Origin of the sequence: Piscibacillus halophilus (assembly GCF_900110685.1) — a bacterium.
Taxonomy (GTDB): Bacteria; Bacillota; Bacilli; order Bacillales; family Alkalibacillaceae; genus Piscibacillus; species Piscibacillus halophilus.
In genome coordinates, this window is the sequence record NZ_FOES01000002.1 from 115344 (window position 1) to 200753 (window position 85410).

Here is an 85410-nt window from a genome sequence, read left to right on the forward strand (position 1 = left end):
AACGTTAATTCTGTTAAGTCTTCAGGTCCTCTTCCATTTAATGTATCGATTGCTTCTTTAACCTCTAAGGCATTCCCGATCGCTCTTCCAAGTGGCTGACTCATGTCACTGATTACAGCCATCGTCTGTCGGCCAACGTTATTTCCAATCGACACCATTGCTTTTGCAAGCTCTTCAGCTTCTTCTTTCGATTTCATAAACGCACCTGCGCCTGTTTTAACATCTAATACAATAGCATCTGCACCAGACGCGATTTTCTTACTCATAATGGAACTTGCTATCAATGGTATAGAATTAACCGTTGCTGTTACGTCACGCAACCCATAAAGCTTCTTATCTGCAGGCGTTAAATTTCCTGATTGACCAATGACAGCGATTTTGTTTTGGTTCACTAATTTAACAAATTCATCACTGCTGATTTCTACGTGAAATCCTGATACAGATTCAAGTTTATCGATTGTTCCACCTGTATGACCTAACCCGCGACCACTCATTTTAGCAACAGGTACATCAACTGAAGCAACTAATGGAGCTAAACATAATGTTGTCGTATCTCCAACTCCACCTGTAGAGTGCTTATCGACTTTAATTCCTTCTATGTCTGATAAATCAATGGTATCCCCAGAATGAACCATTGCCATTGTCAGAGCTGCTCGCTCATCTTCATTCATATCTTGAAAATAAATTGCCATTGCCAATGCACTTGCTTGATAGTCTGGAATCGAACCATTTGTGTACTGCTCAATAAAAAATTGAATTTCTTCATTAGTAAGGTTTTCTCCATCGCGCTTCTTTGCGATAATATCGTACATTCTCATTTTTAACACTCCTGCTACTCTACATGATTTTAATAACTTTTTTAACTAATTGAATAAAATCTTCTCTTACCCTTTCTGTTGTTTCAATGACCTCATCATGTGATAGTGGTTGGTCAAGAATTCCAGCAGCCATATTAGAGATACAAGATATTCCTAACACTTTCATACCAGCATGATTCGCAACGATCACTTCTGGAACAGTTGACATACCAACAGCGTCTCCACCTAGTGTACGTAACATTTTGACTTCACTACTTGTTTCATAAACAGGACCTGTATTTCCGACATAAACCCCTTCTTGCAATTGAAGATCTAATTCATCTGCACAACTTTTCGCTACGCCGATGAGATCTTTGTCATAAGCTTGTGACATATCAGGAAATCTTGGGCCAAGTTCTTCAACGTTAGGTCCAATGAGCGGATTATCTCCCATCATATTAATATGATCCGTAATTAACATTAAATTACCAGCATCAAATGATTCATTTATTCCACCAGCCGCATTTGTGACAAGCAAACGCTCTACACCTAATGCTTTCATAACACGCACTGGGAAAGTCACTTGCTGCATGGTATACCCTTCATAATAGTGAAAACGACCTTGCATGGCGATGACATTTTTACCTTGCAGTTCACCAATCACGAGTTGTCCTTTATGGCCCGCCACTGTTGATGTTGGGAAATGAGGAATGTCCTTGTAAGAAATAACCGTTGGATTTTCTATTTCATCTGCTAAAACGCCTAATCCAGATCCTAAAATTAATCCGATCTTAGGTAATTGACCAGATAATTGTTGTTCGATATATGCTTTTGACTCATTAATTTGTTCAATCATATTGACGTACCCCTTTATTTAATATCGTTCAAAAAACTTTCCCCGTATTTTGGAGATTTTACATTAAAGTTTTCTGCAATCGTCGCTCCAACATCAGCAAATGTTTGACGGAGTGTTAGTTCTTTTCCTTCTTTAATTCCTTTATGATAAGCCAATAACGGTACATATTCACGAGTGTGATCGGTTCCATGATGAATAGGGTCATTACCATGATCAGCTGTAATAATTAATAAATCATCTTCGTTCATTTTGTCTAATACTTCTGGTAAACGACGGTCAAACTCTTCTAAAGCTTCACCATAACCTTGTGGGTCGCGACGGTGTCCGAATTTAGCGTCAAAGTCAACTAAATTTAAGAAACTAAGACCCGTGAACGATTGGTTTAAACTTTCTAATAATTTATCCATACCATCGCTATTATCATTAGTTCGAATAGCCTCGGTTACACCTTCACCATCATAAATATCACTGATTTTACCTAAAGCAATCACATCATAATCTGCATCTTGCATTTCGTTCATTACCGTTCTGCCGAATGGCTTTAATGCGTAGTCATGGCGATTTGATGTACGTTGGAAGTTGCCAGGTTCTCCAACAAATGGACGTGCGATAATACGACCAATCATATAAGGATCATCTTTTGTCATTTCACGCACAGTCTCACATATGTTATATAACTCTTCTAAAGGCACAACATCTTCGTGAGCCGCAATTTGTAATACAGGGTCTGCAGAAGTATAGACAATTAAAGCCCCTGTATCGATATGTTCTTTTCCTAATTCTTCAATAATCTTAGTTCCAGAAGCCGGTTTATTACCTATTACTTTACGTCCGGTTTTGGCTTCAATTTTCTGTACTAAATCTTCTGGGAAACCTTCAGGAAATGTACGGAATGGCTGATCCATTCTTAAGCCCATAATCTCCCAGTGACCCGTCATGGTATCTTTTCCTACTGACGCTTCCTGCATCTTTGTATAATGTGCCATAGGGTGTTCCGCTGGCTCGATTCCTTTAACTTCTCTTATATTACTTAGGCCAAGCTTACCCATATTTGGCATTGTAAGTCCGTTCATATGTTCAGCAATATGTCCAAGTGTATCAGCACCTTCATCGTTAAATTCTTTAGCATCAGGCGCTTCTCCAATTCCTACTGAATCCATGACAATTAAAAATACACGTTTAAAAGGTTGTTCCATATTGATCTTACCTCCAGTTAAATATCTTTAACATTTTACCCACAACTTAAAAACTATAACATATCATGCCCTCGGATGATAATTTTGATAAATATCCTTCATCCTAGACTTTGAGATGTGAGTATAGATTTGGGTAGTCGAAATATCAGCATGTCCGAGCATTTCTTGAACCGCTCTCAAATCTGCTCCATTTTCAAGTAAATGTGAGGCAAAAGAATGCCTTAAAGTATGAGGTGTTAGTTCTGCCCTAATCCCTTTTTCCCTAGCAATTTTCTTTAATATTTTCCAAAATCCTTGCCTTGTCATCGGACGGCCTCGATGATTTAAAAAGAGAGCGTCAGTATGTTCTTGCTTGATAAAAGTAGGGCGAGCATGTTCAACGTAATCTTCGACAGCTTGTTGTGCATGTTTTCCTAACGGTACTATTCGTTCTTTACCGCCTTTACCGATGATTCGTACAAACCCCATTAATAAGTGTAAATCATTAATTTTTAATGATAACAACTCAGAAATTCTCAATCCAGTCGCATAAAGCGTTTCTAGCATCGCTTTGTTTCTAATGTCTAAAGGTTCATTACTTGGTAAATCTAATAGTGCTTCTACATCTTTATTGGATAAAACTTTAGGTAATTTACGTTCTTTTTTAGGCGTTTGAATATGTAAAGACGCATCGTGTTTCACACCGTATTCTTGAATAATAAAACGATGAAACGATCGAATAGTTGATATCATACGGGCAATGCTTGAACTTGATTTCCCCATCTCGTCTAATTGTTTTAAAAATTGCCTAATATGATGACGTTCAATTTGACTCAATTCAGTTAACTTCTCAATTTCTATTAAAAATGTTAGATACTGATTCAAGTCTCTTTGATATGATGCAATCGAGTTATCAGCAAGCCCTTTTTCTATTTGAAGAAAATGTATATAATCTTTAAGCGCATCTTTCATTCCGACGCCTCCTCCATTTTAATTCTTCATCTTGACCATTTCAAAACAATTCATCGATCAGATAAATATTCTTTACTTTTTAAAAAGCAAGATTTTTTACACTATACTAAAGTTTACCTTTGTTATAGATTAAATGAAACTAAGGCTTTCGCCAATATATACACTGGGTTCAGTAAAATAGAATCAAACAAAAAAACCTTTTTTCACAATGAAAAAAGGTAATTCTATGTAAGTCTATTTATCATCATCATGACTCTGGCATTTTTTACAAATCCCATGAAACGTTAGACGATGATCTTTTACTTTAAACTCCCATTGAGATTCAACGATCTTTTCAACATCCCCTAGGAGGTCTTCTTCAATTTCTTTAACTGAGCCACACTCCACACAAACTAAGTGGTGGTGAAAGTGTTCAGCCCCTTCTTTTCGCAAGTCATATCTAGATACACCATCGCCAAAGTTAATCTTATCGACTACTTTTAATTCAGATAATAACTCAAGAGTTCGGTATACTGTAGCTAATCCAATTTCTGGTGATTTTTCTTTCACGAGGAGGTAGACATCTTCCGCACTTAAATGGTCTTCCTCATGCTCTAATAAAACCCGTACAGTTGCTTCTCTTTGCGGGGTTAATTTATAGCTTTGAGAATGTAGCTGTTTCTTTATTTTTTCTATGCGGTTTTCCATTTAAATTCCCCCTCTTACTTTACATAATTAATTATATGTAAGAGGAGGAATAGTGTCAAATTATAATTATTTTAATTTATAACATAACAATTATTATCAAATTAAAATCATTTTAAAATAATGTGCATGAACTGAGTTGAAATAAAGGCTTCCAAGATCGACCCACCAAAAATAATCAATAGGGTAATTAAATAGCTTTTAAAATATAAAAGAGCCGCCTGCCCAATCGTATAATAGCTTTTTCCTTTAGCAAATAGCATTTTCATCACATGTATACAAAAAATCATACTGCTAGCAACAATTAATAAATATCCTGGAACGATTAATAAATTTTGCGGCGCTACTGATGTAATAGATAATAAGAAGCCTTGCCAAGATAATTGATTAACTAAGAACCCAACAGTAAACCCTATCACAATTCCTTTTAAAAACAACAGGAACCATACGATTGGTAATCCGATGAATGATAATCCAAATAAGAATAAAAATGTTACATACTTTCCATGGGTCCAAAATGCATTAAACAACTCTCCGATGGTTAATTGGCGCGACGATTCTGTAATAGATTGAAAATATTGTTCAACAAAAAACAATAGATCTTGTTTTTGTAAGAAACTTAAACTTCCAACCATTCCTGCTCCGAAAATTACTCCAATAACAAATAGAACAAATAAGAAAACGTATAAACTAATGTAAGGCTCTAATGTATAGGACGATCCTTTTAACCAACGTTTCATCATGGTTCCTCCATTCGTTTCTAACTCTAGTAAAATCCTATGAAGATAGAAACAAATATAGAACCAAGTAGAATAATTCGATGTTATTTTTTATTTGATGAAACGATAACACGGCCATACGTGCCACCGCCGCCTGGATTGATATCCAATTTCCCGTTCCTTAATTGAATAATATGATCTGCGATTTGCTTGTTACTATGTTGAATTAATTCTTCTTCCGTCGCTTGATGGATGAGATACATATCATGAAATAAAACGTTTCGTAATTGTTCTAAAGTTTTGGGACCAAGTCCAGGAATGTATTCTAAGGGAACCTGGTGTATATAAGGGGGGCGTGTTCGGTTAGATGGCTTATGATGTTGACTCACTTCTTGAATACGCTCACTTACACCTTTAATCACTTTCTTTGACCCACATTCCGGACAATGGTCTGAGTAGTTTATTCGACTATGACAACCTCTACAAATGGTTGTATAATACTTTCCTAATCTCGGGTTCATGCCATAGTTAGCTTTTATAGTTCTTCCCTGTTCTTCTTTTAATGCTTTTTCCAATTCGAGAAACGTAGGAGCCTTTAATCGTAACTCTTGATATTCACGCCCGATCTTTTCTAATGAATGGGCATCTGAATTCGTTAAAAAGGCAAAAGGTTCTAATTCATGAATCGTATCCGCCATAGACGTATCCGAACTTAAACCAAGTTCAATTCCATCAATCAATTTAGAATCAAAAACTTCCGTAAGACTTTTTTGAACTCCCTTCCCGTATAAACTCTTAAAAGGTGTAAAGACGTGAGCTGGTATAAACAATCCATTTAATTCTTTTACTTTTTTCTGTAACTCAACCGCATCAATATACATTCGCTGCGAACTCAACGTTCGATTTTTTACAAAGTGGCTATACCAATCTGAAAAGCTCTTCATCTTTCGTAGAGTTGGCATAAAACATAGCACATGAATGGGCCCTGAACAATTCTCATCATACAATTCAATTTCTGATCCTAATAACATGGTCACGGAACCATTAGAAATCCCGCCTTCTTCAAGTTCAACACACTCACCTTTTTCTAACAATAAATCAATCTCTTCTTGCACTTCAGGTACATGAGTATCAATCACACCGACTAAATCCAATCCTTTTTTCTCACGTACATAGTGAAATATGTTAGAAATCGTTAAGTTATTGGAGGCAGATATTTTCACCGGATTATTATGAATCGTACGTCCAATATGAACATGTAAATCTGCATAAAAGCTTGATAGCGTCACATTTCTCATCCTTCTTGTTGCATGAGGTAGTATATAGCATGAATCGTTTTAGCATCATGAATTCGTTGCTCTTTAATTAGTTGTAAGGCTTCATCCAACGTTACTTCCATTAATTCCACAAACTCATCGTCATCACCTTCGAGAGCATCTTCTACCTTCATCAACCCTCTGGCTTCATAAACATAGATGATTTCATTGGCAAAGCCTGGTGATGTGTAATAAGAAACGACATAATCAAGTGTATCCGCTTGATAACCAGTCTCTTCTTCTAGTTCTCTTTTAGCTGTTATCTCAGGCTTTTCTCCAGGTTCTAACTTCCCTGCTGGAATTTCAATAATACTTTTTTCCAATGCCTTACGATATTGTTCCACCATTACGATTTTATTTTCATCTGTTATGGCAATAATGGCCACAGCCCCCGGATGATCAATTAATTCACGTTTAGATGATTGACCATTTGGTAATTCAACATCATCAACCCTAACATCTATAATTTTCCCTTTATAAATAGATTCACTCGTAATTGTTTTTTCTTCAAATTTCTTTGTCATCATAATCCCCTTTCTGCACCTTATTGTAGCATAGACCATTATATGATTTGTTTTTAACAGCATCTTGTTTTTAAAATAGATTTAGAAAGGGTGAGAATTCGATGATAAAAAAACGTCAATTAGGACATTCTGATTTACACATTTCTGAAATCAGCCTTGGTTGTATGAACCTAGGGACAAATGTTAAGCAAGCAACCAACATTATTGACACAGCTCTAGACCAAGGTATTAATTATCTTGATACGGCCGATTTATATGATTTTGGCGAAAATGAAAGGATCCTCGGCCAAGCAATTAAAGGTAAACGCGATCAAGTTATGATTGCTACAAAAGGCGGAAATCATTTCGAACCGGGGAAAGAAGGGTGGTACTGGGATCCTTCTAAGGCGTATTTAAAAGAAGCTTTTAAAAATAGTTTACTGCGACTTGGCCTTGACTATATTGATCTTTATCAATTACATGGCGGTACGATTGAGGACCCAACCGATGAAGTCATTGAAACCTTCGAAGAGTTACAACAAGAAGGATTAATTCGTTATTATGGAATCTCCTCCATTCGTCCTAATGTGATAAAAAGGTTTGTGGAACGTTCCAATATCACTAGTGTCATGATGCAATATAGTTTACTGGACCGCCGACCTGAAGAAGAAGTTTTAAACCTACTAAACGACAATCATATTGGAGTTGTCGTTCGAGGTGCTTTAGGGAAAGGTATGCTAACCAGTATCGGCCAAACCCAATGGCAAAAGAAAGGTCAAAAAGGGTTCTTAAATTATGACTCAGCTGAGTTAAAATCCATTATTACATCACTACAAGATTTAGCAAATGACCATAACCTCTCACCGCAATCTTTAGCTATTGGCTACGCGTTAAAACACCGTGCCATCAGTAGTTTAGTTCTCGGGGCAAGTACACCTGAACAAGTATTAGATAATGTACGGGCTTACCAAGATGCCCAAATCTCAGATAACGTCTATAACCAACTAAAACCATTAACAAAAGCTAATATTTACGAACAGCACCGTGATTAATAAGAAACATACATGAGATTGTCCGATTTCACCTGTCAATCGAGGGAAATCGGGCAATTTTTATTTTTTAGGACATCCTTCTTATTTCTTTTGGCATAAATTTCTATTGATAAAAGAACAAATGTTCGCATATAATAAAAACACGAACAAAAGTTCTATGCCAAAAGAGGGGTATTATGGAGAAGGTCATCTTTTTAGTTGATATGCAATCATTTTATGCATCCATCGAGAAGTCAGCTAATCCAAAGCTACAGGACCGACCAGTGGTGGTAGCTGGTGACCCTGAACGACGAAGCGGCATTATTTTAGCCGCCTGTCCCATTGCGAAACAGTACGGCGTCAAAACAGCTGAGGCGCTTTGGCAAGCTCAAGAAAAATGTCCTGAATTAGTCATTGTCCGTCCACGCATGAAGTTATATATCGATTTATCTTACCAAATCACTCAAATTTTAGAGAGATTTACGGATCAAGTCGAGGTCTTTTCTGTTGATGAACAGTTCATGGACTTAACTGGAACCGAACGACTATTTGGTGATAAATACTCAGTTGCTAGAAAAATACAAGAGGAAATTCAAGAAGAACTGGGCGTCTATGCACGCGTAGGAATGGGGCCTAATAAAATTTTAGCTAAAATCGCATGTGATGCCTTTGCTAAAAAGAACGAAAATGGCATGTTTTATCTTTCCCACGACAATATGAAAGACACGATGTGGCACCTTCCAGTTGGAAAGATGTTTGGAGTTGGAAGTCGTATGGAGCGCCATTTTGCACGAATGGGAATCCAAACCATCGGAGACTTGGCCGTGTACCCTGTTCATTATTTAAAGAAACGCTGGGGAATTAATGGCGAGGTTTTATCCAATATTGCCAACGGAATTGATTATTCACCTGTTAAAACAGAAACCCATAACAAGCAGAAAGCCGTTGGACACCACATGACATTACCAAGAGACTATGAAACCTTAGAGGATATCAAAATTGTGTTATTAGAACTGTGCGAAGAAGTGGCTAAACGAGCAAGAGCTAAAAACTACCGTGGTCACACATTATCACTAGGTTTACGTGGTGCTAACTTCGATCTCCCAACAGGATTTCACCGGCAAATTAAACTAACCTCCCCAACTAATTATGGGATGGATTTGTTTCATGCCGCCTTACAATTATTAAGTAAACATTGGGATGGGCTACCTGTACGTAGTGTAGGCGTGACATTGTCTCAACTTCAATCGGCAGATGTTTATCAACTCAGCCTTTTTAACCCATCAGTCGAAAAAGATCAATTAAGCAAAGCAATGGACGATATCCGCAAAAAATTTGGTCATACCGCGATTGTCAGGGCTTCTTCTTTAAATAAAGCTGGTCAAGTGTTTGATCGCGCTCAAAAAATTGGTGGACATTATAAATAAGGAGGACTCATCATGAATCCGAACAAATTAACTCATGGACACAACTTACTTTGGGAATCAAGTCGCATGATGCTTCCTGAACATAAAGAACTCATCCAACAGCATCAAAAACAACTAAACCAAAAAACAAAGCCTGAGTTAGATGAACAGGAGGTAGAGTGGCTAGAGCATCAAATTCAAGAAGCCATCCGTCAACAATCCACTATACGTTTCAATTTATATAACCCTTACGAAACCCGCACTGTAGTGGGAACTATTCAAAAAGTTGATTTGCACACTCAACAACTCAAATTACTAACACCCCAAGGGGATATAGAGTGGTTTTCGTTAAGCGATCTTGTTAGTATTCAATAAAAAGGAATTAAGAAAACATCCTCAATAAATGCTCTAATTTCATCAAATTTTTCTACAAAAGGAATTTTCTAAATACCTTATTCTCAAAACCCTTATGAGACAAACAAGCTAAACCCTTGTTTTAAAATGATCGACCATTTTAGTGAACTCCTCTTTCTCTTCTAGGAATGGAAAATGGCTACTCTTGTCAAAAACATACAGGATTGAATTCGGTACAAGCTGTTGAATTTCTTGTGAAAATATAAGCGGACATTGCGAATCATGTTTTCCACAAAAAACAAATGTCGAAGTAGATATTTCAGACAATTGATCTCTGATATCATAATCTGGTAGTTCTTCAAATGAATAATAATCCAATCGCTTTTGAACCACTCGACCACTACTCGGTTTTGAAAAATATTCATCAAATCGACTTGGGTCATACAATGACATCGCTGTCCATTCTCTTGCTACTTGCTTTCTTTTTTCTTGCGTAGTTTCATTTGATTTAAGTATTGAAAAAATCTCTTTAAGCCTTTCATTCTTGGGATTTAAACGGCAGTAAATACTGTCTTCGTGGTTCATATAATCATATGTAGCCGTAGCTCCCCCAACTAATAAACGCTTCAAAGAATGTGAGTGATTGATCCCATAAACCAAGCCTAACATTCCACCTGTTGAATTACCTGCAAAGCTCCATTCTTTTATACCTAAGGCTTCTCGTATGGCTTCTAAATCCCTCACCGTTTCCTGCATACTTAGTTCTTCTTTTTTAACAACTTTACTTGAGTTTCCCGCTTCTTTTAAATTTACAAGATAAACACGAAATGCATCTAAAAACATGTCCGCGAAATAATTCCCCCGTTCATTGAACTCACTATATAAATGAGTGACGCACAATGGTTCTCCATTACCTGAAACAAATATTTCAAATTCGCCTCTGTCTGTGTTAACAAACATTTGCTCCCACATATTTCTCCCCCCTCAATACTACTTTTCGTTATTCATCACCTTATCCGTTGGCCTTCATTATATAAAATGGATGAGTATTTACATCTAAACATAGCCATTCTTTCCTATAAAATAAATTCGATATCCTACATGGAATTCCCTGTAATTAGAGCAAGAATTTAGTGCTAGATACTAGAGCTTCTCCACTCACTCACCCAATGCTAAACACAAATTATCTAGATCATCAAAAAAGACGTTAACCCTTTATGGATTAACGTCTATGTTCTAGATAAGTAATCATTAACTACTCTAATCAAAAATTTTATCAACCCTACATATCACTTGTGACTTTATGGCGTGCAATAAAACGAGTGGGGCCCTCTTGGTCTAATTCAGTGATTTTCCCGAGAGAACATAAGTAATCTAACTGGCCAACCGTTTCAGACATGGTTAATCCGAACTGTGACTGATAATGCTTTGGAAATAGATACTGACAAATTTCAAATGGTGTTGCAGGTGAATGACGAATATAATCTAATACTTTTTTCGAACGTTTCTCCTGCTTTGCTAACCGTTCTATAATTAAATCTCGATGATCAGAAAAAATGTCGCCATGGCCTGGATAAATGTTTGAAAAAGTATAACCTAATACTTTTTTCATCGATTCCCGATATTTTAATAATGGCTTTGGACGTTCTTCTCCCTTATTCATTGGAGGTTCTAATAATGGGTTAGACGAAATATGTTTTAATAAGAAATCACCTGCTAAGAACTCGTTTGTCTCGTTATGATAAAAGGATAGATGGCTTTCCGCATGACCAGGTGTTCCTAGTGTCACAAATCCGTCTAAACCTGGTACCTCATCTCCCTCTGTCAACACATCCGTTAGCTCGCTAGTCGTTGTAAATGCGAGTGTGTTTTGAAGCGTTTTCTCCATATTTCGAAAACGTTCAGGGACTCCCCATCTAAAATATAAGTCATTAAAAAAGTTTAAGTAATGGTTGATATACTTCTCATCACGTGTTAACCACTTATGAACTAAGAGATGGCCATATATGGCATCCACATGATCTAATCGACCAACTAATCCTATGTGGTCTGGGTGATGATGAGTTAAAACAATTTGGCCAATATCTTCAGGGGCTAAATTTATATTTTTTAATTGCTCCTTGAAAGAGGTCCAAGCTTCATTTGTATGAACCCCTGCATCTATTAGTGTCACGGTATCATTTTTAACAATATAAGCATGAACATCACCTACTGGATAGGGCGTAGGAAGTGTTATTTGGTGAATCTCATTAGTCATTAAAACGCCTCCATAAAACTGAATAGTTATTCAGTTTTATTATACTACAAAAATAGTTATTTAACATGGCGATTAATGATTTTCAAATGTAAATTTGATTGCTTCAGATAAAATATGTGGTAATTCACCAAAAGAAAAGTCAACGTTTAAGCGTTCCGTCCACTGATGTGCATCTTTTCCAATGGGACCGATGTTGATCGACGGAACAACCAGCTCTTCCTCAAGGTATTTCAAAAAGGAATCTCCATTGTTCTTTAAAGGCATTTGTCGATACAATTCATCAAGGTTTTCTTTTGAATTGTTATCTTCTCCAATAAAACTTAAATCTGAAATACCATTAAAATATTGGATCGTTTTAACCTGATGTTGACCTTCCCTTTCCATTAATTGAGTGACATGTTGACCAACTGAGTTAACTAATGGATGTGAATGACTCGTCACTGCCGGATAATATGGAGGACTATAAAACAACACCATCATTGGAGCCAAATCTTTACACAAATAAGCTAAATCTTGTACAAGAAGGGTACTAAAGTCTCGATCCCCCTGTTCTCTTTCATTGACGAGTGCCTCACGCCTTCTTGCAACCTCTACTTCGCCATGGCGTTTCACCGCTTCCTGATATAACGTATCATAGTCTAATAGTTTAATATCAAAAGAGGTAGAAATATTAGAGTGACTTAAATCAGCATAAACGCTCGCTTGCCTACTAATATGTGACTCTATTTGTAATTTTGTTTGCTCCATAATTTTATGTAACTTCTCAGAGATTTCTTTGACGGAGCGGTTCATTAAAAGAATATTATACATAGAAACTGCGGTTAATGGCGTTTGAACTGAGTAATTTTCTTTTAAGTCTCTGTTCATTAAACTAATTGGAGGAGGGGTCACTTCCTCTCCTACTTTTTCCATTAATTCTTCACTTAGCTCTAAGTTGATATTTAAGTAACTCAACATTAAATTAGCATTGAGGCCATTGAATGGTTCTCCAACGTGTGTCTCTTTTCCGTAACATAAGAAGCCAGGTAATACTTTTCCTAAAGAACCTGTGTAAATATACATCTGCTCATCTTGAGGAAATTGGCGAAACATCGGCTCACTGTTAACACATAAAATAAATTCTAGGTTCTCTTTTTCTTTTATTTGATTAACCGTGTGTCTAGCCTTTAGCATACCAGCAGAATTAACTTCTTCATCCGGAACAAGCAACAATAATATGTTCCCATCCCATTCGCCAGCCATCGCTTTTTCAACCATTGATAAATGAAGAGTTGTCCCAGCCTTCATGTCCATTGTCCCACGACCAAACAGCCATTCTTGAGAATCGTTTAGATCATTTAGGACATCTTCTGGTAAAGATTGAGAATCGTTCCTTAATTGTTCAGTTAATTCTTTAGGGTTAAAGGCTAAATCTTGTAATGAACCATAGTCTTCAACACCTACTACATCAATATGACTTAACAAAATAATCGTCTTTTTAGTATCTCGTTTTCCTCTAACCAAAGCTGTTAATAACTTTCGGCCGTCACTTAATTGATCGGTTTGTAAGTACTGAGGATATTCTTTAAAGTAAGGGTAATCTTGAAGAACCTTCTCAACGTGCTCAATAATGGCTACTTCCCCTTCTTCACCAGATATACTCTTGAATTGAACTAATTGGCATAAACTGTTCACTAACTCCTCTTTCGTCTGCCATTTCAAAGTCATCACTCCATTTCAATAAAGTTTCAAAAAATAGGGCTATAACTAGTTTGACTTTTCATGATTTATACACCACAATCATAACAGAAATAACAGGAATTAAAGTTCGTTTATCGTATTAAATATTTAATAACAACTGTTCAGTTGATGGAAAAAGAGGTGGCTACTTACTATGAAAATATTTGCTCACCGTGGTGCTAGCCGTTACGCACCAGAAAATACATTACCAGCCTTTGAGCTTGCTTATGAATTAGGTGCAGATGGTATAGAGCTTGATGTGCAGTTAACCAAAGATTTAGTGCCAGTCATTATACATGACGAAAACATTAGAAGAACAACTAACGGAACTGGCTTTGTTCAAAATTATACTTTAGAAGAATTACAAGAATTTGACGCGGGATATTGGTTTTCTAAACACTATTTACATACACCGATCATGTCTTTAAAGGAATTCTTTCAATGGGTTCAGGACAAGGATCTATTAGTTAATATTGAATTAAAAACAAATGTGATTGAGTACCCTACAATTGAAAGGCGTGTCATGGACTTAATATTGGAATATAACATGATACACCGAACCATCATTTCAAGTTTTAATCCATATACCATTCAAAGGGTTCGTGACCTTAACTCGGACATAGAGCTAGCCTGGTTAACCAAAATTCAAGTACGTAAAATCGATCAATATCTCAAAGAATTGGGTGCTAATACCATCCATATCAAGTCTCGTTTATTATCGTCTAAAATGGTTAAATGTTTATTAGATCAACAGATTCCATTCCGTGTTTATACAGTAAATCGCGTGAGCTTAGGACGAAAATGTGTCACAATGGAGGCGGATGGATTATTTACGGATATTCCAGATATTATGAAAGTAAAAACACAATAGAAAAGGCAGGGATTCTTATAATGAACACGAAACTTTTCGAACCTATTAAAATACAAAATGTAGAACTTAAAAACAGAATTGTGATGTCGCCAATGTGTATGTATTCTTGTTTTGAACAAGATGGTAAGATTACACCATTTCATATAACTCATTATGAGAGCCGTGCTGCTGGGCAAGCTGGATTAGTTATATTGGAAGCGTCAGCCGTGCAGCCTGAAGGTCGAATCTCAGCAGAAGATCTAGGAATATGGTCCGATGAACATATCGAAGGATTAATAACTGTCAATGAAAGAATTCATGCTCACGGTTCAAAGAGTGGAATTCAACTCGCACATGCAGGAAGAAAAGCAACTGTCAAAGAGGATATTTTTGCTCCAAGTGCAATTCCTTTTAATGATCAATTTAAAACACCAAACGAAATGACGACTAATCAAATACATGAAACGGTTCATGCATTTAAAGACGCTGCAAGACGAGCAAAAGAAGCTAATTTTGATCTCGTTGAAATTCATGCAGCGCATGGATATCTCATTAATCAATTCCTATCACCATTAACGAATAAACGTAAAGATGAGTATGGTGGATCTCGTGATAATCGATATCGCCTACTTAAAGAAGTTATTGAGGTGGTAAAAGAAGAATTTGACGGACCAATATTTGTTCGGATTTCAGCATCCGAGTATCAAGATGAAGGTAATCAGATGGATGATTTTATTTACTTCGCAGAGCAAATGAAAAAACAGAATATTGACCTTATTGATTGTAGTTCTGGTGGCGTTGTACCTGCTCGTATTAAAACATTTCCAGGCTACCAAGTTGGCTATGCTGAAACAATCAAAAAAGAAGCAGGTATTAAAACTGGAGCTGTTGGAATGATTACGACAGGGATCCAAGCTGAGGAAATTCTTCAAAACAATCGTGCGGACCTCATCTTTGTAGCTCGAGCATTTTTAAGAAACCCTTATTGGCCAAAGCAAGTAGCGGACGAATTAGGCGTCAATCTTGAAGGTCCTGAACAGTATAATCGCGGTTGGTCATGAGATAGGAGGATAAATCAAGTTGGAATTAACGTTTTTAGGAACCGGTTCAGGTGTTCCATCTAAAATGAGGAATGTATCTTCCTTAGCACTCTCTATGTTACAGGAACGGGATGAAGTTTGGTTATTTGATTGTGGAGAAGCTACTCAACATCAAATATTACATTCATCTATCAAACCAAGAAAAATCTCAAAAATATTTATCACTCATATGCATGGGGATCACATATTTGGATTACCAGGATTGTTGAGTAGTCGTTCTTTTCAAGAAGGGTTAAATCCCGTTGAAATATATGGTCCTCCTCGATTAAAAGAATTTATTGAGATTAGCCTTAAAGTAAGTGAAACTAGGTTAAAATATGATTTAATATTTAAATCTATTTCTCAACCAAAATTGTTTGAAGATCATCATTTATCGGTCTCTTCTATCCCATTAAAACATGGGATCCCGTCGTGTGGGTATATTATTGAGGAGAAAGATTCTGTAGGTCCCCTTCTACCTGATAAATTAAAAAGTTTAGGTGTGAAACCTGGACCCATTTATCAAAACATTAAAAATAATGAAAAAGTTAGGTTGTCGGATGGTACTATCATTTATAGAGATGATGTGACGGGGCCACCGATTAAAGGACGAAAAGTCTCTATACTAGGTGATACACATGCATCGGATGACATTATTGAGCATGTAGCCGATTCGGACTTGCTTATTCATGAAGCCACCTTCATCCATGAGGATCAAGAGCTAGCTCGCAAATATTTTCATTCAACAAGTCTTCAAGCTGCTCAAATAGCTAAAGAAGCAAACGTCAAACAATTAATTCTCAACCATATATCGTCTAGGTATTTGCATGAGGATTTACAAAAAGAGCTTAAACAAATTAAGCAAACCTTCCCTAACACAATATATGCTGAAGATTTATCTTCATATACGATTCAAAAGGAGGGGTGACCTTGTCTAATTTTCATGACTTAGTTCAAAATCAGAAAGAAATGTTTCATGCCGGTAAAACGATGACGTATACTTATCGGATCCATCAGCTACAAAAGCTTCAAGAAATGCTTAATCGTTATGAACCTCGTATATACGAGTCATTACACAAAGATTTAAATAAATCGACTTATGAGGTGTTAACGACTGAGTTCGGATTTTTACAACAAGAAATTAATTACACCATTAAGCATTTAAGAGAATGGATGCAGCCTAAAAAGGTAAAAACACCTAACTCTCATAAGGGAGCCAAAAGCTTAATTTATAAGCAGCCCTATGGTGTTACATTAATTATTAGTCCTTGGAACTATCCTTTAAACTTAGCTTTATCCCCATTAATTGGGGCTATCGCAGCAGGTAATACAGCAATTATAAAACCTTCAGAATTAACACCTTACACAAGTGATTTACTTGAAGAAATGATTAAGGAAACGTTTGAAGAGAAATACATCACAGTTATTCAAGGTGACCGTGAAGTCAGTCAACAACTTTTAGATCTACCATTTGATTATATTTTCTTTACAGGAAGTGTGCCTGTAGGGAAAATTGTCATGGAGAAAGCAAGTCAACAATTAATTCCTCTCACCCTAGAGCTAGGTGGAAAAAGCCCTTGTATCGTAGATCGAGATGCAAAGATTGAATATGCGGCAAGACGAATCGTTTGGGGAAAATTCGTCAACGCAGGTCAAACATGTGTCGCACCTGATTATTTATTAGTACAAGAATCGATTAAACAGAAATTATTAGATCAGATTAAAATAGAAATCGAGAAAATGTACACCTCTAATCCTATGGAAAGTGGAGAATACACTAAAATCATTAATAAAAATCATTTTGATCGATTGGTGAATTATTTTGATGAGGGTGAGATTCATTACGGAGGGGAATCAGATCGAACTAATCAGTTAATTAATCCAACCATTATTGATCAAGTTAATTGGGGTTCAAAAATTATGCAGGAAGAAATCTTCGGTCCCCTATTACCTGTATTAACATTTGATAAGCTTGAAGAAGTCCACGATCATATTGAGCATTCAAGGAATCCATTAGCTCTCTATTATTTCTCAGAAAACGAGAAGAACCAGGAATGGGTAATCAGAAACCTATCATTTGGCGGTGGATGTATTAATGATACGATGATGCATTTAGGAAATAATCAACTACCTTTTGGGGGGATCGGAACTAGTGGTATAGGAAAATATCATGGAAAGTATAGTTTTGATACATTTACTCATGAGAAAAGTGTATTAAAACAAACTACTGCCTTTGATCTTGCGTTCCGATATCCGAATTCAAAAATGGGAAGAAAAATTTTAAAGAAATTATTTAAATAAGGAAGCGATCATGAATCGCTTCCTTTTTCTTCTGTTTTATATTCACTTAGAAAATCTTTTTGAAAACTCGTACTTATATTAGGTTCAGGGTCTCTCAGCTGAATAAACACCTCATCGCCATACTTTTCCTTCATTTGATCCATAGCTAAGTATAACTTTTCTTTCTCAGCTTCTTGTTCATAATTAAATAAATCTAATTGCTTTGATAATTCGTTTTTAGGGGTTAAATGTTGCGCTGTCACACCTAATAAACGAACAGGTTCTTCATTCCAATGTTGTTGGAATAATCGCTTTGCCCACCCTGATATTTCTTCTTTGGTTTCAATAAAATCTTGTAGTTGTTTACTTCTAGTAATGGTTTTTCGGTCATGATAACGAATCATAATTTGAATATTTTCAGTTACGACATTTTTATATTTTAAGCGTTCTGCCACTTTTTTAGAAAGTTGATCAAAGGTTTTATAGATGTTTGTCAAATCTGTCATGTCATAAGGTAAAGTTGTTGAATTCCCAATACTTTTAAATTCATTCACCGCATCCGGATCAACTGGACGATTATCAATCCCATTTGCACGTTGGTGTAGACGTTCACCATTAATACCTAATAAATTTTTTAGTGTTAAGACATCTTTATTAGCTAAATCTCCAATTGTATGAATTTCAATTCTTTTAAGCTTTTCTGCGGTTTTTTGTCCAACTCCATACATTTCTCCAATATCAAGTGGCCATAGTGTATGTTTAATTTCTCTTTTTCTTAAGACTGTAATTCCTAATGGCTTTTTCATATCAGATGCCATTTTAGCCAAAAATTTATTAGGGGCAATGCCTATACTACATGGAAGATCTAATTCGTTTAAAATACGCTGTTGTAACTTATGTGCAAATTCAATCGGATTCTCTTCCCCAACATAATCTGTTAAATCCATGTAACCTTCATCAATAGAAACGGGCTGAACAAATGGTGTGGCTTCCGATAAAATTGAAAATATATGCTTTGAAGCTTCACGATATCGATTGAAATTTGGCCTTAAAACAATTAGTTCAGGGCAATGCTCATAAGCTTGCCATAATGGCATTGTCGTTTTGACACCGCGAGCCCTTGCCTCATAACTACTTGTAACGACAATCCCTCGGCGTTCCTCAGGATTACCTGCAATAGCAACAGGTTTCCCTTTTAATTCAGGTCGATAGGCCATTTCAACCGAAGCATAAAAACTATTCATGTCTACATGGAAGATAATTCTTCCTTTACGTTTCATATAAACCACCCATTTATTCAAGCATCATATTACAGTATAACAAAAGTGCTTGATGTCCTAAAAACATCAAGCACTCTGATCGCATTTATTTATTAGCTGCTTCCGTAATAATCGAAGCGATAAATTCTGACATTTTGACTAGTTCTCCAATTGGCATTCGTTCACTAGTAGTATGAATATTTTCGTAACCAACACAAAGGTTGACAGTCGGTACACCTAAACCAGCAAAAATATTGGCATCACTGCCTCCACCACTCTTTTCTAATTGGCTCTCGCGTCCAATACGTTTGGCCGCAGTTTTGGCCACTTCAACGACCTGATCCCCGTCTTGATGATGATAACCTGGATAGACTATTTGGACATCTACGTCAAAAGATCCACCTAATTCTGTTTCCGCTTCTTGACAAGCCTTTTTCATTTTTTCAAGTTGAGCATCTAATTTTTCAGGATCTAATGAACGGGCTTCTGCCAAGATAAATGCTTCATCACTAACGATGTTCGTAGCTTTTCCACCTTCAAAACGACCGATATTAGCAGTCGTATCTTCGTCAATTCGGCCTAAAGGCATTTTAGCGATCGCTTTAGCTGCTAATGTGATTGCCGAAATCCCCTTTTCAGGTGCGACACCAGCATGTGCTGTTTTTCCTTTTGCTGTAATCTTTAATTTTGCTTGAGTTGGTGCAGCCACTATAATATTCCCAACTTGTCCATTACTATCTACAGCATAACCGTATTTAGCCTTAAGTAGGTTAGAATCAAATGCTTTCGCACCAACTAAGCCAGATTCTTCTCCTACTGTAATAACAAATTGGATATCACCATGCTGAATACCGGATTTTTTAATCGTTTTAATTGCCTCCAACATTGCTGCAATACCTGCTTTATCATCTGCACCTAAAATAGTGGTTCCATCTGAAACGATATAATCACCATCAATAGAAGGTTTAATACCATTTCCAGGTACGACCGTGTCCATATGGGAAGTAAAGTAAATCGGAGTGATTCCTTCATCTTGACCCTCTAGTGTAAAAACTAAGTTATTCGCTCCGTGCCCTGTTTTCTCTTTAGCATTGTCTTCTTGTACCGATAAGCCTAACTCTGTGAATTTTTGTTTTAATACTTCTGCAATTTTATCTTCATGTTTTGTTTCTGAATCAACTTGTACTAGTTCCATAAATTCTTCGATTAATCGATCTTGGTTTACTTGAATTTCATTCATGCTGTTGCACCTCCAAAGTTTTATAAAGGAATGTTACCATGTTTTTTCTTAGGTCGCTGTTCTTTCTTGTTCTTCAACATATCTAATGCTTGAGAAAGTTTAACCCTCGTCTCACGTGGGTCAATGACATCATCAACCATTCCTAAACCTGCTGCCACATATGGATTCGCAAATTTTTCTCGATATTCATTAATTTTATTTTGTCTTGTTTCTTCTGGGTTGCTACTCTCCTTAATATCTTTTGCAAAAATAATATTGGCTGCACCTTCTGGACCCATGACAGCTATTTCTGCATTTGGCCATGCAAAAACTAAATCAGCACCAATGGATTTACTGTTCAAAGCAACATAGGCTCCACCATAAGCCTTACGAGTAATAACTGTTATTTTAGGAACGGTTGCTTCAGAATAGGCATATAAAATCTTTGCACCGTGACGAATAATCCCACCGTGTTCTTGCTTAACACCAGGGAAAAAGCCTGTGACATCCTCGAATGTAATAAGAGGAATATTAAAGGAATCACAGAATCGAATGAACCTAGAAGCTTTATCACTTGAATCAATATCTAGGCCACCAGCTAAGAACTTAGGCTGATTGCAGACTAAACCAACCGTCTCTCCTTTAATTCTAGCGAATCCAACGACAATATTTTTAGCAAAATCAGGGTGAATTTCAAAGAAAGAATCGTCATCGACGATTTCTCGAATAATCGTTCTTACATCATATGGACGAATTGAATCAAATGGAATTAAATCAGTTAGATCATCTCTAAAGTCTTCTTTAGGTTCAACATTAACCTTCGGAGTTTTTTCATCATGGTTTTGTGGTAAATACTGAACTAATTTTTTCACTTGATCTAACGCTTCTTCTTCAGTTTTTGCCTTAAGGTGGGCATTACCACTCTTACTATTATGTACGTCTGCTCCACCTAAATCTTCAGATGAGATTTGTTCACCTGTTACAGTTTCAATAACTTTAGGACCCGTAATAAACATTTGAGATGATTTTTCAACCATTACGACAAAATCCGTAATCGCTGGTGAATAAACAGCCCCACCTGCGCATGGACCCATAATAACAGAAATCTGTGGAATGACACCAGAATAGATTGAATTACGATAAAACACATGTCCATAACCATCTAAGGACGCGACCCCTTCTTGTATTCTAGCACCACCTGAATCGTTTAATCCAATAAATGGGGTTCCATTTTTCGCTGCTAAGTCCATAACAGCTGCGATTTTCTTGCCGTGCATTTCGCCTAATGCGCCACCGTAAACTGTAAAATCTTGAGCAAAAAGATAGACAGGACGCCCTTTAATTGTACCATATCCTGTCACCACACCTTCTCCTGGCACTTCCTTACCATTCATGCCAAAGTCCGTTACACGATGTTCGATAAAGGGGTTTAATTCTACAAAAGAACCATCATCTAACAAATAATCAATACGTTCTCTTGCTGTCATTTTCCCTTTATCTCGTTGTTTTTGGATTTTGTCATCCCCACCGCCTAGTTCAACTTTACGACGTTTATCATATAATTCATTTATTTTATCGTAGATATCCATTAATCATCCTCCTGTTTCTGTTCGCAGAGTTCGAATAATACGCCTTGTGCTGCTTTAGGGTGTAGAAAAGCGACTTGATTTTGGTGAGCTCCTTCCTTTGGATCTTCATGAATTAAAGGAACTCCTTGTTCTTTTAAGTGATTTAAACGTTGATGAATATCATCTACATCTAAAGCGATATGGTGAATTCCTTCACCTTTTTTAGCGATAAATTTCGCAATCGGTGATTGTTCATTTAGAGGCTCTAATAATTCAATGGCACTTTCTCCAATCTTGAAAAAAGCTACCTTGACGTTTTCTGATGCTACTACCTCTGTTCCATTAAATGTTAAACCTAGTTGATCACGATAAAAAGGAATCACCTCATCTAAATTAGAAACCGCTATCCCAATGTGCGCGATTTTCTTCATACAACTTCACCTCGAACAAGCTTCTTAATATATTCTGCTATTTCTGTAGTTGGAGTACCAGAAGTGAAAATCTTATGAACGCCCTTCTCTTCTAAGTAAGATACGTCATCGTCTGGTATGACACCGCCTCCAATAACCGGAATATCCTCTGCGCCCCGTAATTTTAATTCTTCCACAACCTTTGGAAACAAAGCTTTATGTCCTCCGGAAAGTGAAGACAATCCAACTACATCAACATCTTCTTGAATTGCCGCTTGGGCGATTTGTTGTGCTGATTGTCTTAATCCTGTATAAATGACTTCCATTCCACTATCCCTTAAAGCTTGGGCAATGACTAACGCCCCCCTATCATGCCCATCCAGTCCTGGCTTAGCTATTAACACTCTTATTTTTTGATCCATAAGTTCCCCTCCTATTAACTTTTAAACCCCGCTGTACTCTCCAAATTCTTCACGTAAGACGTTACAAATTTCTCCAACCGTCGCATAAGCTTTCACCGCATCCAAAATGAAAGGCATTAGATTGGACTTTTCATCTTTAGCGGCCTCTTCTAAAGCTTTTAATTTTTCTTTTACGGTTGAATCATGGCGTTGTTCTCGAACATTTTGGACTTGTTGAACTTGATCCTTCTCTAATTGTTCATCTACCTTCAATAAGTCTGCTTGCACTTCTTCTTCTAATTGGAATTCATTTAAACCGACTATGATATCTTCTTTCGATTCAATTCTTTTTTGAGCTTCATAGGCTGCTTGATGGATCTCTCTTTGCATATAACCATCCTCAACGGCTTGAACTGCTCCACCCATTTCCTCAATTCGATCTAAGTAAGTGAGCACTTCCTTTTCAATCTGATCTGTTAATTGTTCTACGTAATAGGAACCAGCAAGAGGATCAACCGTGTCTGCAACCCCGCTTTCATGGGCAATAATTTGTTGAGTTCTTAATGCAATCCTTGCTGATTCCTCAGTTGGAAGCGCCAAAGCCTCGTCTCTTGAGTTAGTATGTAGGCTTTGTGTGCCACCTAATACAGCTGATAACGCTTGCAAAGCAACGCGCACAATATTGTTATCCGGCTGTTGGGCGGTTAAAGTTGAGCCACCTGTTTGTGTATGGAAGCGAAGACGTAGGCTCTTTTCATTTTTCGCACCAAACTGCTCTTTCATAATCTTTGCCCAGATTCGACGGGCAGCTCTAAACTTTGCCGCTTCTTCAAAGAAATTATTATGGGCATTGAAGAAGAAAGCTAATCTAGGAGCGAACTGATCAACACCTAAACCGCTTTCAATTGCCGCGTTAACATATGCAATCCCATTGGCTAATGTGAAAGCCACTTCCTGAACTGCTGTCGAACCTGCTTCACGAATGTGATAGCCTGAAATACTGATCGTATTAAACTTCGGGACCTCTTTAGCACAGTATTCAAAAATATTGGTGATCAATCTCATTGATGGTTTAGGTGGATATATATACGTTCCACGAGCTATATATTCTTTCAAAATATCATTTTGAATCGTTCCAGTAATTTTTTCTTTAGGCACGCCTTGTTTTTCAGCTACCGCAATGTACATACATAGTAATACCGATGCTGGTGCATTAATCGTCATTGATGTACTAACTTGATCCAACGGGATACCATTTAGTAAAGTTTCCATATCTTCTAATGAGTCAATAGCTACTCCTACTTTTCCGACTTCTCCTTCTGCCATTGGGTCATCAGAGTCATATCCAATTTGTGTTGGTAAATCAAAAGCTACAGATAACCCCGTTTGCCCCTGATCTAATAAGTAACGGAATCGCTTGTTCGTTTCTTTAGCGGAGCCAAAACCAGCATATTGACGCATTGTCCAAAACCGGCTACGATACATTCCTGGCTGAATGCCACGCGTATACGGGTACTGTCCAGGAAAACCTAACTTCTCCATATATTCTTCCTCAATTGATTCTTGATGTGGTACATATAAAGGGTCAATATTAAGATCTGAACTATTGACAAATGAATCTTTACGTTCTGGAAAACGCTCTTGGGTTCTCGTTAGTTTTTCCTGCCACTCTTTCTTGGCCTCATGAAATTGTTTCCCCATACCCTAATCTCCCTTCAAAATGAATAAAATTAAGACATATATTATTATTAAGAATTTTCTCTCCTATTACTATTTTAAAGGAAAGATTAATCTTGTCCAATCCTACTTTTTCTTTTACAATAACGATAGGGTAATCTTATAGGGGAGGAATCCATCGTGTATAACAATCAGAAAAGAAAACAGCCGCAAGCTCCTTTTTCTTCAAGAAGAAGACAGCGTAAAAAATGGACGACAGTAGTTATTTGGTTAATGATTATTGCGATGCTACTATCTACATTTACATTCGCGGCTGCTATGTTTATATAAGACCGAGTAAAAAAAGGTATGAGCTTCTTTGGCTCATACCTTTTTATTGACTAAAAATCCCGCCTTATTTAGTGCTTTTTCTGCTTCATCCAATAACTCTTCTCGATCAGCCGTGATCGTATGTAGATGAATGCCCTCTGTTAATTCGGATAATAAGGCAGCACTAGATGATTGAACTTGCTTCACAAATTTTTCTACCTCTATACGGTTTGAGATCCTTAGTTGAGCCGTAAACTCTCCATAAATTGGATGGTCTACTGTAACATCCTTCACAAACACACCATGATCAACTAATATATTTAATTCTTTTCCCGTATCTTCTGGCTTGTGATAACAAGCAATGGTTCTCTCATATCCATTACTCTCTTGGGAGTCATACATATAAATATATCCTTGGCTAGTAGCTAATATTGGCTCATTTTTTGCTTTTAGCAAAGCCATATCTCCCACGATAATTTGACGACTGACTCCTACTTTTTCGGCAATCTCCCTCCCAGATAGAGGCTCTTCTTGTTCCTTTAATAATTTTAAAATGTATTCTCGACGTTCATCTGCCGGCATTTTTTGTTTAGTCATAGCTTACCTCCTTATTTCAATACCTGATTCAGTCTTAAAGTCTAATGTCATCTTCACTAAAAATTGAGCGAGCTCGATCATATCTTCTTCAGATGTATCTTTACCGATAGATATTCTAAAAAATTCCCTTGCTTTTTCAGGTGGTATAGATAATGCTTTTAAAGTATTGGTTATCTTATTATATTTTACATCACAAGCACTCCCTGTTGAAATGGCAAAACCATTTCGATTACACTCTAGCATCACCCACTGACCTTCAATTCCATGAATCCCCATCCCAATAATGGATGGAATTTGATTACCATTTAAATTTTCATAAACCGTTAATAAGTCACTTATTTCGACCAAGTGATGGAAGAATATTTTTCTTAATTCATTCATTCTTTTCATTTCTGAGTCCATTTGTTCTATCATTTCATAGGCTGCAGTGACGAAAGAAGCTATACTAGCTAGATCCATCGTGTTACCTCTTAAAAGCAGTGCTTCCACTCCATTATTTTGAGCGTCTTTTAAATATAACAAACCCATTCCTTTAGGACCGTAAATTTTATGAGACGATACACTTATACTGTCTACTAAAGGTGTAACTTGTGACAAATCCATCCTTCCAAAACTTTGAACACTATCCATATGAAGAAAAATATGATGTTGACGGCACAGGTTAGCTATTTCTTCAATTGGTTGGATCGTACCGATTTCCCCGTTAACATGTTGAACAATGACTAATGCCGTATCTTCCCTGATGTATGACTCTAATTCTAATAAATCGACTTGACCAGTCGAATTAAATTCCAAATAACTAATGTCGTAACCTAATTGCTTTAAGTACTCGCACGTTTGTATGATGGAATTATGTTCAGCCATCGACACTATAACATGCTTTCCTACTAAATGATTTTTTAATAAAGTTTGAACCCCTAATATGTTCGCCTCTGAACCACCTTTTGTGAAAAAAAGTTGATCCGACTTACAATTCATTAATTTTGCTAGATGAAATTTACATTGTTCTAGTAATTGACCGGCATTTGAACCCAAGTCATGAAGACTATTCGTATTGGCAAAATATCTCCTTGATACGGTAGTATATGTTTCTAACGCCACGTCACTCATTGGAGTCGTAGCTGCATAATCAAAATACTTCATAACATCATTCCCCAATAAATTTTACTTCTCCCTCTTGTCATTTATTAAATTATATGTAAATATATATGTCAAGACAGGTGTAAAACAAGGAAGGTTAACATGACATATACAGACGTACTCATAATTGGAAGTGGCCTTGCTGCATTACAACTAGCTACTCACCTAGATGAAAATTTAAACGTGACGATTCTGACAAAAAGCAATATAAAATCTAGTAATTCAAACCTCGCTCAAGGTGGGATCTCAGCTGCAGTCAACACCGATGACAGTCCAATCCACCATGCATCCGATACGATAAAAGCTGGAAGATATATTAATCATCAAGACATTGTCTATGAGATGACGAGTCAAGCCCCTAACATCATTCAACAGTTAATGAAACAAGGCTGTTCTTTTGATCAAATTGATCAACAATTATCTCTAGGTCAAGAAGGTGCCCACTCTCATAGAAGAATTGTTAAAGCAGGTGGTGACCAAACTGGGCGGATGCTTGTTAATACATTAATCAGCCAGCTACCTGATCAAATAAACATTATCGAGAATGCTTTTGTCTATGAATTGTTACATCAAAATCAAAAATGTTATGGGGTTAAATATAAAGATATTTGTGAAGAAAATCACACAATATATAGTCCACATATCGTTTTAGCTACTGGCGGCTGCGGACAGCTATATCCTTTTACTTCTAATTGTAAAGAAGCAACTGGTGATGGAGTTATTCTAGCTTATTTAGCTGGAGCAATTATTTCCGACATGGAATTTATTCAATTCCACCCCACCCTTTTATATAAAAATAACAAAACTCAAGGACTTATTTCTGAAGCAGTACGAGGTGAAGGGGCTGTTCTCGTTAACCAAATGGGTCAAAACATCATGAAGGCCGTTCATCCACTAGAACATTTAGCCCCACGCCACATCGTAGCTCAAACAATCTATAACCATATGAAGAAAGGTGACAGGGTTTATTTAGACATACAAAAAATTGAAAACTTTGCTGATAAATTCCCTTCCATTACCGATCACTGCACAAAACAAGGGATTAATCTAGGAAGTGGTTTAATTCCTGTTGCGCCTGGTGCGCATTTCATGATGGGTGGTGTCACCACTAATATCTATGGAGAAACTAACATAGAAGGTTTGTACGCGATTGGAGAAGTAGCCAATAATGGATTTCACGGTGCCAATCGTTTGGCTAGTAATTCATTATTAGAAGGGTTAGTAATGGGAGAAAGATTGGCACAACGAATCAATCAATCTACTAGCAATATTGATTTTTTAATTGAAAAAAATTCAAAATCTCAGGATTTTAAACGAATAGATTTACCACCTATAAATGGTTTAAGAGATCAGATGATGAATCGTGTTGGGATTGTACGAAATAACAACAATTTATTAAAAATGATTGATTGGTTAGATTCTTTACAAGTTGAGAAATACTTGTATGCAGATTTAAGTGAACATTCTAAAGATGATATTCAAAGAATCTTTCTATATAATTTAGCCTTTCTTATTACAAAATCTGCTTTAAATAGAAAGGAAAGTCGTGGAGCTCATCATCGAACGGATTACCCATTTGAACAGGACTCATTATTATCTTTCCATACCATTTTGGAATTTGAAGAAAGAAGGAAACAGTATGAATACATTACGACTAAAAAAACAAATTGAAGAATTTTTAATAGAAGATGTCGGATATCAAGATTTAACGACCGATGCTATTTTTAATGATCAATCAGGTGAAATTGAATTTTTGGCAAAATCAAATGGATATTTTTGTGGGGAAGATGTCATTCGCGTAGGATATAGCACGATTAATTCAAATATAGAGATAAATCTACAAGTTAAAGATGGAGATTCAATACAAAAAGGTCAGACAATAGCCTATGTCAAAGGACCCATCAACGAGTTATTAACTGGCGAGAGAGTTATTCTTAATTTGATACAACGTATGAGTGGTATAACCACCAAAACCCAACATGCAGTTCAGCTATTAAATAACCCTCGTACCAAAATTAGTGATACAAGAAAGACAACACCTGGTTTACGAATGTTAGAGAAATATGCTGTAACAAAAGGTGGCGGGTTTAACCACCGATTTGGGTTAGATCATGCTGTCATGATCAAAGATAACCATATTTCATTTTGTGGCTCGATATCCAATGCTGTTCAAAAGGTAAAAGATCAAGTCGGACATATGGTTAAAATTGTTGTTGAAGCTGAAAATGAACAACAGGTCCATGAAGCTGTTAAAGCGAAGGCAGATTGTATTTTATTAGACAATATGAGACCAAATGAGATTGCTGAGATGCTTAAATTAATACCTTCTTCTATTTTGACGGAAGCATCTGGCGGAATCACACTTCAAGACTTACCAAAATATTCGAACCTAACATTGGATGTTATATCTTTAGGATGTCTCACCCACCAAATTGAATCTTTAGACATTAGTGCTGAGGTCAAAATTAATTCATAAGGGAGTTTTTATAATGAACTTGTTAACTCAAATGGAAAGTTCCATCTCCAAATTACCGGAACAATATAAAAATATGAGCACGTCAGAACTCAATCGTTTAATCGAAAATATAAAACGTAAATTAGGTGACGAATTATTTATTCCAGGTCATCATTACCAAAAGGAAGAAGTCATGGCATTTGCGGATGCGAGAGGTGACTCATTACAACTAGCGCAATTATCAGCTAATACAACGGCGAAATATATTGTTTTTTGTGGCGTCCATTTCATGGCAGAAACAGCTGATATATTATCTGATGACCATCAAGCTGTTTATTTACCCGATTTACGAGCTGGTTGTTCAATGGCTGATATGGCCGATCTTCAGCAAACTGAATCAGCATGGCAGCATCTTATGCAAATGTTTGATGACACAATCTTACCTATGACTTATGTTAATTCAACAGCAGCTATTAAATCCTTTGTTGGGAAACATGGAGGTACGACTGTAACATCATCCAATGCAAAGCGCGTGATGCAATGGGCCTTTACTCAAAAGGAACGTCTACTATTTTTACCTGATCAACATTTAGGTCGAAATACGGCTTACGAATTAGGCATCTCTTTAAACCAAATGGCTGTATGGGACCCTATTTTAGAGACATTAATTTATGAAGGTGATTTGAAGGACATTAAAGTTATTTTATGGAAAGGCCATTGTTCAGTTCACGAAAACTTTACTGAATACAATATAAAGCAAGTAAGAGAGCAACATCACGACATGTCTATCATCGTTCATCCGGAATGTCGACGAGAAGTCGTTGAGTTATCGGATTACAATGGATCCACTAAATATATTATTGAAACAATCGAAAATGCGCCAAGTGGATCGAAATGGGCAATTGGAACAGAAATGAATTTAGTTAAACGTCTGATGAAAGAAAATCCAGATAAAGAGATTATTTCATTAAACCCTCATATGTGCCCTTGTCTAACGATGAACCGAATTGACTTACCTCATTTGGCATGGTGTTTAGATTCTATTGATCAAGGTCAACCTATCAATCAAATTAAAGTCGATCAAGATATAACCCATTATTCTAAAGTCGCCCTAAATCGAATGTTAAACCTATAAACATATAAAGAAGTTAGGAATACTTGACGTCCTCCAGAGAATACGAAGCTATAAGAAAGAAGGCGAACCTTGGAAGTTTAATACAGTCTAAGGTTCGCCTTTTTTATATAATTAATATTTTTATCTCAGCCTCTTACATCCGTCTCTTTTAAATATCGCTCTTTTTATAAGAACGTTTTAAGATTAGATATTGCTCGATTTCATTTAGTAGTAAATATAAATTCGCTCGTTCTTCAAACGCTTTTCGATCTGATGGTAAAGGTTCTTGATTAAACTGATTTCTAATTTCCTTTAATTGCTCTAGATATTTAATAGCTGTATTCTTAGGTTGGACATGATCAGATAAGCTTTCGAATAGTTCACCTATATAATAGTACTCATCCTCTGTCGCATGAATACGACTGATTAACGGGAGCATTCGCTCTAATATTTCAAATTGTTTCTGCCTCATATGAAAATAGTGATAATAAGGGTGATGGCTTCTTAATAAATGGTTTTCAACATCACGAGAAGCCAAATCATTCGCTTCCTCTAATAATTGAGAGACTTTAGTGAACTCAACCCCTGTCCACGAATGATCTCCTGTTTTTAAGAAGTGAGCTATTTCTTTTAATATAGCAGAAAAATTCTTCTCTACTTCTTTTTGCACACCTTCTAAATCTGATTCTAAGCTTGGCATATAAAGGTTTAATATTAAGGCGACCCCTAATCCAACGATTAATAAAATTAACTCATTGATGACTAAACCTACAGTGAAATTTTCTGCACCATATATATGTAGTATGATGACGGAACTAGTAATAACTCCTTCTGTTATTTTCAACATGACGGTAATAGGGATAAATAGGATTAATACTAACCCGACAGCAAGTGGTGTATATGCTATCAATTCAAATATTAATCCAGATAGAATGATACCTATAACACACGCATAAAAACGATACCATGCGCTTAAAATAGATCGCCTTCTGGTTACTTTAATACATAATATAGTTAGAATACCAGCTGATATAAAGTTTTCTAAACTTAATAATTGAGCAATGAAAATTGAAATTGGTGCTCCAATTGCTGTTTTAATTGTCCTTGAACCAATCTTAAACATGATTGTTCCTCTCTTAAATCTTCTTTTTACTACACTATACCCTAATTATTTAGTTTTAATTATAAGAAAAAAGGTGGTATAACACCACCTTTCACTTAGTATTCTTCACAATATTCATCAAATAAAGATTGTAATTTTTGTACAACTTCCATTGGTGTAGAGCTTTCAATTTCATGACGCTCAACCATTTTTTGAATTTTACCGTCTTTTAATAGAGCGAATGAAGGTGAAGATGGCTGATAACCTTCAAAGTATTCTCTCGCTCTTTCTGTTGCTTCACGATCTTGTCCAGCAAAAACGGTTACAAGGTGATCTGGACGATGATCATGATGAATAGCATTAGCAGCAGCAGGACGAGCGACACCACCAGCACAACCACAAGTTGAGTTAACCATTACTAGTGTTGTTCCTTTGCGAGCAAACGCCTCATCTACCTCTTCAGGTGTCGTGAGGTTTTCAAATCCAGCTTCGTTAATTTCAGTACGAGCTTGATTCACAAAATCTTGCATATAAATGTTAAAATCCATTTCTGAATGGCCCCTTTTTCATTTGTTTTAAGTAGTTCATTATTATCCTATCAATTTTAGGTAAGTGTTTCAATTATATTGCAATTTTCTGAGGAATAAAAATAGATGGCAATCGAATTTGCCATCTATTTTTTAATTAATATACAGACGTATAGTCTTTAGACATATTTTCTAGAATTTCTTTAACACGTTTTAGGAAGTTACCACAAACTAAGCCATCTAAAATTCTATGGTCGAGTGATAGACATAGGTTAACCATATCACGTGCTGCAAACATACCATTCATATAAACTGGTTTCTTAACAATTGATTCCACCTGTAAGATGGCTGCTTGAGGGTGATTAATAACTCCCATTGATTGGACAGAGCCAAACGATCCAGTATTATTAACTGTGAACGTTCCACCTTGCATATCATCATTGGTTAATTTACCTTGACGAGCTTTGTTCGCTAGATCAACTATGTCTTTAGCAATACCTTTAATACTTTTCTCATCAGCATTTTTGATCACTGGAACGAATAGTTGATTTTCATTAGCAACTGCAATGGATAAATTAATATCTTTCTTCTGAATAATCTTATCTCCAGCCCAAGTACTATTAAGTTCTGGAAACTCTTTAAGGGCTTGAGCGACTGCTTTTACAAAGAATGCAAAGTACGTAAGTGAGAACCCTTCTTTACGTTTGAAGTCATCTTTTAATTCATCACGTAGGTTAACCAGGTTCGTAACATCGACTTCTACCATCATCCAAGCGTGAGGAATTTCAGTCTTAGACTTAACCATGTTTTGAGCAATAGCTTTTCGAACGCCCGTCACTGGAATTTCTACATCACCAGCTTGAGTAGTTGGCATTTCTGCCGGTTTGCTTGGTTGAGTTGGCTGCTGTTGAGTCTGATTAGAAACTTCTTCTTTTGCACCCGTTGTTTGCTCTTGTGTACTAGGTTGCGGGATCTGACCTGAATCAATTATTTTTTCTAGGTCTTTACGAGTGATTCTTCCTCCACGACCTGAACCTTCAACTTGATTTAAATCAATATCATGCTCTTGAGCTAATCTTAATACAGCAGGAGAATAACGTTTTTTCATAGATTGATCTTTCGGCTCATCTGCTTGTTCTTCTTTGTCTTCGGTTTCCGCTTCTGGTGCTTCAGTCTCCACATCATTAGCTCCACCTTCAACTTCGATATAACAGATTAATTCACCAACTTCAATCGTGTCTCCCTCTTGTGCAACCAATTCCTTGATAGTACCTGTATATGAGGACGGAACTTCGGCATTAACTTTATCTGTCATAACTTCTGCAATCGGGTCGTATTTATTAACTTGATCTCCGACACCAACTAACCAAGAACTAATGGTACCTTCCGTAACACTCTCTCCCAGCTGTGGCATCGTGATTTTTTCAACACTCATCTCAAAACCTCCTTATCAATTAAAATTCAGCTAAATCACGCATGGCTTCTTCGACTTTATCAGGATTAACCATAAAGAACTTCTCCATCGTAGGTGCATACGGCATCGCAGGTACATCTGGTCCAGCTAACCTTCTAATAGGAGAATCAAGTTCGAATAGGCAATTCTCTGAAATGATCGCTGCTACTTCACTCATAATGCTTCCTTCTTTGTTGTCTTCAGTAACGAGCAGGACTTTTCCAGTCTTTTTAGCTGCTTCAATAATCGCATCTTGATCAAGAGGATACACTGTTCTTAAATCTAAAATATGAGCAGAAATACCTTCTTCTTCTAATTTTTCAGCAGCTTGTAATGCGAAATTAACACATAGTCCATACGTAATGACGGTAATATCGTCACCTTCACGCTTCACATCTGCTTTACCTATAGGGAGGACGTAATCGTCATCAGGTACTTCTCCTTTTAATAATCGATAAGCACGTTTATGTTCAAAGAATAAAACAGGGTCTTCATCACGAATAGCCGCTTTTAATAATCCTTTAGCATCATACGGTGTTGAAGGCATGACAATTTTAAGTCCAGGTTGGTTAGCGAACACCGCTTCAACCGATTGTGAATGATATAATGCACCGTGAACTCCCCCACCATAAGGAGCGCGAATCGTAATCGGACAATGCCAGTCATTGTTAGAACGATAACGAATTCTTGCCGCTTCTGAAATAATCTGATTAACCGCAGGCATAATAAAATCAGCAAACTGCATTTCCGCAATTGGTCTCATACCGTACATGGCAGCTCCAATTCCTACACCCGCTATCGCAGATTCAGCTAAAGGTGTATCGATGACACGCTGCTCACCGAATTGATCATAAAGACCTTCAGTTGCTTTAAAAACGCCGCCTTTTTTTCCTACGTCTTCACCTAAAACAAAGACCTTTTCGTCACGTTCCATTTCTTCACGCATTGCCTGCGTTACAGCTTGAATATACGACTTTACCGGCATCTTTATTCCCCTCCCTCTTCAGCGTAAACATATTTTAATGCGCTTTCTGCTTCTGCATATGCTGCGTTTTCAGCATAATCTGTCGCTTCATTAATTTCTTTATCTAATTCTTTCTTAAGTTCTTCTTCTTTTTCATCTGTTAGAATTCCACAGTCTTTTAAATACTGAGAGAAAAATAATACACAATCATTTTTCTTCATCTCTTCAATTTCTTCTTTGTCACGGTAAGCTGTGTGATCATCATCACTTGAATGAGCAGTTAGTCGGTTTGTAACAGCTTCAACAAGTGTAGGACCTTCACCATTGACTGCACGTTCCCTTGCTTCTTTTACAACTTTAAACACTTCTAAAGGATCATTACCATTTACTTGGTAACCTGGCATACCATAACTTTTAGCACGATCTGCAACTGTTTCCGATGCTACCTGACGTTCTAGCGGGACAGAAATGGCATACTTGTTGTTTTCAACCATTGTAATAACTGGCAGTTTATGAACACCTGCAAAGTTTAATCCTTCATGGAAATCTCCTTGGTTTGAAGAACCTTCTCCTAATGTTACAAACGATACAAAATCCTTTTCTTCCATTTTCCCCGCTAACGCAACACCTACTGCATGAGGCAATTGAGTAGTAACTGGTGAGGAACCTGTTAAGATGCGATTTTTCTTCTGACCAAAGTGTCCAGGCATTTGTCGGCCACCAGAGTTCGGATCTTCAGCCTTTGCAAACCCTGATAAAAACAGTTCTTGAGTAGTCATTCCAAAAGCTAAGACAACACCCATATCACGATAATATGGTGCAGCATAATCCTTGTCACGGTCTAAAGCATATGCAGCTCCGATTTGAGCAGCTTCTTGACCTTGACAAGAAATTACGAAAGGAATTTTACCTGCACGGTTTAATAACCACATTCTTTCATCAATTTTACGAGCTAATAACATGGTGCGATACATATCCAATACTTGCTCATCAGTTAAACCTAATTCTTCATGACGATTCTTTCCCATCTTAAGACCTCCCTTGTTTTTTATCCATGAATTTGTTTACCATCTACAGCTAACGCTGCTTCACCGATCACCTCTGATAATGTTGGATGAGGGTGAATAGAATGTGCGACTTCCCATGGAGTAGCATCTAATACTTGAGCCAGCCCAGCTTCAGAAATCATATCTGTCACATGTGGACCAATCATATGCACGCCTAATAAATCTTCTGTCTGTTTGTCAGCAATGATTTTTACAAAACCATCTTTTTCACCATATACAAGTGCTTTTCCAATTGCTTGGAAAGGGAACTTTCCGACTTTTACATCATAGCCTTGATCTTTGGCTTGTTGTTCTGTAAGTCCAACGCTTGCAACCTCAGGATTCGAATATATACATGTTGAGATATGATCATAATTAATAGCGAGTGGATTTTCATTCGCTATATGTTCAACAGCTACTATCCCTTCGTGAGAAGCAACATGTGCTAACTGCATTCCACCGATGACATCTCCAATGGCATAAATATGAGATTCTTTTGTTTGGTAAAATTGATTGGTTTTAATAGAACCATTATCAACAATGATATCTGTATTCTCTAAACCTATATTATCGATGTTCGGTGCGCGCCCGACAGATACGAGCATTTTGTCAGCTGTAAACGATTGCTGCTCACCTTTATATTCAGCCTGAATCGTAACATTTTCACCTTTTTCAAGCGTGTCTGGAAGGACTTTAGCTCCAGTTACAAACTTAATTCCTTTTTTCTTTAATAATTTCTGAGCCTCTTTTGAAATATCTTCATCCTCAGTTGGAAGGATTCGATCCATATATTCTAATACCGTAACCTCTACACCGAAGTCTGCAAGCATTGAAGCCCATTCGATACCAATGACTCCTCCACCAACAATTAAGATGGATTCTGGAAGTTCTTCTAATTTTAAGGCGTGATCAGAAGATAGGATTAATTCACCATCTAAATCTAATCCTGGTAAAGATTTTGGTTTTGATCCAGTAGCAATAATAACGTTTTTAGGAATAATTATTGTGTTTTCTTCACCATCATTACGTTCCACTGATATCGTACCGGCTGTAGGTGAAAAAATACTTGGACCAAGAATTCTACCAAAGCCCTCAAAGACATCAATCTTTCCTTTTTTCATTAAACCTTGTACGCCTTTATGTAATTGATCTACAATGGATTGTTTACGCTCCTGTACTTTATCAAAGTTTAACGAGGTATTTTCAGTCATAATTCCAAACTGTTCAGCTTCTTTAGTCTGTTTAAACACTTCAGCACTACGTAATAATGCTTTAGAAGGGATACAGCCGTTGTGTAGGCAGGTCCCTCCTAGATTACCTTTTTCCACTATGGCTACTTTCAAGCCTAATTGACTTGCACGTATAGCCGAAACATATCCCCCAGTGCCGCCACCAAGGACGACCACATCATATTCTAGAGCCATTTCTAAACTCCTTTCTTTTCAATTATATATTCTTTAGGTTTTTCCTGATTTGTTAATACTCTTAACGCTCCTTCTGCAAGCGCTTCCAGTTCGTTTTCCCCAGGTTTAACCACAACATCGGAGATCCATTCAACATAACTCGTAATATTTTTAACAAAGTCTTCTCCGTATGCTAATCCACCAGTTAGTACAATGGCATCTACTTGTCCTTTTAAGACGACACTAGCAGATCCTATTTCTTTAGCAATTTGATAAGCCATCGCATCGTAAATGGCTTTCGCAGTATCATCGCCATTTTGGATGCGCTTTTCAACTTCTAGCGCATCCTGTGTTCCTAAATGATCAACTAAACCACCTTGACCAACTAATTTTTTCTTAATGGTTTGTTGATCATAATTCCCCGAAAAACACATATCAACAAGTTGCCCTGCTGGCAAGGTACCAGCACGTTCTGGTGAAAAAGGACCTTCTCCATCTAATCCATTGTTTACATCAATCACTTTACCATGTTGGTGGACTCCAACTGTGATCCCTCCACCCATATGGCAAACGATTAAGTTAGCCTTATCATACGCCTTATTAAGCTCTTCAGCGACTTTTCGTGCGACTGATTTTTGGTTTAATGCATGAAAAATACTTTTTCGAGGTAGCTCACTTAATCCACTTATTTTGGCTTTTGGTTGCATTTCATCGACGACAACTGGGTCAACAATATATGCTGGAACTTTAAGGTCCTGAGCCATATCATAAGCAATTAAGCCACCTAAATTAGAAGCATGTTCACCGTTATAGCCGTTTTTCAAATCGTGAACCATGTCTTCAGATACAATATAGGTTCCACCTTCAATTGGTCTAAGCAAACCACCTCTAGCGCATATTGCCTTAAAATCAGATAAATTAAATCCTTCCTGCTCTAAAGTATCTAAGATGATATCTTTCCGGAATTTGAATTGATCTATCATCCGATTGAATTGGTTAAGTTCTTTTAAATCATGGCGAATTGTTTTCTCAAATATGTTTTTATGATTTTCGAATACACCGATTTTCGTTGATGTAGATCCAGGATTGATGATAAGCATTCGAATGTTTGTCACTGATGATTCCTCCAAGTTACCCATTTCTTCTTGAAATAATACTGTGTTCGTTTTTTAAGAATGTACTACGAGAACGACTAACACTTTCGATACGTTCTTCAGCCATACGATCAGCTGCAATATGAGTTGGAATATTGTCACGCTTCGAAATTTCAAAGATTCTTTCTAAGCTATCATAAATTTTCTCAATCTGTTTGAACGCACGATCTTGATTATACCCATTTAACTCATCAGCAACATTGATGACACCACCAGAGTTAATGACATAATCAGGTGCATATACAATACCTAGCTCATTTAACTTCTCTCCGTGTCTTGGTTCAGCTAATTGGTTGTTTGCGGAACCTGCAATGGCTTTCGCTTTTATTTGTGAAAGTGTATCATCATTGATTGTAGCTCCTAATGCACATGGTGCATAAATGTCACACTCCACACCATAAATATCATCTGGGTCAACAGCATGTGCTCCGAAATCTTCCATGGCACGTTTTACAGAGTCTTTATTTATATCTGTAACAATAAGCTTCGCACCTTCTTCATGTAGATGTTTACACATATGATAAGCAACATTTCCTACACCTTGAACCGCCACGACTTTCCCTTCTAATGAGTCACTTCCGAAGGCTTCTTTCGCTGTCGCTTTCATCCCTAAGTAAACACCGTAAGCTGTTGCAGGAGATGGATTACCTGAAGATCCGAATTCTGGTGAAATACCTGTTACGTAATCTGTTTCCATGTAAATCGTATCCATATCTTGAACGGTTGTGCCTACATCTTCAGCTGTAATATAGCGACCGTTTAATCCTTGGATATAACGACCAAATGCTCTAAACATTTCAGGGTTTTTGTCCTTCTTTGGATCCCCTATAATAACTGTTTTACCGCCACCTAGATTTAATCCAGCAGCTGCGTTTTTATAAGTCATCCCTTTTGCTAAACGTAATGCATCAATAATAGCATCTTCTTCAGAATCATAAGTCCACATACGTGTACCACCTAATGCAGGACCTAATGTCGTATCATGAATAGCAATAATCGCTTTTAATCCTGAATTTTTATCTTGGCAAAAAACAACCTGTTCGTAATCTTGATCCTCTAAATATTTAAATATTTCCATGTCTGTATTCCTCCCAATATTTTAAGATGATAATAAAGCAAATGCTAAAGAATATATTTTACTCTCTGCCGAATCGGCTCGAGAAGTTAACACGATTGGAGCCTTTGCCCCACTTATAATACCTGCTACCTTTGCACCAGCAAAATAAGTAAATGATTTATATAGCGTGTTTCCTACCTCAATATAAGGACAAAGCAATACATCTGCGTCACCCGCAACATCTGATTGAATTCCTTTCTGTTGTTTAGATTCTAATGATATTGCGTTATCAAACGCTAATGGTCCATCTACAATACAATTTGTTATTTGACCACGTTTTTGCATTTGAGATAGGACTGCCGCATCAATAGATGCTTGCATAGCTGGATTCACAATTTCTACAGCAGCTAGTGGTGCCACTTTTGGTTTTTCAATCCCTAGCTTATTTACAACATCAACCGCGTTTTGTATAATTTGCACCTTTTCTTCCAAGCTAGGAGCTATATTCATACCTGCATCTGTTAAAAATAATAGTCGATTGCGATCCTTCATTTCGAACATAGCAACGTGCGAAAGAATGCGACCGTTTCTGAGGCCTGAACCCTTTTTTAGAACAGCCTTTAAAACAATTTTAGTTGCAACATTACCTTTCATTAATATATCAGATCGCTCTTCAGAAACAGATTGAACTGCTTTATCGACTGCATTTTCAACAGACGTAGCATGGTGTAGCGTAATTTTTTCATTGTTCAAATCTAAACCAATTTCTTCAGCGGCATTTGTAATCTCTTCTATATTTCCAAATAATTTAAAACCCGCTAAATTGCGACCAATTCCATCTTTTACAGCTTTTAATGTCTCAACGTTAGTGGCTTCGGCAACGGCTACAACTTTTTTCTCACGCATATTACAAAGTTGTTCGACCAATCCATCTAATGTCATTTCTTTTGTTTTCATGGTGTTATTTAATTATCCTTTCCGATGTTATATTTTTTCATTTTGTAATATAAGTTTCTTATGGATATATTTAGTTGTTTAGCTGTTTTAGACTTTATGAAGTTATTCTTTTCAAGTGTTTCTAACAATAACTGTCTCTCAAACTCATCTAATGCTTCTTGCAATGGAATGATTTCGTCATCAGACGTTTCATAAAAAATATCTACGTCATCTAATGACGTTTTTCTTAAAGGTGGAAGATGGTCTTCATGAATGACTTCTTCTCCTAAAGCCATGTTAATCATAGCTCGGCCAATTATATTTTCTAATTCTCTTACATTACCCGGATAATTATATTTTTTCAGTTTATCCAGTGCTTCATTAGAAATTCCTTTGACATTTCGACCATAATTTTCATTTAAATGACTTAATAAATGGTCAATTAATGGCTTCAAATCCTCTAATCTTTCCCTTAATGGAGGGATGTTAATTGGAAATTTGTTCAAACGATAGTAAAGCTGTTCGTTAAACTCTTGAGTCATGATAGCTTTCTCTAAATTAACATTAGTAGAGGCAATAATTCTAACTTCAACAAATATTGGTTCTTGTCCATTAACTCTTATGATGGTTTGATCCTCAATGACCCTAAGAATTTTAGATTGAAGACTTTGAGAAAGATCACCAATTTCATCTAAAAAGATACTGCCTCCATGAGCTTCTTCAAAATACCCATTTCTTTGCTCAGGTGCACCTTGTTCATCCCCGAATAATAACTTTTCCAATACCTCTTCATCATACGACGCACAATTAACCCGAATAAATTTCATATGTTTTCGATTACTTTCATTATGAATCGCATGTGCTATTAATTCTTTACCAGTACCAGGCTCGCCTCTTAATAGTACATTAGTCGGTGATTTAGCTCCTACTTTAGCTTGTTCTAATGCCAATTTCATATCACTTGAATGTGCCACAATGTCATCAAAAGTATACTTAGCTTCTAAATCACGTATAATTTGCCTAGCTCGTTTTAATTCAGAAGTTAACGATTCAATTTCAGATAAATCATGAATCACTCCCACACTACCTTTTAACTTTTCATCAACTATAATGGGAGCAACATTAACTAAAACATCTCGTTTATTTGGTCCTACCTTCATTCTAGCCCCACGAACCGCTTGACGCGTTTCAAGAACTCTTAAATGCATACTTTCTCCTTCAGATATATCCGCGGTCGCCGGTTTACCAATAACATCTTTTTCAGTTAAACCTGTAATTTTTGTATAGGCAGGATTAATCATTAGCCCATGACCCGTTTCATCCACAACTGATATCGCTTCTTCACTTGATTGAATTATCGCTTCTAACATAACCTGGATGTCTTTAAGGTTCGTTATTTCCTCAGCCAAGCTGACAACTTCCGTTATATCTTTAAATACTGAAAAAGCACCTAATAGATCACCTGATTCGGTTATTAAAGGAATGCGTGTTGTAATAACCTTTTTTTCATTAGATAGTGTTAAATGTTGATTAACTTCTTGTTCTCTTGTGTTTAATACATGCGGTAATCTAGATTCAGGTATGACATCTAAAATCCTTCGACCAAGCATATCACTTTTTTGAATATCTAATATATGACAAGCTGAATCGTTCACAAATGTGACGGTCTCATCATTATTGATGACAATCATCCCATCATGCACTGAATTCAGGACTAATTCTCTTATTGATGTAGCTTTTTTTATTTGGTCAACTAGTGATTCTTTCTCATCTAATAACTGATAAATAACATGGGCAATTGTACCTGGAATCAACACACATTGATTTGGTTTAATTTCCATCAAATGCTCGAAAACACCTTGATCACCGGTTGCCTCAACTATTATATCAACAGATGAATCAATCATGTCCTGATAATCGGTATATGTATTTATATTTATTTTTTTAGCTATTTCAAGTCCAGGTGCTTGTGAATTAATATCCGCTACAGCTTTTAGGTTCAACATATCAAATTGTTGAAAAAGCTTTAAAATCGCGGTACCACCTTTACCTGCCCCTACTATAACAACATTTTGCATATCATCCACCTACACCCTGCAAAAATTTGCACACTTTAATGATAATGTAAGCGCTTTAGGATTGCAAGATATTTTCATTTTTTTTATTAGAAAATCATGGTATACTACATAAGGACATAGAAAAGGGGTCTAAACATGAGAATCATTGCATTTTTAGTTTTACTTATACCTGGTATCCTTTCCGTTTATGGAATCAAACTCATACGTGATTCATTTTTCGGTATTGTTGAGTCCATTTTTATAAACGTTTTCGTGCAATTATTTGCAGGTATTTTATTTGTTATTGTTGGGATAGGATTTGTTGGAGGATACCTTTTACATAGAGATCGTAAGAAAAACAAAACTAAAGGTCATTTTGAAACTAAAAAATAACCTATGTGGATAAAGAAGAAATCCCGTATAACATTTATTATAAGGCCATATGTACGGGAGGTTTTTCAAATTAGGAAAGACGTTTACGAAAATTACTTTGACTTACTTGAAGAAAATAGAATTTAACATACACAATTTCTGTTGTTTCTCTTGGAGAAAACTCTTTCAGTTCAATCGGAAACATCTTGATTCAAGGAAGACTAGAAGGTCTTGTAAACGTGGCGGAGTTGCTCCTGAACGTAGGATAAGAACTAGTCCAGGTTAAATACTCTTGAGGAGGAATGGAAATATCATTCGTTGTAAAAATGAACTGGGGAGAACTACTGCTTTTGAAATTGAATGTTCCGTTTAGTTAAAAAAGAAATTGTTATTAGGGTTGTCTTTGTTGAAATTATTACTATTGCTTTGTAGCATAATCAAGTATTTCTTGATAAAGTTCGTTCCAATCGTGATAATAATACATTACTTCACTAGGATTTATAAAGATCCTTTTGCTTGACTCATACTTGGCTTTAAAATCATGTAATTGCTCAATGTTCATACGATAAAAAACTTGATAACCTACTTTTGGGTACGGACTTTTTTCATTCCATTTTGGGTTTTCACTATGGTCAACTATAAGATGCCCTAAAAGAGAGCAACTTCCAGTAACATATCCTTCTTCATATGCTTCACGCTTTAAACACTCTTCAGGAGTTTCTTCAAACTCAATATGACCTCCTGGAAAATCCCAACCTCTATGGTTTAAATTGACTAATAACAGACTATCATCCTTAAAACAAAACCCATGGACACTTGTTATCAGTTCTCTTGGCGGTACTTGTTTATCAAATTTCCAAGTTAATTTTACTTTTCCTTCTTCCCAATTGACATATTTTGAAGTCATGTATTTTCTCCCCTTACTACTCTATTCTTTTTTGTCAGTAGAAGAATCACATACATCTATATTCTAACATAAAATTCCATATAGGCTTTTTTCATGTTAACAGGAAAAATGAGAGACCGCTGAAGTCTGGATCAGTTCGATGTTGCAACAGTTGTAGTCGTGCCTGCGAAGCATTTTGACACAAAAGAAGCCGAACTTTAGGTATGAAATTAAACAACCTAAAGTTCGGCCCCTTTTATATAAAGGTAACCTCATTTCATTATCTTACCGGCATAGAGGATTCAAAAAAATCTTGATAAAGTGATTTAACCGTTACATCAATATCCTCTTCACGTATTCCAAACATCATGGAAACATCAGAAGAGCCTTGGTTAATCATTTGAATATTGACACCTGCTTTCGCGATCGCCGTCGTAGCAATTGCCGCAACATTAACTCTCTGACTCATTCCTTCACCTACGATGACAACCATCCCTAATCCATGATTAATACTAATGTTATCGACATTAAGCTCTTGTTTTATTCTACGTATTAATCGCTCTTCTTTCTTTTCTGTTAATTGATTAGAACGAACAATAACCGACATACTATCGATACCAGAAGGAGCATGTTCAAATGATATGCCTTCTTCGACTAATATATTTAAAAGGTTTCGACCAAATCCAAGTTCACGGTTCATTAAATACTTCCCTACATATATACTCGAGAAGCCTTTATCACTTGCAATACCCACAACAGGACCATTATAGTTCTCTTTCTTAGCAACAATCATCGTACCTGGCGCTTGAGGTTCGTTAGTATTTTTAATACATACCGGAATGTTTTTGTTAAATGCAGGTATTAACGCTTCATCGTGAAATACTGAAAAACCAGAATAGGATAATTCTCGCATTTCTTTATATGTTAAAGCTTTAATTTCTACAGGGTTCTCAACAATGTTCGGATTTACACAATAGACAGAGCTAACATCCGTAAAGTTCTCATATAGATCTGCTTCTACTCCTGCGGCGATAATGGACCCTGTTATATCTGATCCACCCCTAGGAAATGTTGTTAAAACTCCTTTTTCTGTATATCCGAAGAACCCAGGGATCACTGAGATACCTTCTTTATTCCTAAGTTGATAAATTTTTTCATAACTTGAGTCTAATACTTGTGCATCTCCTGGCTGGTCACTTACAATGATGCCAGCATCTTTTGGATTGACATAATTTGCATTAAGACCAATTTTATTTAAATAAGCACTCAATACGCGCGCTAAAGAATCTTCACCCATTGCTTTAAGGGCATCTTTTAAGTGCGCTGTGTTTCCTGTTTCTTTTAAAAGAAAAGTCGTTTCTTTTTTAATACGTTCTACAATTTCATCAGATAAGTCCAACTCTTTAGTGATTGATAAAAAACGTTCTGTAATTTGTTGCAATGTACTTTCGGTTTCCTTACCACTTATATGCTGTTCCCCAAGTTTAATAAATAAATCTGTTACTTTTATATCATCATCAAAACGTTTACCTGGAGCTGACACTACAATAAATTTTCGTTCTGCATCTTCTTGAATAATGTTTGCGACTTTTTGTAGCATGTCTGCACTTGCGACAGAGCTCCCACCAAACTTTGCGACTTTCATGTAAGAAATCCCCTTCCAAATATGTAATACATTTTTACATTTTATCACTTGCAATTAGATAAATGAAACGTTATTTTCTCAAGGACTAGTGAGTTTATCTACATTATTCAGAGTATTTTTAGAATGAACAGGTCATTAAGCAAAAAAATAGCACCTCATCCATTGAGGTGCTACTTAATCCACAATTAACCAACCTTATGTTCCAATCGTAATTTATCTGCAATCATTGCGATAAACTCAGAATTTGTAGGTTTTGCTTTAGAAACACTAACCGTATAACCAAATATAGATGATAACGAATCAATATTTCCACGGTTCCAAGCAACTTCTATCGCATGACGAATAGCACGTTCGACACGAGATGCTGTTGTATTATATTTTTTCGCAATGTCAGGATAAAGAACTTTAGTAATGGAACCCAATAATTCAATATCATGATAAACCATTGATATGGCTTCTCTTAAATATAAATAACCTTTAATATGTGCAGGCACTCCCACTTCATGAATGATGGAAGTTATGTTTGAATCTAAATCGATCTTTTTCGTTGATGGTGATTTACTACTCTGTTGAATGTTCTTAATAGGTGACTGTTGAACAGCACCAGCTGCTTGTAAAACTTGTTCATTCAATAAATCCAAGTCAAAAGGCTTTAACATGTAATATGTAGCACCCAATTCAACAGCTTTTTTCGTCACTGATTCATGACCAAATGCTGTTAACATAATGACATTAGGAAATTCATCGATATCAAGGTCACGCATCTTCTCTAAAACAGCTAATCCGTCCACATGGGGCATAATAATATCTAAGATGAGAACGTCTGGGTTGGTTTCTTCAATCATGGTTAAGCATTCTCTACCGTTATAAGCTGTACCTACGACTTCGACCATTTCCTCCTCGTTAAAGTAATTCTCCAACATGGTGACTAATTCACGATTATCATCTGCAATCCCTATACGTACTTTTTCCATTAACTGTAACCTCCCAGAAAATTCTTCCTTCTTCACTTAACCTTATTCCATGCAATTCTTAAAAATCCTTCTTTTATCCAAAAAAAAATTAAAATATTTATATTTTTATTCAAATTCTCTTTATTTCTTCAAGTTACGACATTTTTCTCGATTTCAAAAAATCTTTTGTCGATTTAATTATTTGATAAAAAAACAAAGCCACCAAAAGGTGACTTTGTTAGCTGGCTTCATCTAACTCTTGGTCGCTTTCTATTTGCAATCCTGCTTCATTTAACATCCATTCAACATGCACGCCGTAACCGCTTGTCGGGTCATTTAAGAAAACATGAGTAACTGCTCCTACAAGTTTGCCATTTTGAATAATGGGACTTCCACTCATGCCTTGTACTATTCCACCGGTTTTATTGAGTAGTTCTTTATCAGTAATTTTAATAACCATACCTTTAGTTTCTGGGTTCTTACTTGGTACACTGCTTATAATTTCTATATCAAAAGATTTTACTTCGTCGTCTTCCACAACGGTTAAAATTTCTGCTTTACCTTCTTTGACCTCATTTGATGGAGCAACAGGAATTGGTTTATGGTGATCATCCAAGAATGAAGCATCATTTAACTTACCAAAAATACCATAATCACTATTCCTTTGAATGGTACCTAAACTTTCATCCTCCATAGAAAAGCGGGCCTTCTTTTCTCCAGGTGTACCATTTTTACCTTTATTTATCGAGGTAATGTCAGAAGGAACAATTTTACCATTATAAATATCAATTGGTTTTTTGGTCTGATGATCCATAATGACATGGCCTAAAGCACCATATTTTTTCGAATCTGGGTCGAAGAAGGTTAATGTACCGATACCAGCCGTAGCATCGCGAATAAATAACCCTAATCGGTATGCTTCATCCTCACTATCATAAACGGGTTTTATCGAAAGAGGAAAGATGTGTTCTTCTCGTTTGATGAGTAACTCCACAGGCTTTTTACTTTCCTCTAATTTCTTCATCTTTTGTACAAATGCGTTCATATTATCCACTTTGTCACCATTCACTTGAAGGATAATATCACCTGTTTTGACTCCTGCATCTTCTGCAGACGATACTTTTCCGTCTGATGTTTCAACGGGACTAAATCCAACAACAATAACCCCAGTTGTGTGTAATTTAACACCTATAGATTGACCACCTGGGATCAATTCTTTAACGGTTTCGGCGGAAACTGCGTCAACATGCGAAAATGGAATAAAAAACGAAACAAGGAGAAGTAAATGTATAATGTGGCGAGACTTTTTCATATTCACACTCCTCATTTCTTGATCAAGCTGTAAGCTTAATTTGAGCATTTCGCACCCTTTTTAAACGATTAAAACACATGTAATACAGTTTAACTTTTCCTTCTTTACGTATAATTGATTTGTATATACCGAGCTCTTAAAAGTGGCAAAATTGAAACGGTTAGAAAATAAAAATCGCCCTTAGTATACGTACAAAAGGCGATTTTTAATAGTTATTTAATTAACGCTTTGTTTAGCTTGTTCAATTAATTCTTCAGCATGTTGTAAAGTAGTATCCGTAATCTCTGTGCCAGACATCATCCTACTTATTTCTAATACAGATTGTTCACGATTAAGCTTTATCACAGAAGTAGTCGTACGATTTTGCTTTTGATTTTTTTCAATTAATAAGTGATGATCAGCCATGGCAGCAACTTGAGGTAAATGTGTAATACATAATACTTGGGATTCATTAGATATTTGATGAATCTTCTGTGCAATAGCTTGGGCCACTCTACCACTTACACCAGTATCCACTTCGTCAAAAATAACACTGGTCATATTTTGATGCTCAGCAAAAATCCTTTTTAGGGCCAGCATGATCCTAGAAATTTCACCACCTGAGGCAACCTTTTGTAACGGTTTTAAAGGTTCTCCAGGATTTGTACTGATCATAAATTGTACTTGATCTAATCCATTTTTCGTCAACTTAATGGATTGGTCTTTCCAATGAATATGTCCAGTGAATGTGTCAAAAGATACATTGAACTGTGATTTATCCAAATATAAATCCTTTAATTCTTGGTGTATGGCAGCACATAATTCGTCGCTTATTTCTTTACGAACTTGATGTAACTGTTCTGCCTCCATTAAAGTGTCTTTTTCAACTTCTTTAATTTGATTCTCTAATGCTTGAATATGGGTATCTTTATTTTCTAATTGCTCCAATTCTTCTTCCATTTTTGCCATGAGCTCTAATAATTCATTTACGCCTTTACCATATTTTCTCTTTAACCTATTAATTTCATGCAACCTTTTTTCAATTTCATTTAAACGCTCGGGTTGAAATTCAAGCTGGTCTAAATGATTTCTTATTTCAAAAGATAATTCTTCAATAACATAATAATTTGATTTTAGTTGTTCTGAAAGATGCTTGTAGGTATCATTTACATCTTCTAATTGCTCTAAAGAAGTCATGGCATGGCTAAGGTAATCTAATCCTTTACTTTCTCCATACAAGGCATAATATGTTGATTGGAGGCTATCAAAAATCCGCTCAAAATTAGCTAATTGTTGCCTCTCTTCCTCTAAACGATCATCTTCATCCAGCTCTAACCCTGCTTCATGCAATTCATTTAATTGAAATTTAATTAGATCAATACGTTGTGCAATTTCTTGTTCATTCTCGGATAATTCTTTAAAACGTTTTAGTAAACGCTCATAATCATAAAATAATTTTAAATAAGATTCCTTTGCTTGAGAAATTTTTTCTACTTTATAGTGATCGAGTAATTCAATATGTTTCTCCGGTTGCATTAAAGACTGTGTTTCATGTTGACTATGTATATCAATTAAAGATTGTCCAATTTCTTTGAGGATCCCTAACGTAATGAGCTTACCATTAACACGACAAATACTTTTACCCTTTGATGTAATCTGACGTTGAAGTATGATACTACCTTCCTCATCTATTGGTAAATCAAATTGTTTCATTACGTTGTAGACAGGGTGATTTGAATCATCGATGAAAAAGATTCCCTCTAAATTGGCTTGATCTGCTTCGTGACGAACGAATTCTACAGAAGCTCTAGCACCAGCTAATAACTGAATAGCATCAATTATAATGGATTTACCAGCTCCTGTTTCTCCAGTTAGAACCGTTAACCCATCTTGAAAGATTAAAGATATTTCATCGATGATTGCAAAATTTTCAATGTTAATTTCTGCCAACACGTTAGCCACCTCAATTAATTCAACATTTCATTAAAGCTATTGTAAACATCTTCAGAACGTTCAGGAGACCTACATATAATCATGCATGTATCATCTCCACATAATGTCCCCATAATGCCATTCCATTCTAACTGATCAAGCAACGCTCCGACTGCTTGAGCATTTCCAGGAATCGTTTTAAGAACTATAAAATGATCTGCTCGGTCAATCGATACAAAACTGTCTGTTAGCATACGTCTAAGTTTTTGGATAGGGTCGTATCGTTGGTCTTGAGGCAAACTGTATTTATAAGAGCCATCATGCGTTGGAACTTTTACTAATTGTAACTCTTTTATATCTCGAGAAATCGTCGCTTGTGTTACTGGATAACCCAGTTCATGAAAACGTCTTACCATTTCATCTTGTGTCTCAATATTTTCTTGAGATATTAATTCTCTTATTTTCATTAATCGTTGTGCCTTTTTCACCTGTCAAATCACCAACTTCTTATCCATTCATTTTCTTTTTATTTTGAAGGTCCTGATGAGCTGATTTCACTAACTCACGGATGTCATCGTCATTGATTAAATGAGTGGTAGCACCTTCAGACCACCGAGAATGTAATAAAAACTCTATATTCCCATCTCCACCGGTTATAGGTGAGTAATCTAATCCTAAAATATCAAAGCCATCCTCATAAATAAAGTTTGTTACATTACGAATAACTTCTTCATGGACTTTAGAATCTCTTACGATTCCCTTCTTTCCAACTTGTTCTCGACCAGCCTCGAATTGAGGTTTAATCAATGCAACAATATCTGACTGATCTTTAAGTAAATTTTTTAACACTGGGAATATTAATTTTAAAGAAATAAACGATACATCTGTTACAGCTCTTTCTGGAAGTCCATGTTTTAAATCTTCTTTTGTGACATAACGAAAATTAGTTCTTTCCATCACGTGGACTCTACCGTCGTTTCTTAACTTCCAATCAAGTTGATTGTACCCTACATCTATGGCATAAACTTCTCTAGCCCCATTCTGCAAGGCACAATCAGTAAAACCTCCTGTTGAAGATCCTATATCCATAATAAGTCGATCTTGAACATCTATATTAAAGACTTTTAAAGCTTTTTCGAGCTTTAGCCCTCCGCGACTAACATATGGAATGGCTTTACCCTTAATGGTAATTTCTGTTGAAGGGTCAATCTTTAAACCAGGCTTGTCCAATCGTTCATGTTTATGAAAAACTAAGCCAGCCATTATCGAACGCTTGGCTTTTTCTCTAGAATCAAAAAACCCTTGTTCAACTAATAATGTATCTAAACTAACTTTCTTACTCATGGTTACGCTCTTTTCTCTTTTGTTGGTACCATTTCTTTTAACTTTGTCACAATACCTTCTTTAGTTAACCCAATCTCTTCTAATAATTCATTAACACTTCCGTGTTCGATAAAACGATCAGGAATACCCATTCTTTGAATGTATGGAATTGGTCGGCGTTCTTCTTCATAAAACTCTAATACCGCACTACCAAATCCACCTTTTAATGCATGTTCTTCAATTGTTAAAATTGGAATATTTAACTGCGCAAATTTTCTTAGCATTTGTTCATCTAATGGTTTTATGAACCTTGCATTCACAACTTTAATCGTATAATCGTTTTGCTCTAGTTCAGATGCTGCTTCTAATGCTACATCTATCATCGTGCCAAAAGTTAAAATAATGGCATCTTCACCTTCTTTAAGAACTTCCCATTGACCAATAGGTAATTTCTTTAAAGTACGTTCTTTTGGTGCTTCTTTTGCATTGCCACGTGGGTATCTAACCACAATAGGTCCATTATCATGCTCTAGAGCAGTATAAACCATATCTTGGCATTCATCAGCGTCCTTCGGCATCATAATCGTTATATTAGGTAAGTCGCGTAAAAACGAAATATCAAATACACCTTGATGAGTTTCGCCATCTGCACCAACTAAACCAGCACGATCAATCCCAAAAGCTACATTTAAGTTCTGACGACATACATCGTGAACGACTTGGTCAAATCCTCTTTGTAAAAATGTAGAGTATATGGATAAGAAAGGCTTCATACCTTGAGTAGCAACACCGCCAGCCAGTGTCGTTGCATGCTGTTCTGCAATTCCCACATCGAATAGGCGGTCAGGGAATTTCTTTTTAAAGTCTTCTAATTTTGAACCTACTGTCATAGCAGGTGTAATCGCGACCACTCTTTCATCCTGATCGGCTACTTTTATTAAGGTATCGCTTACGACTTTACTCCATCCAGGTCCGTTTGAAGCTTTCTTCAAGCTTTCACCAGATTCAATTTTGTATGGTCCTACGCCATGCCAAGTACCGATTTTATCGGACTCCGCTGGATGATATCCTTTGCCTTTTTTAGTAATGACGTGGATTAAAATTGGACCTTCTGTTTTCTTTGCATATTGGATTGAATTGAAAAGATCTTCAAAATCATGACCATCTACTGGACCATAATAAGTAAAACCCATCTCTTCAAAAAACATACCTGGTACTACTAAATATTTCATACTGTCTTTTACACGTTCTGCAACAGTCGCAATACGGCCACCTACAGCCGGTATTTTCTTCATTAACCACTCTAATTCGTCTTTAACCCAGTTATATTTATGACCACTTCTTAATCTTCCTAAAATATTATGAAGTGCTCCTACATTTGGAGCAATGGACATTTCATTATCATTTAAAATGACAATAACATTTTTCTTTTCACTTCCTATATGGTTTAAAGCTTCTAACGCCATTCCACCAGTCAGCGCTCCATCACCAATTATAGGCACAACAGAATGATCTTCACCTTTAATATCTCTTGCTATGGCCATCCCCATTGCCGCCGATAAAGATGTAGAACTGTGTCCCGTTTCCCAAATATCGTGTTCACTCTCATTCATTTTAGGGAAACCACATAAACCTTTGTACTGTCTTAGAGTTGAAAATTGTTCAGTACGCCCAGTTAACATTTTATGAACGTAAGATTGATGACCAACGTCCCAAATTAATTTATCTTTAGGGCTATCAAATGTATGATGTAGAGCTAATGTTAATTCAACCACACCTAAATTGGGACCTAAATGTCCGCCGGTTATTGATAATTGTTCAATTAAAAATTGTCGGATTTGTTCACTTAACCCTTTTAATTCCTCGATAGAAAATTGTTTAATATCTGAAGGATGTTTAATGTCTTTCAGATCCATAGTGGATCACTCACCTTTATCCTATATTTCTTGCTTCTTGTTTTTCTTTTTTAGGTTCGGTAAAACTTTAATGTGTAATTTAGTTTCTACAAAATAGAGTATTTTACCGACCATAAGTATTATTTGAGTAGAGTTTGACATCGCTAAGGTCTTTCCTAAAGCTTTTCCACCTACAGTTAACGCTGCAACAATACTTGTTAAAATTGTATTTAATACGGGTTGTCCAAGCTCAATGACGTTCATTAATTCAATGACAACAATCATTGCAGCCACTCCACTAACAACTCCTGCTATATCTCCAATTACATCATTACAGAATGATGCAAATCGATCGGCATTTCTCACAATAATAATCGCGTGCTTGGCCCCTGTTACTTTTTCTGAAGCCATGGCATGAAAAGGTGTTTCAATAGCAGCTGCTGCAGCTATTCCCATCATATCAAAAAACACACCAATAAATACAATAATTATAACAATCAATAATCCAATAGACCATGTTGTTCCATCTAATGCATTATTGGATATAATTGAAAAAATGGCCGCTAACACGAATGTGATAACGGCGATACTTATGCTAAAACGAAGCGATCTTTTTATCGTATTTTTGCTCATAATTTCCCTCGTAAATGATAAAAATATGTTTAATCAACACTTATTATGTAGGTAGGGATGGTCACTTAAAAGGTAAATATTGCGGCTTAGGTCCAGTAGGTTTTCCCAGTACAGTGCCGTGTGTTGCCACATCGGTGGTTCCCCATTAAACCGTACTTAGCTGAGTTACCACAGCTAGACTGGACTACCACTTAGTCCGCACTACAATCCCTTTTAAGTGTCCAACGAACAGTCTAGGAGTTTTCCTCGACAGTCTTTAACCACTTCCTAGCCTCTTTTGCAGTGTTTATTTCATACAATGTCAACAGTAACTCCTCAGTGGCCATCCGATTCATTACTTTTAATTGTAATCCCCTAAACACCACTCAAGGCAGGCTACGCTGCAAATAAGGGTCCTAACCTTATAGTGCAGGTTCATACCCCATTTCGTACCCCATTAAGCGCGATTAATGGGGCACAATAATGGGCCTCCGCGGAAGCAGGGTCAACGCCCACATGCCTTTGTGGATCGCCCTACAACCTTAACTCCCAGCATTGACCCAAGGCTGGGCGCCTCAAGCCAACACCAGGAACTTCATCGATGTGCCCTTTGGCGGATTTTTAGGCCCGCCTTCAGAAGTGGAGGACCGACTAGAATACTGCACCATCCCTTTTACACCTACTATTTTATCATATCCAATTATAGTAAACAATCTTTTGTAACTAGGACTGGCGGTTTCCGAAAATGTCTAATAGTTCTAATAATATAGGCTGTTCTATTTTTGATTCTTCGTATTTGTTTCTAGCTTCATTCATGTACGATTCCTTCATTCTAATCGCTTCATTTAATCCTAAAATTTGAGGATAAGTACTCTTGTTTTTAGCCTCATCACTACCAACAGGCTTACCAATAACTGCCATATCTCCACTAACATCTAGAATATCATCTTGAATTTGGAAAACTAACCCTAAATATTTCCCAAAATCATCAAGTGATTCTATTTGAGGTGGTGTTGCACCACCTAAGTAAGCACCAATTTTGATGGCAGCTCTTATTAAGGCACCAGTTTTCAACTGATGAATTTCATTCAATTCATGTTCATTTAAATGTTTATTTTCAGCTTTTAAATCAAGATGTTGGCCAGCAATCATTCCTTCAAATCCTGAAGCTTGGCTGAATTGTTTTAATGTATAAACCTTTTCCTCCGCTTCTAAAAAGCTTGAAGTTGATACGACTTGAAACGCATAAGTTAATAATCCGTCACCTACTAATATAGCTGTAGCTTCATCGAACTTCTTATGAATGGTCTCTCGACCTCTTCGAAAATCATCATCATCCATCGCTGGTAAATCGTCATGGATTAAAGAATATGTATGAATCATTTCTAATGCTAAGGCAGGATGTACGATTTTTTCAGGTTCATGATGAAAAGCTTCATACGTAGCCATCATTAAAATCGGTCTTAACCGTTTTCCACCTGCTTCCATCGAATATAAAATCGCTTCCATGAAGGATGACGGGATATTTAGTTGTTTTAATTCCACTAACATACGATTGTTTAATTCAGATTGCTTATGTTCAATATATTGATCAATCACGATTTGATTCTTCCTCCAAATGATAAGATTCAGTTTCGCCGGAATCTTTCATAATCTCGGTTATTTCTTCTTCAACTGATTGCAATTTGTTATGACAAAAATTTGATAATTTCATACCTTCTTTGTAGTACTCAATGGCTTTTTCTAGAGGGACATCGCCTTCTTCAAGCTTATCAACAATGCCTTCTAACTTTTGCATTGCCTGTTCAAAGGTCAATTCCTGTTCTTGATTTACATCAGACATGTTTATCCTCCTCTTGTTCCTCTATTCCCCAAACTTGACAATCTAATTGTCCATCTTTTAAAGAGATTTTGATGGCATCCCCTGGTTGTACCTGTTGAGTCGACTTAATAATCTGATTCCCTTTATATGATATAGAATAACCCCTTTTCATCGTCTCTAAAGGATTTAATATAGATAGTTTATTTAATTGGTTTTGAAATTGATTTTGTCGTTGATTGACTTCTTGTTTTAACGCTTGCTTTAACCTTGAGTTTTTATAAGCTAATTCTTGTTGCTGTTGTTGTACTAAGACGTGCGGGTTATAGCTATTAAAACGCTTTTCGGTATAGCTTAAGTTAATACGTTTATTCATCATAAAACGTTTAATATTTTTATTTAGATTATTAACATGTCGATCAAGGTCTTGCTCTTTTTGTCTCGTAAGTTGTATAGGGTATTTAAAAGCATAAGCCTGAGTTAATGAATAAAGTTTATCTTTATGATTCTTGATTCTATGTTGAATAATTTGGTCGAGGCGGTGAGACTCAGCTAAAAGCTGTTTTTTTAAATCTAATATTGAAGGAACAGCTAATTCAGCTGCTGCAGTAGGGGTTGGTGCTCGCAAATCAGCGACAAAGTCACTAATTGTAAAATCTGTCTCGTGCCCAACCGCTGAGATCACGGGTATATTTGAGTTAGCAATGGCTCTAGCTACCATTTCTTCATTAAAAGCCCACAACTCTTCAATAGAGCCTCCACCTCGTCCAACTATAATCGTATCGACATCATGAAAACTATTTGCTTGTTCGATTGCATTCACAATTGAAGGAGCAGCTTGTTTCCCTTGAACTGACACTGGAATAATAGTGCGTCGTACAGTAGGATAACGACGTTTTAATGTCGTAATGATATCACGAACAGCTGCTCCTGTTGGTGATGTAATAATAGCTATACGACTTGGGAATTTAGGGATTGGCTTTTTACTTTCCGTATTAAATAATCCTTCAATCTCTAATTTTTTCTTCAATTCCTCATAAGCTAAAAACAAGGCCCCAATTCCATCAGGTTGCATATTTTGAACATATATCTGATATTGACCTTGAGGTTCATATACTGATAAATCGCCTCGCACCAGAACTTTCATACCATTTTCGGGGCGGAATTTTAACTGACGATTTTGAGAGGCGAACATCACAGCAGAAATACGTGCGTTTTCATCTTTTAGTGTAAAATACATATGCCCTCTAGAATGGTGGTTGAAGTTTGAGATTTCAGCTTGTAACCAAAGGTTTTTCAAATGTGAATCGGTATCAAACTTCCGTTTAATATAACGGGTTAAGGCTGTAACCGTTAAATACTGTTTCTCCACTAGAAAAACTCCTTATTGTTTGAAGTGACTGGCAACCTTAATGGTATTATGTAGTAACATGGTAATGGTCATTGGACCGACTCCTTTAGGAACTGGAGTAATTCGCTCGACTTTTTCTTTTACTGCTTCAAAGTCCACATCCCCTATAACTCCACCATGTTCCAAGAACGTATTTCCTACATCTACGATTGTTGCCCCAACTTTTACATCAGCTGCTTGAATGGTATTGGCTTTTCCTGTTGCAACAATTAGTATATCAGCTTGTTTCGTTATATCAGAAAGGTTTTCTGTTTTCGAATGACAATATGTAACCGTGGCATCTTGATTTAGAAGTAACTGTCCAATTGGCTTACCAACAATGTTACTTCTACCAACTACAACTGCGTGCTTTCCTTTAGTTTCAACCCTATAAAATTCTAATAATTTCATAATACCCAACGGAGTACAAGGAATCAGGGCATCTTGCCCGATTTGCATTCTTCCAATATTGATTGGATGAAAGCCATCTACGTCTTTATTAGGATTGATAAACTCTAATACACGATCTTCGTTAATATGATTAGGCAACGGTAATTGAACTAAAATACCGTGGACATTTGTATCCTTATTTAACTTCTCTATTTGATACAGTAATTCCTCTTCACTGATATCTTCTTCAAGTTCTATGACTTGTGAGACAATCCCTACTTTTTCACAAGCCTTCTGTTTCATTCTAACGTACGTTTTCGATGCCGGGTTATGTCCAATAATTAGAACCGTTAATTTGGGATGAACACTACTCTGTTTTAAAGCTTCGACCTCGGCTTTTATTTCTTCACGGATTTGATTCGCTAAAAGATTACCATACATGATGGTTGCCGACATCATCATCACCTGCTTTTACATAAATTTAGACAATACTCCATTAATAAATTTACCAGACTTTTCTTCATTGAATCGTTTCGCAAGCTCGACTGCTTCATTTACTGATACTTCTTTCGGGACACTATCTTCATAAAGCATTTCGTATACAGCAATTCTTAAAACCGTTTTTTCGACTGTTGCGATCCGATTGAAAGACCAATGTTCTAATTTATCTGAGATCTCTTGGTCAATTTCACTTAAATGACTCATCACACCATTAATTAATTTCTTACTATATCCGTTCAAATCTTCTTGTAACGATTCAGTCATATTTTGATAAGAGACATTTTTATTAATATCTATTTGATACAAGGCTTGAACAGCCCTCTCTCTAGCTTGTCTACGTTCTTCCATGCTACTTCTCCTTTTTAGTGCCTTATTAAAATATCCTTTATTATCCTACCACGTCCAATACTAGTTTACCACGATTTTTATGAGAAGATAAAAGAAGACCTGTTAGGGCATCATCCCCCAACAAGTCATCTGTTTTTAAGCTTTATGATCTTTTTCTAGATCTTCCTGTTTATCTTCGATTTGAACACCGACGACATGAACGTTAATTTCTAAAATTTCAAGAGCCGTCATATTTTTTAACGTAGACCGGATACTATCTTGGATTTTTTGAGCAACGGTTGGAATCGATACCCCGTAATCCAATACAGTAAAGACATCGATTACAATTCCATTCTCGGACAGGTCCACTCTTACACCTTTACCATGCTTCTTTTTACCAAAACGCTCTGTGACGTTAGATGCCAAATTACCACGCATGTTAGCGACACCTGAAACCTCATTAGCAGCAATTCCAGCAATGACTTCAATGACTTCTGGAGCAATTTCAACTTTACCTAATTGGTCATCACTTACATTCAAGAGTTGCTTATCTTCCATTTACTTCACCTCTTTTGCCGATTCTTCCGATAATACATCATACTCTTCTAAGAATTTGGTGTTAAAATCTCCATCCACAAACACTGGATGGTTCATCATACGTTTATGGAAAGAAATGGTCGAATGTATGCCATCGATCACAAATTCATCAAGAGATCGATCCATTCTTCTTATTGCCTCATCTCTAGTATTACCATAAGTAATCAACTTTGCAATCATTGAATCGTAATAAGGTGGGATGTTCCAGCCTGAATATGCAGCAGAATCAACTCTTACACCAAAACCTCCAGGTGGTAAATACATTTCAACCTTCCCAGCTGAAGGCATAAAGTTACGGAACGGATTTTCAGCATTGATTCGACATTCAATTGCCCAACCTTCAAATTTTATATCTTCTTGTTTGAAAGTTAATTTTTCTCCATTTGCAACCTTGATTTGTTCTTTTATTAAATCAACTCCCGTAACCATTTCAGTAACAGGGTGTTCTACTTGAATGCGTGTGTTCATTTCCATAAAGTAGAAATTACCTTGTTTACGGTCGTAAATAAATTCAATCGTACCAGCACCGACATAATCAACAGCTTCTGCAGCCTTAACTGCCGCTTGACCCATTTGCTGGCGAGTTTTTTCATCAATAGCTGGAGATGGAGTTTCTTCTATTAGTTTTTGAAGGCGACGTTGAACCGTACAATCACGTTCACCTAAATGGACTGTATTACCGTGTTGATCGGCTAGAACTTGAATTTCAACATGTCGGAAATCCTCAATAAATTTCTCTAAATAAACACCCGGATTACCAAAAGCTGTTTCCGCTTCATTTTGTGTTAATCGAATTCCTTTAACAAGTTCTTCTTCATCTCTTGCTACACGAATCCCTTTACCACCACCACCGGCAGTAGCTTTGATAATAACTGGGTATCCGATTTCTTCAGCAACTTTTTTTCCTTCTTCAACATCTTTAATAATTCCGTCTGAGCCTGGGACAATTGGAACATTTGCCTGTCGCATTGTCTCACGTGCAACGTCTTTAGTTCCCATTTTTGAAATTGAGTCAGCACTAGGACCGATAAAGGTCACATTGCAAGCCTCACACATTTCGGCGAAATCAGCATTTTCAGATAAGAATCCATAACCAGGATGAATGGCATCTGAGTCTGTTAATTTGGCTAGACTCATAATATTCGTTTTATTTAAGTAACTGTCTTTGCTCAACGTAGGTCCAACACAATAAGCTTCATCAGCCAATTGTGCATGTAAGGAATCTTTATCAGCTTCTGAGTAGATTGCAACCGTTTCGATTCCTAACTCTTTGCATGCACGTATAACTCTTACTGCAATTTCCCCTCTGTTAGCAATTAATACTTTTTGAATCACGGACAATCCCCTCCTTTACTTCTTCTTCACTCTGAACAATGGTTGTCCGTATTCGACAAGTTCACCGTTATCAACTAGCACTTCTACAATCTCACCTTTTACTTCTGCTTCAATTTCGTTAAATAATTTCATGGCTTCTACAATACATACAACCGTATTGGACTCAACTGAAGCGCCTACTTGGACATACGGATCATCATCTGGTGAAGGGGATGCATAGAAAGTTCCGACCATAGGGGAAACGATTTCATGATCATAGTCCACTTTAGATGTTGGTTGTTCTTCTTTAGGTTCAGTTTTCACTTCTTCTTTAGGTTCGGCTTTCTCTTCAACCGTATTCACTGGTGCAGTTTGCTGTGGTGCTTCTTGAACTGGCTGTGTGTTTACCGGTTTACTGACCGTTACAACTTCACCATTTTCTTTTTTTAATGTTATCTTGGTACCATTAGATTCATAAGTAAAATCGGAAATCGATGATTCATCAATAAGTTTAATTAATTCACGAACTTCTTGTACTTTTAGCATAATATTGGCACTCCTTTTACTTTTAATAACAGGTACTAATAATTCCTACTAAATATTGTACGATAAATAACTAATTAACTTCAACTTATCTTTTGTTTTTTTAAACAAAGCTTTAAAAATAATCAATAATAAATCCCATACCTTTACGATATGGGACTTCAAGGAATTATTTTTAGACGTCATCTTCTTGTAAGCTTACTCTGACATCCATAATACCAAATTCGTCTCTTGCCATTTGCATGATCTGATTAGCTTCAGTCTTAGAAAGTTCGTCCGCTATAACTGTAATAGTTACAACATCTTCCTCTTTTTGAACCAATACATCACGGTAATCCTTTTCATACTGAATCGTGTTTTCTAACTTAGATTCTTTTTGAGCTGCAGTTTCAATTTCATGTATTTTTTCCATTGCTTCATTCTTTTCTTCTGCAGATGAGTCAGAAGACGCTAATACTGATTCCCATTGTTCTTTTAATTCACTGCGAGTATCTTCCTTTTCCAAACGAGTCGTCGCAAATAACTCGTCCACAGTCATACCAGATACATCAAGTTCGCTTCCTTCTGATTCAGCCCCTTCTCCTTCAGTGCCTTCTTCTTCTCCCTCAGTACCTTTTTCTTCATCAGTACCTTCTTCATCATTTTGGTTTTCTTCATCTAAAGGTAATTCGCCTTGAGTCTCTTCAGTCTCTTCATTTTGATTTTCTTCATCATCAGCCGGTCCAACCACTTCAACATCATTTGGAGAAGTCATATAAAAGACGCTTAATACAATAAGTAAACTTAACATTGTAATTAACCATACAGTTTGTTTTTTTAATACCATTCATTATTCCTCCCTATCTTTTGGCAATACTGAAATTCTATGAGTTGAAACATCAAGTAACCTTGATACAGCTTCAACCACGTTTTGCTTCTTCTGTACGTTATCAACCCCCTCCGCAATGACTAGGACACCTCGAACGGACGGATATTTTTGTTGAATTAGTAATGGTTCTTCAGAGTTGTTCTTTCTGACGATGACTGTTTGATGTTCGACGGTTTCATCCTCGACTTCTCGAGTTCCACCATTTTGATCAGTTTCACTAGTCCGTTGGTGACCCGTTATCGTGTTTTTTTCATAAACTTTAGTTGATGATGCTTCCAATTGGAGCATAACTTGTACATTTGAAACGCCTTGTAAATTTTCTAAGGCGGTTGTTAACTCTTCTTGCATTTGATTCCTTAACTCACTAGCGACATCATCTTCAGAATTTGATTGATTCTCTTCATTTTTATCTAAGAAAACTTCCTCCTCATCAACACTAGGAGGTTGCTCTTGTTGAGAATTACCCGAAAATATATTTGATACGATTAAAAACAATAAACCGACTAAACCAATGAGTATAATATAGGATCGTTTTGTAGGCTGATTACTATCATCCTTCATCTTAAAAATCTTCTTTAAACTCTGAAACATCCTTACTCTCCTTCCCAAACAAGTTGAATTTGATTTTCTGCAACGTTTAACTTAGTAGCAATCATTTTTTTGATTGAAGCTTCATCTTCGTGATTTTGCTGTCTGTTTTTTGATGGTATAGAAACGATTTCAACTTCTTCTATCTGGTTGTCCATTTCTTCTTCAAGATGAAATGTCAGCATCTCAATGTCGTCAGCACTAATATTTTCAGATTCGATAGATTCATCAACTTGAAGATCTACAGATTTTAATGAAACGTTATACTCCTCTTTAAGGTCCTGCTCTACTAATTGATTTATTTCTAGTTGTAACTGTTCTAATATATATGCATGTTGTGAGTCTTGTATTTCACTTTTTTTAGAATTTATTTCATCTTCTAAATCACTTCCTAGCATTTCTTCCATTGAAACCTCCCATGATTCCACGTACTGATTAGGATTAATGTTAAAAAGTTCAGTTATTGGATGCAGAAATAATAGAAAAATAACTAAGCCAAAGACTAATTTAATGACCTTGTCGTGTTTCGTAGACGGAACTAGAAGTGATATAAAAGTTGCTATAAATATAAAAAATACAATTTGTGAGATCCATTCAGTTATAAAAGACATGGCTGATCACCTCTTATCGAACCATTAAGGTTAAGTTACCAACAATAATCAACATCACTAATGCAAAGAAAAACATTAATGAAACGGCCAATAATGCTGCTAATATATATAAAATGTGCTTTCCCATTGTTTCAATAGCCTCAATAATTGGACCATCTGCTACCGGCTGTAATAATGCTGCAGATAACTTGAAAATTAATCCTAAAACTAATACTTTCAATACTGGGAATAATGTAATGATTAATATTAATACGACGCCTGCTATTCCGATAGAATTTTTTAATAATACAGAAGCTGATAAGACGGTATCAGTAGCATCCGTAAACATCCTCCCTATAACTGGAATGAAATTACTCGTTACAAATTTGGCTGCTCTAATTGCGATTCCATCAGTAACTGCTGCGTTAACTCCCTGAAGCGACATAATCGAAACAAAGAGCATAAGAAAGGCTCCTAGTACAATAAAAGCGATTTGCCTAATGAGGTTTGCTAATTTTGTTACGTTATATTCGTTATTAATGGTGCTGGCAATATTTAAAATGGCGGATAAAAAGAAAAGCGGTAGCACGACTTTACTAATTAAAATCCCACTCACTTGTACAAATACGAGAATAATAGGTTGAAAAAATGCAACCGAAGCTACATTTCCAAAAGCCGCCATTAAACTTAACATTAAAGGTAATAATGCAATCATGAAGTTCCCCATAGCATCTACGGCATTTGTTGCATATTCAACAGCATGATAAAAACTAGTGACAGCTATGGTTAATAACACACCAAAAATAACTAAATAACTGACTTTAGATACAGTCTCGTTTTCGAAAGAACCAATTAATAGTTTTAAAAAAACGCTTAATAGCGTTAAAAAAATCAGCATCCCCAGTAACTTTCCATTAACAATCCATTCATTGACGAAGAAGCTCAAAATACCTGAAAGCCAATATTTCAAAGTAAATACTGATCCATCTTGTACAGAGTCTAACCAGTGATCTTGAGAAGAAAATGGTAAATACTCGCGGTAATTGGCTAAGATCTGTTGCCACTGTGCTTGCATTTCTTCACTCTCGGCCCATTCCGTTGGTACCTCAAATAATTGATTGCGCTCCGTTGCTTGTATCATGACATCCATTTGAGAAACTATTAAAATAGCAACAGTACAGGCCAATACAATCTTCTTCATAGGACGATCCCTTCTTCATTAACTCGGAATAAAATGCATTAATGTCTCAAGTACTGCAATAAAAATTGGTAGAGCGAACAATATAATGAATATTTTTCCGACTAATTCAACTTTAATAGCAATTGCTTCTAAGTCCGCGTCCTTTAATAACTGAGCCGTAAATTCTGTTATATAAGCAATTCCGATTACTTTAAAAATCGTATCTAGGTGAAGAAGCGACACATTAAAACGTGAAACTATTTGTTGAATCACATCAAATAATTGTGAAACTTTATCCAAAATAAATATAAAAACAATAACTCCAGTAATGACGATCAACAAAAAGCCTATTGTTTCATGTTTTTCACGCACTAGAACAATTAACATCGCCGCTACAATCACAACGGTTAATATCTGAAGTATTTGCATTACATAAATAAACCTCTAATAATGGTTTGTAATAGGAATACAGATTTAATCTGTTGAAAAAGTCTTGATAGATGATCGACTACTATGACGAGAACAATTACAAACCCAATTAAGGTAGCCCATTGAGCTATGTCTTCTTTCCCCATTTGTTTTAAAATGGTGTGGATCATAGCGACTACAATTCCTATCCCAGCTACTTGAAATAATAAATATACATCGGTCATCTATCTGAACCTCCCATTTTTTAAATGAAAATCAACGTTAACAATAGACCAAATAATACTCCTAGCGCGCGAAACATATTAGAAAAACGCTTCTCTTCTTCTGATGCGTCAGTTAATTCTCTTTGAAGGTGAACTTTGGCAAGTTGAATTTGTTTTTGTTGTTGCTCTAAATTATGAACTCCTAGAGTTTGTCCAAATTGTATAAAGATCTCTTTTTCACGCTCTTTCATAGCTGTATGATCCCATTTTTTAAGAAATGTCTGTTCCCATAAGTTTTGTAGTGAATCATTACTTTTTACTAGCTGTTCTGCTATGTCGTAAAAGATATAACTTAATGGTGCTGTTAATTGTTTTGATATTTTATAAAGTACCTCGTGTATGGGCTCTTGCCCATACACCATTTCAGCCTCCATAATTTGAAGTGCATGTAGTAACTCGCGAATCTGTTTCGGTCTTTTCGCGTAATTTCTAGCGATATCGATTCCGACCCACGTGCACGTGAACAGTATCAGAATAGCTCCGATCCACTTCATTGCGATTTCCCCTTAAGCTTTTGGTTAATATTTCAAAGTCTTTTTTATACACACCCTCGACTTGGCCTGGTTCTCCTTGATGATTAAGCAGAATATATCGTTCAAAAACTTTGTCTTGAAAAAGTGGCTGTAAAGAAGGTCGTTTTCTAATTTCATCTAATGAATAACCATGGATACTGCAAATAACCTGAACCCCAGCTAATACAGCTTCTTTAATACTTCTCACATCCCGATCATCACCTATTTCATCTACGACTAGTACCTCTGGTGACATAGATCGAATCATCATCATCATTCCTTCTGCTTTAGGACAATCTGCCATAATATCTGTTCTCATCCCTACATCATGCTGTGGTATACCTTGAAATGGAGCGGCTATTTCAGAACGTTCATCAATTAAAGAAACACGGTGGCCATTGTTTCCGTAAAGTCCATCGCTAATGGAACGAACCATATCTCTAAGCAAGGTTGTTTTACCACTTTTGGGAGCTCCGATGATAACGGTGTTACAGATTTTATTTGTGTTTGGATCGTAAATGTTTGGCATAATATGTTTAGCAGACCCTTTATGTTCTTTAGCTACTCGTATATTAAATGACGAAATATGAGTAATCGCTTGAACTTGTCCATTAGACAACGAAACTTTTCCTGCAATCCCGATTCGATGCCCGCCACGAATGGTAATATATCCATTTCTAAATTCTTCTTCCATTCGATAAACGGAGTGCTGGCTTATTTTTCCTAAAAACTCTTTCGCATCTTGCTCATTAAAAATATACCGATCGTTAAACTCTGTTTTATGGTGAAAAACAAACTCTATCGGCTTATGAATTCTTAGTCTAATTTCTTCAAGCTGATCCTTGTGGCGAGGATTTAACTGTAAAAGCATATGTTCAATTGCAGCAGGTAGCATATCTAATATTTCTTTCATCATCATCCTCCTATTAGATATCACTATTCTATGAACGCTATCTTTCGATTATGAAAAGAGTTTAGTAAATCTATTAAATTTATAATTAAGATTAAAATACACAAAAAAAGAAGCACCTTAGAAAGGTACTTCTTTATAATCAACTTTATTCTCATTTAGTTAAGCACGTGATACGTATTTACCGTCTGATGTACTTACCACTAATACATCACCTTCATTAACAAAGAAAGGAACTTGAACAGTATAACCTGTTTCTAATTTAGCTGGTTTTGTACCACCACTTGCCGTGTCACCTTTTACACCTGGCTCAGTTTCGATTACTTCTAATTCCACATTGTTTGGAAGTTCAATACCTAACGTATCTCCTTCATACATTAAAACCGTTACTTCGGTATTTTCTTTCATGAAATTCAATTCATTTTCAATTGTTTTAGTAGGAATTTCAATTTGTTCAAACGTCTCAGTATCCATGAATGCATGATTATTACCGTCAGCATATAGATACTGCATTTTACGACGCTCTAAGTGAGCTTTATTTACTTTTTCACCAGCTCTGAACGTTTTCTCTTGAATGTTTCCGTTTTCTAAGTTTCTTAATTTAGATCGTACAAATGCTGCACCTTTACCCGGTTTAACGTGTTGGAATTCAATAACTTGCCATATGGAATTATCTAATTCAATTGTTAATCCCGTTTTAAAATCATTAACAGAAATCATTGTTTTGCCTCCTCGAAGGTTATAAAGTAATTAATTCCTTAGGTGAGAATGTTAAGGTTTCATTTCCGTCTTCAGTAATAACGGTATCGTCCTCAATACGACATCCGCCAACATTTGGCACATAAATACCCGGTTCAATTGTAACAACCATTCCTGGCTTTAGAACAGTGTTAGAACGATAAGATAATCCTGGGCCTTCATGAACATCCATTCCTAGACCATGCCCAGTTGAATGACCAAAATATTCACCGTAACCTTTCTCTTTAATGTAATCTCGTGTTAGAGCATCAGCTTCAATACCTGTCATTCCAGCCTTTGTATGCTCCATTCCACGTTTTTGTGCTTCCAATACAACATCATATATTTCTTTTAGCTTTTCGTCAATTTCACCGACTGCAACTGTTCGAGTAATATCAGAGCAATAGCCTTGATATAGAGCCCCGAAATCTAATGTTACCAATTCACCAGATTGAATTTCTTTATCAGATGCGACCCCATGAGGTAATGCTGATCGATATCCAGATGCAACGATAATATCAAATGAAGATGAGGTAGCCCCTTGACGACGCATAAAGAATTCTAATTCATTTGAGATGTCAATTTCTTTAACCCCAGGTTTTATGTAAGACTGAATATGTTCAAATGCATCATCTGCAATTTCAGCCGCTTTCTTCAGAATACTAATTTCTTCTTCAGACTTAATAAGTCGAAGCTCTTCTACTAGTCCTGATTCAGGTATGAATTCTGCTTCAAGTTCGCTACGGTAAGTATCGAATATAGAATACGTCATAGTATCCTTTTCAAAGCCTATTTTATTTACATTAAGTTCTTTTACTTGTTTTGCAACTTCTTCATGGATTGGTCCCTTGTGCTCGATAATGTCATAACCTTGAATCTGTTCATTAGCTTGAACAGTGTATCGAAAATCGGTAATGAATAAAGCTTTATTCAATGTAACTAATACGACACCCGCTGTCCCTGTAAATCCAGTTAAATAACGTCTATTTTTTCCGTTTGTAACTAAAAATCCATCTAAGTTTTTCTCTTCCATTTTCTTTCTTAATTGACTTAACTTACCTGACATATGAATCCTCTCCCTTGTTTATATATTATTTAAAAGTTTTAACATGGCAAATGCAGCGATTAAATATCCTTCAGTCCCAAAGCCAGTAATCTGTCCTGCTGCAACAGGTGTGATATATGAGTGTGACCGAAATGCCTCACGGTTATGTATATTAGAAATATGCACTTCAATAACAGGTGGATTAATGGCTTCCACCGCATCACGAAGTGCAATACTAGTATGCGTATAGGCACCAGGATTAAAAATAACACCGGCGAATTTTTCGTTAGCATGATGCAGCTGATCAATTAATTCACCTTCATGATTAGATTGAAACGTACTGACTTCAATATCGTGTCTCTTAAAAAACTCAATCAGTTCTAGTTCTACATCATTTAATGTGCGATTGCCATAAACAGACTGGTCTCTTTGACCAAGTAAATTTAAATTAGGTCCATTCAACAAAAGTACTCGGCACATATATATTCCCCTTAAATATTCTGTCTTTTTAATAGTCTATCATAATTAAGCCTCTTTTTGGGGATGATTCGCTACAATTCGACGGTCATGATGTTCGTATGAAATAGTATAGCCTACGAAAACTCCATATAGCACGAATTGACAAATCGTTGTAACGATTGTATCACTAGATAAGTCATAAAATGTTGGAACATAGTAAAACATCGGATTCATGATGATAAATACTAACACCCAAAGTCCGATTCCAAACATAATCCCAGGCATAACGCCATGTAAATTTTTCATCAATAAATAATAAACAAGAGCTGGCAAAACTCCAAGAACCGTGATAATGGCTAAGCTGATTAGTTCTCCCGTTATTCCTTCTGTCCAACTACCTGAGAAAAAGGATCTTAAAATAAAGGACCCGTGTGATACTTCTGAAAAAGAGAAGAAATAAGCGATAGAGCTAATAATTCCCCAAATAAATGCACCTGCTGCTCCACAAAACAGACTTTTTAAAAATACAGATCGTTTACTCTCTTCTTGATTTTGTTTACTTGCCAATGTTCATCACCTCTCAAAGATAGTTTGTACGAATCAAAATGAATCATACTTAATTAATATCATGTACGTTGGACGCAAATTTTAGTAAAATATACATAGAATACCGTATATTAGTTGACTCACATGGCAAGATAATAATAAATTAAAAGATTACGGTTTGAAAGGAGTCTGTCATGAGTCAGAACGCAAAATATTTCGTTTATGGAATTATTGGTTTAGCTGCTTTAGGACTTTTTTATAATTTGATTGTCAACCCTGTTAGTTTTTTTAAGTCTATATTTATGATGCTAGGTTTCGCTCTAGTAATTGGGATTGTGCTTTATTACTTTTTGATCGGTCGACATAGAACCGGACAAAATGCTAATTACCGCAAAGCGCTAAAACAATCCAGGAAAAAATATGGTAGAAATACTGTACCATTTTCCAAACCTAATGGGGCTAGTAAAATCCAAAGAACTAACAGAAAAGCAACACATTTAACCGTTATAAAAGGGAATAAAAAATAGCTGAATCTCAAAATAGATTCAGCTAAAATTAATTTTAGGAGACCAAGTTTGAAAAAATGTGTTCGCTGACTCTTCCCCTAAGTGATATAAATAATCTTTATCTTTTTGTTTTAAATCAAAATCTGTCGCCTTAATATCCTCATCTATCGGGATAAACATAATATTTTTAGCTTCACTATTTGATATATGCCTAGAGTCATGTGCTTGGATCATCGTGGATACAATAGCAGGTAACATGTCAAAGGCATTATTGATTGGTTGGTCAGGCACAGGAGATTCTTCTGCACTTAATTTAATCCCAAGTGTCGGCCTAGGTTGAGCTAGCTTTTTTTGTTTGAAAATCCAATATGGAAAGTTACTAAGGGTTCCTCCGTCAATAAACATGTTTTGTTTGCTCCCAGGACCAATAATTTTAATGGGGCGGAAAAAATAAGGAATGCTGATGCTTATTCTGACAGCTTTAGAAACAGGAAATGTTTCAGGTTTTATACCATAGACTGGCTCTAAATCATCTGGAAATACCGCAATACGTCCATTCGTAATATCTGCACCTATTATATAGAGAGATTGATCAACATCTGAAAACGTCCTTATCCCTTTCGCTCTTAGAAGATCATCAATCCATTTCTCAATATATTTCCCTTGATACAATCCTAAACTAAAATATAACCATAACCATTTTATAATAGGGACTTTCTTAGCAACTGGATGAGGATCTAAAAATTTTTCTGTATTGACAGTATCTATAATTTTCTTAATCTCCTGGTGTCGGTATCCCGCAGCTATTAACGCAGCTATTAACGCTCCTGCTGAAGCTCCTGCTACCCTTTCAAACTTTATCCCAAGCCTGTCGCATTCTGCTAAGGCCCCTAAAAACGCAAAAGCTTTAATACCCCCTCCAGAAAAAACACCATCCACTTTCATAAGATCCCTCCGTCCATCAATACGCATATCATCCTATGAACAAGAAATAAAAATTAGAACACGATGTTTTTTCTCATGATTGACTTAAATAGTAAAAAGAGCCTGGCAATAGCCAGACTCAAAATTTATCTTACAAACCACATTTTAATTGTGCTCCACAGTTAGTACATGTGTTGCATCCACCAACGTCTTCTACACTTCCTTTTCGGCAGACAGGGCACGTATCACCAATTTCCGAACCAATATTCACATTCGTTTTATCAAGTTCTTGAACAGTTTCCATTAATACGACTTTCTTTTCCTCTTTTTCAAAAAGCTCTTGTTGTTCCGACCAGTCATTCTCCTCAGCTTTTAAAGTTAATACTTGAGTATCACGACTACCATCTACATAAACAGTACCACCTTTAGCTCCACCTTTATAAAGTCGACGGTAGACTTTCTCTACTTGATCGACACGGTAACCTTTAGGTGCATTAACGGTTTTCGAAATCGAACTATCTACCCAACGCTGTATGACACATTGAGTATCTGCATGTGCTTCTGGTGATAAATCCATAGCCGTTACAAACCAAGATGGTAACTCGTCTTTTGGTGCATTTGGGTTTTGGTTGTAATATTCTTCTACAATATCTGCTTTAACCTCAATAAATTTACCTAGTCGGCCACTTCGATAATAAGTGAACGAGAAATAAGGTTCAAGACCAGTAGAGACTCCTACCATTGTTCCAGTAGAACCAGTCGGGGCAACTGTTAATAAATGCGAGTTACGTATACCATGTTCTAAAATACCTTGTTTAATATCTTCAGGCATTTTTTGCATATAACCCGTACTAATGAACTTTTCACGTAGCATTTTTGTCTCTTGTTCTGTATTTCCAATTAAGAAAGGGAAACTGCCTTTCTCTTTGGCTAATTCTATTGATGTACGGTAAGCAGTTGTAGCAATCGTCTCAAAAATTTTATCGACTAGCTGATTACCTTCTTCAGACCCATACTCGGTCTCACAATAAATTAATAAGTCATGTAAGCCCATAACACCTAACCCAACACGGCGTTCGCCGAGAGCTTGTTCACGGTTTTCATCTAAGAAGTAAGGAGTCGCATCAATGACGTTATCTTGCATTCTGATGCCTACTTCCACTGTTCTTTTAAGTTTATCGAAATCAGGTTGCTTACGATCTTGATCTGCAATATTAGCTAAATTAACAGCTGCAAGATTACAAACAGAATACGGTGCTAATGGCTGTTCACCACATGGGTTTGTCGCAACAACCTTTTGGCCATAAGCCTTCGCATTTGTTTCTTTATTAGCATTATCAATAAAGAAAATTCCTGGTTCAGCTGAATATGTTGCACAAATGTTAATTAAATTCCAAAGCTCTTTCGCCTTGATTCGCTTATAAACTTTGATACTATAACCTAGATTTTCCCATTCGCGGACATCGCCAACTTCATGCCAATGTTCATTATAAGCTTTCATTTCTTCCTCATTATAACTTTCTACATTAGGGAAACGTAATTCATATTCTTCATCGTTTTCTACAGCTTCCATGAAATCATCTGTAATACATACTGAAATGTTAGCACCCGTTAAGAAATCAGGGTTATGAACACTGTAAGTACCACCATCTCTAAGTTTTGTTTCCGCTTCTCTAATATTTTCGTCAGAGAAACCACCTTGCCCAGGTATATGTTTATAATTAACTATCCCTTGATACATTTGTTCTTCTGTAGTAGTTAATGGTGTAAATTTAAGCTTGTCCTTTGCCAGCTGCTGAACCGTTTCATCTTCAATATTTTCAATTAAGTACCTTAAGATTCGAGGGTTTTGCATTTTAGAAATAATAAACTCAATAATATCAGGATGCCAATCGTTTAGCATGATCATTTGGGCACCTCTACGAGAACCCCCTTGCTCAACTAAGTGGGTCAACTTCGCAATATCATCTAACCAAGAAACTGAACCAGATGATTTACCATTAACCCCTCTCGCTAAGGTGTTACGAGGTCGCAAGGTCGAACCATTAGTACCAACGCCACCACCACGGGACATAATTTCCATTACTTGTTTTCTATGATCACTGATTCCCTCTCTGGAATCTTTAACAAATGGCATAACATAACAGTTAAAGTACGTAACGTCTGTATTGGAACCAGCTCCATATAACACTCTTCCAGCTGGAATAAAGTTTAACTGAGATAGCTCTTCATTAAACTTTTCAAACCATTCTTGACGCTTTTCTGATGTGCGTTCAACCTCTGCAAGACCAGTTGCATTCCGACGTGCAATTTGCTCATAATAAACCTCTAATGGCTTATCTATCACACTTATTGGACGTTCAATAATACCAGATTCCTGTTCATCTTCCTTCTCTAGTACATGGACATAATCTTCATCAATTTTTATTTTTGCCTTTTTAGTTTCATCATTAATTGATACAATAAATCCTGTACCTCTTGCAGGGAATTTAGGATCTTCTTTAATCGTTAAAACAACAAAATCGCCTGCTTTTAAAGTTTTCTTTTCAGTATCTTTAAAAGCGTAACGATCTAACATGACTAATCGAGATACGCCTTTATGCGTTGTGTTCATCTCGGAAGTGATGGGATGCACTTGTGGGAACTGTTTGATATCTTCATTTAAACGATCCACATCAATTTGATAATCCCGGGTCTTAACACCTTGCATGATGGTCACTCCTTCTTTCGACAAAATCTGCAATCCATAAGAATATAAGATTGCTTGTTGAGATAAAGATAACAGAACTCATATCATATTTCAATATATTGTATGAAGTTTTTAAAATTAACACAATATATTGTGCGGACTAGCATATTAATATTCTTTCGTCAACAGAGGTTTTTGTCGAAAATCAAAAAAGTGATTTCAACAAAGTCATAAGATCAACAAATTTTATCTTTGAATATTGCTGTCATCACTTATATAATGTAATAGAGAAAGAGAAGAGAGGGGATCAAAATGGATATTATTTTATCTATTTTAATCGTAATAGCTGTATTTATTTTAATCGGAGTCTTTCGTTATGTAAGAACGAATAAATTTTTAAAATCGTTAACTGAAGAACAGTTTATTGAAGGTTATCGAAAAGCTCAATTAATTGATGTGCGCGAACCAAATGAATTTGAACGTGGACATATTTTAGGAGCTCGAAATATTCCAATCTCTCAGTTAAAACAACGTTTACAGGAAATACGTCCTGATAAGCCTGTTTATCTTTATTGCCAAAGTGGACAACGCTCCTTACGTGCAGCTACTATGCTAAAGAAAAAAGGCTATCAAGATTTAAACCATCTTAAAGGTGGCTTCCGCAAGTGGACTGGGAAAGTTAAAGTGAAGAAAAAATCTTACTAAATGATTCCATACAATGGAATCATTTTTTATTCCAAAAACAAGAACACACGTTTGGTGTTTACTAAGATTTTGTGATATACTTTTCTAAGTTGAAAAGAAATGGGGGAATGAAATGAGGAGTGAGACAAAAAACATCATTAATGCTTTTAGTGATTATTCTTCTTGGTTAAATCAATTGCAAGATATTGACGATTCTTTATGGAGCAAGCCGATAGCCACAGGTAAATGGTCAGTGAGCGAAATTGTAGCTCATATTATAAAATGGGATCATCACCTTTTATCTGAAATAATTCCTTCTGTTCAAAAAGGAGACGGGATGGTGTTCCCTGAATACGATCCATTTAATAAAAAGGCATCTGATTACGCAAAATCTGGAGTTTCACAATCCCAACTTCTTGAAGAAGCCAAAAATAAAAGAAACCAGCTTATAAACAAGCTTAACGAGTTATCGAGGGAAACGTTATATAAACCCTTAACCGCTAACGGTATAACACATTGTCCACATACTGGGACACCCTATTCACTCATATATATTGTTAAAGAAATGATTGACCACGATCACCATCACCAAAAACAAATCATACATTTTCTTAAACAAAGTAATTAGGTAGATTAAATAAATAATTATAATCAAAAAAACCGCCCCAAAACTTATTGGGGCGGTTCTACATTTATTATTCTTCATCTTTATAATAACGAAGTACTGGTTTTCTAGCAGCTTGTGTCTCATCTAATCGACTTATGACTGTCGTATGAGGTGCTTCCTGAACAGTTTCAGGATCTTCTTTAGCTTCGTTTGAAATCTGAATCATCGCATCTATAAATTCATCTAATGTTTCTTTAGATTCAGTCTCAGTTGGTTCGACCATTAGAGCTTCCTCAACATTTAGTGGGAAGTAAATAGTAGGTGGATGATAACCAAAGTCTAATAATCGTTTGGCGATGTCTAACGTACGAACACCGAGTTTTTTCTGTTTTTTACCAGATAGTACAAACTCATGTTTACAATGTTGTTTAAACGGTAGTTCATACTCTTCTTCTAAACGACGCATCATGTAATTAGCATTCAACACGGCGTTTTCACTTACTTGCTTTAATCCATCTGGTCCCATTGAACGAATATACGTATAAGCTCTTACATTGATACCGAAGTTACCATAATAAGGCTTCACACGTCCAATTGAATGTGGACGGTCATGATCGAAGAAATACTGCTCACCATCAGTTGTTAATACTGGTTTTGGTAAATATTTGGCTAGCTCCTCCGTAACGCCTACTGGCCCAGAACCTGGTCCTCCACCACCGTGAGGTCCAGTAAATGTTTTATGAAGGTTTAAGTGAACAACATCAAATCCCATATCACCAGGTCTAGCGTAGCCCATAATAGCGTTTAAGTTGGCACCATCGTAGTATAGACGGCCACCTGCATCGTGTACAATTTTAGCCATTTCTAAAATATGTTCTTCAAACAAACCAAGAGTATTAGGGTTCGTTAACATTAAAGCTGCTGTATCGTCTCCTACCACACGTTTTAAATCTTCAAGATCGACAAGGCCACGATCATCTGATTTGACCGTTACCGCTTCAAAACCTGCCACAGTAGCTGAAGCTGGATTTGTACCGTGTGCAGAGTCAGGAACAATGACCTTCGTACGATTGAAATCACCGTTAGCTTCATGGAAAGCACGAATCATCATGAGTCCGGTCCATTCACCATGTGCTCCGGCAGCTGGTTGTAACGTTACTTCATGCATCCCTGTGATTTCAGCTAGCGTGGTTTGAAGATCATACATTAAGGCTAATGCACCTTGAACTGTCCTTTCATCTTGATAAGGATGAATTTGGCTTAATCCCGGAATACGTGCTACATCTTCATTAATTTTCGGATTGTATTTCATTGTACAAGATCCTAATGGATAAAAACCAGAATCTACACCATGATTACGCTTTGATAAAGCTGTGTAATGACGCATAATTTGAAGCTCACTGACTTCAGGTAAATCTGGAGCTTCAGAGCGTATATAGTCAGAGCTGAACTCTTGGTCTAAATCAACCTCAGGGACGTCAAGATCGGGCAAACTATACCCTACTCTTCCTTCTTTACTTAGTTCAAAAATAACAGGGAAGTCTTTATGATTAGCCATTAATATCACCCAATTCTTTTACAAATTGATCAATCTCTTCCTTCGTACGAATCTCCGTGACGGCTATAAGAAGGTGTTGATTCCACTCTTCATTCACCCTACCTAAATCAAAACCGCCAATGAAACCTTTGCTTATTAATTTCTGATTTAATTCCCTAACATCTTGATTAACTTTTATAACAAATTCATTGAAGAATGGCCCTTTATAGACTACTTCGAATCCTTCTTCTTCAAAAAGTTTTTTCGCATAACGTGCTTTTTTCATATTTAAGGTAGCCATTTCTTTTACGCCATGTTTACCTAGTGCTGACATTGCAACTGAAGAGGCTAATGCATTTAAAGCTTGGTTCGAACAAATATTAGAAGTCGCTTTATCACGGCGAATATGTTGTTCACGAGCTTGCAGTGTTAATACAAACCCTCGGCGCCCTTCTTCGTCTACTGTTTGACCAACTAAACGACCAGGGACTTTTCTCATTAATTTTTTAGTCGTGGCGAAATAACCACAATGAGGTCCCCCGTATTGTGCTGGAATCCCGAACACTTGCGCATCCCCTACTACAATATCCGCTCCGAAATCTCCTGGAGGAGTTAAATATCCTAATGCTAAAGGATTACTTGAAACAAGCATCATCGTTTTCTTCTGACTAGAAATTAATTCTTTCACCTCTTTTAAAGGCTCTACTTGACCTAAAAAGTTAGGGTATTGAATGACGACACTCGCTGTATCTTCATCTAATTCAGCTTTTAATTGGTCTAAATCCGTTAAGCCATCTTTTACATCAATTTCTACTATTTCAAGATCAGGTCCTTTAGCGTAAGTGTGAATTACTTCTAATGATTCAGGGTGAATAGCTTTCGAGACTAATACTTTTTTCTTTCTTGTTTGACCCGCTGATAGATTAACTGCCTCAGCCAAGGCAGTTCCACCATCATACATAGATGAATTAGAAACTTCCATTCCAGTTAATTCACTTATCATTGTTTGAAACTCAAAAATGGCCTGAAGTTCACCTTGAGAAATTTCAGGTTGATACGGAGTATAGGCTGTATAGAATTCAGATCTTGAAATTACATGGTCGACAATGGATGGAATGTAATGTTGGTATACACCTGCTCCTAAAAATGACGTATGACTTTGAAGATTAACATTTTGTTCAGCTAATTGAGTTAATTCTTTCTTAAGTTCATACTCATCCTTAGCTGGTTTTATATTTAGTTCTCCTTTAAAACGAACTTCTTGTGGAATATCCGCAAATAACTCTTCTGTTGAATTAACCCCAACCGTTTCAAGCATCGATTTTTTATCTTCTTTTGTCATTGGAATGTAGCGATGTTGCATTCAGATCACCCCTCTTTATTTTCTTTTATAAAATGGTGTTGGAATCACTTTGGCTTGTAGCGTTCTTTTTCTAACCTTCACTTCTAACAATTCACCTTCATTAGCTAAATCGGACCTTACTAAAGCTAGCCCAACATTTTTACCTAAAGTAGGAGATTGAGTTCCAGAGGTGACAAATCCAACTGGTTCTCTATCTTTTAATACTTCATAACCGTGGCGTGGAATCCCTTTATCAATCATTTCAATACCGACTAGTTTTCGTTTAGGACCATTCTCTTTTTGTTCGGCTAAAACTTCTTTACCGATAAATTCAGCATCTTTTTTAACTTTAACAGCAAAATTTAAACCAGCTTCAATCGGGGTAATATCTTTAGAGAGTTCTTGACCATATAAAGCTAAGTTTGCTTCAAAACGTAATGTATCTCTGGCACCTAATCCAACGGGAGTAATGTCAAACTCTTCCCCTGCTTCAAGAATTGCTTTCCAAAGGTCTAAACCACTTGCTTGATTTATGTAGATTTCAAAACCATCTTCACCTGTATAACCTGTACGAGAAACAATTGCTGGATGGTTAACTCTCTCTATTGAAACATCTTGTTTAAAACGGAAAAACTTAATATCACTCAGATTAACATTTGTTAACTTTTGTAGAATATCTTCTGCTCTAGGGCCTTGTAGTGCTAATTGAACGTATTCATCAGACACGTTTTTGACTTCAACTGAACCTTCAACATGTTGTTTGACCCATTCAAAATCTTTTTCTGTATTAGCTGCATTAACGACTAGTAAATATTTTTCTTCACCTAATTTATAAACGATTAAATCGTCAACCGTTCCTCCATCTTCATAGCACATCATCGTGTATTGAGCTTGGTTCACCGACACTTTTGCTAAGTCGTTTGTTAGTAATATTTGCAAGAATTGCTCACTATCTGGACCTTCTACTAAGATCTCGCCCATATGAGACACATCAAATAAACCTGCTTTTTCGCGAGTCGCATGATGTTCTTCTTTAATCCCTACAAATTGTACTGGCATCTCCCAGCCGCCAAAATCTACTGTTTTCGTGTTATAAGCTGGATAAATTGGTGTACGTTTTAAATCTCCCATTTTATGCATCCCTCCGTTTTTAAACATTAAAAAAGAGAATACCAAATTAACACATTCGGAATTCTCTGTCCTGTCACCTGAAAGTTTCGTAATACAATACATTATTTGTATTACTTGCATCTTTGGTGGCTCCCTATCCGGAGCACTCTCCAGAGTAGCGTCCGACAAGAGTCTTTTTGCCTGAGAGATTCATACGCTTCTTGCGTACTTGCTCCGTCGGCGCCACATAAAGTAGTCTCTCCCCTTGTCATCATTCGCCTGATAGATATTCTATTTTTTGTACATAATAATACTATACTTGTGTCACATTATAGCATATGTCTGCTAGTTGTGTAAGCGCCATAACAGATTTTCAGTGATAACTGCAAGAATTTTATTAAAAATGTAAACACTCCTTTAGTTTGGTCAGAAATCTTATTTAGAGAGGGGTATGATGATGAATATTGTAATCCATGATGAAGACTTGCATTCTCTCGATCAAGATTTAAAACAATATCCAACGAGTGATTGGGAAACATTTAAGCAAGCCTACACAGTTAGTCAGATGAAAATGAATTCAAAAGACTCATTAACCTGTATGCAGTATCTACCTGATTTAGAGTTGATGTCGCATCAGTTAGATGCCGTCCAAAAAGTTTTGCATCAAATGCACGGACGCGCTATCTTAGCGGATGAAGTTGGATTAGGTAAAACAATCGAAGCCGGTGTCATATTAAAAGAATTAATGGTTAAAAACCTAGTGAAAAAAGTGTTGATATTGGTTCCTTCTTCCCTAATTAGACAATGGGAAATAGAATTACAACAACGTTTTTATATTCCGGCTAAAGCAAAGCATCGTTCCTTTCCTTGGCATGCTTATGATGTCGTTGTATCTTCGATTGATTTAGCCAAAAAAGAACCACACGCTAGTGAAATCTTAGATCAAGAATACGACATGTTGATCATTGATGAAGCACATAGACTTAAAAACCCAAAAACTCGAAACTACCAATTTGTTAAACAAATCAAATCAACATATTGTTTATTACTAACAGCAACACCAATCCAAAACAAAATAGATGAGATTTATTATTTGATGTCGATTGTCCGTCCAGGATTACTCGGAGATAAACAATCATTTAAACGAACCGTACGCACAGAACGACAAGATGACAGTCAAGCCATTCAAACTCTTGTTAAACAATCCATGATTCGAAATAGACGTGCTGAGACGACGAATGAATGGACCAAACGAGATATCGAAACCATTAGAGTTGATTTTACTAAAGAAGAAATGGAATTTTATAATACTCTAGAATCTCTTAATGTCAATCATTCCTTCACATCATTAACTTTACAACGCGAAATTTGTTCAAGTCGTGAGGCCTGTTATGAAACTATTCGACATTCAGAATGGAAGGATGAATTTAAAAATGAATTAATGACTCAAATTGAACAGTTACCTCATCATTCTAAAGCATTAAAAACAGTTGAATTTGTTAAATCTCTTAACGAAAAATGCATAATTTTCACCGAATACAAATCAACTCAAATATACCTACAATGGTTGTTACACCAAAATGGTATTTTCTCGGTTACTTTTAATGGTAAATTTCGAAAAAGTAAAAAAGATTGGATGGTTCAGCTGTTTAAAAACAAAGCTCAGGTACTCATCGCAACAGATGCGGGTGGTGAAGGACTTAACCTGCAATTTTGTAACCATATGATTCATTATGATCTCCCTTGGAACCCTATGAAGCTTGAACAGCGTATCGGACGAATTCACCGTTTTGGCCAAACAAAAGATGTCAACATCTATTATATGGTGTTAAATAACACGATTGATGAGCGTGTTCTAAACTTACTTTATGACAAGTTAGATTTATTTAAGGATGTCATTGGTGAATTAGACCAAATTCTAAGTCAACTTGGGATTAATAGCTTAGAACAAGAGATTGAAGACATCGTTAAAGAATCCCGTTCGGAAAAAGAAGCCTCCATAAAAGTTGATCACTTATTCTCAGTCATTAGTGACAGTGAAGTAGAAAGGAATATCGCGAATGAATCAAGCTGAAATTCATGAATTTCTCGTACAGTTCTTTTACAAACGTCAGGCGACCATTGAGTATAATGAACAAGGAATCTTAAGAGTAAAGTTAACCGAGGAATTAGACAAACGGTTAATGAATCGTCCCTTTTACTGGCAATACGTAAAAAAAATAGGTCATCAAGGTGAACCTATGACCGTCACCTTTATATCAGACGAAAATAAGAAAGATGAAAAAGGCGAATGGATCCATTATGGATCCCCTCGCCTTGAACAATTATTTCAAATTATATTAGAAGAAGGGAAGTACACAGAGTTATATGAAAATAATCCTTCTCAAGACCGTCAACCACTTCACCCTTGGTTTGTATGTAATTTATTAGTCCGTTACCAAGGTGCTTACACACATGATGAAATGGTGAGTGTAGGTGTATACTTAATCAATGGAACTATGAGGTTTAAAATGATGGATGAAATCCTAGATCAATCCTTTTCAACTATTATTCCGGATCTCTGTTATAAAATTCCACCCATCATCTCAACCAAACGTGCGGTTCTTATGATTAATGAAGAAATCAAAGAACGTATTGAAATGAAATCAGCAGCTTTTGCTGAACAATCAAATAAATTATATGAAAAAGAGATAAAAATGACAGAACAATTATTTCAACAACGAGAAGATGATGATGGAGAGTTATTAAAAGAAAATATTGAAAAGCAAATTTATGACAGACTATACCCTAAAGTTCATTTAAAATTAGTTAACTGCGGGCTTTTTTATTTATCAGAAACTCAATCTAAAAATATGATGTCTATTTCATAAATTTTAGAGTTTTTAAGTTTTCTCATCACTTTTAAACAAATTTGTTTATAAATTGGTGAGAAAACTTATTTTTTTATTAGTCAAAAAATCAATTTTCTACCATTTGACGCGAATGGACTATTATTTTATAACTTTAATTGTGATAAGATTTTATTTACTGTATTTTCAATCGAAAGATAGTCCGTTTGAACCACGATATTAGCCGCTTCTTCATAATACATCTGGCGTTTATTAAATAATTCAAGACGTTTAACATACGATTGATTCCACAATGGTCTCGATTGATCAGTCTCTAAACGTTTAAAAATCGTTTGTAAATTTGTTTTTAAAAAGATGGTGTGAGAGTGTTGAGCTAAAAATTGTCTATTCATTTCTAGCTCCACAATGCCGCCACCAGTACTAATCACCTGGTCTTGACTGATGACTTTTTTCAACACATCCGCTTCTAACTTTCTAAAGTGACCTTCCCCATAAAGTTCAAAAATTTGAGGAATCGATAGATTTGTCTCTCTTTCAATAATGTGATCTGTATCTAAAAACTGTATGTTTAGCTCAGTGGAAAGTGCCTTCCCTACACTCGATTTTCCTGCTCCCATAAAGCCAATTAATATTATGGATTCCATATAATCACCTACTTACAAAGGAGGTTGGTTCGTCTGTTTAAACCTGAATCTTACTCCAACATCATGCTAGAAACTGCAATTGAAAAAAGTGCAACTGATATTCATTTTACACCTAAGGAAGACGAAGTAGAAATCTATTTTCGGGTTAATGGTTATCGGTGGTATTTTCAATCGCTATCTTTTAAATCTTATCACACCTTACTAAGTTACTATAAGTTTAATTCTGGAATGGATATTGCTGAAAAACGTTTACCACAAAACGGTACAATCTTACATCAGACAAAATGGCACACCTATGATTTGCGTTTGTCCACGCTCCCTACTAAATTTTCAGAAAGCCTGGCCATTAGATTACTTCCTAAAGACTTTTACCCGAGTATTGATCAATTATTCCTTTTCCCTTCTCAAGCAAGACAGTTAATAAACTGGATTCAACATCGTTCTGGTATGTTACTGTTCACGGGACCAACCGGATCTGGTAAAACCACAACAATGTACGCTCTTCTTAGAAAATCAATCGAACTTTATGGTTATCAAGCCATCACTCTAGAGGATCCAGTAGAACAACAAGTTAATAACTTATTGCAAGTTCAAGTCAATGAACAAGCAGGCTTTAGTTATGATGTTGGGCTAAAAGCAGCCCTTCGACATGATCCAGATATCATTATGGTGGGTGAAATCCGTGATGAAAAGACTGCCAATTTCGCCTTTAAGGCCGCCTTAACTGGACATTTAGTTATGAGTACTGTACATGCCAAAAATGCTTATGGAACATTAACTAGACTAAAGGATATGGGATTAAATCAAGTTGATTTAAAAGAAACCATTATTGGGATTGCTTCTCAACAACTGATTAATATTGAGTACCCAAATCAAAACAAATTGACTCACAGAGCAGCTATAGCTGAAATACTAACTGGAGAATTTTTAGCTCAAGCTTTAAAAGGTATACCTCCTGAACAACGACAAGGATACCAAACATTTCATTCTTTAAGGAGGAAAGCCTATGCTCTTGGATTTACTCAACAAACGTCTTAAAAACAACGTAAGCATCATCAAACAAATCACATTCTTAGATCGTCTCTCAAAATTAATCAGCAAACATTATAACTTAAGACAAGCCCTCGAGTTTATGGAGTTTGACCCTCAGCTTAAAGAAATTTCAAGGAAATTCTCAGCGTTGTTACATAACGGTCACCCCATAGACCATTGCTTTAGACTATTAGCATTCCACCCGTTAATAGTTGCATTTATTAAATTCTCAAAAGAATCCAGTCACTTTCAAGAACATCTTTCCCATTGTACTAAATTAATGAAAATGAGGCACCAAATTCAAAATAAATTAAGTAAAGCTCTTAGATACCCATTAGTCCTTTTATTATTAAGCATGACCCTATTTATAGTGATGAATTATTACATGCTACCTTCTATGATTGATACATTTGAAAGCTTAGGGAGCAAACATTCACTTATTGTTTTTGATCTATTAAGAGCTCTATTTAATTTGGCCCTCCTCGTAATATGTCTAACCTTTATATTCTTTTTCATAATAGTATTTTACTTAAATCGTTCACCTGTTGAGCAAAGAGTATACCTCATTCACAAAATACCGATTTACAAAAATTTTTATTGTTTGTTGATCAGTATGCAAATGGCCTATCAAATCCACGCACTCCTCTTAAGTGGTAAAAATATAAGAGAAGCTTTAATGTTACTTAAAGCACAACATGATTTACCGATTATACAATTTTTCGCTAATTTAATTTTAGCAGATTTATCAAAAGGGCGAACTTTATATCAATCATTTAAAGATTTACCACTTATACAAGATGAATTTAAATGGTTAATTCAACGAAGTGACGAGCAAGGGACATTAGTAAATGATTTACAACAATATTCACAATTATTATTAGAAGTCATTGAAGAAAAATCAAAAAGATTCATCGTAATAATTCAACCCGTTGTTTATGTGATTGTTGGCGTTTTAGTGATTACTATATATGCTCTAACATTATTCCCAATCTATAAATTGATTCAACATATATAAAGGAGTGAACCTAATGTACAAATCAGAGGATGGATTTACGTTAATTGAAATGCTTATTGTGTTAATGATTATCACACTATTATTGATTTTATCTATCCCTAATATAACTAAGTATAATGATTCGGTTGAAGAAAAAAGTTGTGAAGCATACGAAGATCTCATTAAGTCTGAAGTACAATTATATAAGATTGATCATGGCAGATATCCGACCGAATTAACTCAATTAGATAGCATTGATAGCCTTGATCAACACGCTTGTTTAGAGGGAGCTACAATTGAGAATGGTGAAGTTAATTTCAATGAATCATAAGCAACGTGGCTTTACTTTACTAGAAACTTTGTTAGTTTTATCTATTATTATGGTATTGGTTGCAATCTCTATGACTAACTACTCTTTGCATCAGAATACCAAACCAGTAGATGAGTTTTTAACACAGTTTGAAAAAGACGTTTTTATTGTTCAACAAAGAGCCATCACTTTTCAAACTCCTATTTCCATTACGTTTAATACAAATGAACATTATTATTACATTCATGATTTAACTACTAACCCGTCCACCATAAGGCGTCATTACCATCCTGATCTATCAATTGTTCTTACAACTCTAAAAAATCCTATTCGTTATAATATTGACGGTACTATCTATAACCCTGGAGCTTTCATGCTCAATTACAACAATTCCAAATACCAAGTTACATTCCCATTTGGGAAAGGAAGATTTTATGTTAATAAAATGTGATAAAGGTATGATTTTTATCGATTTATTACTGACGTTAACTTGTATCATGGTTTTTACCTCATTTTTAATTCCTTCTGTCAAAAGTCTCATGTCTATCCAGCAAGACCAAGGTCATTATTTAAAGGCAGATGAATATTTAAATCACCTTTTACGTCAATACTCAATAGATTCATTATCTAGCGTCGAAAGCCCTTTATTATATAAAAATACAGAGTTCTATTTCCATGGTGAATATGATGATTATAAATTTTTCGGGTGTTTAAGTTGGTTTAATAATCGTGGTGAAGAAAAGAAAATATGTCGTTATGTTCCGTATTAATAATTCTAATGGCTACACATTACTTTCATTAATTATCTCCCTATCCATATTAATTTTCACCACGCCTTTAATTGTACATTTTTTAAACTTCATTTTATCAATTGATAGCACTTATCATCAATCTGATTTTGAACTAAGACAACTTCACTATTATATTCAGTCTGAAATGAATCAATCAGTAGAAGTCCATATTAATCACCATTCCATAACGTTTGTTAAAGCAGATGGATCGCGTGTGAAATACGAATTATATAAAGATTTAATTAGGCGCCGCGTCAATGACACAGGTCATGAGGTCATTTTAAGAGATGTTGAAATATTTGAGGTTAAAATGCATTCTGAAAATGTTTTCTTAATCGGCTGTAAGAAGGGAGACGGGCATTATTATCAACGTACGTATATTTCAAATAATACTTTCACAAAGCTTTTTCAAAACTTTTAATAACGAGAAAGGGATCATCTTTCCATATGTTTTAAGCATCATGTTGATCGTTTCTACCTATGTATTAATGGTTTGGCATACCGAAAATGAGCATTTAGAACATATTCAACTAAACAATCAGCAACAAACCATTCAAAACCTGATTGAAACATCTCTACATGAATTTTATTATTCTCTAGACACATTAGATATTCAATATGATGAACAATCGATTAATTTTGAGTATGAAACTGGTGTAGCAACGATCTATTACTCACTTAACGATGAACATACTTTGAAGCTAAAAGTCACCATTCAACTCTCCGAGGAACCGAATCAAATTTTTGAACATCATACACATTGGAATGTATAATATCCATTAAAGCATGTCATAATAATAATTGTGAATTGGGCCATAGCCAAGCGGTAAGGCAACGGGTTTTGGTCTCGTGATTCCCAGGTTCGAATCCTGGTGGCCCAGTTTTCACCTAAAATTAGCAAAACTTTCTGTTGTACATAAAATGTTCATTTACATTTATTTTGGATTCATATATAATGTTTTTGACAACATTCCTGCACAAAGGAGGAAAAAGAGATGCCACGAATGTTTCGAGTAATAGCGTTTTGGACAGGAATATTTACGGCGATGTTTTACGCTGGTGGTATGATGCAGTTATCACTATTATTTTTAGCGCAAACTGTTTTCTTTTTAGGAATTGGATACTTAAATCTTTCTGAACGTCTTTATATGTATATCTTTGGCGCGTACTTAACTGTTTTCATGGTAGGGTTCACTTACTATGTTACATTCCTTTTGGAACCAGGATTTGCGCACTAAATAAAAGGATGGCCATTCAAGCCATCCTTTTTTTATTGGCTCTATAATATTTGTTGGGGTAAAGGTTATTTTCTGATAATTCACTATATGTTTTAAGTGGAACCTTCCAGGTTAGGCCTTCCCTTTCCGCGGGCGATCCGCGAGCCTCCTCGAACTCCACTAACGTTACGTTCTGTGGGGTCTCGCCTGGCTCGCTTCTCCCGCAGGAGTGTCAGGCCTACCTGGGTTTCAGGGGAATATAGCCAAAATAAAACACGCAAGCTCCTAATTTGTTAGAATTTGTTTAGACCAATAAACAAAAACAAAGGAGTTGCGTGTACTATGTATTCTAACATTTCTATCCCTGGTTTAGAAGAGTTTAATATTACTAAATCCTTTGAAGGTGAGGG

89 protein-coding genes, 1 tRNA gene and 2 riboswitches (1 of these 92 cut by a window edge) are annotated in these 85410 nt (G+C 36.0%); of the genes, 26 read left to right on the forward strand and 64 right to left on the reverse strand.

All coding sequences use genetic code 11. The features are described from left to right. The 8 genes from BMY57_RS01880 to BMY57_RS01915 all read right to left on the reverse strand — a co-directional run. Positions 1–818: the 5' portion of a pyrimidine-nucleoside phosphorylase gene (locus BMY57_RS01880; RefSeq protein ID WP_091772315.1), read on the reverse strand. 487 nt of this gene lie to the left of the window's left edge; only the first 818 of its 1305 coding nucleotides appear in the window; the start codon lies at positions 816–818; its stop codon lies off the left edge, out of view. 19 nt (positions 819–837) lie between these two features. Continuing rightward, complete coding sequence (locus BMY57_RS01885; protein WP_091772316.1) at positions 838–1653, reverse strand: purine-nucleoside phosphorylase; 816 nt, start codon at positions 1651–1653, stop codon at positions 838–840. Positions 1654–1667: 14 nt separating this feature from the next. Then, positions 1668–2849: a phosphopentomutase gene (gene deoB / locus BMY57_RS01890; protein ID WP_091772317.1), complete on the reverse strand. Its 1182-nt coding sequence runs from the start codon at positions 2847–2849 to the stop codon at positions 1668–1670. Between the two features lie 63 nt (positions 2850–2912). Continuing rightward, positions 2913–3800, reverse strand: a complete 888-nt coding sequence (gene xerD / locus BMY57_RS01895; RefSeq protein WP_091772318.1) for a site-specific tyrosine recombinase XerD — start codon at positions 3798–3800, stop codon at positions 2913–2915. A 234-nt stretch (positions 3801–4034) separates the two neighbouring features. Continuing rightward, positions 4035–4487: a ferric iron uptake transcriptional regulator gene (fur, locus tag BMY57_RS01900; RefSeq protein WP_091772319.1), complete on the reverse strand. Its 453-nt coding sequence runs from the start codon at positions 4485–4487 to the stop codon at positions 4035–4037. Between the two features lie 107 nt (positions 4488–4594). After that, a complete protein-coding gene (spoIIM, locus tag BMY57_RS01905) occupies positions 4595–5224 on the reverse strand; it encodes a stage II sporulation protein M (protein ID WP_175615464.1) in 630 nt (209 codons plus the stop codon). Between the two features lie 83 nt (positions 5225–5307). Then, complete coding sequence (locus tag BMY57_RS01910; protein WP_256205222.1) at positions 5308–6492, reverse strand: endonuclease Q family protein; 1185 nt, start codon at positions 6490–6492, stop codon at positions 5308–5310. Positions 6493–6497: 5 nt separating this feature from the next. Next, positions 6498–7043: an NUDIX domain-containing protein gene (locus tag BMY57_RS01915; RefSeq protein WP_091772322.1), complete on the reverse strand. Its 546-nt coding sequence runs from the start codon at positions 7041–7043 to the stop codon at positions 6498–6500. A gap of 104 nt (positions 7044–7147) precedes the next feature. Between BMY57_RS01915 and BMY57_RS01920 the strand changes: the two genes are divergently transcribed. From BMY57_RS01920 to BMY57_RS01930, 3 genes are all read left to right on the forward strand, one after another. Then, positions 7148–8074 (forward strand): aldo/keto reductase, encoded by a 927-nt coding sequence (locus tag BMY57_RS01920; RefSeq protein ID WP_091772412.1) that lies wholly within the window; start codon positions 7148–7150, stop codon positions 8072–8074. Positions 8075–8247: 173 nt separating this feature from the next. Then, positions 8248–9480, forward strand: a complete 1233-nt coding sequence (locus BMY57_RS01925) for a DNA polymerase IV (RefSeq protein WP_439895780.1) — start codon at positions 8248–8250, stop codon at positions 9478–9480. A gap of 12 nt (positions 9481–9492) precedes the next feature. Continuing rightward, on the forward strand, positions 9493–9834 hold the full coding sequence (locus BMY57_RS01930; RefSeq protein WP_091772324.1) for a YolD-like family protein: 342 nt from the start codon (positions 9493–9495) through the stop codon (positions 9832–9834). A 108-nt stretch (positions 9835–9942) separates the two neighbouring features. Here BMY57_RS01930 and BMY57_RS01935 read toward each other — a convergent pair whose 3' ends face one another. From BMY57_RS01935 to BMY57_RS01945, 3 genes are all read right to left on the reverse strand, one after another. Further along, entirely contained in the window at positions 9943–10785 is an 843-nt protein-coding gene (locus tag BMY57_RS01935; RefSeq protein WP_091772325.1) for an alpha/beta fold hydrolase, read from the reverse strand. Positions 10786–11095: 310 nt separating this feature from the next. After that, positions 11096–12070 (reverse strand): MBL fold metallo-hydrolase, encoded by a 975-nt coding sequence (locus tag BMY57_RS01940; protein WP_091772326.1) that lies wholly within the window; start codon positions 12068–12070, stop codon positions 11096–11098. Positions 12071–12142: 72 nt separating this feature from the next. After that, entirely contained in the window at positions 12143–13777 is a 1635-nt protein-coding gene (locus BMY57_RS01945) for a M20/M25/M40 family metallo-hydrolase (RefSeq protein WP_256205223.1), read from the reverse strand. Between the two features lie 166 nt (positions 13778–13943). On the opposite strand from BMY57_RS01945, the gene BMY57_RS01950 reads away from it, so the two are divergent. Genes BMY57_RS01950 through BMY57_RS01965 form a run of 4 tightly spaced genes read left to right on the forward strand, consistent with a single transcriptional unit; the run spans position 13944 to position 18019 of the window. Continuing rightward, positions 13944–14660 (forward strand): glycerophosphodiester phosphodiesterase, encoded by a 717-nt coding sequence (locus BMY57_RS01950; protein ID WP_091772328.1) that lies wholly within the window; start codon positions 13944–13946, stop codon positions 14658–14660. A 20-nt stretch (positions 14661–14680) separates the two neighbouring features. Next, entirely contained in the window at positions 14681–15700 is a 1020-nt protein-coding gene (namA, locus tag BMY57_RS01955) for an NADPH dehydrogenase NamA (protein WP_091772329.1), read from the forward strand. Positions 15701–15719: 19 nt separating this feature from the next. Further along, positions 15720–16646, forward strand: coding sequence for a ribonuclease Z (gene rnz / locus BMY57_RS01960; protein WP_091772330.1), 927 nt, complete (start codon positions 15720–15722; stop codon positions 16644–16646). Positions 16647–16648: 2 nt separating this feature from the next. Further along, a complete protein-coding gene (locus tag BMY57_RS01965) occupies positions 16649–18019 on the forward strand; it encodes an aldehyde dehydrogenase (RefSeq protein WP_091772331.1) in 1371 nt (456 codons plus the stop codon). Positions 18020–18027: 8 nt separating this feature from the next. Here the strand turns inward: BMY57_RS01965 and BMY57_RS01970 are convergent, their stop codons facing one another. From BMY57_RS01970 to BMY57_RS01995, 6 genes are all read right to left on the reverse strand, one after another. Continuing rightward, complete coding sequence (locus BMY57_RS01970) at positions 18028–19278, reverse strand: DNA polymerase IV (RefSeq protein ID WP_091772332.1); 1251 nt, start codon at positions 19276–19278, stop codon at positions 18028–18030. A gap of 85 nt (positions 19279–19363) precedes the next feature. Continuing rightward, positions 19364–20497, reverse strand: a complete 1134-nt coding sequence (locus BMY57_RS01975; protein ID WP_091772333.1) for a M20/M25/M40 family metallo-hydrolase — start codon at positions 20495–20497, stop codon at positions 19364–19366. A gap of 20 nt (positions 20498–20517) precedes the next feature. Beyond that, positions 20518–22065 carry an acyl-CoA carboxylase subunit beta gene (locus BMY57_RS01980; RefSeq protein ID WP_091772334.1) on the reverse strand — a complete coding sequence of 516 codons (1548 nt, stop codon included), beginning with the start codon at positions 22063–22065 and terminating at the stop codon, positions 20518–20520. Continuing rightward, complete coding sequence (gene mce, locus BMY57_RS16450) at positions 22065–22475, reverse strand: methylmalonyl-CoA epimerase (RefSeq protein ID WP_091772335.1); 411 nt, start codon at positions 22473–22475, stop codon at positions 22065–22067. The genes BMY57_RS01980 and mce overlap by 1 nt, the downstream gene beginning before the upstream one ends. Then, positions 22472–22876 carry a cobalamin B12-binding domain-containing protein gene (locus tag BMY57_RS16455; RefSeq protein ID WP_091772336.1) on the reverse strand — a complete coding sequence of 135 codons (405 nt, stop codon included), beginning with the start codon at positions 22874–22876 and terminating at the stop codon, positions 22472–22474. Before BMY57_RS16455 ends, mce begins: the two co-directional genes overlap by 4 nt. Positions 22877–22897: 21 nt before the next feature. Next, positions 22898–24556 carry an acyl-CoA mutase large subunit family protein gene (locus BMY57_RS01995; RefSeq protein ID WP_091772337.1) on the reverse strand — a complete coding sequence of 553 codons (1659 nt, stop codon included), beginning with the start codon at positions 24554–24556 and terminating at the stop codon, positions 22898–22900. Positions 24557–24712: 156 nt separating this feature from the next. Between BMY57_RS01995 and prli42 the strand changes: the two genes are divergently transcribed. Next, a complete protein-coding gene (prli42, locus tag BMY57_RS15995; protein ID WP_177176307.1) occupies positions 24713–24862 on the forward strand; it encodes a stressosome-associated protein Prli42 in 150 nt (49 codons plus the stop codon). Between the two features lie 33 nt (positions 24863–24895). On the opposite strand, the gene BMY57_RS02000 is transcribed toward prli42, so the two are convergent. Further along, a complete protein-coding gene (locus BMY57_RS02000; protein ID WP_091772338.1) occupies positions 24896–25438 on the reverse strand; it encodes a transcription repressor NadR in 543 nt (180 codons plus the stop codon). A 3-nt stretch (positions 25439–25441) separates the two neighbouring features. Beyond that, complete coding sequence (locus BMY57_RS02005) at positions 25442–26581, reverse strand: IscS subfamily cysteine desulfurase (RefSeq protein WP_091772339.1); 1140 nt, start codon at positions 26579–26581, stop codon at positions 25442–25444. Between the two features lie 99 nt (positions 26582–26680). On the opposite strand from BMY57_RS02005, the gene nadB reads away from it, so the two are divergent. From nadB to nadA, 3 genes are read left to right on the forward strand one after another with little or no spacing between them, the layout of a single operon-like run. After that, positions 26681–28249: an L-aspartate oxidase gene (nadB, locus tag BMY57_RS02010; RefSeq protein WP_091772340.1), complete on the forward strand. Its 1569-nt coding sequence runs from the start codon at positions 26681–26683 to the stop codon at positions 28247–28249. Next, positions 28218–29054 (forward strand): carboxylating nicotinate-nucleotide diphosphorylase, encoded by an 837-nt coding sequence (nadC, locus tag BMY57_RS02015; protein ID WP_091772341.1) that lies wholly within the window; start codon positions 28218–28220, stop codon positions 29052–29054. Before nadB ends, nadC begins: the two co-directional genes overlap by 32 nt. 13 nt (positions 29055–29067) lie before the next feature. Next, positions 29068–30168 (forward strand): quinolinate synthase NadA, encoded by a 1101-nt coding sequence (nadA, locus tag BMY57_RS02020; protein WP_091772342.1) that lies wholly within the window; start codon positions 29068–29070, stop codon positions 30166–30168. Positions 30169–30316: 148 nt separating this feature from the next. On the opposite strand, the gene BMY57_RS02025 is transcribed toward nadA, so the two are convergent. From BMY57_RS02025 to BMY57_RS02070, 10 genes are all read right to left on the reverse strand, one after another. Continuing rightward, positions 30317–31270 (reverse strand): aromatic acid exporter family protein, encoded by a 954-nt coding sequence (locus tag BMY57_RS02025; protein WP_091772343.1) that lies wholly within the window; start codon positions 31268–31270, stop codon positions 30317–30319. Positions 31271–31365: 95 nt separating this feature from the next. Then, positions 31366–31797 (reverse strand): BrxA/BrxB family bacilliredoxin, encoded by a 432-nt coding sequence (locus BMY57_RS02030; RefSeq protein WP_091772344.1) that lies wholly within the window; start codon positions 31795–31797, stop codon positions 31366–31368. 136 nt (positions 31798–31933) lie between these two features. Continuing rightward, positions 31934–33211: a dihydrolipoamide acetyltransferase family protein gene (locus BMY57_RS02035; protein WP_091772345.1), complete on the reverse strand. Its 1278-nt coding sequence runs from the start codon at positions 33209–33211 to the stop codon at positions 31934–31936. A 19-nt stretch (positions 33212–33230) separates the two neighbouring features. After that, on the reverse strand, positions 33231–34214 hold the full coding sequence (locus BMY57_RS02040; protein ID WP_091772346.1) for an alpha-ketoacid dehydrogenase subunit beta: 984 nt from the start codon (positions 34212–34214) through the stop codon (positions 33231–33233). Positions 34215–34216: 2 nt separating this feature from the next. Then, entirely contained in the window at positions 34217–35221 is a 1005-nt protein-coding gene (locus BMY57_RS02045; protein ID WP_091772347.1) for a thiamine pyrophosphate-dependent dehydrogenase E1 component subunit alpha, read from the reverse strand. 20 nt (positions 35222–35241) lie between these two features. Then, the gene (lpdA, locus tag BMY57_RS02050; protein ID WP_091772348.1) at positions 35242–36663 is read right to left on the reverse strand and encodes a dihydrolipoyl dehydrogenase; all 1422 of its coding nucleotides are present in this window, start codon (positions 36661–36663) and stop codon (positions 35242–35244) included. 2 nt (positions 36664–36665) lie between these two features. Then, positions 36666–37742 (reverse strand): butyrate kinase, encoded by a 1077-nt coding sequence (gene buk / locus BMY57_RS02055; protein WP_246247547.1) that lies wholly within the window; start codon positions 37740–37742, stop codon positions 36666–36668. A 31-nt stretch (positions 37743–37773) separates the two neighbouring features. Beyond that, entirely contained in the window at positions 37774–38874 is a 1101-nt protein-coding gene (locus BMY57_RS02060) for a Leu/Phe/Val dehydrogenase (protein ID WP_091772350.1), read from the reverse strand. A 21-nt stretch (positions 38875–38895) separates the two neighbouring features. After that, positions 38896–39795: a bifunctional enoyl-CoA hydratase/phosphate acetyltransferase gene (locus BMY57_RS02065; RefSeq protein WP_091772413.1), complete on the reverse strand. Its 900-nt coding sequence runs from the start codon at positions 39793–39795 to the stop codon at positions 38896–38898. 23 nt (positions 39796–39818) lie between these two features. Continuing rightward, complete coding sequence (locus tag BMY57_RS02070; RefSeq protein ID WP_091772351.1) at positions 39819–41867, reverse strand: sigma 54-interacting transcriptional regulator; 2049 nt, start codon at positions 41865–41867, stop codon at positions 39819–39821. 135 nt (positions 41868–42002) lie between these two features. Here BMY57_RS02070 and BMY57_RS02075 point away from each other — a divergent pair, with 135 nt between their 5' ends. Beyond that, on the forward strand, positions 42003–42239 hold the full coding sequence (locus BMY57_RS02075) for a DUF2627 domain-containing protein (protein ID WP_091772352.1): 237 nt from the start codon (positions 42003–42005) through the stop codon (positions 42237–42239). Positions 42240–42636: 397 nt separating this feature from the next. On the opposite strand, the gene BMY57_RS02080 is transcribed toward BMY57_RS02075, so the two are convergent. The 29 genes from BMY57_RS02080 to BMY57_RS02220 all read right to left on the reverse strand — a co-directional run bounded on the left by BMY57_RS02080 (position 42637) and on the right by BMY57_RS02220 (position 67785). Next, positions 42637–43125: an NUDIX hydrolase gene (locus BMY57_RS02080; RefSeq protein WP_091772353.1), complete on the reverse strand. Its 489-nt coding sequence runs from the start codon at positions 43123–43125 to the stop codon at positions 42637–42639. 259 nt (positions 43126–43384) lie between these two features. Next, positions 43385–44749, reverse strand: coding sequence for an aspartate kinase (locus tag BMY57_RS02085; protein ID WP_091772354.1), 1365 nt, complete (start codon positions 44747–44749; stop codon positions 43385–43387). Between the two features lie 185 nt (positions 44750–44934). Then, positions 44935–45723 carry a sporulation transcription factor Spo0A gene (gene spo0A, locus BMY57_RS02090; RefSeq protein ID WP_091772355.1) on the reverse strand — a complete coding sequence of 263 codons (789 nt, stop codon included), beginning with the start codon at positions 45721–45723 and terminating at the stop codon, positions 44935–44937. A 217-nt stretch (positions 45724–45940) separates the two neighbouring features. Next, positions 45941–47014, reverse strand: coding sequence for a SpoIVB peptidase (gene spoIVB / locus BMY57_RS02095; RefSeq protein WP_246247397.1), 1074 nt, complete (start codon positions 47012–47014; stop codon positions 45941–45943). Between the two features lie 216 nt (positions 47015–47230). Further along, a complete protein-coding gene (recN, locus tag BMY57_RS02100) occupies positions 47231–48946 on the reverse strand; it encodes a DNA repair protein RecN (RefSeq protein WP_091772357.1) in 1716 nt (571 codons plus the stop codon). Positions 48947–48960: 14 nt separating this feature from the next. Then, positions 48961–49413, reverse strand: a complete 453-nt coding sequence (ahrC, locus tag BMY57_RS02105) for a transcriptional regulator AhrC/ArgR (protein ID WP_091772358.1) — start codon at positions 49411–49413, stop codon at positions 48961–48963. Between the two features lie 19 nt (positions 49414–49432). Beyond that, positions 49433–50269 (reverse strand): TlyA family RNA methyltransferase, encoded by an 837-nt coding sequence (locus tag BMY57_RS02110; RefSeq protein WP_091772359.1) that lies wholly within the window; start codon positions 50267–50269, stop codon positions 49433–49435. A 2-nt stretch (positions 50270–50271) separates the two neighbouring features. Further along, positions 50272–52164, reverse strand: a complete 1893-nt coding sequence (gene dxs / locus BMY57_RS02115) for a 1-deoxy-D-xylulose-5-phosphate synthase (RefSeq protein WP_091772360.1) — start codon at positions 52162–52164, stop codon at positions 50272–50274. A gap of 21 nt (positions 52165–52185) precedes the next feature. After that, positions 52186–52776: a hypothetical protein gene (locus BMY57_RS02120; RefSeq protein WP_091772361.1), complete on the reverse strand. Its 591-nt coding sequence runs from the start codon at positions 52774–52776 to the stop codon at positions 52186–52188. Positions 52777–53478: 702 nt separating this feature from the next. Next, the gene (locus BMY57_RS02125) at positions 53479–54354 is read right to left on the reverse strand and encodes a polyprenyl synthetase family protein (RefSeq protein ID WP_256205224.1); all 876 of its coding nucleotides are present in this window, start codon (positions 54352–54354) and stop codon (positions 53479–53481) included. Further along, complete coding sequence (xseB, locus tag BMY57_RS02130) at positions 54347–54598, reverse strand: exodeoxyribonuclease VII small subunit (RefSeq protein WP_091772362.1); 252 nt, start codon at positions 54596–54598, stop codon at positions 54347–54349. The genes BMY57_RS02125 and xseB overlap by 8 nt, the downstream gene beginning before the upstream one ends. After that, positions 54591–55946 (reverse strand): exodeoxyribonuclease VII large subunit, encoded by a 1356-nt coding sequence (xseA, locus tag BMY57_RS02135; protein ID WP_091772363.1) that lies wholly within the window; start codon positions 55944–55946, stop codon positions 54591–54593. Before xseA ends, xseB begins: the two co-directional genes overlap by 8 nt. Positions 55947–55958: 12 nt before the next feature. Further along, positions 55959–56810 carry a bifunctional 5,10-methylenetetrahydrofolate dehydrogenase/5,10-methenyltetrahydrofolate cyclohydrolase gene (locus tag BMY57_RS02140; RefSeq protein ID WP_091772364.1) on the reverse strand — a complete coding sequence of 284 codons (852 nt, stop codon included), beginning with the start codon at positions 56808–56810 and terminating at the stop codon, positions 55959–55961. Positions 56811–56825: 15 nt separating this feature from the next. Beyond that, positions 56826–57203, reverse strand: coding sequence for a transcription antitermination factor NusB (gene nusB, locus BMY57_RS02145; protein WP_091772365.1), 378 nt, complete (start codon positions 57201–57203; stop codon positions 56826–56828). 135 nt (positions 57204–57338) lie between these two features. Next, positions 57339–57740, reverse strand: coding sequence for an Asp23/Gls24 family envelope stress response protein (locus tag BMY57_RS02150; RefSeq protein ID WP_091772366.1), 402 nt, complete (start codon positions 57738–57740; stop codon positions 57339–57341). Then, positions 57741–59114: an acetyl-CoA carboxylase biotin carboxylase subunit gene (gene accC / locus BMY57_RS02155; protein ID WP_091772367.1), complete on the reverse strand. Its 1374-nt coding sequence runs from the start codon at positions 59112–59114 to the stop codon at positions 57741–57743. Between the two features lie 15 nt (positions 59115–59129). Continuing rightward, positions 59130–59639, reverse strand: a complete 510-nt coding sequence (gene accB, locus BMY57_RS02160; RefSeq protein ID WP_091772368.1) for an acetyl-CoA carboxylase biotin carboxyl carrier protein — start codon at positions 59637–59639, stop codon at positions 59130–59132. Between the two features lie 172 nt (positions 59640–59811). Beyond that, on the reverse strand, positions 59812–60462 hold the full coding sequence (locus tag BMY57_RS02165) for a SpoIIIAH-like family protein (RefSeq protein WP_091772369.1): 651 nt from the start codon (positions 60460–60462) through the stop codon (positions 59812–59814). A gap of 3 nt (positions 60463–60465) precedes the next feature. After that, entirely contained in the window at positions 60466–61095 is a 630-nt protein-coding gene (gene spoIIIAG, locus BMY57_RS02170) for a stage III sporulation protein AG (protein ID WP_091772370.1), read from the reverse strand. 2 nt (positions 61096–61097) lie between these two features. Further along, positions 61098–61703, reverse strand: a complete 606-nt coding sequence (gene spoIIIAF, locus BMY57_RS02175; RefSeq protein WP_091772371.1) for a stage III sporulation protein AF — start codon at positions 61701–61703, stop codon at positions 61098–61100. A 13-nt stretch (positions 61704–61716) separates the two neighbouring features. Further along, the gene (spoIIIAE, locus tag BMY57_RS02180; protein WP_091772372.1) at positions 61717–62883 is read right to left on the reverse strand and encodes a stage III sporulation protein AE; all 1167 of its coding nucleotides are present in this window, start codon (positions 62881–62883) and stop codon (positions 61717–61719) included. A gap of 18 nt (positions 62884–62901) precedes the next feature. Beyond that, positions 62902–63291, reverse strand: coding sequence for a stage III sporulation protein AD (spoIIIAD, locus tag BMY57_RS02185; protein ID WP_091772373.1), 390 nt, complete (start codon positions 63289–63291; stop codon positions 62902–62904). Then, a complete protein-coding gene (gene spoIIIAC / locus BMY57_RS02190; RefSeq protein ID WP_091772374.1) occupies positions 63291–63515 on the reverse strand; it encodes a stage III sporulation protein AC in 225 nt (74 codons plus the stop codon). The genes spoIIIAD and spoIIIAC overlap by 1 nt, the downstream gene beginning before the upstream one ends. 20 nt (positions 63516–63535) lie before the next feature. After that, the gene (gene spoIIIAB / locus BMY57_RS02195; protein ID WP_091772375.1) at positions 63536–64048 is read right to left on the reverse strand and encodes a stage III sporulation protein SpoIIIAB; all 513 of its coding nucleotides are present in this window, start codon (positions 64046–64048) and stop codon (positions 63536–63538) included. Then, positions 63984–64979 (reverse strand): stage III sporulation protein AA, encoded by a 996-nt coding sequence (gene spoIIIAA / locus BMY57_RS02200; protein WP_091772376.1) that lies wholly within the window; start codon positions 64977–64979, stop codon positions 63984–63986. Before spoIIIAA ends, spoIIIAB begins: the two co-directional genes overlap by 65 nt. 159 nt (positions 64980–65138) lie before the next feature. After that, entirely contained in the window at positions 65139–65696 is a 558-nt protein-coding gene (gene efp / locus BMY57_RS02205; RefSeq protein WP_091772377.1) for an elongation factor P, read from the reverse strand. Positions 65697–65715: 19 nt separating this feature from the next. After that, positions 65716–66780: a M24 family metallopeptidase gene (locus tag BMY57_RS02210; protein WP_091772378.1), complete on the reverse strand. Its 1065-nt coding sequence runs from the start codon at positions 66778–66780 to the stop codon at positions 65716–65718. Between the two features lie 18 nt (positions 66781–66798). Next, positions 66799–67239, reverse strand: coding sequence for a type II 3-dehydroquinate dehydratase (gene aroQ / locus BMY57_RS02215; RefSeq protein WP_091772379.1), 441 nt, complete (start codon positions 67237–67239; stop codon positions 66799–66801). A 45-nt stretch (positions 67240–67284) separates the two neighbouring features. Continuing rightward, a complete protein-coding gene (locus tag BMY57_RS02220; RefSeq protein ID WP_091772380.1) occupies positions 67285–67785 on the reverse strand; it encodes a YqhR family membrane protein in 501 nt (166 codons plus the stop codon). Positions 67786–67958: 173 nt separating this feature from the next. Here BMY57_RS02220 and BMY57_RS02225 point away from each other — a divergent pair, with 173 nt between their 5' ends. Then, on the forward strand, positions 67959–68291 hold the full coding sequence (locus tag BMY57_RS02225) for an SA1362 family protein (protein WP_091772381.1): 333 nt from the start codon (positions 67959–67961) through the stop codon (positions 68289–68291). Positions 68292–68309: 18 nt separating this feature from the next. Here the strand turns inward: BMY57_RS02225 and BMY57_RS02230 are convergent, their stop codons facing one another. Both BMY57_RS02230 and BMY57_RS02235 read right to left on the reverse strand, forming a co-directional pair. After that, positions 68310–69215, reverse strand: a complete 906-nt coding sequence (locus tag BMY57_RS02230; protein ID WP_091772382.1) for a patatin-like phospholipase family protein — start codon at positions 69213–69215, stop codon at positions 68310–68312. 130 nt (positions 69216–69345) lie between these two features. Continuing rightward, positions 69346–71904 carry a vitamin B12-dependent ribonucleotide reductase gene (locus BMY57_RS02235; RefSeq protein ID WP_091772383.1) on the reverse strand — a complete coding sequence of 853 codons (2559 nt, stop codon included), beginning with the start codon at positions 71902–71904 and terminating at the stop codon, positions 69346–69348. Positions 71905–72195: 291 nt separating this feature from the next. On the opposite strand from BMY57_RS02235, the gene BMY57_RS02240 reads away from it, so the two are divergent. Further along, a complete protein-coding gene (locus BMY57_RS02240) occupies positions 72196–72588 on the forward strand; it encodes a rhodanese-like domain-containing protein (RefSeq protein ID WP_091772384.1) in 393 nt (130 codons plus the stop codon). Positions 72589–72700: 112 nt separating this feature from the next. Further along, entirely contained in the window at positions 72701–73195 is a 495-nt protein-coding gene (locus tag BMY57_RS02245) for a DinB family protein (RefSeq protein WP_091772385.1), read from the forward strand. A 67-nt stretch (positions 73196–73262) separates the two neighbouring features. Here the strand turns inward: BMY57_RS02245 and gcvPB are convergent, their stop codons facing one another. From gcvPB to gcvT, 3 genes are read right to left on the reverse strand one after another with little or no spacing between them, the layout of a single operon-like run. Then, positions 73263–74732, reverse strand: a complete 1470-nt coding sequence (gene gcvPB / locus BMY57_RS02250; RefSeq protein ID WP_091772386.1) for an aminomethyl-transferring glycine dehydrogenase subunit GcvPB — start codon at positions 74730–74732, stop codon at positions 73263–73265. Continuing rightward, positions 74725–76074 (reverse strand): aminomethyl-transferring glycine dehydrogenase subunit GcvPA, encoded by a 1350-nt coding sequence (gene gcvPA, locus BMY57_RS02255; protein WP_091772387.1) that lies wholly within the window; start codon positions 76072–76074, stop codon positions 74725–74727. Before gcvPA ends, gcvPB begins: the two co-directional genes overlap by 8 nt. A 15-nt stretch (positions 76075–76089) precedes the next feature. Then, positions 76090–77184 (reverse strand): glycine cleavage system aminomethyltransferase GcvT, encoded by a 1095-nt coding sequence (gene gcvT, locus BMY57_RS02260; protein WP_091772388.1) that lies wholly within the window; start codon positions 77182–77184, stop codon positions 76090–76092. A gap of 63 nt (positions 77185–77247) precedes the next feature. Further along, a riboswitch (glycine riboswitch) is annotated at positions 77248–77339 on the reverse strand. Between the two features lie 3 nt (positions 77340–77342). Beyond that, positions 77343–77438, reverse strand: a riboswitch (glycine riboswitch). A gap of 182 nt (positions 77439–77620) precedes the next feature. On the opposite strand from gcvT, the gene BMY57_RS02265 reads away from it, so the two are divergent. Both BMY57_RS02265 and BMY57_RS02270 read left to right on the forward strand, forming a co-directional pair. After that, a complete protein-coding gene (locus tag BMY57_RS02265) occupies positions 77621–79237 on the forward strand; it encodes a DEAD/DEAH box helicase (RefSeq protein WP_091772389.1) in 1617 nt (538 codons plus the stop codon). Continuing rightward, positions 79224–80033, forward strand: a complete 810-nt coding sequence (locus tag BMY57_RS02270) for a YqhG family protein (protein ID WP_091772390.1) — start codon at positions 79224–79226, stop codon at positions 80031–80033. Before BMY57_RS02265 ends, BMY57_RS02270 begins: the two co-directional genes overlap by 14 nt. A gap of 125 nt (positions 80034–80158) precedes the next feature. Here BMY57_RS02270 and BMY57_RS02275 read toward each other — a convergent pair whose 3' ends face one another. Then, positions 80159–80656 carry a shikimate kinase gene (locus BMY57_RS02275; protein WP_091772391.1) on the reverse strand — a complete coding sequence of 166 codons (498 nt, stop codon included), beginning with the start codon at positions 80654–80656 and terminating at the stop codon, positions 80159–80161. A gap of 24 nt (positions 80657–80680) precedes the next feature. Here BMY57_RS02275 and comGA point away from each other — a divergent pair, with 24 nt between their 5' ends. The 9 genes from comGA to BMY57_RS02320 all read left to right on the forward strand — a co-directional run bounded on the left by comGA (position 80681) and on the right by BMY57_RS02320 (position 85021). Continuing rightward, positions 80681–81694, forward strand: a complete 1014-nt coding sequence (comGA, locus tag BMY57_RS02280) for a competence type IV pilus ATPase ComGA (protein WP_338157660.1) — start codon at positions 80681–80683, stop codon at positions 81692–81694. Then, complete coding sequence (locus BMY57_RS02285; RefSeq protein WP_091772392.1) at positions 81663–82703, forward strand: type II secretion system F family protein; 1041 nt, start codon at positions 81663–81665, stop codon at positions 82701–82703. The genes comGA and BMY57_RS02285 overlap by 32 nt, the downstream gene beginning before the upstream one ends. Positions 82704–82716: 13 nt before the next feature. Then, positions 82717–83013: a competence type IV pilus major pilin ComGC gene (comGC, locus tag BMY57_RS02290; RefSeq protein WP_091772393.1), complete on the forward strand. Its 297-nt coding sequence runs from the start codon at positions 82717–82719 to the stop codon at positions 83011–83013. Next, the gene (comGD, locus tag BMY57_RS02295) at positions 82985–83443 is read left to right on the forward strand and encodes a competence type IV pilus minor pilin ComGD (protein WP_091772394.1); all 459 of its coding nucleotides are present in this window, start codon (positions 82985–82987) and stop codon (positions 83441–83443) included. The genes comGC and comGD overlap by 29 nt, the downstream gene beginning before the upstream one ends. Further along, a complete protein-coding gene (locus BMY57_RS02300) occupies positions 83427–83762 on the forward strand; it encodes a hypothetical protein (RefSeq protein ID WP_091772395.1) in 336 nt (111 codons plus the stop codon). Before comGD ends, BMY57_RS02300 begins: the two co-directional genes overlap by 17 nt. Next, the gene (locus BMY57_RS02305) at positions 83722–84204 is read left to right on the forward strand and encodes a ComGF family competence protein (RefSeq protein WP_177176308.1); all 483 of its coding nucleotides are present in this window, start codon (positions 83722–83724) and stop codon (positions 84202–84204) included. Before BMY57_RS02300 ends, BMY57_RS02305 begins: the two co-directional genes overlap by 41 nt. A 40-nt stretch (positions 84205–84244) precedes the next feature. Then, positions 84245–84556, forward strand: a complete 312-nt coding sequence (locus BMY57_RS02310; protein WP_091772397.1) for a hypothetical protein — start codon at positions 84245–84247, stop codon at positions 84554–84556. Positions 84557–84592: 36 nt separating this feature from the next. Further along, positions 84593–84664: transfer RNA gene (locus BMY57_RS02315), tRNA-Gln, on the forward strand. 114 nt (positions 84665–84778) lie between these two features. After that, positions 84779–85021 carry a DUF2626 domain-containing protein gene (locus BMY57_RS02320; RefSeq protein WP_091772398.1) on the forward strand — a complete coding sequence of 81 codons (243 nt, stop codon included), beginning with the start codon at positions 84779–84781 and terminating at the stop codon, positions 85019–85021. The last annotated feature ends 389 nt before the right edge of the window (positions 85022–85410 follow it).

Bases quoted from the DNA above. Each gene is read 5' to 3' on its own strand.
- BMY57_RS01885 (WP_091772316.1), bottom strand. From the start codon at position 1,653: ATGATTGAACAAATTAATGAGTCAAAAGCATATATCGAACAACAATTA.
- deoB (WP_091772317.1), bottom strand. From the start codon at position 2,849: ATGGAACAACCTTTTAAACGTGTATTTTTAATTGTCATGGATTCAGTA.
- xerD (WP_091772318.1), bottom strand. From the start codon at position 3,800: ATGAAAGATGCGCTTAAAGATTATATACATTTTCTTCAAATAGAAAAA.
- fur (WP_091772319.1), bottom strand. From the start codon at position 4,487: ATGGAAAACCGCATAGAAAAAATAAAGAAACAGCTACATTCTCAAAGC.
- spoIIM (WP_175615464.1), bottom strand. From the start codon at position 5,224: ATGAAACGTTGGTTAAAAGGATCGTCCTATACATTAGAGCCTTACATT.
- BMY57_RS01915 (WP_091772322.1), bottom strand. From the start codon at position 7,043: ATGACAAAGAAATTTGAAGAAAAAACAATTACGAGTGAATCTATTTAT.
- BMY57_RS01930 (WP_091772324.1), top strand. From the start codon at position 9,493: ATGAATCCGAACAAATTAACTCATGGACACAACTTACTTTGGGAATCA.
- BMY57_RS01935 (WP_091772325.1), bottom strand. From the start codon at position 10,785: ATGTGGGAGCAAATGTTTGTTAACACAGACAGAGGCGAATTTGAAATA.
- BMY57_RS01940 (WP_091772326.1), bottom strand. From the start codon at position 12,070: ATGACTAATGAGATTCACCAAATAACACTTCCTACGCCCTATCCAGTA.
- BMY57_RS01945 (WP_256205223.1), bottom strand. From the start codon at position 13,777: ATGACTTTGAAATGGCAGACGAAAGAGGAGTTAGTGAACAGTTTATGC.
- BMY57_RS01950 (WP_091772328.1), top strand. From the start codon at position 13,944: ATGAAAATATTTGCTCACCGTGGTGCTAGCCGTTACGCACCAGAAAAT.
- namA (WP_091772329.1), top strand. From the start codon at position 14,681: ATGAACACGAAACTTTTCGAACCTATTAAAATACAAAATGTAGAACTT.
- BMY57_RS01970 (WP_091772332.1), bottom strand. From the start codon at position 19,278: ATGAAACGTAAAGGAAGAATTATCTTCCATGTAGACATGAATAGTTTT.
- BMY57_RS01975 (WP_091772333.1), bottom strand. From the start codon at position 20,497: ATGAATGAAATTCAAGTAAACCAAGATCGATTAATCGAAGAATTTATG.
- BMY57_RS01980 (WP_091772334.1), bottom strand. From the start codon at position 22,065: ATGGATATCTACGATAAAATAAATGAATTATATGATAAACGTCGTAAA.
- mce (WP_091772335.1), bottom strand. From the start codon at position 22,475: ATGAAGAAAATCGCGCACATTGGGATAGCGGTTTCTAATTTAGATGAG.
- BMY57_RS16455 (WP_091772336.1), bottom strand. From the start codon at position 22,876: ATGGATCAAAAAATAAGAGTGTTAATAGCTAAGCCAGGACTGGATGGG.
- BMY57_RS01995 (WP_091772337.1), bottom strand. From the start codon at position 24,556: ATGGGGAAACAATTTCATGAGGCCAAGAAAGAGTGGCAGGAAAAACTA.
- BMY57_RS02000 (WP_091772338.1), bottom strand. From the start codon at position 25,438: ATGACTAAACAAAAAATGCCGGCAGATGAACGTCGAGAATACATTTTA.
- BMY57_RS02005 (WP_091772339.1), bottom strand. From the start codon at position 26,581: ATGAAGTATTTTGATTATGCAGCTACGACTCCAATGAGTGACGTGGCG.
- nadB (WP_091772340.1), top strand. From the start codon at position 26,681: ATGACATATACAGACGTACTCATAATTGGAAGTGGCCTTGCTGCATTA.
- nadC (WP_091772341.1), top strand. From the start codon at position 28,218: ATGAATACATTACGACTAAAAAAACAAATTGAAGAATTTTTAATAGAA.
- nadA (WP_091772342.1), top strand. From the start codon at position 29,068: ATGAACTTGTTAACTCAAATGGAAAGTTCCATCTCCAAATTACCGGAA.
- BMY57_RS02025 (WP_091772343.1), bottom strand. From the start codon at position 31,270: ATGTTTAAGATTGGTTCAAGGACAATTAAAACAGCAATTGGAGCACCA.
- BMY57_RS02030 (WP_091772344.1), bottom strand. From the start codon at position 31,797: ATGGATTTTAACATTTATATGCAAGATTTTGTGAATCAAGCTCGTACT.
- BMY57_RS02035 (WP_091772345.1), bottom strand. From the start codon at position 33,211: ATGAGTGTTGAAAAAATCACGATGCCACAGCTGGGAGAGAGTGTTACG.
- BMY57_RS02040 (WP_091772346.1), bottom strand. From the start codon at position 34,214: ATGCCGGTAAAGTCGTATATTCAAGCTGTAACGCAGGCAATGCGTGAA.
- BMY57_RS02045 (WP_091772347.1), bottom strand. From the start codon at position 35,221: ATGGGAAAGAATCGTCATGAAGAATTAGGTTTAACTGATGAGCAAGTA.
- lpdA (WP_091772348.1), bottom strand. From the start codon at position 36,663: ATGGCTCTAGAATATGATGTGGTCGTCCTTGGTGGCGGCACTGGGGGA.
- buk (WP_246247547.1), bottom strand. From the start codon at position 37,742: ATGCTTATCATCAATCCTGGATCTACATCAACGAAAATCGGTGTATTC.
- BMY57_RS02060 (WP_091772350.1), bottom strand. From the start codon at position 38,874: ATGGAAATATTTAAATATTTAGAGGATCAAGATTACGAACAGGTTGTT.
- BMY57_RS02065 (WP_091772413.1), bottom strand. From the start codon at position 39,795: ATGACATTAGATGGATTGGTCGAACAACTTTGTAATATGCGTGAGAAA.
- BMY57_RS02070 (WP_091772351.1), bottom strand. From the start codon at position 41,867: ATGCAAAATGTTGTTATAGTAGGGGCAGGTAAAGGTGGTACCGCGATT.
- BMY57_RS02075 (WP_091772352.1), top strand. From the start codon at position 42,003: ATGAGAATCATTGCATTTTTAGTTTTACTTATACCTGGTATCCTTTCC.
- BMY57_RS02080 (WP_091772353.1), bottom strand. From the start codon at position 43,125: ATGACTTCAAAATATGTCAATTGGGAAGAAGGAAAAGTAAAATTAACT.
- BMY57_RS02085 (WP_091772354.1), bottom strand. From the start codon at position 44,749: ATGAAAGTCGCAAAGTTTGGTGGGAGCTCTGTCGCAAGTGCAGACATG.
- spo0A (WP_091772355.1), bottom strand. From the start codon at position 45,723: ATGGAAAAAGTACGTATAGGGATTGCAGATGATAATCGTGAATTAGTC.
- spoIVB (WP_246247397.1), bottom strand. From the start codon at position 47,014: ATGAAAAAGTCTCGCCACATTATACATTTACTTCTCCTTGTTTCGTTT.
- BMY57_RS02110 (WP_091772359.1), bottom strand. From the start codon at position 50,269: ATGAGTAAGAAAGTTAGTTTAGATACATTATTAGTTGAACAAGGGTTT.
- dxs (WP_091772360.1), bottom strand. From the start codon at position 52,164: ATGGATCTGAAAGACATTAAACATCCTTCAGATATTAAACAATTTTCT.
- BMY57_RS02120 (WP_091772361.1), bottom strand. From the start codon at position 52,776: ATGAGCAAAAATACGATAAAAAGATCGCTTCGTTTTAGCATAAGTATC.
- xseB (WP_091772362.1), bottom strand. From the start codon at position 54,598: ATGTCTGATGTAAATCAAGAACAGGAATTGACCTTTGAACAGGCAATG.
- BMY57_RS02140 (WP_091772364.1), bottom strand. From the start codon at position 56,810: ATGTCGGCAACCATCATGTATGGTAATCTTTTAGCGAATCAAATCCGT.
- nusB (WP_091772365.1), bottom strand. From the start codon at position 57,203: ATGGAAGAACGTAGACAAGCTAGAGAGAGGGCTGTTCAAGCCTTGTAT.
- BMY57_RS02150 (WP_091772366.1), bottom strand. From the start codon at position 57,740: ATGGAAGATAAGCAACTCTTGAATGTAAGTGATGACCAATTAGGTAAA.
- accB (WP_091772368.1), bottom strand. From the start codon at position 59,639: ATGCTAAAAGTACAAGAAGTTCGTGAATTAATTAAACTTATTGATGAA.
- BMY57_RS02165 (WP_091772369.1), bottom strand. From the start codon at position 60,462: ATGGTATTAAAAAAACAAACTGTATGGTTAATTACAATGTTAAGTTTA.
- spoIIIAG (WP_091772370.1), bottom strand. From the start codon at position 61,095: ATGTTTCAGAGTTTAAAGAAGATTTTTAAGATGAAGGATGATAGTAAT.
- spoIIIAF (WP_091772371.1), bottom strand. From the start codon at position 61,703: ATGTCTTTTATAACTGAATGGATCTCACAAATTGTATTTTTTATATTT.
- spoIIIAE (WP_091772372.1), bottom strand. From the start codon at position 62,883: ATGAAGAAGATTGTATTGGCCTGTACTGTTGCTATTTTAATAGTTTCT.
- spoIIIAD (WP_091772373.1), bottom strand. From the start codon at position 63,291: ATGCAAATACTTCAGATATTAACCGTTGTGATTGTAGCGGCGATGTTA.
- spoIIIAC (WP_091772374.1), bottom strand. From the start codon at position 63,515: ATGACCGATGTATATTTATTATTTCAAGTAGCTGGGATAGGAATTGTA.
- spoIIIAB (WP_091772375.1), bottom strand. From the start codon at position 64,048: ATGAAGTGGATCGGAGCTATTCTGATACTGTTCACGTGCACGTGGGTC.
- spoIIIAA (WP_091772376.1), bottom strand. From the start codon at position 64,979: ATGAAAGAAATATTAGATATGCTACCTGCTGCAATTGAACATATGCTT.
- efp (WP_091772377.1), bottom strand. From the start codon at position 65,696: ATGATTTCTGTTAATGATTTTAAAACGGGATTAACAATTGAATTAGAT.
- BMY57_RS02210 (WP_091772378.1), bottom strand. From the start codon at position 66,780: ATGTCAGGTAAGTTAAGTCAATTAAGAAAGAAAATGGAAGAGAAAAAC.
- aroQ (WP_091772379.1), bottom strand. From the start codon at position 67,239: ATGTGCCGAGTACTTTTGTTGAATGGACCTAATTTAAATTTACTTGGT.
- BMY57_RS02225 (WP_091772381.1), top strand. From the start codon at position 67,959: ATGAGTCAGAACGCAAAATATTTCGTTTATGGAATTATTGGTTTAGCT.
- BMY57_RS02230 (WP_091772382.1), bottom strand. From the start codon at position 69,215: ATGAAAGTGGATGGTGTTTTTTCTGGAGGGGGTATTAAAGCTTTTGCG.
- BMY57_RS02235 (WP_091772383.1), bottom strand. From the start codon at position 71,904: ATGCAAGGTGTTAAGACCCGGGATTATCAAATTGATGTGGATCGTTTA.
- BMY57_RS02240 (WP_091772384.1), top strand. From the start codon at position 72,196: ATGGATATTATTTTATCTATTTTAATCGTAATAGCTGTATTTATTTTA.
- BMY57_RS02245 (WP_091772385.1), top strand. From the start codon at position 72,701: ATGAGGAGTGAGACAAAAAACATCATTAATGCTTTTAGTGATTATTCT.
- gcvPB (WP_091772386.1), bottom strand. From the start codon at position 74,732: ATGGCTAATCATAAAGACTTCCCTGTTATTTTTGAACTAAGTAAAGAA.
- gcvPA (WP_091772387.1), bottom strand. From the start codon at position 76,074: ATGCAACATCGCTACATTCCAATGACAAAAGAAGATAAAAAATCGATG.
- gcvT (WP_091772388.1), bottom strand. From the start codon at position 77,184: ATGGGAGATTTAAAACGTACACCAATTTATCCAGCTTATAACACGAAA.
- BMY57_RS02265 (WP_091772389.1), top strand. From the start codon at position 77,621: ATGAATATTGTAATCCATGATGAAGACTTGCATTCTCTCGATCAAGAT.
- BMY57_RS02270 (WP_091772390.1), top strand. From the start codon at position 79,224: ATGAATCAAGCTGAAATTCATGAATTTCTCGTACAGTTCTTTTACAAA.
- BMY57_RS02275 (WP_091772391.1), bottom strand. From the start codon at position 80,656: ATGGAATCCATAATATTAATTGGCTTTATGGGAGCAGGAAAATCGAGT.
- BMY57_RS02285 (WP_091772392.1), top strand. From the start codon at position 81,663: ATGCTCTTGGATTTACTCAACAAACGTCTTAAAAACAACGTAAGCATC.
- comGC (WP_091772393.1), top strand. From the start codon at position 82,717: ATGTACAAATCAGAGGATGGATTTACGTTAATTGAAATGCTTATTGTG.
- comGD (WP_091772394.1), top strand. From the start codon at position 82,985: ATGGTGAAGTTAATTTCAATGAATCATAAGCAACGTGGCTTTACTTTA.
- BMY57_RS02300 (WP_091772395.1), top strand. From the start codon at position 83,427: ATGTTAATAAAATGTGATAAAGGTATGATTTTTATCGATTTATTACTG.
- BMY57_RS02310 (WP_091772397.1), top strand. From the start codon at position 84,245: ATGTTGATCGTTTCTACCTATGTATTAATGGTTTGGCATACCGAAAAT.
- BMY57_RS02320 (WP_091772398.1), top strand. From the start codon at position 84,779: ATGCCACGAATGTTTCGAGTAATAGCGTTTTGGACAGGAATATTTACG.